The organism is Caulobacter sp. 05L422, from assembly GCF_056397765.1.
The window spans coordinates 54,869-164,096 of the sequence record NZ_JBFTOB010000007.1; the positions used below are offsets into that span (position 1 = coordinate 54,869).

The window sequence follows — 109,228 nt, forward strand, 5'->3', positions numbered from 1 at the left end:
GGCGGCCATCGCCGTGGTGCGCGAGCGCGGCGCCCTGGCCTGGCACGTCCACAACGCCTTCTCGCTGGACCTGGAGCCGGCCGTCGTCGAGGCGCTGGAGCGGCGCTGCGCCACGGCGGTGATCGCCGGCGCGGACCTGATCGCCATCGGGGTCATGCGCCACGTCCGCGCCATGGGCCTGTCGATCCCCGACGACGTGTCGGTGGTCGGCTTCGACGACATCCCCTGGGCCCAGCTGCATACGCCGGCCCTGACCACCATCGACATGCCGGTCGAGGACATGGCCGCCGCGGCAGTCGAGACCCTGGTGCGCCGCATGGCCCACCGGGGCGAACCGCGCCGCCGGGTGGTGTTCAACGTCGAGCTGGTGGCGCGGGAGTCGGTGAAGGTGCTGGCGTCTTCTTGACTCCTCTCTCATGGAGAGAGGGGTCTACCCCACCATGTCCCACGCCAGCGGTTCGCCGCGCTTGAGCGCCCGCGCCGCCGGCTTGCCCAGCACGGCTTCGTAGTCGGCCGGCGGCAAACCGTTGCCCGGGCGGACCGAGCGGACATTGGCCTTGGTCAAGACCTCGCCGGCCGCGACGTCGGCGGTGACGTACAGCGAGCGCCGGAACTGGCGGTTGCCGCGTTCGCTGCCCAGCAGGTCGTAGTTCACCCCGCCCAGGGCCTTCCAGGCGTTCTTGGTGTCGTCGACCAGGGCGCGGAACTCGGCCGGCTCCAGGCTGAAGGCGGCGTCCGGGCCGCCGTCGCTGCGGGCCAGGGTGAAGTGCTTCTCGATCGCGCAGGCGCCCAGGGTGACCGCCGCCACAGAGGCCGCCGTGCCCGGCGTGTGATCCGAGAGACCGATCGGGCAGCCGAACCGCGCGGCCATGTCGCCGATGGTGCGAAGATTTGCATCTTCAAATTGGGCTGGATAGCTGGACACGCAGTGCAGCAGCAGCACGCCCGCCGCGCCCGCCTGCAGGGCGGTGTCGAGCGCGGTCTGCATCTCGGCCAGGTTGGCCATGCCGGTCGAGATGATCAGCGGCTTGCCCTGGCGGGCGGCGTAGCGGATCAGCGGCAGGTCGACGGCCTCGAACGAGGCGATCTTGTAGGCGGGGGCGTCCAGGCCGGCCAGCAGGTCGACGGCGGTCTCGTCGAACGGGCTGGAGAAGATCGTCACCCCGCGCTTGGCCGCCCGCTCGAAGATGGCGCCGTGCCATTCGTAGGGGGTCTGGGCCTCCTGGTAGAGCTCGTGCAGGCTGCGCCCGTCCCACAGGCCGCCGTGGATCTTGAACTCCGGCCGGTCGACGTCCAGCGTGATGGTGTCGGCGGTGTAGGTCTGCAGCTTGATGGCGTCGCAGCCGGTGTCGGCGGCCGCGTCGACCATCTCCAGCGCGCGGTCGAGGCTGCCGTTGTGGTTCCCGGACAGCTCGCAGATCACGTAGGGCGCGTGGTCGGCCCCGATCTTGCGGCCGGCGATCTCGATGAAGGGGGCGGTCATGGGCGGGGGCTCGTAGGGCTTTGGCCCATATTAACCCTGAAATCGTGGACGAGGCGTTGATCGCCTTTCTCGTGGCTCACGCCCTTGCCCCCTACGGGTCGCTTCGCGACCGTCTTCCCCCATAGGGGGAAGAGGAGCCGCGCCGCGGCGGGCGTCCTCCGCCCCCTATGGGGGCGGACAGGCGGCAAAGCCGCCAGGTGGGGGCAAGCAGGTGAGCCACCGACCCTCCAAATCCGTCCGCAAAACCGTCCAGGCGCCATCGCGCCGAACCGGAATCGGCCCTATATCTGCGCCTATGTCGACTCCCGAACCCCGCCACACCCGCTGCCTGATCATTGGATCGGGTCCCGCCGGTTACACCGCCGCCATCTACGCCGCCCGCGCGCTGCTGAAGCCCGTGCTGATCGCCGGCATCCAGCCGGGCGGCCAGCTGACCATCACGACCGACGTCGAGAACTATCCCGGCTTCGCCGACGTCATCCAGGGCCCCTGGCTGATGGACCAGATGAAGGCCCAGGCCGAGCACGTGGGCACCGAGTTCGTCGCCGACATCGTGCTGAGCGCCGACCTTTCGAAGCGCCCGTTCCACATCAAGACCGACAGCGGCCAGGAATGGTTCGCCGAGACCCTGATCATCGCCACCGGCGCCCAGGCCAAGTGGCTGGGCCTGGAGAGCGAGAGCAAGTACCAGGGCTTTGGCGTCAGCGCCTGCGCCACCTGCGACGGCTTCTTCTACCGCAACAAGGAAGTGGTCGTGGTCGGCGGCGGCAACACCGCCGTGGAAGAGGCCCTGTTCCTGACCAGCTTCGCCAGCAAGGTGACCCTGGTCCACCGCAAGGACGAGCTGCGGGCCGAGATGATCCTGCAGGAGCGCCTGTTCGCGCACCCGAAGATCGAGGTGATCTGGGACAGCGCCATCGATGAAGTCATCGGCGAGTCCAATCCGATGGGCGTCACCGGCGTGCGGCTGAAGAACGTCAAGACCGGCGAGACCACGAGCGTGGCCTGCGACGGCGTGTTCATCGCCATCGGCCACGCCCCGTCGTCGGAGCTGTTCAAGGACCAGCTGGAAACCCACGCCGGCGGCTATCTGTCGGTCAAGCCGGGCACGACGGCGACCGCCGTGGCCGGGGTCTACGCGGCCGGCGACGTCACCGACGACATCTACCGCCAGGCGGTGACCGCGGCCGGCATGGGCTGCATGGCCGCCCTGGAGGCCGTGCGCTTCCTGGCCGAGGAAGACCACAAGAAGGCCCACCACCCGATCACCCACCACGAGGCCGAGAAGATCGGGGTTTGGTAGTTTTGGCCCTTCTTCCCTTGCGGGAGAAGGTGTCGCGAAGCGACGGATGAGGGGTCGAAAGACCTGGCCGCCGTGATCAGCCGAAAGGCCGGTCGCGGCGGTTTTCGTTTGAGAGACCCCTCATCCGACCGCCTTCGGCCGCCACCTTCTCCCGCAAGGGGAGAAGGAGAGCTCTAGTTCAGCGGATTCAGCAAACTCGGCGGCCGGGGCTTCGGCGGCGGGGGCGGGGGCGCCGGGGGCGGGGCGGCTTCGACGGTCTTGACCGAGGTGTCGACCACCGGGGTTTCCAGCGCGCCCAGGGCCTTGTTGATCTTGTCGATCTCCTCCGGCGTCGGCAGGCGGCGGCCGCCGCGCATGGCGGCGGCGGGATCGCCGGTCATCGGCGGCAGGATCTCGACCACGCCTTCGGGGCTGACGATCTTGGCGGGCTCGCCGGTCGCGACGGGCAGGACCCCGCCCGTCTCGGCCATGGCGGCCATCGAGCCCGGCGGGGCGGCTTCCAGCGTGCGCGGATCCGCGCCCATCAGGATGTCGGCCGACAGGGCCTCGTTGCCCGAATAGCGCCCCCGGAACGCCGCCTGCGTGCCCGACGGACCGGTCCAGCGATAGAAGACGTGCACGCCCAGGGTCCGCAGCTTGACCAGGGTCGGCGCCCAGTACGGATAGACGTAGTTGGCGTGGTAGTGGGTGGCCGCGCCGACGTCCTTCATCACGAAGCCGGCCAGGGCCCGCTTGGCGACGATCTCGGCGTTGGTCCAGATCACCGGGTTGATCGCCCGCTCCAGAGAACCGTCGCAGGTGAAGCTGAACTGGCAGCCCGTGCTCCGGGCCGCGCCCTCGTAGATCACGCCGCAGACCGACTTGGGATAGCCCGGGTGGCGCACCCGGTTGATCACGGTCTGGGCCACGGCGCGCTGGCCTTCGATCGGCTCGTAGCCGGCCTCGAAATAGACCGCCTGGGTCATGCAGTGCAGGGCCTTGTCGCGTTCCGACTTGGGCCCCGTCAGCATGAACGGGCGGGAGGGCTCCAAGGCCAGCGGTGAGGCGGCCTTGAAGCCGTTGATCACCCGGGCTTCCTCGAAGTCCGGCTCGCGGTCGCCCAGGCGCGGGATCAGGTGCAGGTCCAGCTTCTCCCAGCCGGGCACGCGGCCCCAGTAGTCCTTGTGCGGCTTGGGATCGTGCCGGCGGGCCAGGGCCAGCATGGCCGGGTCCATGTCTGCGGTGTAGCGGGCCAGGCCCTTGTCGGACAGGCTGCCGGCGATGCGGGCCACGCCCGCCGCCCGTCCCGCGCCGGCCGGCATGTAGTAGGTGGCGCACGCGGAAAGGCCGCCGAGGGCGATCAACGCCCCGGCGGCCTTCACCAGTCTTTTCTGACCTAGATCGAGCACGCGTGCTCCCGAAAGATCACTTTCCGCCGAGCGTGGAGCGGATCATCCAGGCGTGTTTCTCGTGGGCCGCCAGGCGCTGGGTGTAGAGGTCGGCGGTGGCCTCGTCGCCGGCTTCGTCGGCCGCGCCGAACGCGTCGCGCAGGGTGGCGATCACGGTTTCGTTGTCGGTCAGCAGTTCCTTGAACATGCCTTCCCACTCCTTCTCGGCGTCGCCGTCCTTGATGCTGGAGAGGTTGCCGAACGCGCCGTAGCCCATCGGAGCCAGTTCGCCCAGCGCGCGAATCCGCTCGGCGATCGCGTCAAGCGCCGTCCACTCCTCGGTGTACTGGCCTTCCAGCAGCACGTGCAGCGCCTGGAAGTTCGGGCCGCGCACGTTCCAGTGATAGCCGTGGGTCTTCAGGTACAGGGCGTAGCTGTCGGCCAGAACCTTGTTCAGTCCCGCCACGATGTCGGTGCGTTGTTTCGCGGTGAAGCCGGTGTTCAGGTTCGCAGCCATCGTAATCTCCCGTGTTGCGTGTCCTAGGTAAGCGTGTCCATGCTCTTGGCAAGACGTATGTGCGCGTTGGAGCCCATGACGACAAAAGAACCACCCGCGATGGATCGTGGGCGTGCGTCGCCGGACGCGATTAGCGCGTGGCTCGTACCCAGGTTCCCGCCGCAGCCCTGGCGCGCGGCCCTGGTGACCGTGGCGGCGATCCTGGCGGCGATGGGGCTGAGGATCGCCCTGCTGGGCCTGTCCAGCGGCGTCGGCGCGACCCTGACCTTCTTCCCCGCCATCATCCTGGTCACCCTCTATGCCGGCTGGCGCTGGGGGCTGGTCCCGGTCGCGGCGGGCATGGGCTTCGCCCTGTGGCTGTGGGGCGGTCCGCGGGGCGGCGGGCTCGGCGAGGACGAGATCGCCACCCTGGTGCTGTTCGCGGTGTCCTCGCTGATCACCGCCGCCGTGGCCGCCGGCCTGCGCGTCAGCGTGGTCGGCCTGGCCGACGCCCGTCGCCTGCAGATCGAGGCCGAGGCCCGCCTCCAGATCACCCAGGACTCGGCCGGGGTCGGTCCCTGGGAGTGGGATCTCGAGAACGACGTCCTGAACCTGTCGCCCACCGCCCGCAAGAACCTCGGCATCGCCGTCGAGGGCCCGCTCGACATGAATGCGCTGACCGACGTGGTCCACCCCGACGACCGCCACATGATCCGGGCCAGGATCCGCGAGGCGGTGAAGAGCGGCCCGCGCTACGAGGTCGAATACCGCTTGGCCGACCATCCGGACGGCGAGCGGTGGATCCATGGCCAGGGCGAGGTGATCCGCGACGAGAACGGCCGCGCCCTGCGCATCCTGGGCGTCAACTACGAGGTCACCAAGCGCCGCCGCGCCGAGGAGAGCCTGCGCGAGAGCGAGGCCCGGTTCCGCGCCCTGGCCGACAGCGCCCCGGCCCTGATGTGGATCAGCGGCGAGGACGGCGTGCGGATTTTCGTCAACGCCGCCTATGTCGGCTTCGCGGGCGTGACCTATGACGAGGCCCTGGTGCTGGACTGGCGTTCGCGCCTGCACGCCGACGACCTGAACAAGATCCTCAAGGCCCAGATCGGCGGCGAGGCGTCGCGCAAGGCCTTCAGCCTGGAGGGCCGCTATCGCCGGGCGGACGGCGAGATGCGCTGGCTGAAATCGTTCTCGCAGCCGCGCCTGGGGCCCGGCGGCGAGTTCATCGGCTTCATCGGCATCGCCTTCGACGTCACCGACGCCAAGGAGGCCGAGGTCAAGCTGACCGGCCTGAACGAACTGCTGGCCGACCGGGTGCAGGAGGCGCTGTCGGAGCGCGACGCCGCCCAGGCCGCCCTGACCCAGTCGCAGAAGCTGGAGGCCATCGGCCAGCTGACCGGCGGGGTCGCCCACGACTTCAACAACCTGCTGACCGTGATCATCGGCGCGCTGGACGTGCTGGAGCGCAATCCCGACGACGACGCGCGCCGCGGCCGCATGCTGAGCGCGGCCCAGTCGGCGGCCCGGCGCGGCGAGAAGCTGACCCAGCACCTGCTGGCCTTCGCCCGCCGCCAGCCGCTGAACCCGGAGATCTGCCGGATCGACGCGATGATCGCCGAGAGCGAGAGCCTGCTGCGCCGCGCGGTCGGCGAAGGCGTCGACCTGACCCTGGACCTCAAGGCCGGGGGCCGCACCACCCTGACCGACTCCGGCCAGTTCGAGGCCGCCCTGCTGAACCTGGTCGTCAACGCCCGCGACGCCACCCCGGCCGGCGGCGAGATCACCGTCGCCTCGCAGGGCGTCGACCTGGCCGAGCCCCAGGGCGAACTGCCGGCCGGCCGCTATCTGCGCGTGGCCGTGGTCGACACCGGTGAGGGCATGGACGCCGAGACCCTGCAGCGGGCCTTCGAGCCCTTCTACACCACCAAGCCGATCGGCAAGGGCACGGGCCTGGGCCTGAGCCAGGTCTACGGCTTCGTGCGCCAGAGCGGCGGCGAGGTGACCATCACCTCCGAGCCGGGCCAGGGCACGACCGTGGCCATGCTGCTGCCGGTGCGCGAGGCCTTCTCGCCGGTCGAGGTGCTGGCGGTCCGGCCGCCGGCCACCCGCGCCAGCTCGCACGTGCTGCTGGTCGAGGACGACGCCGACGTGGGCGAGCTGATCGCGGCGATGATCGACGAGCTGGGCCACATGGTCAGCCGCGCGTCCAACGCCGACGAGGCCCTGGCCATCGCCCGCGCCGATCCGACCCTGGGCCTGGTGATCACCGACGTGATCATGCCGGGCGGCAAGAGCGGGGTCGACCTGGCCATCGTCCTGGCCAGCGAGCGGCCGGAACTGCCGATCCTGCTCAGCTCCGGCTATACCGGCCAGGAACTGGTCCGCGCCCACGAGACCCCCTGGCCGCTGCTGCGCAAGCCCTACGCCCTGGACGCCCTGGCCCAGGCCATGGCGGACGCCTGGGACCGCCACGCGCCGGCCAAGACCGCCCTGGCCGAGGCGAAGAAGGGCGGCAAGGCGAAGGTCTAGGCCCGGCCCCGCAGGGCGCGGAGCAGGTTGTCGCGCAGCTTGACCATCAATCTCTGCACGACCGGGAAGTCGTCGCCCAGGCCGCTGTCGACCCGCAAGCTGGCCTGCGGCGCGCGGGCCGCCTCCCGCACGCGCCGGCCTTCCGGCGTGAGGCTGACGATGACCTGGCGCTCGTCGGCCGGATCGCGACGACGGCTGACATAGCCGAGGACCTCGAGCTTCTTGAGGATCGGCGTCAGCGTGTTGGACTCCAGGAACAGCTTTTCACCCAGCGCGCCGACGCTTTGGTTGTCCTCCTCGGACAGCGCCACGATGGCGATGAACTGGGTGTAGGACGTCAGTCCCAGCGACTCGATCAGCGGCTTGTAGGCGCGGCCGAAGGCCAGGTTGGCCGAATAGACGGCGAAGCACAGGAAGTCGTCGAGGCCGGGCGTCTTGGCGGCCGGGGGCGTAGCGGTCTGGGCGGAAGCGGTCATGGGCGTCGTCTCTCGGCTTCGTGATCGTTCGCCACCTATATAAATCGATACCGATTAAATCGAAAGAGATTGACACGTCGATTGCATGGGCGCATTTGCATCGGTACCGAATGAATCGATACCGAATTAAAAACACGAACCAAAGGAAACACCCCGATGACCATCGCCCAGATCCTCGACCGCCCCGAAGCCGACGCTCCGGTCCAGGCCGCTTTCGACACCAAGCTCGAAGTCCTGCTGCTGCCCGTTTCCGACGTTCATCGCGCCGCCGACTTCTACCAAAAGCTGGGCTGGCGCCTGGACGTCGACCACCGCGAAGGCGACGCCCGCATCGTCCACTTCACGCCCCCGGGCTCGGCCGCCTCGGTCATGTTCGGCACGGGCGTCTCGCCCTCGGCGCCGGGTTCGGCTCAACTGACCTTCCTGGCGGTCTCCGACATCGTCGCGGCCCGCGCCGGCCTGGCCGCCAAGGGCGTCGAGGTCAGCGCGGTCTTCCACGACCGCAACGGCGGCTATCGCTTCGACCCGGACGCCCGCCAGGACGGCCCCGACCCCGACCGCCGCAGCTACGCCTCGTTCGCCACCTTCAGCGACCCGGACGGCAACAGCTGGCTCCTGCAGGAAGTGACCACGCGGTTCCCGGGCCGCATCGACTCCGGCGTGACCAGCTTCGGCTCCATTGAGGACCTGGTCGACGCCCTGCGCCGCGCCGCCAAGGCCCACGGCGAGCATGAGGCCCGCACCGGCGGCGCCTACGACATCAACTGGCCCGACTGGTACGCCGCCTACATCGCCGCCGAGCAATCGGGCGCGCCCCTGCCCCTCTAGGCCCTCACGGCGCGCGCCGCGCCCGGCGCGCTCCCCCTCGCCCACCGCCCCACACAAGAGAGATCCCCATGACCCTGCTCGCCAAGACCCTGGCCGCGACCCTCGTCGGCGCCGCCCTCCTCGCCTCCGCCACGGTCCAGACCGCGTCGGCCCAGCCCGCGGCCTCGGTGTTCCTGCCGATCGCCAACGAGCCCCCGCCCAAGCTGATCGTCGAGCCGCCGATCCCGGCGCGCCTGGCGGCCGGCTCCGTGCTGATCCCGTACCGCACCGAGAACTTCCGCATCCTGCCGATCTTCGGCGCGGGCGCCCTGGACGTCTCGCCGCGCGCCGGCCACCTGCACGTCACCGTCGACGACCTGCCCTGGCACTGGGCCGACGCCAGCGACGACCAGACGGTCGTGGTCGTCGGCCTGCCCCCCGGCCCGCACAAGATCCTGCTCGAACTGGCGCTGCCCGACCACCGGGTCCTGAGCGGCCAGACCGTGTCGTTCGTCGTCCCGGGGACCCCGGGCACGCCCGGCGGCCACAACCACTAGTCCCGGCACACAGAGGAGACGTGTCATGACCACCGCAATGAAGGCGATGGGGTTCGCGGCCGCGCTCATGCTCGGCTCGGCGGCGACGCCGGCCCACGCCGAGCCCCCGCGCCCGCGAGCCGAGATCGGCAACCTCCCGCTCGACGCCGACCTGACGCTGCGGCGGATGGTGGTCCGCAATCCGGACGCCAGGCGGACCGTCCTGCTGCTGCACGGGTTTCCCGAAACCCTCCACGCCTGGGACGAGGTTTCTCTGGCCCTCGGCGACGACTTCGAGGTCCACGCCTTCGACTGGCCGGGCTTCGGGCTGTCGTCGCGGCCGGCCGTCGACCGCTTCGCCTACACGCCCAGGGACTATGCCCGCGTCCTGAAGGCCTACATCGACAAGGCCGGCATCGATTGCTCCAAGCTGGTCATCTACGCCACCGACATCGGCGCCCTTCCGGCCCTGCTGGCGGCGCTGGACGAGCCGGACATCGCCCGGACGATCATCGTGGGCGACTTCGCGCCCTTCGACCGCCCCGCCTACATGTATCCGAGCCTGCAGGCCCTGAAGTCCCCGCCGTCGGCCGAACCCACCCGGGTCCAGCTGAACCTCAATCGCGACGAGATCCTGGAGAACGCGTTCCGGCGCGGCTTGCCCAAGGCGGTCCAGTTCGAGGCGTCCGCGGCGTTCAAGGCGGACATGGCCCGCGGCTGGAGCCATGGCGGCATGACCTCGGCCGACGCCTTCGCCCACTACTATGCCGGCTTCACGCGGGATCAGACCTACTTCGAAGCCAACCTGGCCAAGCTGAGGACGCCGATGAAGGTCGTCTGGGGCGCCGAAGACTTCTACATCAGCAAGGCGATGGGCGCGGAGTTCGCCGACAAGGCCCGCGCCGAGCTCACGGTGCTGCCGGGCGTCGGCCACTATCCGCATCTCCAGGTCCCGCAACGGACCGTCGCGGAAATCCGCGCGGCGGCGCGATGAAGGGACGCTGCGAGGGGACGGGGGTGGCCTGGACGCGCCTGAAGGGCTAACACCCTGGAATGGCACGCAAGCAAGCCCCTGAACTTGAGATCGAGGTCGGCGGAGAGCCGTATGTCTGGCGGATTCATCGCCAGCCCGGCTGGTCCAGCGACGCCCCGGTGCTGCAGGGCATGGCGATCGCCGTGCGGCACGTCGAAGGGCAACGCGAAGCGGTGGTGGAGTTCCCGCCGGGCCCCCATCCCCGGTACGGCGCGCCGCAACTGAAGGCCACGCAGGTCGATCCGAAACTCGTGGCGAACGCCATCGCATCGGCCATCGCGGCGGGCTGGGACCCGCTGTCCCGAGGCAAGACGGTGGCCATCGTCGTGGACGCCGCCGGCGGCTGACCCGTCGGAGGCGGCGGGCACGGCCGCAGCCGCCAACCGCGTCCGACCGCGCCGAACACGGAATTTCATGCTCACGCTTTGCAATCGGCTTCGGAAGGTCTATATGTCTTTCATCCCTTTTGCTCAATTTCAGCATAAGGGGCGACGTCGGAGCGGGACTTAACGATTTATCCTCCGTTTCCGGCGTTTTTTGAGGCCCTTGAAATGCTCAGTTTGAGCATAAGTGAGGTTCACATGGCTGACGGTTTCGCGCCCCCCCTCCCGAAAGGTTTGGCCTTTACGCCCGACGTCGAAGCGGCGACCGCCGGCATGTGGGACAAGGTCAAGCACCACGTGACTCCGCTGGAATGGCAGCTGCACGCGCCGCTGATCGCCGAGATCAATCGGCTGAAGCGCGAGAAGAACGCCGTCATCCTGGCCCACAACTACATGACGCCCGAGATCTTCCACGGCGTGGGCGACTTCGTCGGCGACAGCCTGGCCCTGGCCCGCGAGGCGGCCAAGTGCGACGCGGCCGTGATCGTCCAGGCCGGCGTGCACTTCATGGCCGAGACCAGCAAGGTGCTGGCCCCCGAGAAGCGCGTGCTGATCCCCGACCTGCGGGCCGGCTGCAGCCTGGCCTCCTCGATCACCGGCGCCGACGTGCGGCTGATCAAGCAGCGCCACCCGGGCATCCCGGTCGTCACCTACGTCAACACCACCGCCGACGTGAAGGCCGAGACCGACATCTGCTGCACCAGCGCCAACGCCGTGCAGGTGGTGGAATGGGCCGCGCGCGAGTGGGGCGTCGACAAGGTGATCCTGATCCCCGACGAGTTCCTGGCCCGCAACGTGGCGCGCCAGACCAGCGTCAAGATCATCGCCTGGGCCGGCCGCTGCGAGGTGCACGAGCGCTTCACCGCCCAGGACATCGCCGACATGCGCGCCGCCTATCCCGGCGCCGACATCCTGGCCCACCCCGAGTGCCCGACCGAGATCCTGGAAGCGGCCGACTTCGCCGGCTCCACGGCGGCGATGAACGACTACGTGGCGCTGAGGAAGCCCAAGCAGGTGGTGCTGATCACCGAGTGCTCGATGGCCTCCAACGTCCAGGCGGAGTCGCCCGGCACCCAGTTCATCGGCCCCTGCAACATGTGCCCGCACATGAAGCGGATCAGCCTGCGGAACATCCACGACGCCCTGCTGTACGACCAGTACGAGGTGACGGTCGATCCCAGCGTCCAGATCCGCGCCAAACTGGCCGTGCAACGGATGATCGACCTGCCGCCGCCGCTGGTTCCGGCCCGCTACGACCTGGTCAAAGCCCAGCACCACGTGGACGTGGAGCTGATCTGACCATGGCGAAGATGAGCGTCATCCAGGCCGACATCACGACCCTGGACGTCGACGCCATCGTCAACGCCGCCAATTCCAGCCTGCTGGGCGGCGGCGGCGTTGACGGCGCCATCCATCGCAAGGCCGGTCCCGAGCTGGCCATTGCGGGTCGCATGCTGGGCGGCTGCAAGACCGGCGACGCCAAGCTGACGGAAGGCTTCCGCCTGCCGGCCCGCTGGGTGATCCACACCGTGGGTCCGGTCTGGAACGGCGGCGACAACGGCGAGCCGGAGTTGCTGGCCAGCTGCTATCGCCGGTCGCTGGAGATCGCGGCCAACAAGGATTTCGAGACCATCGCCTTTCCGGCCATCTCGACCGGGATCTACCGTTTCCCCGCCGACCGGGCGGCCCAGATCGCCGTGACCACCGTCGCGGCCTTCCAAGGCCCCAAGCCGGCCCAAGTGATCTTCTGTTGCTTTGACGAAGCGTCGGCCGAGCGTCACCGCGCGGCCCTGGAGCAAGTCCATGCTTGATCGCATCACCTTCGACGGCCCCGTGATCCTCGGGGCGGGCCTGGCGGGCCTCACGGCCGCCCTCGCTTGCGCGCCGCGCAAGGCGCTGGTGCTGTCGCCCACGCCGCTGGCGACCGGCTGCTCCAGCGCCTGGGCCCAGGGCGGCATGGCCGCGGCCCTGTCGGACGAGGACGCCCCGGCCCTGCACGCCGCCGACACCATCGCCGCCGGCGCCGGCCTGTGCGATCCGGCGGCGGTCGCGCTGCTGACCACCGAGGGCCCCGCCGCCGTGCGCACCCTGGCGGCCCTGGGCGCGCCCTTCGACCGCCAGGCCCCCGTTGACGGAAAGGAGGGCGGGTTCGTGCTGAGCCTCGAGGCCGCCCACGCCAAGGCCCGGGTCGCCCGGGTCGGCGGCGACGGCGCGGGGGCGGCGATCATGGCCGCCGTCATCGCCGCCGTCCGCGCCGCCCCGACCGTCGAGATCCGCGAGAACGCCCGCGCCCGGCGGCTGCTCCAGGACGACACCGGCCGCGTCGTCGGGCTGATCGCCGAGATCGACGGCGTCCTGGTCGAGATCATCGCCCCCGCCGTGATCCTGGCGACCGGCGGGGTCGGCGGCCTCTACGCCGTCACCACCACGCCCGCCCAGGTGCGCGGCGAGGGCCTGGGCCTGGCCGCCCTGGCCGGGGCCGAGATCGCCGATCCCGAGTTCGTGCAGTTCCACCCCACGGCCATCGACATCGGCCGCGACCCCGCCCCCCTGGCCACCGAGGCGCTGCGCGGCGAGGGCGCGATCCTGCGGGACAAGACCGGCCGGGCCTTCATGGCCGACTACCATCCGGCCCGCGAGCTGGCCCCGCGCGACGTGGTGGCCCGCGCCATCCACGCCGAGCGCGCGGCCGGTCGCGGCGCGTTCCTGGACGCCACGACGGCGGTGGGCGCCCACTTCCCGCACGAATTCCCGGCCGTGTTCGCCGCCTGCATGAGCGCCGGCGTCGATCCCCGCGTCCAGCCGATCCCGGTGACTCCGGCCGTGCACTACCACATGGGCGGCGTGGCCACGGACCTGGACGGCCGCACCAGCCTCCCGGGCCTGCTGGCCGCCGGCGAATGCGCCAGCACCGGCGTGCACGGCGCCAACCGCCTGGCCTCCAACAGCCTGCTGGAAGCCGCCGTGTTCGGGGCCCGCGCCGGCAGGGCGGCTAGGAGCCTCACGCTTGGCGGCGAGCCGCTGACGGCCGATCCCGCGCCCGACCTGCCCGACAGCGCGCTGCAGCTCCTGCGCCAGGCGATGAGCCGCGACGCCGGAGTGATCCGCGACGCCGACGGCCTCTCCCGCTTGATCGCGGTGCTCGACGCCCTGGAGACCGCCCATGGCGCGGCGCCCACCCTGGTCGCCGCCCAGCTGATCGCCCGCGCCGCCCTGGTCCGCCAGGAAAGCCGAGGCGGCCATTTCCGCGCCGACTTCCCCGCCACGGCCGCGGCCGAGCGGACCTTCGTCACCCTGCAAGACCAGGAAGCGGGCCGCGCGGTCCGTTACGCCGCCGAATGACCATCACCCCCCTCGACGACCTCCTGGTCCGCCCGATCATCGAGATGGCCCTGGCCGAGGATCTCGGCCGGGCCGGCGACATCACCGCCCAGGCCTGCATCGACGCCGACGCCCGGCTGTCGGTGGTCTGGGCCGCACGGCAGGACGGCCGGATCGCGGGCCTGTCCTGCGCCCGCCTGGCCCTGGCCGCCCTCGATCCGACGGCCGGCTTCCAGGTCGTCACCCCCGACGGCGCCGACGCCACGGCCGGGGCGATCCTGGCCCGCGCGGAAGGCAACGCCCGCGCCGTGCTGGCCGCCGAGCGCACAGGCCTGAACCTGCTGGGCAAGCTGTCGGGCATCGCCACCCTGACCCGGGCCTATGTCCGCCTGGTCGAGGGCACCAAGGCCACGATCGTCGACACCCGCAAGACCACCCCGGGCCTGCGGGCCCTGGAGAAGTACGCCGTGCGCTGCGGCGGCGGGATCAACCACCGCTTCGGCCTGGATGACGCCATCCTGATCAAGGACAACCACGTCGCCGCCTGCGGCGGGGTCGGCGAGGCCGTCCGCCGGGCCCGCGCCTTCGCCGGCCACCTGGTCAAGGTCGAGGTCGAGGTCGACGGGCTGGACCAGCTGGAAGACGCGCTGAAGCACGGCCCCGACGTCGTCATGCTCGACAATTTCAGCCTCGACGACCTGAAGACCGCCGTGGCCCTGGCCAAGGGCCGCGCGGTGCTGGAGGCCTCGGGCGGCGTCAACCTGACCACCGTGCGGGCCATCGCCGAGACCGGGGTCGACGTGATCAGCGTCGGCGCCCTGACCCACTCGGCCCTGGTCATGGACATCGGCCTGGACGCCGCCTGACGCCCCCTTGGCGCGACACCCCAGGCGCGAGCCGAGTTGCCGGGTCGCCCGAACGTCGCTAGACGCGAAGCGGGGCTTTGGGGGCGATCCGGGTCGCCCGAACGTCGCTAGACGCGAAGCGGGGCTTTGGGGGCGATCATGGCCAAGACGAAGAAGACGTATGTCGCGCGCGACCCGCGCGCGCTGGGCCAGACGGTCGTGCTGTGGCTGTACATCCGCCTGGCCTCGACGGCGCTCAACATGGTCGCCAACGTCATCCAGCTTCACGGCCTGTCGCGCGTTCCGCCCGACGCGCCGGTCTCGATGTCGGAAACCCTGCCCGGCCTGGAGACGGCGGACCTGATCAGCGGCCTGTCCGGCCTCGTCCTGCTGGCGACCATGCTGGTCAGCGGCTTCCTGACGCTGAAGTGGATCTATCGCGTCACCATGAACAGCCACACCCTGGCCAGCGGCCTGCGCGTGTCGCCGCCCGGGTCGATCGGCTGGTACTTCGTGCCCTTCGCCAACCTCTACAAGCCGTTCCAGGCAATGAACGACGCCTGGTGCGTCAGCCTTTCGCCCCAGTCCTGGCGCAGCCAGGACACCCCGTCGGTGCTGCGCTGGTGGTGGGGCCTGTGGATCGCCACCTCGATGCTCGACAACACCAGCTTCCGCCTGCAGATGCGCGCCCACGACGCCGCCGCCTCGATGTTCGTGGCGGGCCTGGACCTGGTCAGCGATCTGCTGTGGGTCGTGCTCTGCCTGGTGCTGATCCAGATCGTCCGCCGCCTCAGCGCCCAGCAGTCCAACGCCCTGAACACGACGGCCTTCGACTGACCTGACCGGGCGGGGCCGGGCGGCGCGACAATCCGCCCCATCCCTTCCGAAACAGCGGTTTCTTAACCGTCTTCCGCCATACGGTGTCGGTCCCTGCGCATCGCCGGGCGGCCGGAGCACGTCGGGGTCTTGCAGCCAAGTCAGTACATCAATCTCGACAAGGCCAAGGCGTTGATCGTCGACGACAATCCGCAGTCGCTCGACATCCTGGTCGGGGTGCTGACCAGCTTCGGCCTGCGCAACATCGTGCGCAAGGCCGACGGCAGGGAAGCCCAGGAAGAGCTGAAGTACCACGCCTTCGACCTGATCCTGACCAACGGCAACCTGCCCGAGCTGGACGGCTACGACCTGACCCGCTGGCTGCGCCGCGAGGCCGACGAGGCCAACCGCATGACGCCGGTGATCATCGTCACCTCCCACACCCGTCGCAGCCAGGTCGAGAAGGCCCGGGACTGCGGCGCCAATTTCATCGTCACCAAGCCGATCTCGCCGACCATCATGCTCGAGCGCATTCTGTGGGTCGCCAAGGGCGATCGGATGTTCATCGAGTGCGAGACCTACGTCGGGCCCGACCGTCGCTGGCGCAACCAAGGCCCGCCCGTGGAGTTCCCGGACGGTCGGCGCCGCGACGATCAGTCCATTGAACTGGGCGAGTCCGGAGGCCACAACATGTCCCAGGACGAGCTGGACGCTTTGATCAAACCTATGAAGTCGATCGCATGATTGAGGTCAAGAAGAGCCGCATGAAACCCCGCCTGGGTCAGTTGATGACCCAGAAAGGCGGCATGTACGTGGCCGAGGCCCTCAAGCGCGCCGACGTCACGATGGAGATCCTGCGCGAGCCTTCGCTGACCGGGATCGACGACTACATCACCGCGCTCGACACGCTGCTGGCCTCCGGCCTCGACGAGGCGGCCCTGATCGAGGGCCTGTACGCCCGGGCCGGCGACATCGTCAGCCTCAGCGGCGCCGAGCGTAACGAGGCCGTCCAGATCGCCGCCCGCTCGCTGTGCGACCTGCTGGACGAGGCCCACAGCCTGACGCCCTCGGTGCTGGCCGGGATCAAGGTCTACATCGCCTCGATTAAGCTGCTGCACCGCGCGCCGGACAATCCCACGCTGCAGGAGCCCATCCTGCAGGGCCTGGCCAGCGTGCTGGAGAAGCACCGCAACGAGGTCCGGGCGCAGAACGCCGCCGCCCAGGAAGACTGATCCCTCCGATCGTCTGACGACCAAGGCGCGCCGGACGCCCTTCGCCGCATGCCGTCCGCGTTTCGCAGACGGACGGTCGCGGGCCGGACCAACCCGTGCGACGCCTCCTCCGACGCGGAGGGACCCAGGCATGAAGGCGGCCGCCCTGATCATCGCGCTGGCGGCGTTCGGCCTGGCCGGCGCTGACACGGCCGCGCCCAGCCCCGACTTCCCCGACGGCTATCGCGCCTGGCGCCACGTCTCGACCGGCCTGATCGGCCCCCACGCCCCGGCCTATGCGGTCAACGGCGGCTTCCATCACATCTACGCCAATCCAATGGCCTTGCAGGGCTACAAGGATGGGCGCTTTCCCGACGGCGCGGTGTTGGTCTACGACCTGATCGAGGCGGTCGACCGGGGCGGCGGCGTCACCGGCCAGGGGGCGCGGCGGCATGTCGACGTGATGGTCCGGGACAGCCGGCGGTTCGCCGCGACGGACGGCTGGGGCTATGCCGAGTTCGCCGCCGGCGAGCGCGCGCCCCGCCCCGGGATCGCCGCCAGCCAGGACACCGCCTGCCACGCCTGCCACCAGCGGGCGGCGGCGCGGGGGTTCGTGTTCAGCAGTTTGAGGGATTAGCTAGGATCCGGGACATGCGCTTGCGCGTGTCCCCAACGGCGGCAGTGCGAGATCTGGGGACACGCGCAAGCATGTCCCCGCCCCCTACCGCTTGCCCCGCAGCCACGGCGCCAGGCGGTCCTGCAGGGGCTGGTCGACATAGGTGTGGAACAGCCAGGCCGCGCCCATGGCGATCGGGAACGAGGCCAGCCACATCAGCCACTGCCAGCCGATGCCGATCGGCACGGTCTCGATCAGCTTGTGGACCGCGCTCCAATAGATCACCCCCACGAAGATGTGGGTGATGAACAGGGCGAACGACAGCTTGGCGCCCTCCTCGATCCAGGCCCTGGGACGGCGGACCGGCAGGCGGCCCGCGCCCAGCACGATGGCGGCGATGGCGGCGAGGCACGGGATGTCGAAGATCAGCTCGTCGGGCAGCGCGTAGCGGTCCAGCGGCTGCATGGCGACCAGCAGCACGAAGCCGCCGATCAGCAGCACCTTGGCCGCCCGCTCGGACGGCCAGTTCATCTCGACCGCCCGCGCCAGGCAGACGCCCAGGATGAACAGCGGCAGGGCCCGCACGACGCCGAACCGGAACTGCAGATCCGACAGGGCGTGGTCGAACACCAGCCGTGCCACCACCTCGCAGGCCGCGAAGGCCAGGGCCCCGGCCAGCGGCAGGATCCACGGCCAGCGCACCTTGTCGGCCGCCCGCCACAGCCAGGGGAATAGCGCGTAGCAGACCACCAGGGCCGACAGCGACCAGCTGGGCAGGTTCCAGCCGTCGCTGTTGAAGCCCCAGGCGTGGACCAGCAGGGCCTGGACCGGCAGCTGGTCCCAGGCGAAGCGCGAAGGCTTGTGGGCGTCGGTGCCCGCCGCGTTCAGCACCAGCACCAGGGCGGCCATCATGGCCAGCACGATCAGGTGGCCCGGCCAGACCCGTCCGACCCGGCGCACCCAGAAGCGGCCGTGGCTGATCCGCCCCGTCAGGGTCGAGGCCCCGTAGGCCCGGCCCAGCACGTAGCCCGACAGCATCAGGAAGAAGTCTGTGGCCAGGAAACCGCGCGAGAACACCTGGCCGAAACGCTCGATGCGCATCGGGCCCTCGGCCCCGAAATGGTAGATGACGATCAACAGCGAGGCGAGCAGCCGCAGCAGGTCCAGCGCGCCGCCGCGCGTGGCGATCCGGGCCGGGCGCTCTGCCACGGCCACGGCGGCGGGCGCGGGCGTCGCCTCGTCAGGCGTCATGGGGGGAAGGACGGGTACGTTCACAACGCTCTCGCCTTAACAAAGCCGGACGCCCCGGGAAAGCACGTGTGACTCCGGAGCGCGCGTCACGGCGACACAGCCTGAGACTGTGGCCGAAGGGGCGCGGTTTCGCGCGACTTCCCCTCTCCCCTTGCGGGAGAGGGTGGCCCGGCGGAGCCGGGTCGGGTGAGGGGTCGCACAGGCTTGGCGGACAGGGCTTTCAACCCCTCATCCGACCGCCTTCGGCGGCCACCTTCTCCCGCAGGGGGAGAAGGACTCGACATTGAAGTCCGCAATCGACGCCTTATCTGTAACTCATACAGTATCTAATTGGACCACCGCTCATGACCGCCCGCCAACCCGTCCTGTTCCTCGGCCACGGCTCGCCGATGAACGCCATCGAGGACAACGCCTGGAGCCGCGCCTGGGCGGACCTGGGCCGGGACCTGCCGCGCCCCAAGGCGGTGCTGATGATCAGCGCCCACTGGGAGACGCGCGGGGCCAGCGCGGTCAGCGCGGCCGAGCGTCCCGAGACCATCCACGACTTCGGCGGCTTTCCCCAGGCGCTGTTCGACGTGCGCTACGACGCGCCGGGCGATCCGGCCCTGGCCGAGCGGGTGGCGGAAATCCTGTCGCCCGATCCGGTCGTCCAGCACCCGACCCGGGGCCTGGACCACGGGGCCTGGGGCGTGCTGCGGCCGATGTATCCGGACGCCGACGTGCCGGTGGTGCAGCTCTCGCTGGACCGCGGCCGCCCCGACCGCTGGCACTACGAGGCCGGCAAGCGCCTGGCCGCCTTGCGCGACGAGGGCGTGCTGATCGTCGGCAGTGGCGACATCGTCCACAACCTGCGCGCCGTGAACTTCCGCACCGGCGAGGTCCCCGACTGGGCCCCGCGCTTCAACGAGACGGCCAAGGCCCTGATCGCCGCCGGCGACCACGACCCGCTGATCGACTGGCGCGCCCTGGGCCCCGACGCCGACGCCTCGATCAACAGCGCCGAGCACTACCTGCCCCTGCTCTACGTGCTGGGCGCGCAGGCGGCTGGCGAGCCGGTGTCGTTCTTCACGGACGACGTGTTCGCGGCGATCTCGATGACGAGCGTGCGGGTGGGGTAGCGATCCTCTTTCACCATCACTCAGATCTCGCCGTCATTCCGGGCCTTGTGCCCGGAACCCCTCTGTCCGCTGCAGGTGCGGATGAGTGGCGCGCCGGCGCGCCAAGGCGCTGCACCGTCGGCTGAACCAGGGGTCCCGGGCACAAGGCCCGGGATGACGGTTGAAAGGGAGTGGCGGGTGATCGCGCGCCGCTCGCATCCTTTCCCCCGCTCGTCCATTTCCCCCGCATGACCTACCAACTGCATTACTGGCCCACGATCCAGGGACGCGGCGAGTTCGTGCGCCTGGCGCTGGAGGAGGCCGGGGCGGCTTATGTCGACGTGGCGCGCGGCGATCCGGACGATGGCGGCGGCGAGGAGGCGCTGATGGCCGACCTCGCGGAGGGCGACCATCCGCCCTTCGCCCCGCCCTATCTGGTCGACGGCGACCTGGTGATCGGCCAGACGGCCAACATCCTGCTGCACCTGGGCCTGCGCCACGGCCTGGCGCCGCGCGCCGAGGGCGGGCGGCTGTGGGTCAACCAGCTGCAGATGACCATCGCCGACCTGGTCGCCGAAGCCCACGACGTCCACCACCCGGTGGGCATGGGCCTCTATTACGAGGACCAGAAGGAAGAGGCCGCCCGGCGGGCCAAGGAGTTCCGCACCCAGCGGATCAAGAAGTACCTCGGCTGGTTCGAGACGGTGCTGGAGCGGGCGCCGAAGGGCGCCAAGGGGAAGCAGTGGCTGACGGGCGAGGACCTGACCTATGCCGACCTGTCGCTGTTCCAGGCCGTCGAGGGCCTGCGCTACGCCTTCCCCCACGCGATGAAGCGGCTGGAGCCGAAGCTGGGGCGGGTGATCGCCGTGCGCGACGCGGTGGCGGAACGGCCGAACACGGCGGCCTATCTGAAGTCGGAACGCCGGATCCCGTTCAGCACCGAGGGGATCTTCCGGCACTATCCGGAGCTGGATCCGGGTCAATAGATCCGCTCTTCCCGGCGAATGCCGGGACCCAGATCCTAAATCTGAGTGGCTGATTGGAAGGGCTCGACGCTCTTGGCGTCAGCCACACCGCCATTCCATCTGGGTCCCAGCATTCGCCGGGATGAGCGGAATTGAGAGATATCAGCTCGACGGCGTGCTCGCCGCCACCACGTCCACGCGGCGCCAGGTCTGCGACTTGCAGAACAGCAGCAGGCAGCCCTTGGCCTTCATGGTGCTGGCGTCGGGGAAATCGGCGGTGCCGCTGAGGGTCATGTTCAGGTCGGGCACGAAGACCTTGCCCTTCCAGCTGCCGTTCTTCTGCAGCTGGAAATCGCGCAGCAGCTGCAGGCCGATCAGGTTGGGCGTGCCGCCCTTCTTGGCGTCGGCCTTGGCGTCTTCGTTGGCCCAGATCACGTTGCCGCAGGCGCGGCCGCCGCCGCAGGGCTTGATCTCGACATGGACGGTGTTCTTGGGATTGCGCCAGACGCCGTAGGTGAACGCGTCCTCCGCCGACGCCGGTGAAACGGCGGCCAGACCGGCCGCCAGGCCAGCGGCCGCGGTCAGCACGACGAGAAACGACTTCATCCGACGCATGCGTGATGTCTCCGACACACAAGCGTTTTGAGGCAGGTTCGTGTTCGGATCAAGTCTGGGCGGTTTTCGCATCCCCGGCCGTCGCCCCGGGCCTCGCGCCCGAAACCCGCTGCCCAGCTTGACCTCGAGATATGGACGGTTCGCCGGCGAGCCGCTCCCGCCAGGCCTGCGGCCCAGGGGCGGATCCCGGACGCGAGGTCCGGGAGGGCGGCGCCCAGAACGGCGATCGCAGCAGCCTCATGCGTCGACCCTCAACGCCTCCGCCGCCGTCCGGGCCGCGGCCCAGCGCTCGTCCATGCCGCGGCCGTAGACCGCCGTGATCCGCTCCAGCACGGCGGGCGGGGCGGTCTCGGGGCGGCCGGAGTCGAACGGCGGGTGCGGCGCGTATTCCACCGCCAGCTGGATGGCCTGGGCGGTCTCCTCGCCGGCGATCTCGGCCACCACGGTCAGGGCGAAGTCGATGCCGGCTGTCACGCCGCCGCCGGTGAACACGTCGCCGTCGCGCACCACCCGGGCCGGGTCGGGCGTCGCGCCGAACAGGGCCAGTTGGTCGCGCCAGGCCCAGTGGCAGGCCGCCCGCTTGCCGACCAGCAACCCGGCCGCGCCCAGCAGCAGCGAGCCGGTGCAGACCGAGGTCACGTAACGCGCGCCCGCCGCCAGCCGGCGGACCTGGGCCAGGAAGGCCTCGTCCGCCATCGCCTGGGTCGTGCCGAAACCGCCGGGCACGCACAGCAGATCGCAATGCTCGACGTCGGCCAGCCGCGGCAGGTGGGCGAAGACCAGACCGTCGGCCTCGATCTCGCCGCCCGCCTCGCTGGCGACCACCACCTGGGCGCCGGGCAGGCGGCAGAGGATCTGATGGGGGCCGGTGAAGTCCAGGTGGGTGACACCGGGGAACAACGCGAACACGATGTGGAACGGCGCGGGTTTCGGCATGGGCAGGCCCTCCTGTTGACGCCGCAGCATCGCCCGCCTAGCGTCTGACAGAAATGACATAGTTCCCTCGATATCAGCCAAGACCGGCCTGAGAGACGCGCCATGACCCGCGACATCGGCTTCCTGATCTTCCCCCAGTTCCAGCTGCTGGACGCGGCGGGCCCGATCTCGGCGTTCGAGATCGCCGGGCGGTTCGTGCCGGGCGCCTATCGCCTGCACCTGCTGGCCCGCCAGCCGGGGGCCGTGCCCAGCTCCTCGGGCGTGGCGATGATCGCGAGCGCCTTCGAAGACGCCCCGTCGCTGGACACCCTGATCGTCTCGGGCGGCGAGGGCACGCGGTCTCCCGCGATCTGCGAGCAGACCCTGGCCTTCGCGCGATCGACCTTCCGCACCGCGCGGCGCACGGCCAGCGTCTGTTCGGGGACCTACATCCTGGCCGCCGCCGGCCTGCTGGACGGCCGCCGGGCGACCACGCACTGGGGGCGTTCGCAGGACTTCCAGCGCCGCTATCCGGCCGTGCGGCTGGAGCCCGACCGGATCTTCGTCCAGGACGGATCGCTGTGGAGCTCGGCCGGCATCACGGCCGGCATCGACATGGCCCTGGCGATGATCGGCGCGGACCTGGGCGAGGACGTCGCCCGCCGCACCGCCCAGCAGCTGGTGGTCTATCACCGCCGCCCCGGCGGCCAGTCGCAATTCTCAGCCCTGCTGGAGATGAAGGGCGGACGCTTCGACGGCCTGCTGGCCTGGGCCCGCGAGAACCTGGCCCTGCCCCTGACCGTCGAGCAGCTGGCGCAACAGGCGGCGATGAGCCCGCGCAACTTCGCCCGGCTGTTCGCGGCCGAGACCGGCGCCACCCCGGCCAAGGCGGTCGAGCGCCTGCGGGTGGAGGCGGCGCGCGCCTTGCTCGACAGCCAGCCCCTGCAGGTCGAGGACGTGGCTCTGGAGACCGGCTTCGGCGACCAGGAGCGCATGCGCCGGGCTTTTGTCCGCGCCTTCGGCCAGCCGCCGCAAGCCCTGAGACGCGCCGCGCGCGCCTCGCAACCGCCCTCGCAACCAATTGTTGCATCGGCGCCATAGCCCGTAACAAACGGTCTAGCTTGAACAACCTCTGATTTACGACACCGGTGAACCCCTCTACCGGAACGAAGTCCGATTCACGGACCAGTACCTATTTCGGGGGAAATACCTATGCGTCTGTTCATCACCACCGCCGTGGCCGCCCTGGCCATGGCCGGCGCCGCCGTCGCGCAAACCGCCGGCCCGGCGCCCGCTCCGGCCGCCGCCGCCGCGCCCGCCGCCAGCCAGTACATCTCGGTCTCGGGCGGCTTCATCGGCAAGACCGACTACGACTACAGCTTCGCCGGCGGCTACAAGGCCGACAGCGACGTCGACGCCGGCGCTCAAGGCGCGATCGCCTGGGGTTCGACGGTCGGCGGCAATTGGCGCGCCGAGATCGCCCTGGGCTATCGCAGCCAGAACAGCGACACCGTCGTCACCCTGAACGGCGCGAAGATCGGCGTCACCGACGGCAAGGTCGAGACCCTCAGCGTCGACATCAACGGCTATTACGACTTCCCGGTCGCCGGTCCGGTGAAGCCCTATCTGGGCGCCGGCATCGGCGTGGCCCAGGTGAAGTTCAGCGACGACCTGATCGACGACAAGGGCGACGCCCTGACCCTGCAAGGCATCGCCGGCGCCAGCTTCGCCGTCGCGCCGCGCATCTCGCTGTTCGTCGAGGGCCGCTACCAGTACACCGGCTCGATCAAGATCAAGACCACCAGCCCGTCGGGCGAGCGGGAAGAGAAGCTCAGCATGACCGGCCCCGGCGCCCTGGTCGGCGCGCGCTTCGCGTTCTAAGGCTTCGACAAGACGAGGGGCGCGCCGGTCAGCCGGCGCGCCCTTTTTCGTTACGCGCCGCGCTCTTCCGCCATCCGCGCCACCTGGGCCTTCAGGATCTCTAACGCCTCGGTGTTGCAGCGCAGGATCTCGACCACCTCCTGCTCGCGCAGGGCGTCCAGCTTGTCGTGCAGCCGCATGATCTCCAGCTCGGCGCGCAGGTTGACGACATAGTCGTGCTCGGCGTTCAGCCGGTCCTTCGTGGCCTGGCGGTTCTGGCTCATCATGATCACCGGCGCCTGGATCGCGGCCACGGTCGACAGGATCAGGTTGAGGAAGATGAACGGATAGGGGTCGAACGACAGGTGCAGGGGCTTCAGCCCCACGTTCAGCCCGATCCACAGCGCCAGGCACAGCGAAAAGCCGCCGATGAACGCCCACGAGCCGCCGACCGCCGCCACCTTGTCGGCCAGCCGGTCCCAGTAGGTGCGGTCGTCGGCCAGCAGCGCCTTGTTCAGGCCCGTGGGGGCCTCGGCGGCGATCAGGTCGATGACGCTCTTCTGCACCTCCGTCAGCCCGCCATAGGGCGTGGCCAGCAGGTCGCGCGACAACTGGTCGAGGCGTTGGTCCGGGGTCATGGGCGGCTCCGAAAGAAGGAATTGTAAAAGATGCGCCCGCGGGGCCGGAAGCAAGCGGCGCGCGATTGACGCCCGTCCCGCCCGGGTCGACGGTGCCCGCGTCGGCTTGACGACACAGTAAGAGCACAAGGAGCGATCCCCATGGCCCACAAGTTTCTGATCAAGAAGAACAAGGGCGGCGAGTTCGTCGCCTACTTCACCTACAACGGCGAGACCATCTTCTGGACCGAGGGCTACGCGTCGAAATCGGCGGCCAAGAACGCCATCGAGTCGATCAAGAAGAACGGTCCCGACGCCGAGACCGACGACCAGACGGACTAGGGCCGCTCATGGGGACACGCGGCAAGCGCATGTCCCCTTCCGCGCCCGGGGACATGCGCTCGCCGCGTGTCCCCACCGCGCCCACACCCTTGACCGCCCCGCCCTCCCAGGCGTCTGATCAGCGATAACAAATAAAACGGGAGGGACGCCAATGAGCGCAGCAAAGGGCCGCAAGGCCGTCTTCATCACCGGGGCCGCCAGCGGCATCGGCCTGGCCAGCGCCAAACGCTTCGCCGCCGAGGGCTGGTTCGTGGGCCTGTCCGACATCGACACGACGGGCCTGAAGGCCGCCCTCCTGGCCGTCGGCCCGGAGAACGGCGCGACCTTCCGGCTGGACGTCCGTGACCGCTCGGCCTGGACCGCCGTCCTGGCCGACTTCGCCACGCTGACCGAGGGCCGCCTGGACGTGCTGCTCAACAACGCCGGCGTCGCCAAGTTCGGCCCGTTCGACAGCCACGAGGACGCCGACGTCGACCTGCAGCTGGACATCAACATCAAGGGGGTGATCAGCGGGGCCCGCGCCGCCCTGCCCTGGCTGAAGGCCACGCCGGGCTCGCGGCTGATCAACATCTCGTCCTGCGCGGGCCTGTACGGCTCGCCCAGCCTGGCGGTCTATTCGGCCACCAAGTTCGCGGTGCGGGGCCTGTCCGAGGCGCTGGACGTCGAGTGGAAGGCGTACGGCGTCAGCGTCGCCTGCGTGATGCCGTGGTTCGTCGAGACGCCGATCCTCAACGCCGGGGCGCCGGGCAGCAACCAGAGCATGGCCGACACCCTGCGGGGCGGCGGCCTGCCGGTCTATCCCGTGGAGGACGCCGCCGAGGTGATCTGGCGCGCCGTCCACGGCAAGGAGCTGCATTATTTCGTCGGCAAGCGGGCCAAGCAGATGCGCTTCGCCAGCAACCACATGCCCGGAGCGCTTAGGAAGCAGCTCCGGTCACGGCCGCTCCTGACGCAGACTTGACCGCATCACCCGACGACGGGGACGAGGTCTTGGTCGGGTGCATGGCCGGGGCCGAGGCGGGCTCGGACGTCGGACCCAGCGGACCGCCCATGCCGCCCGGAACCGTGGCCGGCTTGTCGGGCGAGGAGATCACCACGGCGCTGGCCAGCTGGATCGGAGCGGACTTGCCGTCGGCTGTGGTCGTGGCCGGCAGGCTGGCCAGGGTGACGATCGGCAGCTCGTCGGCCGTCGACGGACGCGGCGTGCGGCTGAAGCTGTCCGGCGCGCCCGAGCGACCGCCGAAGCGGTAGAACACGTGCATGCCCACCTGGGCGACGCGCAGCAGGCGCGGGCCCCAGCCCGGCGCGACGCCGGTGGTGTGGAAGTGGGTGGCGGCGCCGACCTCGGTCATCACCGCGCCCGACAGGGCGCGCGAGGCGACCTTCTGGGCCCGGTTCCAGGCGCCCGGCTCGCGGCGGGCGCGCATCGAGCCGTCGCAGGCGAAGCTGAACTGGCAACCGACCCGCTTGTAGGCGCCTTGGAACACCACGCCGCAGATCGATTTCGGGAACGAAGGGTGGCGTACGCGGTTTAGTACGACTTGAGCCACGGCCGCCTGGCCGCTCGGGGTCTCGCCGCGGGCCTCGTAATAGACCGCCTCGGAAAGGCACTCGAGTTCACGCGAGCTTTCCAGGGCGTTGGTTAGACGGAACGGCGCGACGGCGGGATTGAATGGACCGCCGAAGCTGGTGCGAAGCATCAGGGGCTGGCGGTCGCCGTTGGTCTGCTGGCGCTGTTCGAGACGCTCGACCAGGAGGGCCGACTGCCGGTCGCGCTGGGCGCCGCCGGAGATGGTGTAGGGATCGTGGCGGCGGGCGATGGCCAGCGCGCCGGCGTCCATGCGAGACGCGGCCTGATACAGCGCCGCGTCGGAGAAGTTCCCCTCGGCGCCGTCGGCCAGGCGAGATACGCGAGCGTGCTGACTAGCGGCCTGGGCCATGCCCCCCGCAAGGTAAACGCCGCCGAGGGCCAGACCCGTGGCCGACCCAACCAATACGGCGCCGATCAGCGCGCGCGCGTCTGCGCACGTCTGCGACTTGATATACAAAACTCGTGTCCTGCGCGGCGAGGGCGGACCGCCCCCCGACAAAAACGCCCTCAGAAAACCCGGAAAAACACTATCGGGCCGCTCTGAAAGCGGAGGCTCGGCCGGTTCACGATAGTGGCCGAAGTCCTGCTTATGACCGCCTTATGACGCATCAGCCCACGAGTCGCAAGCGCATGCGGCGCCACAGCCTGAATTTTGGTCGCCCGCGCGACAGATCGAATGGTTAATTCTTTGATTCTAACGAAAAAACGCGACAGTCCCGTTTTTCCCTTTCGGAGCGAATATTCACCTCTTGGGATAGAGTTCCGTCGGGTCGCTCTCAACGGAACCCCACGGGCGTGATGCCGTTACTCTAGCGGGATCGTGTAATTGTCTCGGAGGACATATGTCTGCTCTACGCTGGGTCCCGCTATGGGTTGCGACGGCGTTAACGGTGACGGCCTGCGGACACAACATGGAGCAGCGCGCGGCCACCGGCGCGATCGCCGGAGCGGTGGTCGCCGGCCCCGTCGGCGCGGTCGTGGGGGCCGGCGCCGGGGCCGTGGTCGACAAGGTCTCGAAATAGGGATTTTCCCTAGACTGCCGCTCTAGACAGGGGCCGCGACCGAGGGTCTGGCGCCCCGAAACAGGCGCCAGAGATCGATCGCGATCTTAACCACGAACACGACGATCATCACGACCGTGGTCAGGTGGAAGCTGAGGTCCAGGGCCTGCTGCAGGCCGGCGATCGCTTCTGCGTCGGCGCCCCTGGCCCCTTCGGACGCGACCACGATCAGCCGCCCGGCCTGCAGCAGGACCGTGGCCAGCGCCAGGCCCGCCACGCTGCCGGCCACCTCCAGCGCCGCCCGCGCCCGCACCCAGGCCGGACGCAGCAGACCGACCAGGCTCGACACCAGCTGCAGGCCCGCCATGGCCAGGATCGGCCAGTACAGCGTCGCCCAGACCGGACCCGGCCGCAGGGCCATGTCGCTGCCCGTGATGTGATTGGACCAGGGCGCCTGGACCAGGCCCGTCCACCACAGGATGAACAGCGCCGTCAGGATCGCCTCCAGCAGGGCCTCGAACCGTCGCTCCAGCGGCCCCTTCGTGGGGAACAGGCCCTTCTTGCCCAGACCCTGCTTGCCCAGGCCCAGACCCAGGTCATCCAGGATCGGCAGGTCGGCGACCTTCCAGTCCGTGAAGCCGGTGCGCGGGATCCAGCCGCGCTCGAACGCCACCCCCAGCACCGTGGCGACGCCGATCATCGTCAAGCCGCTGTTGATGAAGCTGGACAGGAAGCGCGCCGGATCGGCGGCGGAGCCGGGGTCGGTGATCGTCGAGATGACGAGCGGGATCAGCGAGACCACGGCCGCCACCACCAGCAGCACCTTCACCCCGAAGATGTAGAACGGATAGATCTCGGGTCCGATCAGCGATCGGGTGGTCCCGAAACGGCCCGCCACGGCGATCGGATGGCCGAACGCCTTGAGCACGGCCTCGCGCTCCTTGGCGTTCAGCGGGCGGCCCAGTTCGGCTTCCTTCTCCTCCATCTGGTTGAGCAGGGTGTCGCGCAGCTCGGCGACGATGTCTTCACGCTGGGACTTGGGCAGCAGGGCCGCGACGGCGGCCAGGTAGCGATCGAGCAGGTCCATCAGACTGGCTCCCTCTTCAGATCAGGTTTTGCAGGGTGTCGTTCATCGCCCGCCACTCGGCGGACAGGCGGGCCAGCACGGCCTCGCCCTCGGACGACAGGCGATAAAAACGCTTCTTACGCTTGTCTTCCTCGCGCCATTCGCTGGTCAGCAGACCCTGGCTCTCCAGGCGCCGCAGCATCGGGTAGAGGGCGCCTTCGTCGATCTCCAGGCCCACCTCGGCCAGGGCCTGGCGCAGGCTGTAGCCGTAGCGCTCGACCTTCAGCTGGGCCAGGACGGCCAGGATCAGGGTCCCGCGCCGAAGCTCCTGGCGCAGGGTTTCGAAAATGTCGGCGTCTTGCGGCATGGTGTACGTCACATGGTGTGCGCCACTTGGTGTGTGGCATACACTGTGTGACACACAGTCAATGGACGAGTCAAGCCGGCGGAACGGTGTTCGACTCGCCTGGAAGCCGCCCTCAGCCGTGCCGCCAGCCGAAGAAGTCGCCGACGCCGGTGAGCAGGAACTGCATGCCGATGCAGATCAGCAGGAAGCCGAAGATGCGGGTCATGGCGTCCATGCCGCCCTTGCCCAGGAAGCGGACCATCATCTCGGCGGCCCGCAGGATCACGAAGGCAATGACCAGGGTCACCGCCATGCCCAGGATCACGCCGACATAGATGATCTCCCAATTGTGCGGGTAGTTACTGCGGATCTGGGCCGCGGCGCTGAGCACCACCGAGATCGACCCCGGCCCGGCCAGGCTGGGCATGGCCAGCGGGGTGAAGGCGACGTCCAGCTCCTGCCGCTGGCTCTGGTCGGCGACGCTTTCCGGCGTCGGCGGGGCCGGACGCGGGAACAGCATGCCGAACCCGACGCTGAGGATGATCAGCCCGCCGGCCGCTCGAATCCCCGGGATCGAGATGCCGAAGAACTCGACGATCGCCGAGCCCAGAACCAGGAAGGTGGCCAGGATGGCGAAGGCGTAGATGCAGGCGCGCACCGCCTGCTGCTTGCGCTTCTTCGCGTCAAAGCCCGCCGTCAGCGACACGTACAGCGGCGCGGTGCTGAACGGGTTCATGATCGGGAACAGCGCGCCGATCGTCAGGACCAGGGCTTCCAGGAAGATCGAGATGGGCGCGCTCCACGGGTCGTGGCGCGCGACCAAGCTCGCGCGCCCGCCCTGAGTCTGACCGTCGGCGGATCGCCGAAGCCATCCAGCGCAGACCTGACTAACGGCGCCGGAACACCTTATCCGCGCGCCGCGCGCCGCAGGAGCTTGCCGGCCAGCCAGCGCCGCGCGGGCTCGTCATAGAGCTTCAGGCAGGCATAGGCGATCGTGACGGCGGCCACGAACACCACGGCGCCGACCAGCGCGCCCTGGGCCGGCGGGACCTTCTTGTCCACGACCCAGCCGGTGTAGATGTAGATCAGCGGATAGTGGGTGATGTAGAGCGGATACGACAGGTCGCCGAAGAACCGGGCGATCCGCACCGACGCGCCGTCCGCGTTCTTCTCGCCGGCGCCGATGGCCACGATCAGCGGGAACAGCAGGATCACGCAGGCGGCTTCGTAGAGGCCGTTGATCCACAGCGCCTTGCCGCCGAACCGAGGCAACGCCAAGGCCGCGATCAGCAGCAAGCTGCAGACGGCGAAGGCGTTCTTGACCTTGATCCGCTTGCCCAGCCGCATCAGCAGCACGCCCGCGAAGAACGGGAACATCACCCGCGTCAGGCCGATGCGGACGCCGTTGGCGTCCAGCGCCCAGCCGCCGATCAGGTCGCCGCGCGCGCCGAACACCAGCAGATGGACCATGGCCAGGCCCGCCAGCGCCACCAGCACGCCCAGCGCGCGGTTCGACAGCTTCCGCAGGCCCACGGCGTAGAGGATGTTGGCGATGTACTCGTAGAACAGCGACCATTGCGGCCCGTTCAGCGGATAGATCTCGCCCCAGCCGCGGATCTCGGCCGACGGCCGCAGCGGGATCATCACGAAGCCCAGCAGCAGCACGCCGATGACCTGCCAGGCCGCGACCGTCTGCAGCTTGGGGAACAGCGAATAGTGCTGGAAGCCCAGCAGCGCCGCGCCGATCAGGCCGCCCACGATGATCATCGGCTGCAGCCGCACCAGCCGGCGCTTGTAGAATTCCCACCGGCCCATGCCCGCCCAGCGGTCGTCATAGGCGTAGGCGATCACGAAGCCCGACAGCAGGAAGAAGAAATCCACCGCCATGTAGCCGTGGTTGATGATCTGCTTGTGGGGACTGCCGCCGGAATAGGCCTCGAACAGGTGGAAGACCACCACCATCAGCGCGGCGACGCCGCGCAGGCCGTCCAGGATGACGTAGTGGTTCTTTGACGGGGCAGTCGCGTCGGTCGAGGTCGCTGCGGCGGACGAGGTCATGCGCGGTCTTGGTCCGTTTCATGGACGCGACCGAAGGGGAGTCGCGCTGAAGCGTTGCTTGGTTTATCGTTAAACCTCAAGTCTGTTTCAGAGCCTGTTTCCAGGACCGTTTCAGGCGCCGTTCGAGCGGGAAAGGCCACGACGATCCAGCGCCCCGGACGGTCCCGCGACGGCGGCAAGGTCACGATCAAGGCGGTGGCCGCCCGGGCCGGCGTCTCGGCCATGACCGTGTCGAACGTCTTCAACAACACCGGCAAGTTCAGCCGCGACACCCGCGAGCGCGTGCTCGCCGCCATCGAGGCGCTGGGCTACGTGCCCAACTCGGCCGCGCGACGGCTGGTCGGCGCCACGCCCGCCCGGATCGGCCTGCTGTACGCCGGCGTCGACAGCATGTTCATCGACGCCGTCCTGGCCGCCGCCGCCGTGGCCAGCGCCGAGCGGGGCCTGCAGCTGATCGCCCGCAAGGCCGCCTCGCCCGAGGATGCGTTGGACGTCGCCCGCGCGCTGCAGGCCTCCGGCGCGGACGCCCTGCTGCTGCTGCCGCCGTTCGACCTGGCGCTCAGCGGCTCGCCCGCCTTCCAGGCCCTGGGCCTGGCCACCGCCGCGATCGCCACGGCCGCGCCCCTGCCCGACATGTTCACCGTCCGCATCGACAACCGCGCCGCTTCCCGGGCCGTCACCGAGCTGCTGATCGCCAGGGGCCGGCGGCGCATCGCGGTCATCGCCGGTCCCCAGGATCATTCCGACGGCGTCGAGCGCCTGGAGGGCTGCCGCGAGGCGCTGGCGGCGCACGGCCTGCCCCTGGCCGACGACCACGTCATCGAGGGCCGCTTCACCTTCGAGTCGGGACTGGAGGCCACCGAACGGCTGCTGGACCTGGCCGAGCCGCCGGACGCCATCGTGGCGGCCAATGACGACATGGCCGCCGCCGCCCTGTGGACCGCGCACCGGCGCGGCCTGGCCCTGCCCCGCGACCTGGCCGTGACCGGCTTCGACGACACCCTGCTGGCCACTCGCGTCTGGCCGCCCCTGACCACGGTGCGCCAGCCGATCGACCGGATGACCGCCCGGGCCCTCGACCTCCTGCTCGACGCCCTGCGGCGAGGTCCCGAACCGGTCGCGCCCGTCGACGTCTTGGAGACCTATCATCTGGTCGAACGCGCTTCGGCCTAGACGAATGGGGGCCTAGACGAACGGGGGCCTGGACGAACGGGGGCCTGGACAACCGGACGAACGTCTGGCGCCCTGCCCGCATGACCGAGCTCTTCCGGCTTTCCGGCGCGACGCGGAAAGACCCCGGCGTCGACGCCTGGTTCGCGGCGCCCGAGCACGACCTGCGGCGGCTGGCCCAGCCGTGGTTCGAGGCCCTGCGCGCCAGCGGGCCGGACGTCGAAGTGCTGCTGCACGACGGCCGTCCCACCGCCTGCGTCGGCGGCGCGGCGTTCGCCTATGTCGACGCGTTCAGCGCCCACGTGAACATCGGCTTCTTCCACGGCGCGGCGATGGACGACCCGGCCGGCCTGCTGGAGGGCGCGGGCAAGCGCATGCGGCACGTCAAGGTCCGCTGGGGCCGGCCTGTCGACGCCGAGGCGCTGAACGCCCTGATCGCCGCGGCCTATCGGGACATCCGCGCGCGCCTGGAGGCGGAGTAGGCCCCCTTAGCCCGGCATGGCGTCGAACTGCGGCAGGTCCAGCGGCTTGACCCAGTGCAGCCGGCGCATGTCGAACATCTCCAGCATCGGCGCGATCAGGTCCGGCCGATCCAGGCTGCCCAGCTGGACGAAGACCGTTCCCGGAAACGTCTCCAGATTGTCGGTGAAAACCCGCGAGCCGCACTCCGGGCAGAACTTCCGGTCCAGCCCCTTGCCGGAATTGGCGACGTAGTGGAACGCCTTGGGCTGGCCGCTGAGCAGTTCGAAGTCGTCGGCCGGCACGCCGAAGAAGGTCGCCATCTCGCCGCCCGAAGCCCGCTTGCAGTCGTTGCAATGGCAGTTGGCGATGAAGGACGGGTCGGTGTCGAACTGGAACTTCACGGCGCCGCAGGCGCACTGGGCCGTATACTTCTTGGGCATGGCTTCTCCTTTTGATCTGGCGGGACGTCACGCAAAAGGGAACTGGGCACGCCGGCGATCTTCCATCGCCGCCGGGCCCGCGCGCAAGCCGGAGTCAGCGGTCGAACTTGGTCGACAGGATGATTGACGACGTCGTGCGCTCCACGCCCGCCACGTGGCCGATCCTGTCCAGCACCTCGTCCATCTCGGCGACGGTGGCCGTGGCGGCGAAGGCGATCATGTCGTAGTCGCCGCTGACCGAGTGCAGCAGCCGCACCTGGGGGATGGCGCGCAGGGCGGCCTCGACGGCGCGGGCCTCCTTGGGGCCGATCTTGATCATCACGTGCACCCGCACCGCCCCGTGCTCGAGGTCCGGCGCCAGGCGCGCGCCGTAGCCCAGGATCACCCCGTCGCGCTCCAGCCGCTCGATCCGGCTCTGCACCGTGGTGCGCGAGCGGCCCACCCGCCGGGCCAGGTCGGCGGTCGAGGCCCGGCCGTTGTCCTTCAGCGCGGCGATCAGCTTTTGATCGATGGGGTCGATAGGCATTTCGTCGACGCATCCCTACATTTCGCCGAAACTTAGACGGCGAACCGACGATACCGCCACTAGGATTCGACGAAACGGCGGGGATGATGTCCGCCCCTGGAGTTTTCACCGCTCGTGCTGGACAACGCCCACCAAGAGGCCCTCGCCGCGATCGTCGGTCCCAATGGCCTGATCGTCGAAGCGGCCGACCGCGCCGCCTACGAGACCCCGGCCCGCTACGCCGGCGGCGTGGCGGCGGCGGTGGTGCGCCCGGCCACGACGGCCCAGGTCTCGGCCGTGGTCGGCTACTGCGTGCGCAACGGCCTGAAGTTCACGCCCCAGGGCGCCAACACCGGCCTGGCCGAGGGCTCGACCCCGGACGCGAGCGGAACCCACCTCGTGTTGTCGCTGGACCGCTTGACCGCGCCGCTGGAGATCGACGCCGAGGACCGCACGGCCGCGGTCGGCGCCGGCGTGCGGCTGTCGGCCCTGAACGCGGCGCTGGAGCCGCACGGCCTGTTCCTGCCCATCGACCTGGGCGCCGATCCCACCCTGGGCGGCATGGCGGCCACCAACACCGGCGGGGCGCGGTTCCTGCGCTATGGCGACATGCGCCGGCACGTTCTGGGCCTGGAAGTGGTGCTGGCCGACGCGGCGGGCACTCAGCTGACGCTGTCGCACGGCCTGCGCAAGGACAACGCCGCCGTCGCCCTGCGCCAGCTGTTCGTCGGCGGCTGCGGGGCGTTCGGGGTCATCACGGGGGTGACCGTCGAGGTCCACCACCGCCCGCGCCAGACCGCCGCCGCCCTGCTGATCCCGCGCGACATCGACGCCGTCTTGCCGTTGCTGCAGGCGTTCGAGATCGGGGCCGGCTCGACCCTGACCGCCTTCGAGGGCATGTCGCGGGCCGCCATGACCCGGGCCATCGACCACGTGCCGTCGCTGGCCAATCCGTTCGCCGGCGGCGTTCCCGACTACGCCGTGCTGGTCGAGCTGACCCGCGCCTGGGCGCCGCGCGAGGGCGAGGCCAGCCTGGACGAGGTGCTGCAGCAGATCGCCGGCGACCTGCTGGAACGGGGCGACAGCCCGCTGGTCGACGCCCTGTTCGGGCCGGTCGAGAAGATGTGGGCCCTGCGCCATTCGCTGTCGGAAGGCCTGCGGGCCAGCGGGCCGGTGGTCGGCTTCGACCTGTCGTTCCGCCGCCGCGACCTTGCCCGCTTCCGCCGCGAGGCCGTGCTGATGCTGGAGGCCGACTTCCCCGACTTCGCCCTGTGCGACTTCGGCCACGTGGCCGACGGCGGGGTGCACTTCAACCTGGTCGGGCCGGCTGACGCGGAGCGCAAGGCGGCCCTGCGCGACGCGGTGCTGAGCCTGGCGGTCGATGGCTTCGACGCCAGCTTCAGCGGCGAGCACGGCCTGGGCCGGGCGTTCCAGGACGCCTACGACCGCTTCACGCCTCGGCTGGTCCAGGACTACAGCGCGGCGGTGGCGGCGGTGTTCGGGACGGGCTCGGTGGCGGTTCGGCTGGGACCGCCGAGGGCCAATTGAGCTATGAGCCCTGCCAGATCGAAATTCCAAGTTTCCAGGACTGCCCCATGACCACCCTGCCCTCCGCCGTCGCCGAAGCCCGCGCCATCCTCGAACGCCTGGGCGTCGCCACCGCCCTCGACGGCGGGGCCCTGGCCGCGCGCTCGCCGGTCACCGGCGAGGTCCTGGCCAGCCTGGCCGAGCACAGCCCCGCCCAGGCCAAGGCCGCCATCGACGCCGCCCACGACGCCTACCTGGCCTGGCGCAAGGTCCCCGCCCCGCGTCGCGGCGAGCTGGTCCGGCTGCTCGGCGAGGAGCTGCGCGCGGCCAAGACGGACCTCGCCGCCCTGGTCACCCTGGAGGCCGGCAAGGTGGTCTCCGAGGGCCTGGGCGAGGTGCAGGAGATGATCGACATCTGCGACTATGCCGTGGGCCTGTCGCGCCAGCTGTTCGGCCTGACGATCGCCACCGAGCGCCCGGCCCATCGCATGATGGAGACCTGGCATCCGCTGGGCGTGGTCGGGGTGATCAGCGCCTTCAACTTCCCCGTCGCCGTCTGGTCGTGGAACGCGGCCCTGGCCTTCGTCTGCGGCGACAGCGTCGTGTGGAAGCCGTCGGAGAAGACCCCGCTGGTGGCTCTGGCCACCCAGGCCCTGTTCGAGCGCGCCGCCGCCCGGTTCGGTCCGGACGCGCCCGCCAACCTGTCCGTGCTTCTGATCGGCGGCCGCGAGGTGGGCGAGGCCCTGGTCGACCATCCGAAGGTCCCGCTGGTCTCGGCCACCGGCTCGACGGCCATGGGCCGGACGGTGGCCCCGAAGCTGGCCGCCCGCTTCGCCCGCGCCCTGCTGGAGCTGGGCGGCAACAACGCCGCCATCGTCGCCCCCTCGGCCGACCTGGACCTGACCCTGCGCGGCGTGGCCTTCGCGGCCATGGGCACGGCGGGCCAACGCTGCACCACGCTTCGCCGGCTGTTCGTGCACGACAGCGTCTATGACGCCTTCGTCGGCCGGCTGAAGAGCGCCTATCCCAGCGTGCCCGTCGGCGACCCGCGCGCGGCCGGGGTGCTGGTCGGCCCGCTGATCGACAAGGCCGCGTTCGACGCCATGCAGTCGGCCCTGGCGGCGGCCCGTGCGGCCGGCGGCCGGGTGCTCGGCGGCGACCGCGTCGAGGTCGCCGGACCCGACGCCTATTATGTCGCCCCCGCCCTGGTCGAGATGGACGCCCAGGCCGACATCGTGAAGTCCGAGACCTTCGCCCCCATCTTGTATGTGATGCGCTACAGCGAGCTGGCCGACGCCATCGCCGCCCAGAACGACGTGGCCCAGGGCCTGTCGTCATCGATCTTCACGCTCAACGTCCGCGAGGCCGAGCTGTTCGTGTCGGGCGAGGGCAGCGACTGCGGCATCGCCAACGTCAATATCGGCCCCTCGGGCGCCGAGATCGGCGGGGCGTTCGGCGGCGAGAAGGAAACCGGCGGCGGCCGCGAGGCGGGCTCCGACAGCTGGAAGACCTATATGCGCCGCGCCACCAACACCGTGAACTACGGGACCACCCTGCCTTTGGCGCAGGGGGTCACGTTCGACGTCTGATCCCTATTCAAACCGCTCATCCCGGCGAATGCCGGGACCCAGATGGAATGGCTTTGAGGCGGGTTCCTCGAACTCTGAGCCAATCCAACCCGACACACCGCTTCAGGATCTGGGTCCCGGCATTCGCCGGGATGAGCGGATCAAGAATTGATTTCAAGGTTCCAGGACTGCCCATGAGCCACCTTTCCACCCTCGTCGCCTCGGCCGTCGGCCAGAAGGCCGCCGCCACGATCCTCGACGTGCTGGACCTCGATCCCGCCCTGACGGGCGAGGCCGAAGGCCCCGTCTCGCGCGCCGTGTTCGCCATGGCCCTGAACGCGGTGCTGTTCCACGACATCATGGGCCGGGTGCCGTTGGGTGCGGCCTACGTCTCCGAGCGCCGCGCGGCCGGCCACAAGGTGCTGTTCGACCACGGCGCCCTGCGCACGATCGACTTCGGCGAAGGCCCGACCGGGGCCCTGCCCGCCGGACACCTGGCCTTCGCGCGGATCCTGGAGCCCCTGGGCTATGACGTCGCCGACCTCTATCCGCTGGACCGCCTGAAGATGACCGGCCGGGCCTATGCCCACCTCGACCTGCCCGAGGCCATCCCACAGTTCTTCGTCAGCGAGCTGCATGTGACGCGCTTCTCGCCCGCCTTCCAGGTGATCGCCCACGCGGTGTTCGACAGCACGGCCGACGCGCTGGGCATCGAGGCCCAGCGGGCCCTGGCCGCCTTCACCGCCGAGGGGGCGTGCGACCTGGACGCCGCCCGCGCCGCCCTGCCCCAGGTCGTTTCCGCCTTCGAGCGCACCCACGGCGCCCCGCGGCTGGAGCACTACAAGGCGCTGCTCGCCGAGTCGGCCGAGGCCGCCTGGATCGCCACCGAGGGCCAGGCCTTCAACCACGCCACCGACCGGGTGCCCGACGTCGAGGCTGTGGCCGACGCCCAGAAGGCCCTGGGCCGTCCGGTGAAGGACAAGGTCGAGGTCTCCGGCTCGGGCCGCGTGCGCCAGACGGCGTTCAAGGCCCAGCCGGTCGAGCGCGTGTTCGTCACCGACGCCAAAGACGGTGGGGGCGAGGTCACCCTGACCGTGCCGGGCTCGTTCCACGAGTTCATCTCGCGCGACCGCTTCGTCGACGAAACGGGCGTCGAAAAGTTGGACCTGCGCTTCGACAGCGGCAACGCCCAGGGCATCTTCAAGATGACCGGGACGGGGTGAGGTCCTGATCCCTCTCCCCTTGCGGGAGAGGGTGGCCCTGCGGAGCAGGGTCGGGTGAGGGGTCGATGGCGCGTTCAACCGCGCACGGCGGACAGGTCTGAGAGACCCCTCATCCGTCGGCTTCGCCGACACCTTCTCCCGCAAGGGGAGAAGGATTTTCTACCCCGCCAACGCCCGCCCGATGGCGCCTCGCAGCTGCCGGTCCGACACCGGCTTGAACAGCACGTCGGTCGGGTGGTCCTCGTAGATCCGGTCGATCGTGGTGGGTTCGCGCGAGCCGGTGATGAAGATCACCTTGGAGCCGACCGTGGCGTGGATGGCCAGGGCGGCGTCGACGCCGTCCTTCTCGCCGCGCAGCCGCACGTCCATCAGCACCACCTCGGGCTTGTGCATCATGGCCAGGGCCAGGGCCTCGTCGGCGGTGGTGGCCGTGCCGCACACCTCCATCTCCATGTCCTCGACCTGCATGCACAGGCCCTGGGCGATCAGGAACTCGTCGTCGACGACCAGCACCACGCGGTTGAGAGCGGCGGCGCTCATGCGGCCACCGGTTCGGCGACGCGGATTTCGCTGCGCGTCTCGCCCCGTCGACTTTGAACCATGATCGTACCCTCCAACTGAGCAACCAATCCCTCGATGATGGTGGAGCCCAGGGCCATCTTGACCCCTGGCTCGCCCCCAAAACCTTCGCCCGCGTCGCCGCGGCTGTAGCCCTGGCCGTTGTCGGCGACGACCAGCAGCAGGCCGCCGCTCTCCGCCCGGCTCAGGCTGACGTCGATCTCGCCCCGGCCGTCCGGGAAGGCGTGCTTGAGCGAGTTGGTCACCAGCTCGTTGACCAGCAGGCCCAGCGGAATGGCGAAATCCAGGCCCACGTCCAGCGGGATGGCCTGGACCGACAGGTCGATGTCGCTGACGCCGCCGCCGTGCACGATGTTGCTCGACAGCTCGCTCAGGAACGGCGCGATGTCGAAGGTCTTCAGGTCGTCCGAGCCCATCAACTGCTGGTGCACCAGGCCCAGGGCGTAGATCCGGTCGCGCAGGCCGCGCAGGGCCTTCTTGGCCTCGGGGTCGGGCATCTGGCGCGTCTGCATCACCAGCAGGCTGTCGACCATCTGCAGGTTGTTCTTCACGCGGTGATAGACCTCGCGCAGCAGCAGGTCGCGCTGCTCCAGGGCGGCGGTCAGCTCGGCCGTGCGCGCCTCGACCCGGCGCTCCAGCTCGGCGGCGGACGGCAGGGCGGCCAGCTTGGGCAGCAGGGGCCACAGGATGGCCGCCGTGGCGATCGACAGGATGGCCGTGACCAGCTTGATCAGCCCCTCGACCCCATAGGCGGGCACCCACAGCGTGAGGATGGCCATCAGGTGGGTGGTGCCGCAGGCCAGGATGAAGGCCACGAACAGATAGGCCACCCAGCTGTACTGGATATCGGGACGGCGCTTGATGAAGGCGGCGATGGCCAGGGGGATGGAGAGGTAGGCCAGGCCGATGACCACGTCGGATCCGGCGTGCAGCGCCACCAGGCCGGGGGCCCAACTGAGACAGAAGCCGTGGGGCGTCAGCCCCGAAGGATTGAGCAGCCAGTCGAGCAGCGACATATCCCACGCCTCCTGGCCAGCGCGCCGTTTCCACGGCGCGGCGATCAAAAAGCCCCCCGGCTCATGAAGGCAGAAAACAACCGTCGCCGGTAGTGTTTTCGCGCCGCCTTGGTTAGCGCCGCGCCGGGCGCCGCTTTGCGGGCAAACGAAGGCCGGCTGGCTCCGGGGGAGAGCCAGCCGGCCTTCGGCGGTCGGTTCCCGCGGGGGAGGATGAACCGGCCGCGGGGCCTTCCAGGGCGTCTACAGACGGGGGGCGACGCGATGGAAGGCCGGGGAAAACCAGCTCCCGGACGGACCGCCCGTCTTGGACGATCCGACCCTGGCCTGGCTTAGCCGAACAGCTTGGCCGCGGTCTTGGCGACCAACTCGCCCTGGTGGCGGGCGCCGTCCAGTTCCAGCTGGCTGGGCTGACGCGAACCGTCGGCGCCGGCGATCGTGGTGGCGCCGTAGGGCGCGCCGCCGACGATTTCCTCCAGGGTCATCTGGCCCTGGTGGCTGTAGGGCAGGCCGACGATGGTCATGCCGAAGTGCAGCAGGTTGGTGATGATCGAGAACAGGGTGGTCTCGTTGCCGCCGTGCTGGGTGGCCGACGAGGTGAAGGCGCCGCCCACCTTGCCGTTCAGCGCGCCGCGGGCCCACAGGCCGCCGGCCTGGTCGAGGAAGTTGGCCATCTGCGAGCTCATGCGGCCAAAGCGGGTGCCCGTGCCGACGATGATGGCGTCGTAGTTTTCCAGTTCGGCGATCGTGGCGACCGGCGCGGCCTGGTCCAGCTTGAAGTGCGACTTCACCGCGACCTCTTGCGGCACCAGCTCGGGCACGCGCTTGACGTCGACCGTGGCGCCGGCGGCGCGGGCGCCCTCGGCGACGGCGTTGGCCATCGTCTCGATGTGGCCGTAGGCGGAGTAGTAGAGAACGAGAACCTTGGCCATGACGGCCTCCTGATGAGTGGGGGGGGGGGGTGAAGTCGGGATGGGCTGGGGACAGGCGCATGCGCCTGTCCCCTTCGGGTGTGGTGACTAGGCGGCGTCGACGAGCACCAGCTCGGCGTCTTCCAACGCTTTCACGCGGATGACGGCCTCGTCTTGGATGGCCGCGCCGTCGCGGGTGTTCAGGGTCACGCCGTTGACCTCGACCTTGCCGGTCGACGGCACCAGGTAGCCCTTGCGGTCGGCGCCGATCGCGTACTCGGTCGTTTCACCCGCCTTCAGCGTGGCGCCCAGGACGCGGGCGTCGGTGCGGATCGGCAGGGCGTCGGTGTCGCCCTCGAAGCCGCTGGCCAGGGCCACGAACTTGCCGCTGCGGTCGCCCTTGGGGAACGGCTTGGCGCCCCAGGCCGGACCCTCGCCGCGCTTGTTCGGGATGATCCAGATCTGGAAGATCTTGGTCGCGGTGCTTTCCAGATTGTACTCCGAGTGGCGGATGCCGGTGCCGGCGCTCATCACCTGGACGTCGCCCGCCTCGGTGCGGCCCTTGTTGCCCAGGTTGTCCTGGTGGGTGATCGCGCCTTCGCGGACATAGGTGATGATCTCCATGTCGGCGTGCGGGTGGGGCGGAAAGCCCGTGCCGGCCTCGATGGTGTCGTCGTTCCACACCCGCAGGGCGCCGTGATGGACGCGGCGCGGGTCGTGGTAGTCGGCGAACGAGAAGTGATGCTTGGCGTCCAGCCAACCGTGGTTGGCGCCGCCCAGGCTGTCGAAGGTCCGAACATCGATCATGGTCTTGTCTCCGGGAGACGCGCCCCCGAGAAATAAGGGGTGGGGCCGTCTCTGTTGGAGGGAAGATGGGCTCTTGCGTCGCAGTCTGAAATGGAAATGATCGAAACTCATCGTTTCGGAATGTGACCTAATGAAACTCCCCGACTTCGAGGCCTGGGCGGTGTTCGCCAAGGTGGCCGAGACCGGCTCGTTCGTCGGGGCGGCCCAGCAGCTGAACCTGTCGAAGGCCACGGTCTCCAAGGCCGTCACCCGGCTGGAGACGCGGCTGGGGGCGACGCTCTTTCACCGGACCTCCAGGCGGCTGTCGCTGACCGAGGCGGGCCGGGCCTCGCTGCACCGGGCCAGCCACATCCTGCAGGAGGGCGAGGCGCTGGAGGCCGAGGCCTCGGCCCAGTCGGCCACGCCGCGCGGCCTGGTGCGGGTGGCCGCCCCGATGTCGTTCGGCATCGCCCATCTGGGCCCGGCCCTGCCGGAGTTCTTCGCGCTGTATCCCGAGGTGTCGGTCGAACTGTCGCTGTCGGACCAGCTGGTCGACATCGTCGAGGACGGCTTCGATCTGGCCCTGCGGATCTCGGCCCTGGAGGACTCCAGCCTGCTGGCCCGGCGACTGTGCCCGGTGCGGGTGATGCTGGTCGGCTCGCCGGCCTATTTCGACAGGCACGGCCGGCCCAGCCACCCCAAGGACCTGACCGCCCATCGCGGCCTGTTCTACACGGGCAGCCGGTCCAAGGACGTCTGGCGGTTCCAGCATGCCGACCACGGACAATACGCCGTCAGCGTGCCCTCGCCCCTGCGGGTCAACAACGCCGACATCCTGCGGCCGTCGCTGCTGGCGGGCCTGGGCCTGGCCATGCAGCCTGACTTCCTGGCCAGGGGCGACGTCAAGGCGGGCCTGCTGGAGGAGGTCCTGGCCGACTGGGCTCCGCCGCCCATCGCCCTGCACCTGGTCACTCCGCCCAGCACCATCCGCCCGGCCCGGGTGGAGGTGCTGATCGCGTTCCTGGCCAAGCGACTGGGAAGCGCGCCGTGGTTGGGGTGAGGCAAACCCCAAGATCCGATCATCCCGACGAATGCCGGGACCCAGATCCTATGGCTGGGAGGCTGATTGGAAACACGCGACGCTCATGGCGTCAGCTTCCGCGCCATTCCATCTGGGTCCCGGCATTCGCCGGGATGAGCGGATACAAAATGGCCCCTAAGCCATCTCGTGCTTGTCGCTGAGGCATTCGCTGATGGCGCGGGCGCAGCCCGGCAAGCCCAGGGCGCCGATGAAAGACATGGCGACCGCACAGACCAGCATCACGGGTTGGAAGAAACGCATGCGAAATTCTCCACAGGCCACTTCGTTCGTAGGGCGAGCTTCAACCCAGATAAGGCTGAAGCTTGACGTTTGTTCCTGCCGACCATGGGCCTAAGTCGGAAAAGCTCAGCGTGCGGCAGATATGTCTCACCCGTATGTCAGTCTCCCAACGCATAGGCGACACGAGCGGCTTCAATTCGCCGCAGTTTTGCCTGCAGCGGCGACCAGTCGTCCGCCTCCGCGATCGGCGCCCACAGGGCTTCGACCTCGTCGATCAGCATCTCTTCGGGCTCGGATTGGGCGAAAACCGGGCTTTCCAGCCGTTCGGGGCGGTCGGTCTCGAACCCGGCCAGCTTGCGACGGAAGTCCAGGAACGCCTCTTGTCCGTACAAGTCGCCGCGCGGACCGGCCAGGGCGCGGGCCTGCGATGCCTCGCCGCCGAACCAGTCGAAGAAGAACGGCTCCCAGCGCAGTGATTCGCCGCCGCTGGCCCCGCCCGCCGCCAAAGCCACGAACGCGGCCTGGACCAGGGCGACATCGTCCTCGGCCGAGCGGCTCTTCAGCCCCAGGCGGTCCAGCATCGCCGCGCGCAGGGCGTCGCGATAGAGGTCGGAGAAGGTGTTGAGGGCGGCGATCAGCCCGGCGTCGTCGGTCACCTGGGCCAGGCAGCCGGCCAGTTGCTGCAGGTTCCAGAACACCGTCTCGGGCTGGCGGCCGAAGCTGTAGAGCCCCGAATGGTCGAAATAGGCGGCCGTGAAGTTCGGATCATTCCGGGGCAGGAACCGCCAGGGGCCGTAGTCGAAGCTTTCGCCGGTGACCACCATGTTGTCGGTGTTGAGCACCCCGTGCACGAAGCCGGCCGCCATCCAGCGGGCCAGCAGTCGGGCGCTGGCGGCGACCACCCGCTCCATCAGCGCCCTGGGCCGGTCGGACTCGTCGGCCGCATCGGGGAAGTAGGTCTCGACCGCGTGGTCGACCAGCTTGGCGAGGTTGTCGGGCCGCTCCAGGAAGGCCTGGCGCTGGAAGGTGCCGAACCGGATGTGGCTGTGCGACAGCCGGGTCAGCACGGCCGAGCGCGTGGGGCTGGGCTCGTCGCCGCGCACCAGGTCCTCGCCGGTCTCGACCAGGGAGAAGGCCCGCGAGGTGGGAACGCCCAGGGCCTCCAGCATCGACGCGGCCAGGATCTCGCGCACCCCGCCCTTCAGGGTCAGCCGTCCGTCGCCGGCCCGCGACCACGGCGTCTGGCCCGAGCCCTTGGTGGCCAGATCCAGCAGCCGTCCGCTGGGAGTTTCCCTAAGTTGGGCGAACAGGAAGCCCCGCCCGTCGCCCAGGTCGGGGTTGTAGCTGCGGAACTGATGGCCGTGATAGCGCATGGCCAGCGGGCCGGGCTGATTGTCCGGCAACGGCGCGAAACGCGCGAAATGCGCCAGCCATTCGGCGTCGGTCAGCCCTTCCAGCCCCACGCTCGCCGCCGCGCGGTCGTTGCGGAACCGCAGGATCGTCTGGGGGAAGTCGGCGGGCGCGACCGGATCGGCGAACTCCGGGCCAAGGCGCATGAAGACCGGATCGGGGCGGTAGGTAGCGGATATCGGCATCTCCCCGACATGAGCCGCCGGGCGCCCCGGCGCAAGCACGCCGATCGTGTTTCGAACCAACGGAACAATGGGGATGGTCGGCGAACGCTGTCGCATCCGCGCAACAGACGTTCTCGAACCGTTAAACCATAAGGTTTTTCCTTGCCGAGTACGCAGCGGGACCGTAACCCTTGCGTGTCAATTCGAACAAACGTTCGGGTTAAGACCAAATCAAAAGGCGGGGGCGATGCAAGCGCTCACGTCATAAAACGAACCGAGGTAGGAAATGCGCTTTACTCAGGTGCTTTGCGGCACGGCGTCCGCCGTCGTGCTCGCCGGTCTGACCCCGCTGGCGGCTCAGGCCCAGGATACCGAAACCCAAACCGTCGACAGCATCGTCGTCACCGCCCAGAAGCGCGAGCAGAACCTGCAGGACGTGCCGGTGGTGGTCACCGCGGTCGGCGCCAAGCTGCTGCGCGACACGGGCGTCAAGGACATCAAGGATCTGACGATCCTGACCCCCGGCCTGACCGTGACCTCGACCACGTCGGAAGCCTCGACCACCGCCCGCATCCGCGGCGTCGGCACGGTCGGCGACAACCCCGGCCTGGAAAGCTCGGTCGGCATCGTGATCGACGGCGTCTATCGCCCCCGCAACGGCGTCGGCTTCGGCGACCTGGGTGAAATGGAGCGCATCGAGGTCCTGAAGGGTCCGCAAGGCACCCTGTTCGGCAAGAGCACCTCGGCCGGCGTCATCAACATCGTCACCAAGGAACCGGAATTCGGCTTCGGCGCCGAGGCCGAGGCGACGATCGGCAACTTCAACGCCCACGGCCTGGCCGCCTCGGTGACCGGTCCGCTGTTCGGCACCGAAACCCTGGCCGCCCGCCTGTACGTCGCCGCCCGCGAGCGCGACGGTTACAACGACGTGGTCACCGGCAAGGGTCCCAGCGACCGCGACGAAGACGCCGACCAGGGCTTCTACACCGTCCGCGGCCAGCTGCTGTTCGTTCCGGACGACAAGTCGACCTTCAAGCTGATCGCCGACTACAGCAAGCGCGACGAAAACTGCTGCGGCGCCGTGCAGATCCGCACCGGCCCGACCGCCGCCGTGCTGGGCCTGCTGAACGGCGGCGCGGCCCTGGCCAGCCCCGCCGATCCCTTCAACCGCGTCGCCTATTCGAACCGCGGCGCGCCGTCGTCGGTCGAGGACAAGGGCGTGTCGCTGCAAGGCGTGATCGACACCCCCGTCGGCGAGCTCACCTCGATCTCGGCGATCCGCAACTGGCGCACCGACAACGGCCAGGACTCGGACTTCACCACCGCCGACATCGCCTATCGCGTGAAGGACGGCACCAACTACGCCGAGTTCACCACCTTCAGCCAGGAAATCCGCCTGGCCGGTCAGACCGAGAAGTTCGACTGGCTGGTCGGCGCGTTCCTGGCCGACGAGCGGCTCGATAACAAGGCCAACTTCCTCTACGGCAACAACTACGAGCAGTATCTGGGCCGCCTGCTGTCGGCCGGCGTCGCCCCGGGCGGCGTCGCCAACTTCGTGGCCCTGCTGCTGAACCGCGCGCCGGGCACCAGCTATGTCGGCGGCCAAGGCCTGCACGACACCTACAAGCAGCGCGCCACCACCGTCGCCGGCTTCACCAACAACACCTGGCACGTGACCGACGCCTTCGACATCACCGCCGGCCTGCGCTACTCGATCGACGACAAGACGCTGGACACCTATCAGACCACCAGCGACGGCGGCGTGGCCTGCGCCACCGCCCTGTCGCCGGCCGGCCAGGCCCGCATCGCCGGCATCGTCGGCGCGGCCAACGCCTCGACCGTGATCGGCAACCTCTGCCTGCCCTGGGCCAACCCGCTGTTCAACGGCCGCGGCACCAAGCAGAACCGCAAGGACAAGGAATGGAGCGGCACCCTCAAGGCGTCGTACCGCTTCTCGCCCGAGGTGTTCACCTACGGCTCGTACGCCCGCGGCTACAAGGGCGGCGGCTTCAACCTGGACCGCACCCAGTCGTCCAACGGCCTGCCCACCGGCGGCCTGGGCGTCGTGCCGATCACCGACACCTCGTTCCCCGCTGAGTTCGTCGACAGCTACGAACTGGGCATGAAGAACACCCTGTTCAATCGCTCGGTGCTGTTCAACATCACGGGCTTCTATCAGGAGTTCAGCGACTTCCAGCTGAACACCTTCCTGGGCACCTCGTTCGCGGTGCGCTCGATCCCGGAAGTGACCTCCAAGGGCGTCGACGTCGACTTCCTGTGGTTCACCCCGGTTCGCGGCCTGTCGATCCAGAGCGGCCTGAGCTACGCCAAGACGCGCTACGGCGACCAGGCGATCCCGAACGATCCGACCAACGCCCTGGCCCTGCTCCCGGGCAGCCAGATGTCGCTGGCTCCGGAATGGTCGGGCTCGGCCTCGATCACCTACGAGCGTCCGGTGGGCGACAACATGAAGGCCCGCTTCAACGTCGGCGCCAAGTACTCGTCCGACTACAACACCGGTTCGGACCTGTTCCCGCCGAAGGTCCAGGAGGACTACACCGTGGTCAACGGCCGCATCGCCCTGAGCTCTCAGGACGACAAGTGGACCGTGGAGCTGTGGGGTCAGAACCTGTTCGACGAAGAGTACAAGCAAGTGGCCTTCAACGGCTTCCTGCAAGGCTCGTCGGGCCTGTCGGCCACCAACAAGGTCTACAATCCGGCCGCCGACACCATCACCTACGACGCCTTCCTGGGTGCGCCGCGCACCTACGGCCTGACCCTGCGGGCCAAGTACTAGGCGACAACGAGACCGGCGGCGGCCTCACGGCCGTCGCCGCCAGACCTGAAGGGCGATCCGGGCGACCGGGTCGCCCTTTTCGTTTGGGTTCAAATCGTTTTCGGCCAAGCTTTCAACGAATCCCGAACCGCCCCACCCTGCCGCGGGGGATTCGCTGCGGAGGCGCATCATGAAGACCGTCCGGCTGCTCGGCGTCTGGGTCTGTCTGTTGCTGGGCCTGGCGATCGCCAACCTGGCCTTGCGAACGCCCCCGCCCCTGCCGGCCAACGCCCCCGCCGACCAGTTCTCGGCCACGCGCGCCATGGCCGACGTCCGGGCCATTGGCCGCAAGCCCCACCCGATCGGCTCGGGCGAGATCGTCCGGGTCCGCGACCATCTGCTGTCCCGCGTCAACGACCTGGGGCTGGAGGTGCTGGTGCGGCCCGGCGAGGGCGTGCGCGACGCGGCCAAGTGGTCGCCGCGCTCGATGGCCGTCGGCGCGGTGCAGAACATCGTCGCCACCCTGCCCGGGACCGACCGCCAGGCGCCGGCCGTGCTGGTGATGAGCCACTACGACACCGTCCACAACTCGCCCGGCGCGGCCGACGACTCGGCCGGCGTCGCCGCCGCCCTGGAGATCGCCCGCGCCCTGCAGGCCGGCCCGCGACCGGCTCGCGACGTGATCTTCCTGTTCACCGACGGCGAGGAGCCGGGCCTGCTGGGCGCCGAGGCGTTCTTCGGCCGCGATCCCTTGCGCGAGCACGTCGGCGTGGTGGTCAACATGGAGGCCCGGGGCGACGCCGGCCGCGCGGCCATGTTCCAGACCGGATCAGACAGCGGCGACCTGATCCGCCTCTATGCCGGCGCGGCACACCAGCCGACCGCCAACTCGCTGGCCGCCGCCATCTACAAGCGGATGCCCAACGACACCGACTTCACCCACGCCCTGCGCAAGGGCCTGCCGGGGCTGAACTTCGCCTTCATCGACGACCAGCTGGCCTATCACACGCCCCTGGCCACGCCCGAGCACCTGAACCAGGGCAGCCTGCAGAACCTGGGCGACCAGGCCCTGCCCACCGTCCGGGCCCTAGCCATGGGCGGCGCCCTGCCGGCCAGGTCGCCGGACCTGATCTATTCCGACGTCCTGGCCCTGGGCCTGGTGGCCTATCCGGTAAACGTGGGCTGGGCGATCCTGGCGGTGGCGGGGCTGCTGATCCTCTTCACCGGCTATCGCGCCCTGCGCGGCAAGGCCGTGACCTTTGTCGAGATCCTGCGCGGGATCGCCGGCTTCCTGCTGCTGGCCGCCGCGGCGATCCTGGCCCTGCACCTGGCCGGCCGGCTGATCGGGATCAGCGACCAGCAGCGCTATTACGCGATCCTGGGCCAGTTCAACGTGCTGCTGCCCGGCGCCGGCGTCCTCCTGATCGGGGTGTGCCTGTTCGTCCTGACCCTGCAGGCGCGCGGCGTGGGCGGGATCTGGGGCCGGGTCTGGATCAGCGTGGCGGGCCTGGCGGTCGGTGGAGCGTGCAGCCTGGTCGGCGGTTTCGATCCCGTGGGCCTGGGCCTGGGCGCCGCCATCGTCGTCCTGGCCTGGCTGAGCCTGGGCAAGGGCGTGGGCGTGTTCGGCGCCTGGCTGGGCGCGCTGCTGGTGGTGCTGGGCCTGGCGATCACGGTCCAGGCGCTGCTGCCCGGCGGCTCGGTGATGCTGGCCTGGCCGCTGCTGGCCGCCAGCCTGGTGGCCGCCCTGGTCATGGCCGTGGGCGGAACCCGCGACCGCCGGGTGGCCTGGGCCCTGACCCTGGTCGTTTGCATCGTGGCCGTCGCGGTCGTCGCCCAGCTGGGCGCCTGGGGGGCCTGGACCTTCGCGGGCGTGGGCTTGACCGAGCCGGCGGTGCTGGCGGTGTTCGCCGTCCTGGCCGCCCCGGCTCTTCTGCCACTGGCCTTCGACTTCGCCGCCTATCGCTGGGCCCCGGTGTTCGCCGGCGTGGCGGTGGCGGCCGGGGTCGGCCTGCTGGCCTATGCGGGCCTGGGCGACGGCGGGCCGGACCGGCCGCGCGTGGCCGAGGCCAGCCACCTGGCCGACCTGTCGACCGGCACGGCCTGGCGGGTCTCGCCGCAGCCGCGCCTGGACCCCTGGTCGACCGTGGTGCTGTCGGACAACGACGCCAAGCCGGTGCGCCAGGCCTATCCGCCCCTGTTCCGCGAGCCGGTGTGGATGGCCCCGACCGCCGTGCTGCCGGTCGAACGGCCGGTGCTGGTGATCGACCGGGCCGGCGACCGCCTGCTGGTCCGCGCCGTGCCGACGGCGGGCGCCGAGGTCCTGACCCTACGGCTGCGGCCCAGCGTCGACCTCAACGAACCGCGCCTGAACGGCCGTCCGATCGCCCTGCCGACCAAGGCTGGCCAGTGGACCAGCCTCAGCTACCACGCCCCCGACCCCAACGGCGTCACCCTCAGCTTCACCGCCCGGCCGGCCGGCAAGGTCGAGGTGGCGGTGATCGAGATCCGCGACGGCTGGCCGCGCGGGGTGTCGGCCATCCCCGCCAAGCCGGCGGGACTGATGGGCATGGGCTATTCGGACAAGACGATCGTGCTGGATCGCGGGGCGCTGAGCTGGCCGGCGTTCGTGGAGGGGGCGGAGGAGTAGGCGGGGACATGCACTTGTGCGTGTCCCCAAACCTTGGCGCGGCGCTTGCTGATGGGGACACGCACAAGTGCGTGTCCCCGTCCTCAGATCACGATCACGCCTTCCCCCGGCTCCTTGGCATAAAGCCCCGCCACCACCGCCGCCCGCCGGTCCAGCGTCGCGCGCTGGTTCACATAGCCCTTGTCGGTGATCTCGCCGGCGTCGATGGACGGCGGTTCGGTCAGGATGGCCACACGGGCGATGCGGCGCGAGCTGCCGCCGGCCGCGGCGTTGAACGCTCCGATCCGCTCGCGCAGGATCGCCGTCAGCTTGTCCAGCGGCGTGCCCGGTCCCTGATCGGCGACCAGCGCCGTCAGGCCGGCCGGCGAAGGCCAGACCATGGCGGCGGCGAACGGCTTGTCCTGGCCGGCGATCACGGCGTCGTGGATGTAGGGGCTGCAGGCGGCCACCAGGTCGGGGCGCAGCACGCCGACGCTGACCCAGGTGCCGCTGTCCAGCTTGAAGTCCTCGGTCACCCGGCCGTCGAACACCAGGCCCTTGGACGGGTCCTCGGGATCCACGAACCGCGCCGCGTCGCCCAGCTTGTAGAAGCCCTCCTCGTCGAAGGCCGCCGCGGTCTTTTCAGGGTCGCGGTGGTAGCCGCCGGCCACCGTGGGCCCCTTGACCCGCACCTCGTATTTGCCGCCGCCCGCCGGGGCCAGCTTCAGGGCGATGCCGGGCAGAGGCAGGCCGACCAGCCCGACCCGCTCGGTCAGCCAGTGGACCACGGTGACGCCCTGGGTCTCGGTCGCGCCGTACATGGTGGTCAGCGGCACGCGGCAGCCGGTCTCGGCCACGGCCACGGCCTGCATGCGGGTATAGACGTCGTCCGACAGGGTGGCGCCGCCATAGCCCATATATTTCAGGTTCTTGAAGAACGCCTTGCGCAGGACCGGGTCGCTCTCCATCGCCCCGGCCAGCATCGAGAAGGCGATCGGCGCCGAGCCGAACACCACGGGCGAGACCTCGTAGAGGTTCTTGATCGTGGTCTCGAACATGCCCGGCAGCGGCTTGCCCTCGTCGATCCACAGCGTGCCGCCGGCCCACATCACGTTGTTGAAGCCGATGTTGCCGGCCGAGATGTGGCTCCAGGGCATCCATTCCAGGCTGTTGGGGACCTCGTCGGAAGGCTCCTCGTCGCGCAGGCCTTCCTGGCCGGCGATCACGCCGGCCATCATGGCGTGGGTCTGGGGCACGCCCTTGGGCATGCCGGTCGAGCCGGAGGTGAACAGGTACTTGGCGACGGTGGCCGGCGTCAGGGTCTCGCGCTTGGCGGCGACGTCCCTCGGTTCGGTGGCGGCGACCGTGTCGAAGGCGATCGCGCCTTCGCCCGCGCCGTCGGCGGTGACCAGCAGCAGGTCGGGCTTGATCGCCCGCAGCGTGGCGATGGCCTTGTCGAACATCACGCCGGACTGGGCGAACACCACCTTGGGCGCGACCTTGTCGAAGCAGTGCTTGAGCTTGCCGTGGTCGGTCGACATCAGGCTGTAGGCCGGGCTGACCGGGGCGGCGGGCGCGCCGGCGCCGTAGGCGCCCAGGGTCATGAGCGCGTGCTCGATGGAGTTGCCCGACAGGATCATCACGCTGTCGTCGGCGCCCACGCCCTGGTCCAGCAGCCACTGGCTGATCCCCTCGACCGCCCGCTGGGCCTGGCCGTAGGTGACGCCGCGCCAGGGGCCGTGGCCGGGTTCGCGCTGCTTCAGATACGGCCGGTCGGGATGCTCTGCGGCCTTTTGGGCCAGCAGGTGGCTGATGGTGCGCGGTCCGTCGCCGGGCGCGTGGTTGGAGGTGATGACGATGCTGCCGTCGGGCCGCCGATCGACGCTGATGTCGGCGCCCTTCATCGGCAGGGGCTTGAAAGGCGCGGTGCTCGGATCCCGCGCGGCCGTCAGGGCTTCGGCGCCGTCCATATCGCTCTCTCCCGGTCGGTTATCGTTGTTTACCGGGAGGGTACGCCGCCTGACGTGGGCGTAAAGGCTGACGGTGCGTAAGGCGGAGACGGTCCGCCAAATTGCCATTCCCCTTCAGCCGTCATTCCCGCCCTTGTGGCGGGAACCCTGGTTCATCTGACAGTGGGGCGCCATCGATTGTCGGTGGTGAAGGTAAAGCGGCCAAGCAGCGCGAGCAATTCTTCGGGAGACAGATCGAGATACTCAGCGGAGATGATCGCCTTACGGCTCGTATCGGGAGTGTCTTGGACCAGGCTTAAATGGATGTATTCGCTTGAGCCGTATTGGCGGACCGAGCGCTCAAGGCGAGCTGCGCGGATTACAGACCAAGGCTCCAAACGATACCCGCTAGAATACCAGCGCCGCCACCTCACACCAGAACCATCGATGATGATGAGAGCGCGGTCGTCTATCCAAGCGGCGAGCGCCCTGCATCCGAGCGCCAACGGAAAAAGCGCGGCAAGCCCGAACGGCAGCCACCAAATCCACTGCCGCGACAGCGCGCCGACAGCGATCAGGCCCGCCGGCATGATCGACATTAACAGGCTCTCATTCAACAAACCCAGCAAGGAGGGCCTGACACTGTGCACTGCCCCGTCCAAATCCCGGCCACAATGCGCATTTTGGTTCAACATTCGCGCAGCTTAAGCTGACCCAAGCAGGATGGCGACAGGCGCGAGCGCCTGTCGCCAAAAAGCGCCTACTCCGCCGCCACCTTCGCCCCGTAGCCCAGCACGGCCTTGGTCTCGAGGAACTCCCCAAAAGCGTGGTCGCCCCATTCGCGGCCGTTGCCGCTCATCTTGTAGCCGCCGAACGGGGCCATCAGGTCGGGGCCGGCGCCGTTGAGGATCACCTGGCCGGCGCGCAGCTTGGAGGCCACCGCGCGGACTTCGGACGGATCGTTGCCCGAGACATAGGCGGCCAGGCCGTACTCGGTGTTGTTGCCGATCTCGACCGCCTGGTCGACGCCGTCATAGCCGAGGATGGCCAGCACCGGGCCGAAGATCTCTTCCTTGGCGATGGTCATGTCCGACGTGACATTGGCGAAGACGGTGGGCTTCACATAGTAGCCGGTCTCCAGGCCTTCCGGCTTGCCGGGACCGCCCGAGACCAGGGTCGCGCCCTCGTCGACGCCCTTCTGGATCAGGCCCTGGATCTTGTTCCACTGCACCTCGGAGACCACCGGGCCCAGCTTGGAGTTGCCGTTCGGGTCGCCCACGGTGTGGGCCTCGGCCGCGGCCCGGGCGATGGCGATCACTTCGTCCATGCGCTTCTGGGGCACGAGCATCCGGGTCGGGGCGTTGCACGACTGGCCCGAGTTCATCATCACCGAGGCCACGCCCCCGCCGACCGCCTTCTGGTAGTCGGCGTCGTCGAGGATGATGTTGGGGCTCTTGCCGCCCAGTTCCTGGTGCACGCGCTTGACGGTCGGGGCGGCGTTCTTGGCCACCTCGATGCCGGCCCGGGTCGAGCCGGTGAACGACACCATGTCGACTTCCGGGTGCGAGCTCAGCGCCGCGCCGACCACCGGGCCGTCGCCGTTGACCAGGTTGTAGACGCCGGCCGGCACGCCGGCGGCCGCCAGGATCTCGGTCCAGATCCAGGCCGAGAACGGGGCCACTTCCGAGGGCTTGAGCACCATGGTGCAGCCGGTGGCCAGGGCGGGCGCCACCTTGCAGGCGATCTGGTTGATCGGCCAGTTCCACGGGGTGATGAAGGCGCAGACGCCGATCGGCTCCTTCACAAGGCGCGTCGTGCCCCGGTCTTCCTCGAACTTGTAGTCCTTCAGCACCTGCAGCGCGGTCTGGACGTGGGCGATGCCCATGGCCGCCTGGGCGCGCTGGGCCAGCCACGACGGGGCGCCCATCTCCTCGGTGATGGCCTTGGCCATGTCCTCGAAGCGCTTCTGGTACTCGGCGATGATCCGCTCGAGCAGGTCGATCCGCTCCTCGCGGCTGGTCTGGGAGAAGCTGGGGAAGGCCTTGCGGGCGGCGCGGACGGCGGCGTCGACATCCTCGGCCGTGCCCAGGGTCACCCGGCCGGCGACGGCCTCGGTGGCCGGATTGATCACGTCCACGGTCTTGGAGCCCTTCGGCTCGACCCACTGCCCGTCGATATAGAACTTCAGGTAGTCGCGCATGCCGTGCTCCTCCGGTTTGGGGCCGCTCTCATCTGGGCAGACGGCGGGCCTCTTTCAAACATCCATTTTAATGATCGTTGATCACTGGGGAAGGGCCGATCGCAATTCCGATGATCTCCCTCACCACATCGGGTCGCATTCGTCGCCGTTCAACGCCTCGGCGATGCGTCGGCGGGTGCTGGGCGTCACGCCCTCGGGCAGGGCGTCGGGGGCGAACCAGCCGATCTCGTGGATCTCGCCCTCGGCGCTGGACGCGCAGGGCTCCCAGGCGTGGACGCGATAGACGAGCACGTGATCGCCGGGGTGGCGCGGCTCGTTGCTGTGCACCGAGACCAGGGTCGGGCGGCCCAGCACCCGCACGCCGGCCTCCTCCTGCATCTCGTGCGCCAGGGCCTGCTCGGCCGTCTCGCGCCGCTCGACCCCGCCGCCGGGCAGGTACCAGCCGTGGACATAGGTGTGCTGCACCAGCAGCACCCGCCCCTCGGCGTCGGTGATCACCCCGCGCACCCCCAGGGTCAGGCCCCGCCTGAAGCGGAACCACGCATAGACGAAGGGACGGGTGAAGGGTTCGACACGACGACGCCAGAGCATGGGGCGGAGCTTAGGGCCTGCTCCCCCCGCCCGTCATCCTCGGACTTGTTCCGAGGATCCCTGCTTCAATCGCGAAGAAGGTCGATCCGTGAAGCCGCGAGGTCGCGACCCCAACGGCCAGGCGAAAGCGCGGCGGACCTGGGGGTCCTCGGAGCAAGTCCGAGGATGACGGATGTTGGGGGGTCTTCAACCTTGCGGTCAGCCTCGCGCACCGCTAAAGCCCGCATCACCTTTCAGTCTTCACACGGACCCGCGCCCATGATCGCGATCGGCATCATCGCCATTTTCCTGGTGGTCATCCTCGGCCTCAACAAGTTCGAGTTCGGCCGTTTCGACTAAGACGGACATGACGCCGCGCGGCGCGGCCCTGGTCACCGGCGCCGGCCGCCGGATCGGTCGCGCCCTGGCCCTGGAGGCCGCGCGGGCCGGGTTCGACGTCGCCGTCCACTACCGCACGGCTAGCGATGAGGCCCAGGCCGTCGCCGACGAGATCGCGGCCCTGGGCCGCCGGGCCGTCATCCTCGACGCCGAACTGACGGACGAGGACCAGACCGCCGCTCTGCTTCCCCGCGCCGCCCGGGCCCTCGGCCCCGTCACCCTGCTGATCAACAGCGCCTCGACCTTCGAGGACGACCGCCTGGTCACCGCCACCCGCGACAGCTGGGACGCCCATCTGGACGCCAACCTGCGGGCCCCGGTCGTGCTGGCCCAGGCCTTCGCCGCCGCCCTGCCGGCCGGCGCGCAAGGCCAGATCGTCAACATCGTCGACCAGCGCGTGCTGCGGCCCAATCCCCAGTTCTTCAGCTACAGCCTGTCCAAGGCCGGCCTGTGGTGGGCGACCCAGACCCTGGCCCAGGACCTGGCGCCGCGCATCCGGGTCAACGCCATCGGCCCCGGCCCGACCCTGGCCTCGGTGCACCAGGCGCCCGGCGAGTTCGAGCGCGAGGCCGCCGGAACCCCGCTGGAACGGGCGGTTTCGCCGGACGACATCGCCGCGGCCCTGCGCTACCTCATTGACGCAGCGTCGGTCACGGGCCAGATGATCGCGGTCGACGCGGGTCAGCATCTGGGCTGGCGCACGCCGGACATCATCGGTTCCTGAGAGTCTCGCCTTGGCCGCCCAACCCCTGACCAACGCCCCGAACGAAGCGGTCCAGCCGTCGCCGGCCCGCATCATCGTCACCAAGGTGTTCGTGCGCGGCCTGAAGGTCGAGGCGGGCATCGGCGTCTATGACGAGGAGCACGGCCGGCTGCAGGCCCTGATCGCCGATGTCGAGCTCGACGTCGCCGTCAGCCACTGCGAGAAGCTGAGCGACACCGTCAATTACGAGACCATCGCCCAGGCCGCCCGGCGGATCGCCGCGGAGGGCCACATCGGCCTGGTCGAGACCTTCGCCGAACGCCTGGCGGAGGCCTGTTTCGAGGATCCCCGCGTGACCCGCGCCCGCGTGCGGGTCGAAAAGCCCTCGGCCCTGGCCCCCCACGCCGCCGCGGCCGGGGTGGAAATCACCGCCGTCCGGGGGTGAGCGAGCTTAGACACAGCGCCCGCCTTTCCCCGTTCCAGCCCGAGACGGTCTGGACGCTGGAGGGCGCGGAACTGGTCGAGCGTCGCGGTCCGCGCGAGCAGCGCTTCCCGCTTTCGACCCTGACTTCATTCCGCCTGGCCAAGCCCCGCGAGGGCGGGCGTCGCCGGGTGCTGACGCTCGGCTTCGGCCGCCGCAAGACGATCCTGACCGCCCAGAGCTATCTCGGCCCCGGCCGGTTCGACGACCGGCTGGCGAGCTTCTCGCTGTTCGCCCGCGCGGTGGCGGCGGTGGCGGCCGACCTGGCGCCGAAAGCCCGTTTCGAGATCGCCGGCGTCATGGCCCCGCGCGAAGCCCTGACCTGGGTGATGAGCTTCCTGGCGTTCGGCACGGTGGTGATGCTGCTGTTCGCCTTCAGCCCCGGCATGCTGGCGATCTCCATTGAGATCGCCGCGCGCATGGCCTTCCTGCTGATCCTGCTGGCGGCGGCGCTGCCGTGGCTGGGCCGTGGGCAAGGTCTGGACCCGCACGCGCTGCCCGAGGATCTGCTGCCGGGCGGATAGGAGCACCATGAAGAACCCCTTCGCGAAGCTCTTTGGAGCCCGCGGTCGCCAGGAGTCGTCGGACGCGCCAAGCCCGGAGCCCCTGGTGATCACCCCGATGCCGCCCCTCGTGGTCCTGCTGGTGCATCTGGAAAAGGAGAAGGGCGCGCCGCTGACCGAAGCCGAGGTGATCGAGGCTCGCGACAAGGCCGTCTGCGTCGCGCTGCCCGCCGCTCGGGCCGACGCCATCGCGCAGGCGCGGGGATATCGGGACCTGAACCTCGAGAACGTCTGGGCGGACTGGTTGGACTTCAAGAGCCAGGTCGACTGAACCGCCTTACACGACCTTCATTTGCGTTGCGGGCCGGAATTGACGACCATCGTTCCATGAGCACGACCGACCCCGCCCCCAATCCAACCGACGATCCCGCCGTCCCGCCCTCGCTGCAGGACGACAAGACCATGCCGCTGGTGGTCTACGCCCTCTATCTGGCCGGGCTGCTCTCGGCCGGCATGACCGGTTTCGTCGGCGTGATCCTGGCCTATGTCAGCAAGGGCGCCGCGCCCGAATGGCTGCAGAGCCACTACGTCTTCCAGATCCGCACCTTCTGGCTGTCGCTGCTGTTCGGCCTGGTCGGCCTGGTGCTGACCCCGGTGGGCGTCGGCTTCGTGATCCTGCCCGCCGTCTGGGTGTGGGTCGCGGTGCGATGCATCCTCGGCCTGTCCTGGCTGTTGAAGGTCCAGCCCTATCCCACGCCCCGCAACTGGATGATCTGATGAGCGACGCCGCCCAAACGACCGCTGACCGCGCCGACGAGGACAAGATCCTGCCGATCGTGGTCTACGCCCTGTACCTGCTGGGCTTCACCAACGGCCTGACCTTCCTGGTCGGGCTGATCGTCGCCTACGTCAATCGCGAGACGGCCGGGCCGATCAACGCCAGCCACTACACCTTCGCCATCCGCACCTTCTGGCTGTCGATCTGGTGGTTCCTGATCGGCCTGGCGCTGTTCCTGGTGGGCCTGGCCCTGGCGGTGCTGCTGATCGGCATCCCGATGCTGATCGCCGGCGGCGTGATCATGGGCGCGATCGGCGTGTTCTTCGCGGTCCGCTGCATCATGGGCCCGGTCTATCTGCTGCAGGGCCAGGCCTATCCCCGGCCGATGAGCTGGTTGATCTGACACGGACTTCCGTTAGGGCATGGGCGTTTCCAAGGCGCCCATGCCATGCGGCGCCCTTTATGGCGTCGCTTCGGTCCGGGCCTTCCCCTGGCGGTTGAGACGTCTCGACGCGAGAGCGGCGCTGCGCTGACCTCTCGCTCCTTACGAACGCGGTCATGGAGGGGTGACATGATGGCTCGACTCGTGGGGATCGTCCTGGGGACGATCCTGGCGACATCGGGGTACGTCATCGCGGGTTTGGGCGTCCTGGGGGACTGGGCGCAGAACCTCGATCTCGGACCTTTCGAGCCACACCGCCCGTTCGTGGGTTGGGCGGCGGCGATCACGGGGGCTGTGTTGCTCGTCGCCGCCCTGACCCCGCGCTTCAAGCGCAAGACCAGGCGCAGGGCCGGGCCCGCCGTCCTGGGGCCGGTCGACCTGGATCCGCCGCCGGTCGCCTTGCCGGCCATGGCCGTCGAGGTCGCGCCGGAGCCCGCGCCGCCGATCGCCACGCCCGTCGCCGAAGCGCCGATCGTCGCGCCGATCCTTCCGACGCCCGTCGTCGCCGCTGAAACCTTCGAGGAGCTCCGCGCCCGCCTGGTGACGCTGAGCCGCCAGGAGGCCTGGTCCCAGGCCGCCCAGACCCTGAACCGCCTGCTGCGCATGGCCGGCGACGATCGCGAGAAGGCGATCTCGCGCCGCGACCTGGGCGACTTCGCGCGCGGCCAGGGCCGGCTGGACGAGGCCGCCGAGGCCTATGAGGAAGCCGTCAGCTACGCCCGCGCCGTCCGCGCCGGCAAACCAGGCGACTTCGCCAGCGACGAGCTGCTGGCCAGCGCCCTGTCGGGCGTGGGCGACGTGGCCGAGATGGAAGGCCGCCTGAACGACGCCCTGTCGGCCTTCGAGGAGGCCCTGGCCCTGCGCCGTTCGCAAGGCGGCCGCGAAGCCGCCGACCCCAGCGCCCGCAGAGCCTTGTCGGTGTCGCTGGAACGCCTGGCCGACCTGCGCGAGGACCGCGGCCACCGGATGCGGGCGCTGGACCTGTACCGCGAGAGCTACGACGTCGCCGCCCGCCTGGCGGCCGCCGATCCGGCGCGGTTCGGCGCGGACCTGGCCTCGACCCGGGCGCGACTGGCTGAGCTTGAAGCGAAGGTGGCGGGCTAGCCCCTACCGCTTGATGCTCAGCAGTTCCTCCAGCATCTGGTCCGCCGTCGTGATGATCTTCGAGCAGGCAGAATAGGCCCGCTGGGTGGTGATCAGGCCGGTGAACTCGGTCGACAGGTCCACCGTCGACGCCTCCAGCGTCGAGGGCGCGATCGAGCCCGCCCCGCCGTCGCCCGGCGCCTTGAGGCTGAAGCCGCCGCTTTGGTTGGTCACCCGATAGGCGTTGCCGTTCACAGCCTTCAGCCCGTCCGGATTGGCGAACGTTGCGATCGCTAGCTGGGCGATGCGGCGGGTCACGCCGTTGTCGAAGATCGCCGAGACATAGCCCTGCTCGTCGACCTCGATATTGGTCAGGTTGCCGAACGCCGTGCCGTTGGTGTTGACCGATTGGACCACCGACTGGCTGTTGAACTGGGTCAGGCCGCCGGCCGCGTTGGCCAGGTCGATCTGGATGTTCTGGCTGTCGATGCCCAGGCCGTCGGCCCAGCGCGGGCCGGTTCCCGTGGCGGCCGGATCGGACGCCCCGATGCTGATCGAGGTCGGGTTCGTGCTCCCGAACAGGCCGCCCGTGCTGGCCAGCTTGCCGTCGTTGGTGAAGGTTATCTTGCCCGAGCTGATCAGGCCGTTGGCGGCGTTGTCCAGGTCGCCGGGCTTGGCGCGCAGCTCGGCGTACCATTCGTTGGGGCCCGGCCCCTTGATCAGCGACAGGGTGATGGTCCGCTGGCCGCCCTTGGAGTCCGAGACCGGCAGCTGGATCTCGAAGTCGGGTTTCACGCCCTTGGTCGGATCCTTGGCGTAGTCCGACATCGAATTGGTCGCCGGATCGTAGGCCCCGGCCGTGACGGCGTCGGCCTTGGTGGTCATGCCCAGGTCGGTCAGGGCCACGGTCTGGCCGCCCGAGGTGAGGGTGGTGACCGGAACGGTCGCGCCGGTGGGGATGTAGCCGGTCAGGGCGCCCGTCGTGGGGTCGTAGGTGGCCGTGCCCGTGGACACCAAGGTTCCGGCCCGGCTGACCGACACCGAATACTGGTTGCCCACGCCGGTCGGGCTGTAGGTGACGGCGTAGTCCACCGCCGGAGTCGCGGCGGGGGTTTCCGGCACGGCGGTCTTGGTGACCTTGGCGCTGGCGGCCGCCGACACCGTCTGTTCGGAGCGCAGGTTGGCGTTGATGCCCGCCCGGGTGGTCTTCTCGGCCGCGCCGCCCACCGTGGCGACATTGATCGACGACAGCCGCGACAGGTCGGACGGGTCGGTGGTGATCATGCCGGTCACCGGATCGGCCAGCCAGCCTTGCAGGTAGAGGCCGGCGTCGTTCTGCAGATAGCCCAGGTTGTCGAGTTGGAACGACCCGGCGCGGGTGAACGAGCGGGTGTCGGTGGGGCTCAGGCCCTCCGGCTTCTCGGTGGTGACGAAGAAGCCCGAGCCGGAGATCGACAGGTCCAGGTTCGAGGTCGTGGCCTGGCTCAGGCCCTGCTGGCCGACGAACTGGTGGGTCTTGGCCGAGACGCCGCCGGCGCTGTAGCTGCCGCCCCGCCCCTGCGACGTGACCATCGACGAGAAGTTGGCCGAGCTGCGCTTGTAGCCGACCGTGTTGACGTTGGCGATGTTGTCGGAGATCGCCGCCAGCGACGAGGAATTGGCGAGCAGGCCGGAAACCCCGGCCAACATGGCGCTGTTGATGCTCATGACGTGAAAACCTCATCCGACGATCGATGCCGGATGCGGTGCAAATCCTGGGCGAAGCGCGGCGCTTCCAGGTAATCAATAGTATAGATGGTTAATATAACCGCCGTTTACTATGTTTCGAGATCTTTTGCCGAGCAGGTTTTGCCAGGGGGTTTCTTAGGCGCCTACCCAAACCCTCTCCCGGAGGGGAGAGGGAGGGACCCACCCTCTCCCTCTGGGAAGAGGGGATCTTGGACACAAAAAATCCCGGAGAGCCCAAGCTCTCCGGGATCCTTCAATTCAACGAAGCGGAAGCCCTACGCCGGCACCAGCTCCCGGCGCACCAGGCGCGCATATTCGTCCATCAGCGACAGCGACAGCGCGCCCGGGGTGAACCGGAACTCGCCGATCTCGGACACCGGGGTGACCTCGGCGGCGGTGCCGACGATGAAGCACTCGGTGAAGCCAGCCAGCTCGGACTTCTCGATGTGGCGCTCGACCACCTGGACGCCGCGTTCCTTGGCGATCTGGATCACCGTCTGGCGGGTGATGCCGTTCAGGATGCAGTCCGGGGTCGGGGTGTGCAGCACGCCGTCCTTGACGAAGAACACGTTGGCCCCGGTCGCCTCGGCGATATAGCCGCGATAGTCGACCATCATCGCGTCGGCGAAGCCGTCCTTCTCGGCGGCGTGCTTGGAGATGGTGCAGATCATGTAGAGCCCGGCGGCCTTGGCGGCGGTCGGGATCGTGTTCGGCGCGGGACGGTCGTACTTGGCCCAGGTCAGGCGGATGCCCTTGGCCTTGGTCGCCGGGTCGAAGTAGCTGGGCCATTCCCACACGGCGATGGCCACGTGGATCTTGGTCTGCTGCGCCGAAACGCCGATCATTTCGCTGCCGCGCCAGGCGATGGGCCGCACATAGCAGTCGGTCAGGCCGTTCTTGGCGGCGGTTTGCTTGCACGCCTCATCGATCTCGGCCACCGTGTAGGGGATCTTGAAATCGAGGATTTCGGCCGATTTGAACAGGCGCTCGGTATGCTCGGTCAGCTTGAAGATCTCGCCGCCATACATCCGCTCGCCCTCGAACACCGACGAGGCGTAGTGAAGGCCATGGGTCAATACGTGCACCTTCGCGTCCCGCCAGGCAACGAACTGGCCGTCCAGCCAGATCCAACCATCGCGATCGTCGAAGGGAACGAGAGACATCGGTCAAAGACCTCCTTATTTGGAACCCGGTTCTTAGACGCCCCGAGCCGGCGAAGGTCAAATAAAATGGACGCAAGCTGATGGCCGGACCGCTCTCATCGGGACCGCCCGGGAGCCCGATGGGGGGGATTTCGGGTGGTTCGACCGACCCGCGCCTGATCCTGGGCGAGGAGCAGCTGGACGGTGGTCTGGAGCTGCTGCTGCTGGCCGAGGCGGGCCTGTGGGCGGCGGTCGACGCGGCGCTGGAGGGCGAGGGTCCGGGCCTGGGCCGCTCGCACTGGCGCGCCGCCTTCCTGCTGCGCCGCCGCCCCGGCATCGGCGTGCAGGACCTTTCCAGGCTGACCAGCCTGTCCAAGCAGGCGGCCTCCAAGACCCTGTCGGACCTGCAGCGCCTTGGCCTGGCCCAGAAGGCGGCCGGCGACCTGGACGCCCGCCGGCGGCCGGCCGAGCTGACCCCCGAGGGCATCGCCTTCGAGTACCGGGTGGCCGAGCGGCTGCGCACCCTGCTGGGTCGCGCCTATCGCACCGGCGGCCTCGACGGCGTGGCCGGCGCGCGGCGAATCCTGGCGGCCCTGGCCGGACCGCGCCAAGGTGTCGGCCTCAACCGTCGGGACGGGCTATGACCCCAGAAGAACGCGCGGAACGTCACCTGCTGGTCGTCGACGACGACGACCGCATCCGCACCCTGCTGAAGGAATTCCTGACCCGCGCCGGCTTCCGGGTCAGCGCCGCGGCCGACGCCGCCCACGCCGATCGGCTGACCGGAGCGATGGACTTCGACCTGCTGGTGCTGGACGTGATGATGCCCGGCGAGGACGGCTTCTCGTTCACCAGGCGGGTGCGGGCCCGGGGCGGCGAGGCCGGCAAGACGCCGATCCTGATGCTGACCGCCCGCGACCAGACCAACGACCGGATCGAGGGCCTGACCCACGGCGCCGACGACTACCTGGCCAAGCCGTTCGAGCCGCGCGAACTGCTGCTGCGCATCGAGTCGATCCTGCGCCGCGCCGCGCCCAAGCCTTCCGGCCCGCGCGCCCTCAGCCTGGGCAACTGCGCCTTCGAGCCCGAGCGCGGCGAGCTGACCCGCGACGGCGAGCCGATCCGCCTGACCGAGGCCGAGGTGGCCCTGCTGCGCCGCCTGGCCAAGGCCGCCCACGCCCCGGTCGACCGCCTGGAGCTGGCCCGCGACACCGTCGACGTCACCGGCCGCGCCGTCGACGTCCAGGTCACCCGCCTGCGCCGCAAGATCGAACCCGATCCGAAGAACCCGAGATATCTGCAGACGGTGCGCGGGATCGGGTACCGATTGGCGCCGGACTGATGTTCCACCTGCGCACCCGCCTCTACATCCCCCGCCAGATCAAGCGGTGGCTGCCGACCTCGCTGTTCGGCCGCTCGCTGCTGATCATCGTCCTGCCGGTGGCGGTGATGCAGATCGCCGTGACCTGGGCGTTCTTCGACGCCCACTGGGAGACCGTCACCAGCCGCCTGTCCGAGGGCCTGGCCGGCGACGTGGCCTGGGCGGTCGAGACCTACAAGGACGATCCCTCGCCCAAGGCGCTGGACCAGATGGCCGAGCGGGCCGAGGAGTCGATGTCGCTGTCGATCGCCCTGCAGAAGGGCCGCAAGCTGCCGACCGGCCAGCGGCCGTCGCTGTTCGCCTCGCTGGACCGCTCGCTGCGCACGGCCCTGGACGACCGGCTGGACGACCCGTTCTGGTTCGACACCACCCGCTATCCCGGCCACGTCGACATCCGCGTGCAGGTCAAGGAAGGCGTGCTGCGGATCATCGCCCCGCGCGACCGGGCCTTCGCCACCCAGGGCCACATCTTCATCCTGTGGATGGTGGTGGCGACCCTGCTGCTGACGGCAGTGGCCATCCTGTTCATCCGCAACCAGGTGCGGGCCATCGAACGGCTGGCCGACGCCGCCGACGCCTTCGGGCGCGGCATCGACCAGGCCGCCTTCAAGCCGCACGGCGCGCGCGAGGTGCGCCAGGCGGCCCAGGCCTTCCTGGCCATGAAGGCCCGCATCCAGCGCCATATCGAACAGCGCACGGCCCTGCTGGCCAGCGTCAGCCACGACCTGCGCACGCCGCTGACCCGGCTGAAGCTGGAGATCGCCCTGGCCGAGCCCAGCCCGCAGTTGGAGGCCATGGCCCGCGACCTCTCCGAAATGGAGCACATGATCGACGAGTACCTGGCCTTCGCCCGCGGCGAGGGCGGGGAAGAGGCGCGCCAGGTCATGCTGCGGCCGCTGATCGAAGGCGTCTGCGAGGGCGCTCAGCGGGCCGGCGCCAAGGTCGAGGTGTCGATCGGCGACGACCTGTCGGCCATCCTGCGGCCCCAGGCCTTCAAGCGGGCCCTGGCCAACCTGATCGACAACGCCGCCGCCCACGGCGACACGGTGCGGGTCTCGTCCACCGCCGCCCCGACCGGCGGCGTCTGGATCTTCGTCGACGACGACGGCCCCGGCATCCCCGACGACCGCCACGAAGAGGCCTTCCGCCCGTTCAATCGCCTGGACGAGTCGCGGAACCAGAACGAGAAGGGCGTCGGCCTGGGCCTGGCCATCGCCCGCGACATGGCCCGGGGGCTGGGCGGGGAGCTGACGCTGCAGCGCTCGCCGATGGGGGGATTGCGGGCGGTGTTGAGGTTGCCGGGGTAGGCCGACTGAACCTAGTCCGTCCCCCTGTGGGGGAGGCGGCCGAAGGCCGGTGGGGGGAGTATCCGGCTCGTTCGATCCGGGTGGTGGCGGCCTGCCGATCACTCCCCCCACCGTCGGCTTCGCCGACACCTCCCCCACAGGGGGAGGGCCTTCTCGCGCTACCGCATCGCCGCTTCAATAAAGCGCGGCCCCGGCTCCTTCATCGCCCGCGCCATCGCCTCGTCGAACGCTTCCGCCGTCTCGACCCGCTCGGCCGGCACGCCCAGCCCTCCGGCCACCGCCACCCAGTCGATCCTCGGATCGCCCAGGTCCAGCAGCCGCGACGCCGCCGGACCGGGCTCGCCGCCGCCTGTGCGGCCCATCTCGATGCCGAGGATGCGGTAGGCGTGGTTGGCGAACACCACCACCGTCACGTCAAGCTTCTCGCGGGCGATCGTCCAGAGGCCCTGCACCGTGTACATCCCCGCCCCGTCGCCGGTCAGGGCCAGCACCTTGCGGTCGGGACAGGCCACGGCCGCGCCGATGGCCAGCGGGATGCCCTGGCCGATGGCCCCGCCGGTCAGGGACAGCCAATCGTGTGCCCGGGCGTTGCGGGTCTGAGTGAAGATCGGCAGGCCGGCGGTCACAGCGTCGTCGGAGATGATCCCGCCGGCCGGCATGTGGCGGGCGATCGCCGCGCCCATGGCCCAGGCGTCCAGCTTTCCCGCCGGCGCGGCGGCCGGCGCATAGGGCTCGACGGCCCCGGTCGCCGGCGCGCCCAGCGCCTCGGCCAACGCTTCGAGCGCGGCGGCCGCGTCCGTTCCCCGGTCGCCGAGCTGAAGGGTCGCGCAAGCGTCGGGGACCAGCACGCTGGGCCGGTCGGGATAGGCGAAGAAGGCCACGGGCTCGGTGGTCGCGACCAGCACCATCAGGTCGACGCCCTCGAGGTCCTTCAGGGCCTGTTCGCCGAAATAGGGCAGCTTGTCCGGGCGGAAGCGGCCTTCGCCCCGCGCCTGGCGAGCGGTGAAGGTGTCGGTCAGCACCCGCGCGCCGGTCGCCGCGATCCGCCCGGCGGCGGTGATCGCCGTCTCGCCGCATGCGCCCGAGCCCAGCAGCAGCACGGGCTTGGCGGCGGCCTTCAGCGCCTTGGCCACGGCGGCGACGGCGACCGGGTCGGGCGCTCGGGGCCTGGGCCGCTCGATCACCGGCCCGGCGGTGTTGGTCTCGTTCCAGGCGCTGTCGGCGGGCAGGATCAGGCAGGCGTTCCCGCCCGGCGCGCCGAAGCTGGCGGCCACGGCCTCGGCGGCCAGAGGACCCACCACGTCGGCGCTGTCGGCCGATTTGACCCAGATCGAATTGGGCGCGGCCAGGGCGGCGATGTCGGAGTTCAGCGGCGCGTCGTACTGGCGGTGATCGGTGGCGTGGTCGCCGATGACATTCACGATTGGGGTGTACGCTCTCCGGGCGTTGTGCAGGTTGGCCGCGCCGTTGGCGTAGCCGGGGCCCAGGTGCAACAGGGTGCAGGCCGGGGTCCCGGTCATCCGCCCGTAGCCGTCGGCCGCCCCGGTCGCCACGCCCTCGAACAGGCACAGCACGCTGCGCATGCGCGGCTCGCGATCCAGGGCCGCGACGAACTGCATCTCGCTGGTGCCGGGATTGGCGAAGCAGGCGGTGACGCCGTTGTCGGCCAGGGTGGTGATCAGGGCGTCGGCGCCGTTCATGGTCTTCTCCGTACCGTTCGGACCAGCTTCCGACATTTCGCGGGATGCGCCAACGCTGGTTGCGGGTTCGGGGTGAGAGGATCCGCCACCCCAAACCCCCGTCATCCTCGGAACAAGTCCGAGGATGACGGTTGAGGGGAGGTTGCGCTGACAGCGTCACCCGTCGCAGTCTGGCCCACCGAAACGCCGCCGGAGAGCGGGCTCGGCCAGGGGGAAACCGGATGTCTCACTCAAATCGCCTGGCCAAGGCCGTGCTGATCGCCTCGATCATCGCCGGGATCAGCTATGTGGCGACCTGGGACCGGGGCCTGCCGCAAGTCGCCGACCTGGCCTGGAAGGGCCTGGGCGTCGGGCTGCTGACGGTCTACGCGGCGCTGAACGCCCGGAGCCTGGACGGCTGGCTGCTGGTCGCCGTGATGGCGTTCGGCGCCTTGGGCGACGTGCTGCTGGGGGCGGCCGGACTGACGGTCGGGGCGCTGGCCTTCCTGGCCGGACACCTCGTGGCCATCGGCCTCTACCTGTGTAACCGGCGTCCGAACCCAACCCGCAGTCAGGTCGCCCTGGCCGTCGTGCTGGTCCCGGCGGTCGTGATCGTCGCCTTCCTGCTGCCCGCCGACCGGGCCGGGGCGCCGGGCGTGGCGCTCTACAGCCTGGGCCTGGCCCTGATGGCGGCCACCGCCTGGCTCAGCCGGTTCCCGCGTTACCGCGTCGGGGTCGGAGCGATGATGTTCGTGGTCTCCGACCTGCTGATCTTCGGCCGGGGCGGATCCTGGCCGGACAGCTTCGCCGTCGGTCTGGCGGTGTGGGGGCTGTATTACTTCGGGCAGCTGCTGATCTGCGTGGGGGTGGTGCGGGCGCTCATGAAAGATCCTCCCCCCGTGGGGGAGGTGTCGGCGTAGCCGACGGAGGGGGGAGTGATCGGATGGCGGTCCAGCTCCGATCTTCGACCCTAAAACTCCCCCCACCGGCCTTCGGCCGCCTCCCCCACAGGGGGAGGGTCTAGCTTTGCCGGCGTTCAGCCGAACACCATCACCCCGTCGTCCGGCTCCTCGGCGAACAGCCTCGCCAGCTCCGCCGGCCGGCGCTCCCGCGCCAGGGCCTGGTTGATGTAGCCCTTGTCGGTCAGCTCTCCCGACGCCGCGTCCGGCGAACCGTCCAGCACCAGCGCCCGGGTCACCTTGCCGCCGCCCTTGGCCAAGCCGTTCAGCCGTTCCAGCCCGGCGCGGATCGCCGCCTTGACCGCGTCGGGCTCGCCGATCCTCAGACAGGCCTTGGGGTCGAGGAACAGCATCAGCCCCACGCCGCCCTGCCCTTCGCCGCAGACCACCGCGTCCGACACCGCCCCGGCGATCGCCGAGACCGCCGCGACGCGCAGCGCCCCGGCCACCACGAACGTGCCGTTGGCCAGCTTGAAGTTCTCGACCAGCCGCCCGTCGAACACCAGGCCCGCCGAGGGATTGAGCCGGTCGGCCAGCTTGGCCGCGTCGCCCAGCCGGTAGAAGCCGTCCTCGTCGAACGCCGCCGCCGAGGCTTCCGGCATGTCGAGGTAGCCGGGCGAGACCTGCGGGCCCTTCACCCGGATCTCGAACTTGTCGGGCGGGCCGTCGGCGACCGGCACCAGCTTGACCGCCGTGCCGGGCGTGGGCAGGCCCACCATCCCCGAGCGGGCGTTGAGCCAGTGGATGTTGCAGGCGGTCGGGCCGGTCTCGGTGGCGCCGTAGCCGGCCGCGAAGGTCACCCTGGCGCCGATCGTGCGCAGGGCCACGGCCTGGACCCGGTCAAGGATCGACTGGGCCATGGAGGCCCCGCCGTATTGCAGCACCCGCACCTTCTCGAAGAACCTGGCCGCCAGGGCATGGTCGCGCTCCAGCTCGCCGACCAGCAGGCCCCAGCCGGCCGGGACCATGTTGTGATAGGTCGTGGCCACCTCACGTAGGTTGCGGACCGTCTCGTCGAAACGGCCGCCAGCCAGCGGCTGGCCGCCATCAATGTACAATGTCCCGCCCCGGTGCAGCACCATGTGCAGGATGGCGTTGGCGCCCAGGCTGTGGCTCCAGGGCGCGGAATTGACCAGCACCGGCGGGTCCGGGTCCTCGTAGCAGGCGGCGATCTGGGCGGCGTTCAGCGCGACATTGGCGTGGGAGCAGACCACCGCCTTGGGCAGGCCGGTCGAACCCGAGGTCAGCAGCAGCTTGGCGGTGTCGTCGGGCCGGCAGACGGGCGGCTGAGGTTCCGACTCCAGGAGGGTCTCGAACGTCACGTCGCCCTCACGGGCGTTGCGGCCGGCCACCACCGGCAAGCCTTCGAGAAAGGGCGCGGCCAGGGCGTCGGCGAAGGCCTCGGCGTCATCGACATAGACCGCCGCCGGCTTCAGCCGTTCCACCGCGAAGGCCAGGCGGGAGAGGTCCGCGCCCTTCAGGCCGTACTGCGGCGAGACCGGGGCGATCGGCGCGCCCAGGCTCATGGCGGCGTAGCCGATCAGGGCGTGGTCGATCCCGTTGCGGGCCAGGATCAGCAGGGGCTTGCCGCGCGACTTTCCCCCATTTCCCAGGCCCAGGCTCGCCAGACCGCCGGCCAGGCGGGCCGCCTGATCGGCGGCCTCGGCGTAGGTGACGGTCCGCCAGCCCTCGGCGCCCTCGCTGGGCCGCTCGGCCAGCCAGACGCGATGCGGGGTCTGCGAGGCCCAGCGGACCAACGGCGCGGTCACGGTCTGGACGGTCTTGGAATAGGGGGTGGGATTGCGCAGGATCAGGATGTCGCCGCGTCGTTCGACATCCAGCGCCCGGGGCGCGTAGCGGGCGTCGCGGAACGGCGCGTGGGTCTCTTGCGTCCCATCCATGAGTCGAAGTGTTAACCACGGCGGGGCGAGTGGCAATCCACGCTTTCGTCCGCTCATCCCGGCGAGCGCCGGCGCCTTAGGTTCCCTCTCTCATAGAGAGAGGGAGGGGCCCGCCGCCGCAGGCGGTGGGAGGGTGAGAGGTTTCACCGCTAGCCGGATAATCCAGGAGCGTTGAGCGCTCTTAGAAGAGGGGTTCAGATCTTCACCATCGATGCGGCGCCGATGCACGCTGTCTTCTTTGGAGCCTGTCCTGAGAGATTGTAACCTCTCACCCTCCCACCGCTTCGCGGCGGGCCCCTCCCTCTCTCTAAGAGAGAGGGAAATCCAAGGTCCCAGCCGCCTGCCCCCGTCGCCGTTCCAGCCACAACCGCTCGGCCGGGGCCGGGTCCAGGGCCAGGGCGTGGTCGTAGGCCGCCAATGCCTCGCCGCTTCGCCCCAGCCGGGCCAGCAGGTCGGCGCGCACCGCGTGGAACGGAGCGAAGTCGCGGAAGGCGGTGGAGTCCAGCCAGTCGACCTCGGCCAGGGCCAGGGCCGGGCCCGAGACCTCGGCCACCGCCACGGCCCGGTTCAGCCGCACCACCGCGTCGTCGCGCCACTTGAGCAGGGCGTCGTAGAGGGCCAGCACGGTCGGCCAGGGCGCGGGCTCGTCCAGGCCCCCGCGCGAGCACCAAGCCGCGTGGATGGCCGCCTGCAGCTGCCTCGGCCCCGGCTGTCGCCGACGGGCGGCGGCGCGCAGCAGGGCTTCGGCCTGGACGATCAGCGGACGCCGCCACAGGGCCGGATCCTGCTCGGACAGCGGCGTCATCGCCCCGCTGTCGTCCATCCGCGCGGGGCGCCGGGCCTCGGCGTAGCGGACCAGGGCGGCGAAGGCCAGGCACTCGGGCTCGTCGGGCAGCAGGTCGGCCAGGACGGCGGTCAGGTCCAGCATCTCCTGGGCGTAGCCGGCGTGCTGGCCCGCGCCGGCCGCGTCCTCGTGGGCCTTGGCGTAGGCGATCTCGAGGGTCGACAAAACCGCTCCGACCCGCTCGGGCCAGGCCTCGGGACCAGGCACCTCGAACGGGATGCCGGCCTGGGCGATCTTGCGCTTGGCCCGCACCAGCCGCTGGGCCAGCGTCGGCTCGGGGACCAGGAAGGCCCGGGCGATCTCCTGGGTGGACAGGCCGCAGACCAGGCGCAGGGTCAGGGCCGCGCGGGCGTCGGGGGCCACGGCCGGGTGGCAGCAGACGAAGATCAGCCGCAGCCGCTCGTCCGGGATCAGGCGCGCATCGTCGACCATCACGTCCTCCGCGCTGGGGGGCGGCGTCGGCGGATCGGGAACCAGCCGGGTCCGCACGCCGCGCCGCCGCAGCATGTCCAGCGCCCGCCGCTGGGCGACGCTGTAGAGCCAGGCGGCCGGGTCGCGGGGCTCCCCGTCTTTCGGCCAGGCCTGGGCCGCGTTCAGGCAGGCCTCGGCGAAGGCCTCCTCGGCCAGGTCCAGGTCGCGGTATTTGGCGGCCAGGGCGGCGATCACCCGCCCGCCGTGGGTCCGCGCCGCCTGGTCGAGGAGGCTCCTCGCCATCGTGGTTACGTCGTGCCCTCGATGATCGGCCGCACCTCGACCGAGCCGTCGCCCGACAGCGGCAGCTTGCGCGCCCAGGCCAAGGCTTCGTCGAGATCGGGGACCTCGATCAGGTAGAAGCCGCCCAGCTGTTCCTTGCTCTCGGCGTACGGCCCGTCGTGCAGCGAACACTGGCCGGCGGCTCGGCGCACGGTGGTGGCGGTGTTGGTGGTCTTCAGACCCGCCCCGCCGCGCAGCAGGCCCTTCTCGACCAGCTCGCCGGCGAAGGCCGTGTGCTTGGCCAGGATATCCTGCCAGACCGGGCTGTTCTCTTCGCCGTAGACGGCCTCGTCCTCGTAGATCACCAAGGCGTATTGCATGGATCAGTCCTCCTCGACGACCGAGCCGGCGGGTGCGCCGCCCGGTCTCGGATCAGAGACGCGGCAACCTGACGGGACTCGACATTCGCCCGCAAGTTTTTCGCACGGCTTTTTTGGGGGCGCCCAAATCTCGGCTAGGCCGGGTCGTTGGGGCTATGGACGATCGCCCGGACCTCGACCTTGGCTCCGGCCATCAGCGGGATCTTCTGCGCCCAGGCCTCGGCGGCCGCCATGTCGGGCGCCTCGACCAGATAGAGGCCGGCCAGCTGTTCCTTGGTCTCGGCGAACGGCCCGTCGTGCACCACCCGCCCCTCGGCGCCCTGGACGATGGTGCGGGCGGTCGGCGTATCGGCCAGCCGCGCGCCCAGCCAGTCCATGCCGCTGGCCCGCAGCTCGCCCTGCAGCGTCTCGTGCGCCGCGATGATGTCCGGCAGGGCCGTCTGGCCCTCCGACGAGGCCCAGTCGGCCTCGTTGGAATAGATCATCAGCAGGTACTTCATCGAACCCTCCGTCGGCGCACGGCTCGCGCCCTCGCTGGAAGACGCGCGAGGCGGGGGGAATTCGACAGGGTCCTGGAAGAAAGTCAGGCGGCTAGCACTTGCCCCCTACGGATCGCTTCGCGATCGTCTTCCCCCAGAGGGGGAAGAGGACGCCGCGGCGCAGGCGCAAACCTCCGCCCCCTATGGGGGCGGACAGGCGGCGAAGCCGCCAGGTGGGGGCAAGTCCGTGAGCCTACCCCGCCAAGGTCTCCAGGAACCGCACCGGCGCCCCGGTCCCCTCCGCCACGATCTCGTCGTCCCGCATCACCACCGTGCCCCGCACGATGGTCGCCACCGGCCAAGCCTTGGCTTCGAAGCCGTCGAACGGGGTCCAGCCCGAGCGGGTGGCCATCCAGTCGTGGGTGATGGTGCGCTTGGCCTTCATGTCGACGATGGTGAAGTCGGCGTCGAAGCCCTCGGCGATGCGGCCCTTGTCGGCCAGGCCGAACACACGGTTGACGCCATGGCTGGTCAGGTCGACGAAGCGCTCCAGCGACAGCCGACCGTTCACGACATGCGTCAGCATGATGGGGACAAGCGTCTGCACGCCCGGCATGCCCGACGGCGAAGCCGGATAGGGTCGGGCCTTTTCCTCGCGGGTGTGGGGCGCGTGGTCGCTGCCCAGCACGTCGGCGATGCCGGTCTCGATGCCGCGCCAGACGCCGGCCACGTGCTCGGCCGAACGTATCGGCGGGTTCATCTGGGCGAAGCCCTTCAGCCGCTCATAGGCCTCGGGCGCCACCAGGGTCAGGTGCTGGGGCGTGACCTCGACGCTGGCGACGTCCTTGTGCTTGGAGAGGAACTCGATCTCTTGGTGCGTGGTCACGTGCAGCACGTGGATGCGCTTGCCCAGGCTCTTGGCGATGCGCACTAGGCGCTCGGTCGACTGCATGGCGGCCTGGGCGTCGCGGACCTCCGGGTGGCTGGTCCAGTCGCCGGGACGGGCCAGCGAGCGGCGCTCGGCCAGGCGGTATTCGTCCTCGGAGTGGAAGGCCGCGCGGCGGTTGACGTGCCGCAGCACGTTCTCGACGCCCTCGTCGTCCTGGACCAGCAGGGTGCCGGTCGAGGCGCCCATGAACACCTTGATGCCGCAGCAGCCGGGCAGGCGCTCCAGCTCGCCCAGGAACGTCGCGTTCTCGTGGGTGCCGCCGACATAGAAGGCGTGGTCGGTGTGCATGCGGCCCTTGGCGCGAGCCAGCTTGTCGGCCAGGGCGTCGGGGTCGGTGGTGGTCGGCTCGGTGTTGGGCATCTCGAACACGGCGACCACGCCGCCCAGGGCCGCGCCGCGCGAGCCGCTTTCCAGGTCTTCCTTCCACTCCAGCCCCGGCTCGCGGAAATGGACCTGGCTGTCGATGACGCCGGGCAGCACGGTCAGGCCCGAGGCGTCGAAGATCTCGCCGGCCGAAGCCTGGCCGAGGTCGCCAATGGCGACGATCTTGCCATTGCGCACGCCGATGTCGGCGAAGCCGCGCCCCGCATGATTGACCACCTCGCCGCCGCGCACGATCAGGTCGAAGGTCTGGGTCATGGGAGCGGCTCCTGATGAGTTTGAGGCGGTCTAGGCGCCCACCCTAGCCGCCGCAAGACCAAATATCGCCCGCTTCCGACATTGACCGCCGCGCGCGACGGGCGCACGTCCGCATCATTCCCTTAGCGCGACGAGGCTCCCATGGACTTTTCCCGACTCCAGACCACCAGCAAGGTCACGGGCGAGTGGAAGTATCCGCAAGGCGCGCCCAACCGGACGGGGCTGCTGCAGGTCGACCAGGCGCCCGACCACAAGCTCTACTGGGAAGAATACGGCAATCCCGACGGCGAGCCGGTGATGTTCCTGCACGGCGGGCCGGGCGGGGCCTGCGCGCCGGTGATGTCGCGGTTCTTCGATCCCAAGCGCTACCGCGTGATCCTGTTCGACCAGCGCGGCTGCGGGAAAAGCACGCCGACCGTGGCCTCGCACGGCCCGGCGATCGCCCTGGTCCGCAACGACACCGACCACCTTGTGGCCGACATCAACCGCCTGCGCGACGCGCTCGCCATCACCGGCAAGATGCACGTGTTCGGCGGCAGTTGGGGCAGCACCCTGGCCCTGGTCTACGCCATCCGCCACCCCGAGCACGTGGCCTCGCTGATCCTGCGCGGCATCTTCCTGGGGACCCGCGAGGACCTGCTCTACATGTACCAGGGCAATGCGGCGGTGTTCGCCCAGACGCCTTACGCCCTCAGCGAGCCTGGGACCTATGTGAGCTATCCCGACGAGTGGAAGGCTTTCGTCGAGGTCATCCCGGCCGGGCAGCGCGGCGACATGATGGGCGCCTACAAGGCGATCTTCGACGGAACGCCCGGCGACGACGCCGGCCGCCAGGCCCAGCTGCGGGCGGCCGTGGCCTGGTCGGTCTGGGAGGGCGCGATCTCGAACATGATCCCCGAGGCGGACGACCCGGGCAAGTTCGGCGAAGCCGACTTCGCCCTGTGCTTCGCCCAGATCGAGGCCCACTTCTTCGCCAACGACCTGTTCCTGGAGCCGGACTACATCACCGCCAATGCGGACAAGATCGCGGGGCTGCCGATCCACGTGGTGCACGGCCGCTTCGACCAGGTCTGCCCCCTGACCCAGGCCTCGCGGCTGGTCGCGGCCCTGGCGGCGGTGGGCGCGACGCCGGCGACCTATGTGCGGACCAACGCCGGCCACAGCGCGATGGAGGCCGAGACGGTGCTGGCGCTGACGGCGATCATGGACGGGTTGGCGGGGATCTAGGGCAGCGATCACCACCCACGCTCGTCATCCTCGGACTTGTTCCGAGGACCCCTGCTTCAACCGCGAAGGCGGTGGGGTGGCGCGCAAGCGCGCCAAGGCAAGGTCAGCTCGGCGGACCGAGGGGGCCTCGGAACAAGTCCGAGGATGACGGACGTTGGGGGTGCGGGTCGGAACCTAGGTGCGGTCCGCTTCGATCGCGTCTTCTGAAGCGGGGGTCTCGGCCGGTTCATGACCGGCGTCCGGCTCCGCCGCGTCCTCCACCACCGCCTGGAGCTCCGGCGTCACAGCGGCGTCCTCGACGGTCGCTTCCGGCGCATCCTCCTCGACCACCGTCTCCGGCGCGGCCTCGGCCGCGGCCTTCGCCTCGGCCAGCAGCGCCTTGGCCGCCTTGACCACCGTGGTCACCGGCAGGTCGCTCATGTGGCGGATGGCTTGCGACAGGTCCGGGTCGACCGCCAGGAACTGCTCGAACGTGCGCGGGCCGCGCACGGCCTTGGTCAGCGGACCCCACGGGCCGTAGCGGCGCTCGTCCGACGGGCCGAACAGGCCCAGGGTCGGGACTCCGGCGGCGGCGGCGATGTGCATCAGGCCGCTGTCGTTGCCGATGAAAAGGTCCGCGCGCTTCAGCACCGCATAGGCGGTCAGCAGGTCGACCTTGCCGGTCAGGTCGACATAGCGCCCCCGCGCCGAGGCCATGCGCAGTTCCTCGACCATCCGCTGATCACCAGGACCGCCCAGGATCAGAAGGCGTCCGCCGGCCAGCGCGCCACCGGGACCCAGCAGCTGCTGAGCGGTTTGGGCGAAACGCTCGATTGGCCAGATCTTGCCCACCCAGTTCGAGGCCGGGCCGACGGCCAGGATCGGACCGGCCGGCTCGCCGAGACGCGGGACCAGCAGTTGATCGGCCAGGGCCTGGACCTCGGGGGTGATGTAGAGGTGCGGAGCCGGCGGATCGCCTTCCAGCTTCAGCACGCGGGCGGCGTCGATCACCTTGTGGATCGGCTCGCCCACGTGCTTCTTCCAGATCGCCCGCTTCTCGCGGCGCAGGAAGAGGGCCGTGCCCGAGCCGCGCAGGTCGACGACCAGGCCCCACTTCCTGTGGCGCACCTGGTTCCACAGCTTGAACCAGTGGCCCTTGCCCTTGCCCTTCTCCATGACGATCACCCGATCCAGGCCCGGCACGTGGGCGAAGAGGGGCGCGGCCAAGGGTCCGGAGACGATGGTGAAGCGGGCGTTGGGGATCTGGTCGGCGAGGAACTTGATCAGGCCGGACGAGAGCACGGCGTCGCCGATCCGCGTGGCGGTGATGAAGAGAATCGGGAAGGCCCGCTGTGTCATCCGTCCTTGTATAAGGCGGGTCGCGAGTCGGCGCATCCCTCGATAACGGCTCAGCTTTCCGTTCTTTGACCTTGCATCGGAGAGACGCCAGATCGTCACGAAACGGCGCCAGGATGCCTGTCAAAGACCTCCGGAGCGCACTTCGATGAGCATCTCTCCGTATCGCGTTATCTTCCTGTCGCGGCGCGACACCGCCCGCAGCATCATCGCCGAGGCGATCATGAACCAGAAGGGCGCCGGCCGGTTCACGGCGTTCAGCGCCGGCGTCGCGCCCGGCGACAAGGCCGACCCCGTGGCCCTGCGCGCCCTGGCCCGGGCCGGCTACGACCCGTCGGACCTGAAGCCCCAGTCGTACACGGTGTTCGCCGGGGACGAGCCGATGGATTTCGTCTTCACCCTCAGCGACACGGCGCGCGGCGAGCCCATGCCCGAATGGCCCGGCCAGCCGGTCACCGCCCACTGGGCCTGCGAGGACCCGCTGCTGGTCGAGGAGGACCCGGTCGAGATCGCCCTGGTCTACGCCCGCATGCTGGGCGGGCTGGAACGGCGCATCGAGACCTTCATGCAGCTGCCCTTCCAGTCGCTGGACCGCATCAGCCTGACCAGCCACGTCGACGCCATCGGCAAGACCTGAGTCCTGACTTGGCGGGAAGCTGATCCGCTGGCGGGTTGGACCCTGGCGGCCTATATCCGCCGGGTGAACCAGATCGCCGCCTTGCCCTCGCGGGCCGTCATCGCCGTCTCGGGCCCCGACGCCCGAAGCTTCCTCAACGGCCTGCTGAGCCAGGAGGTCGAGACGCTGGCCCAGGGCGAACTGCGCTTCGCCGGCCTGCTGACCCCGCAGGGCCGGCTGCTGTACGACCTGTTCGTGGCGGGCGTGGAGGACGGCCTGCTGCTGGACGTCGCCGCCGAGCACCGCGACGCCATCCTGATGCGCCTGACCATGTACAAGCTGCGGGCCAAGGTGGAGCTGGCGGCGAGCGCGCTTTGCGTGTTCGCGGCCTGGCCGACCGCCGGCCAGGGCCTCGCCGATCCGCGCCTTCCCGCCCTCGGTTCACGCCTCTATGCGAGCGAGCAGGCCGCCACCGCCAGGGAAGACGACTACGACGCCCACCGCCTGGCCCTGGGCGTGCCCGGCCCCGCCGACTGGGGAACCGACAAGACCTATCCGATCGAGGCGAACTTCGACCTGCTGAACGGCATCGACTTCAAGAAGGGCTGCTTCGTCGGCCAGGAGACCACCAGCCGCATGAAGCGGCGGGGCGTGATCAAGAACCGCATGCTGCCGATCGCCTTCGACGGCCCGCCGCCGGCCTTCGGGACCGAGGTTCTGGCCGGGACCTTGCGGGCCGGCGAGGTGCTGTCGGGCCGCGACGGCCGGGCCATGGCCCTGCTGCGCCTGGACCGCATCGAGGGCGCCGACCTGACGGCGGACGGCCGGGCGGCCGCGGTCGAGCGGCCCGCCTGGGTCCCGCCGACCGTTCCCGCCGACTAGAAGACGGGAACATCGTCAGACGGCGGAACGTTGGACAGGCCTGCTTTCAAGGAGTCCTGCCCATGAAACGTCTTCTGATCGGTCTCTCGCTCGCCGCCATCGCCGGCGCGGCCACCGCCCAGACCATCGCCCGCGACGAAAGCCAGCCCACCCAGCACAAGGCGACCGTCGGCCAGATCGAGGACGCTGACGTGATGGATTCGACCGGCCGCCGGGCCGGCGAGGTCGAGCACGTGCTGCTGGACCCGGCCGGCAAGCCCACCGCCGTGGTCATCGAGATCGACCGCCCGGGCCCGGACAAGAAGGTGGTCGTCGCCCTGGCCGACGTCACCGTGACGCCGGAGCCGAAGGACGATGACATGATCGTCCACACCAAGCTGACCAAGGCTCAGCTGACCGCCCTGCCGGACTGGAAAAGCTGACCTGTTCAGCCGTCCGCCCGGCCTGCGCTGGGCGGACGGCGCCAGTTCATGGACTATCTTTAAGAATTATCCGCATTGAGCGAACGCTGTCGCCCGACCACTCTCCCCGCCACTCGAGGTTGGGAGAGGGCTAATGAGGCGACTGGCGAGCGTGATCCTGAGCGGCTGCGTCCTCCTCCTGGCCGCCGGCGCGCAAGCCAGGCCAACGGCGCAGCCCGCACCGCTGGCGCCCCTCGACCACGGCCTGCGCCCCAATGTGCTGGCGGGCGTTCAAGCGCCGCCGGGCTGGTCGCTGGCCGAGCGCATGGCCCATCACAACGTGCCCGGCGTGGCCGTGGCGGTGCTGCGGGGCGGCGAGGTGGTCGCCGCCGCCGGCTATGGCCTGCGCGAGGCCGGGACCGACGACAGGGTCGACGCCGACACCCTGTTCTCGGTCGGCTCGATCAGCAAGGTGGCCACTGCGACGACCACCCTGCGGCTGGTGGCGGCGGGCCGGCTCGACCTGGACCGCGATGTCGACGGCTACCTCAAGCGCTGGAAGCTGCCGGTCTCCGACACAGCCCCGCGTCCGGAGGTCAGCCTGCGCATGCTGATGTCCCACACCTCGGGCCTGGGCGTGCATGGCTTCGCCGACTACCAGCCGGCCGAGCCGCTGCCGACCCTGGTCCAGGTGCTGGACGGCCAGAAGCCGGCCAAGAACGAGGCCGTGCGGTTCAAGACCACGCCCGGACGGGTGAACGACTATTCGGGCGGCGGGGTGAGCGTGGAGCAGGCCACGATCGAGGACGCCACGGGCCAGCCTCTCCAGGCCCTGGCGCGGACGGAGGTGTTCGCGCCGCTCGGCATGGGACGAAGCACGTTCGAGAGCCCGCTGTCGGCCGCCCACGGCAATATCGCCAAGGCGCACGGCGACGACGGCGCGCCCCGGGCCGTGCCGCGCGGTTGGGAAGCCTTCGCCGAGGCCGGCGCTTCGGGCCTGTGGACCAGCGCCAACGACCTGGGCCGGCTGGTCGGCGGCCTGATCAGGAGCTACCAGGGCCGCTCGGATTTCCTGCCCCAGCCCCTGGCGACGGCGATGCTGACCGAGGTCTCGCCGGGTCCGTTCGGCCTGGGTCCGCGCCTCGGCGGAATGGGACCGGGCCGCTACTTCTTCCACCTGGGCGCCAACGAGAGCTATCTGGCGTTCATGGAGGGCTATCCCGAGACCGGCGACGGCTTCGTGATCCTGACCAACGGCGCCAACGGCGGGGCGCTGATCGCCGAAGTGCGCAACGCCCTGGCCGACGCCATCGGCCAAGGCGCCCACCCCGCGCTGCGGACGGTCGTGCCGCGCGTTCCGCCCGCCCCGGACCTCGCCGGGGACTACCGCCTGGACTCGGCCGTGCCGATGGACGTTCGCCGCGCCCTGGCCGACAACTTCGAATACGACGCCCTGCGGTTCGCGGTCGCCGGCGACACGGTGCACATGACGCCGGCCGGCGAGGACAAGCCCTCTCCCCTGCTGACCATGGGCCCGGGCCAGTTCGCCCAGTCGGGCCTCTATGCCTTCACCTTCGAGTTCCGCCGCGACGCCTGGGGCAAGGTGCGCGGCGTGACGGTGGCCATGCCGGAGACTGGATCGACCGCCTACTACGTCCGCCAGTGAGCACACCGAAAGGCGGCCGATGGGATTTGTTCTTGAAAAGTTCCAACTGATCGGGCCAAGCTCCGCCCATGACCGAGATCCAACGCTGCACCTGGCGCGGCATGAACGGCGACCCGTTCTACGAGGCCTATCACGACACCGAATGGGGCGTGCCGGAGTACGACTCCCGCGCCCTGTGGGAGAAGCTGGTGCTGGACGGGTTCCAGGCCGGGCTGTCGTGGATCACCATCCTGCGCAAGCGCGAGGCCTTCCGCGCCGCCTTCGCCAATTTCGACCCGGACAAGGTGGCCCGGTTCGGCGACGCCGATCGCGCCCGGCTGATGGCCGACGCCGGCATCATCCGCTCGAACGGCAAGATCGACGCGGCGATCTCGGGCGCCCGGATCTATTGCGACATGCGCGACCGGGGAGAGGACCTGGGCGATCTGCTGTGGGGCATGGTCGGCGGCAAGCCGATCCAGAACCGCTGGACCGGCGGCGACGTCCCGGCCCAGACGCCCCTGGCCGCCGACATGGCCAAGATGCTCAAGGCCAAGGGCTACAAGTACTGCGGCCCGGTGATCGTCTACGCCTTCATGCAGGCCACCGGCCTGGTCAACGACCACCTGACGACCTGCTTCCGACATGAGGAATGCCGGAAGATGGCGCGGTAGGCGGCGGCTCTAGCTTTCCGCCTCCAACCCTTCGAGCACCTGGGCGAAGGTGGCCTCGCAGACGAACCCCAGCCGCGCCGCCGCCCGGGACGGGTCGTAGACGCGATCGATGCTGTCGAACATCGTCCAGCCGCGCTGTGCGTAAAGCTCGGGGTAGCGCGGGAAATAGCGGGCCACGACGCGCGGCGCGTCGGCGATCAGCGCCTCGGCGTCGGACCGCGAGAACGGCGGCGGGGCCGAGACGATGAACAGGTCGAAGCCCAGCCCGAGCGCGCGATCCAGGGCCATCAGGTGGGCGCGCGCGGCGTCCTCCACGGTCAGGCGGCGGAACAGCAACTCGTTGGCCTTGGTGTTGGCGTCGGACTGGGCGATGGCGTGGGCCATGTCGTCGGCCTCGGGGAAGAAGCGGCTGGTGCGCAGCACCACCACCGGCAGGCCGTGCTCGCGGTGGACCAGCCGGCACAGCTGCTCGGCCGCCAGCTTGGTGATCCCGTAGACGTTGCGCGGCTGGACCGGGCTGTCCTCGGTCAGCCACTCGGCCCGCCGGGCCCCGCCCGCCGCCCCGGCCCTGATCGCTTCGGAGATCATCAGCGAGGTGGTCGAGGTGAAGACGAACCGCCCCACGCCCTGGGCGACGGACTCTTCCAGCAGGTTCAGCGTGCCGGTGACGTTGACGTCCACGAAAGCCTGGCGGTCGAAGCGCTCGATGTCCGGCTTGTGCAGGGCCCCGCCGTGGATCACCGCCTCGATCGCGTGGTCGCCGATCACCTGGCGCACCAGGGCGCGATCGGCGACCGAGCCGAGCACCGACGTTTCGGCCGAAGCGACGATGTGCAGCCCGGTCACCCCATGGCCGGCGGCGCGCAGGGCCGGCGCCAGGGTCCGTCCCAACCATCCCGACGATCCGGTCAACAACACACGCATGGTCTTCCTCCGATCAGAGGCGGCCTGATCGCATCGACGGTTGGCGCGGCGAACGCATAAGTTATTCTGCGTCCATGCCCCGCTCTCCCTTGGACGTCTCGCCGACACCGCCGCATGCCTTGGGCCGCTCACTGCGCGCCTGGCGCGCGGCGCGGCGGGTCAAACAGGCGCACGCGGCCGAGATCCTGGGCGTCTCCCAGGCCACCATCTCGCGCTGGGAGAGCGGCGCCCTGCCCCCCTCGCCCCGCGAAGCGGCGCGGCTGGCCGACCTCCTGGCCGCCCGCCCCGACTCCGACGCCGACCGCGCCCTGCTCGAACTGGTCGAAAGCTCGACCGATCCGACCCACATGGTCTGCGACCTCTCGCACCGCTTGATGGCCGCTTCTCCCGCGCGCAGCCGTGAATGGGGGCTTCCCAAGGAAGACCTGATGGGCACCTCGCTGTGGCGCTACGCCAGCCCGGCCATCGTCGCGGCCGAGGCGGGACTCGGCAAGGCCGGCTGGTACGAGCCCCTGCCGCCCAGCCTGACGATCGAGACCGGCGCCAACGACTCCAACGAAGTGCCCATCCGACCCGGCCGGATGAACTGGACGCGCCTGCGACTGTCGGACGGCCGTTTCGCGCGGCTGGTGCGGACGCAGGACCTTCCCCCGCCCGCCCGAAACGGATTATGAGCGGGGTCGTGACCAAGTCCCCCGCCATCGCCCCCAAGGGCCCCGACATGATGCTGGAAGCCGCCTGCGGACCGGGTCTGGTCTGCGGGGTGGACGAGGCCGGACGCGGACCCTGGGCCGGTCCGGTCAGCGCCGCGGCGGTGATCCTGGACCCCGCCCGCGTCCCCAAGGGCCTCAACGACTCCAAGAAGCTGACCGCCAAGGCGCGCGCCGCGCTGGAGATCGAGATCAAGTCGGTCGCGGTCGCCTGGTGCGTGGGCCTGGCCAGCGTCGAGGAGATCGAGGAGCTCAACATCCTGCACGCCGCCGGCCTGGCCATGTGCCGGGCCATCGAGGGGCTAGGGGTGAAGCCCGACATGGCCCTGGTCGACGGCAACTACCGTTTCAAGCTGCCCTGCCCGATCAAGACGGTGATCAAGGGCGACAGCCTGTCGTGCTCGATCGCCGCCGCCTCGATCCTGGCCAAGGAGGCCCGCGACAAGATCATGATCGAGATGGACGGCGTCCATCCCGGCTACGGGTTCGCCAGCCACAAGGGCTATCACGCCGCGATCCACGTCGAGGGCCTGCGCCGCCTGGGCCCCTCGCCGATCCACCGGATGAGCTGGGCGCCGGTCAAGCTGGCGCTGTCGGGCGAACTGCCCCTGGGCGACCTTGGCGACGCGGCGTTCGACGACGAGCTTGGCGCCTAGTCGCCCGCGGCTCCGAAAAGACTTCAGCCAAGCCTCGATGCGCTATGTCGGCTAGACGAGCGTTTCGGCTATGGTTCCGTGCCTAAATCCACAACGTGACGTGAAGCCAGCGTCGAGGCGTGAACGCCCTTCCCGTCGGAGACCTCATTTGCTCGATCAGCCGGCCGACAAGACCCGTCACGAAGGGCCGACCTTCCTGAGCGGCGGTGGCGAAATGGGCCGCCTGATCCGCGCCCACGACTGGTCCGCCTCGCCCTTGGGGCTGCCGGACGGCTGGCCCCAGAGCCTGAAGACCGTTGTCCGCCTGATGCTGACCTCCAGCCACCCGATGTTCATCTGGTGGGGGCCGGACCTGATCCAGTTCTACAACGACGCCTATCGCGCCACGATGGGCCCGGAACGCCATCCGTCGGCCTTGGGCGATCGCGGCGAGGCCTGCTGGGCGGAAATCTGGGACATCATCGGCCCTCAGATCGCCCTTGTGATGCGCGGCGAAGGCTCGACCTGGCACGAGGACGCCCTCGTCCCCGTCACCCGCAACGGCCGGCGCGAGGACGTCTGGTGGACCTACGGCTATAGCCCGATCGACCACGACGACGGCGTCGGCGGCGTGCTGGTGGTCTGCAAGGACGTGACCGCCGAGCACCTCGTGCGCGAGGAATTGGCGCGGGCCAATCTCGAACTGAACAGCGAAGCCGAACACCTGCGCGCCCTGTTCGAGCAGGCGCCCAGCTTCATGGCCGTGCTGCGCGGTCCCGACCACCGGTTCGAGTTGGCCAATCCGGGCTATATGCGCCTCGTCGGCGAACGCCCCGTGGTGGGTCTGACCGTGGCCCAGGCCCTGCCGGAAGCCATCGAGCAGGGCTATGTGACGCTGCTCGACCAGGTCTACCGGTCGGGCGAGGCGTTCACGGCCACGGGGTCGAAATTCACCGCGACGGGCGGACCAGGCGAACCGGCGACCGATCGCTATCTCGATTTCGTCTATCAGCCGACCCTGGACGCCCAGGGCGCGGTGAACGGCGTCTTCGTCGAAGGTCACGACGTGACCGAGCGGATCGTCGGCGAACGCCGCCAGAAACTGCTGCTCGACGAGCTGAACCATCGCGTGAAGAACACCCTGGCCACGGTGATGTCCCTGGCCATGCTCAGCGGCAAGTCGGCGCAATCGGTGCCGGAGTTCGTCGCCGTCTTCACCGATCGCGTCCACGCCATGGCCAAGACCCACGACCTGCTGATCCAGAACGCGTCCGGCGCCATCACGGTCCAGGACGTGCTGCGCGCCGAGCTGGCCCCCTATGCGGAGCCCCACGGCCAGCTGGAGCTGGTCTGCGAGGCGATGGAGCTGACGTCCGATGCGCCTGTCAGCCTGGGCCTGATCGTCCATGAACTGCTGACCAACGCCGCGAAGTACGGAGCCCTGTCCACACCGGACGGCAGGCTGAAGGTCCATTGCGGGCGCGACTCGGACGGCGGCTTCCTGGCCTGGCGGGAGACGGTCAGCCACCCCCTGACCGGCGCGACGCGCAAGGGCTTCGGCACGCGATTGATCGACCGGCTGGCCCGCGAACTGGGCGGCGCGGCCAGGCTGGACCTGAAGCCGACGGGCCTCGAGGCGCGGATAACGTTCAGCCTGGCGCGCCCGCCGGAACAGGATTTCTGAGTCTAATCAGACTCATCCACCGTTTCGGGCGGGGTTAACAGGCCGCTAACCATGCCCGTTCACTCCGGCGTAACCATCAAGACTCATGATTCCGCTCAGTGTTTTTGACGGGAAGCGGACATGTCCTTCGGGCCTGAAACCATCATCCAGGGCGACTGCATCGAGGCGATGAACGCCCTGCCCGAGAAGTCCGTGGACCTGATCTTCGCCGATCCGCCCTACAATCTGCAGCTGGGCGGCGACCTGCTGCGTCCCGACAATTCCAAGGTCGACGCGGTCGACGACCACTGGGACCAGTTCGAGAGCTTCGCCGCCTACGACAAGTTCACCCGCGAATGGCTGAAGGCCGCCCGCCGGGTGCTGAAGGACGACGGCGCGATCTGGGTGATCGGCAGCTATCACAACATCTTCCGCGTCGGCGTGGCCGTGCAGGACCTGGGCTTCTGGATCCTCAACGACGTGATCTGGCGGAAATCCAACCCGATGCCCAACTTCAAGGGCACCCGCTTCGCCAACGCCCACGAGACCCTGATCTGGGCCTCCAAGAGCCAGGGCGCCAAGCGCTACACCTTCAACTACGACGCCCTGAAGATGGCCAATGACGAGGTGCAGATGCGCTCGGACTGGACCATCCCGCTGTGCACCGGCGAGGAGCGCATCAAGGGCGCGGACGGCAACAAGGCCCATCCGACCCAGAAGCCCGAAGCCCTGCTCTACCGGGTGATCCTGTCGACGACCAAGCCGGGCGACGTGATCCTGGATCCGTTCTTCGGCGTGGGCACCACCGGCGCGGCCGCCAAGCGCCTAGGCCGCAGGTTCGTCGGCATCGAGCGCGAGGCCGAGTACATCGCCCACGCCAAGGAACGCATCGCCAAGGTCGTGCCGATCGCGCCGGAAGACCTGGACGTCATGGGCTCCAAGCGTTCGGAGCCGCGTGTGCCGTTCGGCAACATCGTCGAGGCCGGCCTGCTCAATCCGGGCGACACCCTGTACTGCGCCAAGGGCTCGCACGCCGCCAAGGTCCGGGCCGACGGCTCGATCACGGTGGGCGATCTGTCGGGCTCGATCCACAAGGTCGGCGCCCTGGTGCAGTCGGCCCCGGCCTGCAACGGCTGGACCTACTGGCACTTCAAGACCGACAAGGGCCTGGCCCCGATCGACGTCCTGCGCAGCCAGGTGCGGGCGGGAATGAACTGAGGCCTAGGGCGGCCTCGCCGCCTGGGATTCCCGTTCGAGCATGACGAACCAGACCTCTCCCGACGAGGCCGTGGCGGCCCTGCCGCTGCTGCCGCGTCACTTCCAGCGCAGCGGATTCATCGTCGGCGCCGTCTACATGCTGCTGATGTTCGGCGCTTCGGAGTTCCTCGGAAGCGAGCTGCCGCTGCGCCTGTGGTGGTGGACGGCGCTCCCCTTCTGCTGGCTCGGCGCGATCGCGGTTCATTGGCGGCATTGGCGCGCCATGCCGTCGCCGCGTGAGCGCGTGATCGAATACGTCAAGCAGCATCCAGGCCGCGCGGTCTTCTGGGGCGGCATGGCGGTGGTGGTCGAGGCGTTCCTGATCGGCTCACCGCCCTTCGGCGGAAATGATCCCTCGACCGGCATGCCAGGCTACTACGTGGCCACCGGCGTCGTCATCGTCGCCGCCCTTGTGGCCAGCTTCATCGTTCGCCGAAACCGGAAGGTCTGAGCCGAGAGCGTTCACGAGGACGCGGCTAGACCAGCCGATCCCGCCCCGCCTTCGCCGCCTTCAGGAACACGCTCGGCAGCGCCGCCAGCCCTTCGGGGTCGGTCCACACGAACTCCCCCTCGCCGTTGCTCTCGGCGCGCAGCACCCGCAGCGTCAGGGCGAAGTGGGTGAAGACGTGCTCCACGGTCCCGAAATCACGCCAGACTCCGGCGGCCGGCGCGGCCTCGGCGGCTTCCGAATCCGTCCACGGACGATCTCGCCAGTCGCTGGTCGGCAGGCCCAGCATGCCGCCCAGCAGGCCCTTGGGCGGACGGCGGACCAGGGCCGTGGCGTCGCCTCGGGTCAGGACGTAGGCCACACCGAACCGGCGGGGCCGATCGGCCTTCTTGGTCTTGCGCGGATAGGTCTCCGGCGCGCCGGTCTTGAGGCCTTCGCACCAGGTCGAGATCGGACAGCGGTCGCACAGCGGGCCCTTGGGCCGGCAGACCGTGGCCCCGAGATCCATCAGCGCCTGGGCCCAGTCGCCGGGGCGCTCGGGGGTGACCAGATCGCCGGCCAGGCGCTTCAGCTCCGGCTTGGCGTCAGGCACGGGCTCTTCTACCGCGAACAGCCGCGCCATCACCCGCTCGACATTGCCGTCGACGACATTGGCCTCGCGGTCGAAGGCGATGGCCGCCACGGCGGCGGCGGTGTAGGCGCCCACGCCCGGCAAGGCGCGCAAGGACTCCTCGGTGTCGGGGAACACCCCGCCATGCTCGGCCGCCACGGCCCGGGCGCAGGCCAGCAGGTTGCGGGCCCGGGCGTAGTAGCCGAGCCCCGCCCAGGCGGCCATCAGGTCGCCGTCCTCCACCGCCGCCAAGTCGGACACCGTCGGCCAGCGCTGGGTGAAACCCAGGAAATAGGGCGTGGCGTGCGGCACGGTGGTCTGCTGCAGCATCACCTCAGACAGCCAGACCCGGTACGGATCGGACCGCATCCCTGCCTTCCCAGCGGCCGGCCCGGTGCGCCAGGGCAGGTCCCGCGCCTGGGCGTCGTACCAGGCCAGCAGGGCGGCGCGGAGGGCGGGGATGTCGAGCATGCCCGTCCTATGACAGAGCCTCCCCGAACTTGTCATCCCGGACGAGCGCGCAGCGCGAAGATCCGGGACCGACGCGTGAACTACACCCGGGATGACAGCCGTTGTTGATCGCTCCCGTCAGCGACTTCCGTCTGCTACCCTCCCCCCATGCGTCGCCCCCTGCCCACAACGGAAGAAGCTCTCGAGATCCTCAAGCGCCGCCGCACGCGTCCGCAGTTCCGCGCGCCCCCGCCGGCCGGCAAGTCTCTGGCCCCGCTGATCAAGAAGCTGGACGAGAAATTCGGCCAGGGCCCCGCCGTGCTGAAGGCCCGCTGGCGCGAGATCGTCGGCGACACCCTGGCCCGCCGCACCGAGCCCGTCCGCGTCATCAAGAGCCGCACCGGCGAGGGCGGCACCCTGGAGCTGCGGGTCGACGGGCCGGTGGCCTCGCTGATCCAGCACCAGGCGCCGCAGATCACCCAGCGCCTGGACCTGCTGCTGGGCAAGGGCGTCGTGACCAAACTGCGCATCGTCCAGGGCCCGGTGAAGGCCCCGGCCGCGCCCGCCGTCGCCAAGCCCCGCCGCAAGCCGCCGCTGGACGCCGCCCAGGAACGCGACCTGGCCGACAGCCTGGCCGACCAGCCGGAGGGCGGCCTGAAGGAGGCCCTGCTGAAGCTGGGCCGCGGCGTCCTGCGCGATCCGCGCTAGGTCGGCGTCAAAGCCTCGGCTGGATTGACAACCGGACGTTCGATAGGCTGATGCGACGCCTTATCCGCGCCCTTTTCACGCGACTAAAGAATCGCGCTTAACTTCACTGTTCACGACTATCCCAGGGAAGATCTCATGCGTCCGTTGACCCGCCGGCTTTTGACCGCCGTCGCCCTCACCGCCTCTCTGGGCGTCGCGCTCGCCGGCTGCGGCGACAAGAAGGAGTCGGTGTCCGCCGACGACATGTCGCTGGGCAACCCCAAGGCCAAGGTCACGGTCGTCGAGTACGCCTCGGCCTCGTGCATCCACTGCGGCCGCTGGAACAACGAGGTCTTCCCGGCCTTCAAGGCCAAGTACATCGACACCGGCCGCGTGAACTACGTCTACCGCGAGTTCCTGACCGAGCCCGTGCAGGTGGCCTCGGCCTCGTTCCTGATGGCCCGCTGCGCCGGCAAGGACAAATATTTCTCGGTGCTGGACTCGGTCTATCGCTCGCAGGAAGAGATGTTCACGACCGGCGACTATCGCGGCGTGCTGCTGCGCGTGGCCCAGTCGGCCGGCATGAGCGAAGCCCAGTTCACCAGCTGCGTCACCGACGAGAAGGCCCTCAAGGCCCTCAACGACCGGGTCGAGAAGTACCAGGCCGACGCCAAGATCACCGGCACCCCGACCTTCATCATCAACGGCAAGAAGGCCGGCGGCGAAGACGGCGGCGAGCAGTCGATGGCCGAGCTGGACGCCGCCATCGCGGCGGCCGAGGCGGCCGCGAAATGATCCTCGACCGGCGCGCCCTGATCGGAACGGGCTTGGCTGCCTCGAGCGCGGCGTTGATCGCCGCGCCGACGGTCGCGCGCGCCGCGCCGCTGCCGGCGGCCGAGGGCGACATGGCCCTGGGTTCGCCGAAGGCCAAGGTGCAGGTGGTGGAGTACGCCTCGCTGTCCTGCACCCACTGCGCCCACTGGAACAACGAGGTCTTCCCGGCCTTCAAGAAGCAGTTCATCGACACCGGCAAGGTCCGGTACGTGTTCCGCGAGTTCCTGACCCCGCCCGCCCAGTTCGCCGCCGCCGGCTACATGCTGGCCCGGCGCGTGGGCCCGGCCCGCTATTTCGAGGTGCTGGACACGATCTTCAAGCAGCAGGACGCCATCTTCCAGAGCGAAGACCTGTGGGGCGGACTGCTGAAGATCGGCAAGGGCTTTGGCCTGACCGAGGCCCAGTTCACCACCGCCCTGCAGGACAAGGCCGCCCTGGCCGCGATCAACGCCCGGGTCGAGAAGGCCACAGTCCGCGACAAGATCGAGGTGACCCCCACCTTCTTCATCAACGGCGAACGCCTCGAGGGCGGCCAGCCGATCGAGACCTTCGCCGCCGCGATCGCCAAAGCGGCCAAGGGCTAGGGAGCGGGCGCACGTGCAGTTCCAGCGCCTGCGCCTTCAGGGATTCAAATCCTTCGTCGAGCCGACCGAGTTTCGGATCGAACCCGGCCTGACGGGCATCGTCGGGCCCAACGGCTGCGGCAAGTCCAACCTGTTGGAAGCCCTGCGCTGGGTGATGGGCGCCAACTCGGCCAAGGCCATGCGGGCCGGCGGCATGGACGACGTGATCTTCGCGGGCAGCGGCAACCGCCCGCCCCGCAACCACGCCGACGTCACCCTGACCATCGACAACGCCGACCGCACCGCACCGGCCCAGTTCAATGACGACCCGGTGCTGGAGGTCGTTCGCCGCATCGACCGGGGCGAGGGCTCGACCTACCGCATCAACGGCCGCGAGGTCCGGGCCCGCGACGTCCAGCTGCTGTTCGCCGACGCCTCGACCGGGGCCAACTCGCCGGCCCTGGTCCGCCAGGGCCAGATCAGCGAGCTGATCGGCGCCAAGCCGCAGAACCGCCGCCGCATCCTGGAAGAGGCGGCCGGCGTCTCGGGCCTGCACACCCGCCGCCACGAGGCCGAGCTGCGGCTGCGGGCGGCCGAGGCCAATCTCTCGCGCCTGGAGGACGTGGCCCGCGAGCTGGAAACCGCCCTGGGCCGGCTTCGTCGTGAAGCGAGGCAGGCCGAGAAGTACAAGCGCCTGTCGGCCGAGATCCGCGCCGTGCAGGGGGCGGTGCTCTACGCCCGCTGGACCGAGGCGCGCGACACCCTCAACCGCACGCAAAGCGACGCGACTGAAGCGGCGCGAAGCGTAGAAGACACCGCCCGCGCCGCCGCCACGGCCCAGACCGCGATCCTGGCGGCCGAGACCGCCATGCCGCCGCTGCGCGAGGAGGCCTCGATCGCCCAGGCCATCCTGGGCCAGCTGGCCATCCAGAAGGACCGGGCCGAGCGCGAGTCCGAGGCCGCCCAGGCCGAGTTCGAGCGGCTGTCGGGCGACCTGACCCGCATCGACGACGACCGGGCCCGCGAGGCCCAAGGGTTGCAGGACGCCGTCCAGGCCCTGGCCCGCGCCGACGCCGAGCTGAGCGAGTTGCGCGCCCAGATCGCCGCCGCGCCCGCCCGGGGTCCCGAACTRGCCGCCGCCGCCAAGGCCGCCGAGGACGCGCGCGCCAAGGCCGACGCCGAGGTCGAGCAGCTGGCCGCCCGCGCCGCCGCCGAGGACGCCCGGGCCCGCGCCGCCGCCCAGCGCCTGGCCGAGGCCGAGAGCCGCCTGGCCCGCACCGTCCGCGCCCTGGACCAGGCCAAGGCCGAACGCGCCGCCGTCGGTCCCGTGGTCGACCCGGCCGCCGCCGAGGCCCGCCAGCGCTTCGCCAACGCCGAGGCCGGCCTGGCCGCCGCCCGCGCCGCGCTCGAAGAGGCCGAGGCCGTCCGTGTGAAGGCCGCCGCCGCCGAGGCCCAGTCGCGCGACCTCGCCCGCAAGGTCGAGGACCAGTTGGGCCGCCTGCGCACCGAGGCCCGAGGCCTGGCCCAACTGACCGCCCCGCGCGCCAAGAGCGGCTTCTCGCCGGCCCTGGACGCGGTGACGCCCGAGAAGGGCTACGGCGCGGCCCTGGCCGCCGCGTTGGGCGATGACCTGGAAGCCGCCCTCGATTCCCGCGCGCCTTCGTTCTGGGCGGGCGGCGAGGCTTCGGCGGTGAAGTGGCCTGACGGCGCGACGCCATTGGCCCCGCTGATCAAGGCTCCGCCGGAACTGGCGGCCCGCCTCTCGCATGTGGCCGTGATCGAGCGGGCCGACGGCGACCGCCTGGCCAAGGGCCTGCCGGTCGGCGCGCGCCTGGTCTCCAAGGAAGGCGACCTGTGGCGCTGGGACGGCTTCGTGGCCCGGGCCGACGCGCCCAAGCCCGCCGCCGTCCGCCTGGAGCAACGCACCCGACTGGCCGAGGTCGAGACCGAGATCGACCAGGTCACGCCGCGCGCCGAGGCCGCGACCGCCGCCCTGAAGACCGCCGCCGACGCGTTGCGGGTCGCGGAGGAGACGCTTCGAGATAAACGCCGGGGGCCGCCCGAGGCCGAACGCCTGCTGACCGGCGCGCGCGAGGCCGTGACCCGCTACGAGCGCGAGGCCGCCCAGCGCGAGGCCCGCGCCCAGTCGCTGGACGACACCATCGCCCGCTTCGAGGCCGAACGGGTCGAGGCCGACACGGCCTTGGCCGCCGTCCGCGCCGAGAGCGCCGGGACCGAGAGCGCCGCCGACCTCGCGCCGCAGCTGGCCGCCGCCCGCCAAGCCGCGACCGCCGCCCGCGAAGCCGCCGCCGGCGCCCGGTCTGCCCTGGAGCAGGAGACCCGCGAGACCGCCGGCCGCGCCCGCCGCCTGGAGACGCTGGAACGCGACCACGCCGACTGGGCCAAGCGCCGCGAGGCCTCGGCCAGGCGCGAGACCAGCCTGGACGCCGACCGGGTCAAGGCCGCCGCCGCCCTGGAGGCCGCCCGCGAGGCCCCGACCGTACTGGCCGAGAAGCTGGTGGTGATCGTCGAGCAGTTCGCCGCCGCCGAGGATCGCCGCGCCAAGGCCTCGGACGCCCTGGAGGCCGCCGAGACCGCCCGCCTGAACGCCGACCGCGCCGCCCGCGCCGCCGAGCAGGCCGCCTCGGAGGCCCGCGAGAAGCGCGCCGCCCTGGTCGCCACCCTGGACGCCGTCCGCGACCGCTTCGCCGAGGTGGCCGGCGCCATCCGCGAACAGGCCCGCATGGAGCCGGAAGAGCTGGGCCGCCATGTGGCCGGCGAGGCCGTGGCCGTGCCCAAGGACGCCGCGGGTGTGGAAGCTCACCTCTTTGCGCTTGAGCGCGAGCGCGACGCMATCGGCCCGGTGAACCTGCGCGCCGAGGAAGAAGCCAACGAATACGCCGCCCGCCTGGAGACCATGCGCACCGAGCGGGCCGACCTGTCGGGCGCCGTGGGCAAGCTGCGGGCCGGCATCGAGGAGCTGAACGCCGAGGGCCGCGAGCGCCTGCTGGCGGCGTTCGAGGTGATCAACGCCCACTTCCAGACCCTCTTCCAGGCCCTGTTCGGCGGCGGCCAGGCCGAGCTGCGTCTGGTCGAGAACGACGATCCGTTGGAGGCGGGCCTCGAGATCTTCGCCTGCCCGCCCGGCAAGCGCATGGCCTCGATGAGCCTGATGAGCGGCGGCGAGCAGGCCCTGACCGCCAGCGCCCTGATCTTCGGCGTCTTCCTGGCCAACCCCGCGCCGATCTGCGTGCTCGACGAAGTCGACGCGCCGCTCGATGACGCCAATGTCGACCGCTACTGCAACATGCTGGACGAGATGCGCCGGCGGACGAAGACGCGGTTCATCGCCATCACGCACAATCCGGTGACGATGAGCCGGATGGATCGGCTGTTCGGGGTGACGATGGCCGAGCGGGGGGTGAGCCAGCTGGTGAGCGTGGATCTCAGCACGGCCGAGCAGTTGGTGGCGGCGCAGTAATCCCTCCCCCTATGGGGGAGGTGTCGCCCGCAGGGCGACGGAGGGGGGAGTGATCGGCAGGCGACCATAACCCGTATCGACGAACCTAAGACTCCCCCCACCGATCGCTTCGCGATCGCCTCCCCCACGGGGGGAGGGCCTTAGTGAGTGAAAAGCCCGACAACCGCGTGCCTCAACGGGTTCGCCGGATCGCTCAACAGCTTCACCGCCATCGCGCACGACATCACCACCAGCAGCGGCCGGATCAGCCGGCCCCCGAACCGCATCGCCAGCCGCGACCCCACCTGCGCGCCCAGGAACGCCCCCGCGGCCATGGCCAGCCCCACGGGCCAGACGACCGCGCCCTTCAGGATGAACAGCGACAGGCTCCCCAGGTTCGACGCCGCATTGGCCAGCTTGGTATGGGCGGTGGCCTTCAGCGCGCCGTAGCCCAGCAGGGTGACGATGGCGACCATGTAGAAGGCCCCCGCCCCGGGTCCGAAGATCCCGTCGTAGAAACCGATCAGCGGGGCCGCGGTGAAGGCGAAGACCGGCAGGGTCAGGCGCGGATGGACGTCCTCGCCCTTCAGCCCCTTCGACAAGCCGAAATAGAGGGCGATGACGATCAGCAGGAGCGGCACCAGGGCCGCCAGCACGCGCGGCGACAGCAGGCTGGCGCAGAGCGCGCCGCAGAGACCCGCGACGGCGGCCGCGCCGGCGACCGGCAAGGCGGTCTTCCAGTCGATCAGCCCGCGCCGGGCGAAGGCGCTGGTGGACGAGAGGGCGCCGAACGCGCCCTGCAGCTTGTTGGTGCCGAGGGCCGCGACGGGGTTCATGCCGGTCAGCAGCAGGGCCGGGACGGTCAGCAGTCCGCCGCCGCCGGCGATGGCGTCGAACGCCCCGGCGACCGCCGCCACGGCGAACATCGTGGCCAGCAGGGCGAAATCGACGTGCATCCGTTCAAGCCCTCGCGCGGTCCGCCCTCAAGACGGGCCGGGACCACGCGATAGAGCGAGTAGTCGGTGATTACTTCTGGCGCGCCTTGCGGGCGGCGTACTTGGCGTCGCGAGCGGCCTTCTGCTCGGCTTGCGTCAGAGCCTTGCGCTCCTTGCGGTCAGCGCGCTTCTCGGCGAGGGCGGCCTCTTCGCGCGCCAGGATCTCCAGGCGGGCGGCTTCCTTGATCGCGGCGCGTTCGGCGCGGACCCGTTCCAGCTCGGCTTCGCGCTCGGCGTGGCGCTGCTCGAAGTTGGGGTCCTGGACGGCGGGCTTCGCCTTCATCTTGGCCAGCATGGCCTTCTTGGCTTCGGCGGCGGCGGAGATGCGATCGGCGAAGCCGGTGTTCTTCAGATGCGACATGAATCTTCTGGTTGGTGGAAAGTGCGCTCCTAAGACCCCAAAACGCCGGGAAAAGCAATTGACCTTCCCCGGCGCTAATGGACACAGGCCCGTCGCGCCGGGGTTTCGAGGCCTTTATTTCTCGATCCGATAAACGGTGTAGCTGTGCGGCGCGACCGCCGCGGCGAACTCGGTGCGGGCCGGCACGCCCTGGCGTCGCCACGCGTCGGCCTTGCCGTCGGCCGGCCTGGCCTGGACCAGCTTGCCGCTCGACAGGTCGCGCAGCTTCACCCCGGCGCCCAGCAGCGACAGGTTCACGTCCGTGTCGTCGTCGCGGAACGACTGCACCACGAAGGTCCCGTTGTCACAGGCGAACAGCTGACCCCGGCAGGGGCTGTGATTTGGCGGCCGGAGCGGCCTGGGCGCCGGACGACAGGGCGGCGGGCGTGAAGACGGCGCACAGCGCCGCGGCGCCGATCAGACTGCGGGGGACGCGGATCATGGCTTGGTTCTTCCCTCAATGAGCCCGCCGGCGCATCGAGGCGGCCGATCTTGGTTGCGGTACCATATGGTTGGTACGACAAATGACGCGAGGGAAATCTGTGGCCCGCGCCAAAACGGGAGGGCGTCGCGCCCCGGTTCCGCGACGGAACCGCGCGCTTCGAAACCGCCCGCGATCACGTAAGGGCGCGCCGATTCCGGCACGCGGTTCTAAAATCTCCAAAAACTGTTATAAAACCGCCACTTGAGACGATACCACCCAACCTTGACGCACCGCAGCGCGCCCTATAGGTTCCGCCGCGATCAAGCCGGCCGGAAAACCGCCTCTATTGGGGCGGCCGCGGGCGTTTTCGGACCTGACCGCTCCCATGCCCAAGGCCGACGAACCGAACGACCAGGCTCCGCAAAGCCTCGACGCTCGGATCGCCGCTTTCGAGGCGCGAAAGGCGGCGGAAAGCCCGATGCGCGCCGAGCACGAGAAATCGTCCCAGGACGGCTATCGTCTTCTGGCGGATCTGATCGGGGGCGTTCTGGTGGGGCTCGGTTTCGGCTGGCTGCTCGACCGTTACGCCGGCACGGGGCCCTGGGGCATGGTCGGCGGTCTGCTGATCGGCATGGGGTCTTCGATCTACATCGTCGTCCGCAAGGCGACAAAATTGAGCGCGCAGGCGTCGGTCCAAAAGACCGACGGAGACACGGGAGGCGGGTCTACCGCCCCCAAGCAGAAGAGAGACTAGGGCCTTGGCCACGCCGATCGACCCGATGCACCAGTTCATGATCCAGAAGATCGTGGCGCTGCCTTCCGTTACCGTGCCGGGTCTGGGCGCGATCGACCTGTCGATCACCAACTCGATCGCCGCCATGCTGCTGGCCGCGACCCTGATCATCGTGTTCTACGCCTTCGCGGGTCGCGGCGCCGTCATCCCCGGCCGCCTGCAGACCACCGGCGAGCTGCTGTATGGACTGGTCGACGGCCTGACCAGCTCGATCATCGGCCACGACGGCAAGAAGTACCTGCCGTTCGTCTTCACCCTTTTCGCCTTCGTGCTGTTCATGAACCTGCAGGGCATGCTGTTCGGCTGGACCGGCAACTTCCTGGGCTTCACCGCCACCTCGCAGCTGGCCGTGACCTTGACCCTGGGCATGCTGGTGATCCTGACCGTGATCGGCGTCGGCTTCGCCAAGAACGGCATCAAGTTCTTCAAGCTGTTCGCCCCGTCGGGCGTGCCGTGGCCCCTGTATTTCCTGCTGGTCCCGATCGAGATCATCTCGTTCCTGATCCGCCCGATCACCCTGGCCCTTCGTCTGTTCGGCAACATGCTGGGCGGCCACGTGGTGCTGAAGATCTTCGCGACCTTCGTGGCCATCCTGCTGGCCATGGCCCCGGCCTACTGGCTGGTGGGCCTGCTGTCGCTGACCTCCGTCGTCGCTCTGACGGCCCTAGAGTTCATGGTGGCCTTCCTTCAGGCCTTCGTGTTCGCGGTGCTCACCTGCGTCTATCTGAACGACGTCGTGCACCTCGACAGCCACTGATCAACCTTTAGTCTTTCAACCAACACACCGTTTCCAAGGAGTCTCAATCATGGACGCTTCCGCCGCTAAGTTCATCGGCGCCGGTCTGGCTATGCTCGGCATGGTCGGCGCGGGCATCGGCCTCGGCATCATGTTCGGCAACTACTTCCAGGGCGCCCTGCGCAACCCGACGGCCGCCGCTCAAGAGCGTCCGATGCTGTTCCTGGGCATGGCTCTGACCGAAGCCCTGGGCATCTTCGCCCTGGTCATCGCCTTCCTGATCCTGTTCTCCTAAAAATCCCTAGCTGAGAGGCGCCTTCGCCCATGGCGACGGAACATCACGGCACGGTCGAGTCGACTGAAGCTCCCAAGCACGAAAGCAGCGGCCTTCCGCAGCTGCAGTTCGAGCATTGGGGCGGTCAGATCGTTTGGCTGCTGCTCATCTTCGCCGTCCTCTTCGCGGTGCTGTCCAAGGTGCTTCTGCCCCGGGTCAGCGGCGCGATCGAGACGCGCGGGGCCAAGATCGCCGGCGACATCGCCGACGCCCGTCGTCTGAAGGACGAAGCCGAGGTCCAGGCCCGCGCGGCCGCGGCCGAGGTGGCCGAGGCTCGCGCCAAGGCCCAGAAGACCGCGGCGGACGCCAAGGCCAAGGCTTCGGCCGAAGCCGCCGAGCGTCAGGCGAAGGAAGAGGCCGTGCTGGCTGAAAAGCTGGCGGCCGCCGAAGCCCGCATCCAGGCCGCCCGCGACGAGGCCATGGGCCACGTCCGCGCGGTGGCCTCGGAAACGGCCGGCGCCATCGTCGAAAAGCTGACGGGCAAGGCGGCTTCGGCCGCCGAGCTCAAGGCCTCGCTGGCTTAGGGAGAGACGACGATGGAACATCACTCGCTCTTCGACCTGGCCAACCCCGAACTGTGGGTGCTGGTCGCCCTGGCCCTGTTCATCGGCCTGCTGGTCGTGCTCAAGGTCCTGCCGGGCGCGCTGTTCGCGGGGCTCGACGCCCACGCGGCCAAGATCAAGGCCGAACTCGACGAGGCTCACCAGCTGCGGGAAGAGGCTCAGGCCCTGCTCGCCGAGGTGAAGGCTCAGCGGGACGAAGCCGAGCGTCAGGCCGCCGGCATGCTCGAAGCCGCCAAGGCCGACGCCGCGCTGATCGCGTCGGAAGCCAAGGCCCGGCTGGAAGAGCAGATCACGCGCCGCGCCGAAATGGCCGAGCGCAAGATCGCCCAGGCAGAGGCCCAGGCCGCCGCCGACGTCAAGTCGGCCGCTGTCGACCTCGCCGCCCAGGCCGCCGAGCAGATCCTGGTCGCCCGTCTCGCCTCGGGCGGTTCGGACGGCCTCGTCGACACGGCGATCGGCCAGATCGGTTCGAAGCTGCAATAGCGGCTTCGGGTACAATCACGACATCAAGGGCGCGCTCCTCGCGGGGCGCGCCCTTTTTGCATTCCGCCCCCTATGGGGGCGGACAGGCGGCGCAGCCGCCAGGTGGGGGCAAGTGAGGGACGGCAAGAAGACAAACGGCTAGCGTCATGCGGCTAACACTTGCCCCCTACGGACCGCTTCGCGGTCGTCTTCCCCCAGAGGGGGAAGAGGGCGTCGCCTAAACCGGCTGCTTCTTCAACCACCGCCGCCGCAGATACTTCCGCCCGCGCTTGAGCACCCGCCAGGACGCCCGGCGCAGGAACAGCTTCTCGGACCGCAGCAGCTGCTGCCAGGCCACCAGCATGATTTCCGGCTCGCGGCGCATCAGGCGGCGGATCGGGAAGATCAGCTTGGGGTGCCGCCGCTGCCAGCGCAGGAAGCGGCGCTTGGCCTGGAACGAGTTGCGCAGCACGATCATCAGCCCGATGACCAGCAGCGGCAGGCCCACGTGCCCCGGCAGCGGCGTCAGGACGACCCCGGCCAGCAGCACCAGCACGCCGAAGGCCAGCGCCGCCCAGCGGGCGACGCGACCCGCGGTTTCGCGCAGGACCAGGGCTAGACGGCGACGGCGGCGATAGAGCCTCGAAGGCAGTCTGGCGAGCGTATCGGCCGCCGAACTCACGGCCGCTGCTTGGCCGACTGACGCGCGGTCTGGCGCGCGGAGGCCTGGCGCCGAAGGGACTTGCGCCAGCGTTTGGCCACGCGCCAGCGGCGCGGCATGACCAGGCGCTCCATGCGCAGGACCTGCTGCCAGGCGACCGGAAACACTTCCGGCTCGCGGCGCAGCAGGCGGCGCAGCGGGAACAGCAGCTTGGGGTGGGCGTGCTGGAAGCGGACGAACTGCTTGCGGGCCCGGAACGAGTTGCGCAGCACCAGCATCAGGCCGACCACCGTCAGCGGCACGCCCAGCGGGCCCGGCAGCGGCGCGATCAGGAAGCCCGCCACGATCAGGATCAGGCCCAGCGTCACCAGAACGACGCGCGCAATCCGCCCGAGAAGCTCGCGGGCGAGTTCATCGGCGGCGGAGAAGCGCACGGGCGGCATGGCGAGGGCAAGGTTCATGGGCAGGAAGAAACGGGTTCCGTGGTCCGTTCGATCCCGGCGACGACCGGCCTCCTCGGCTCACTGACCCCGATATGAGAACGGGGCGCCCTTCCGTAAAGGCGCCCCGTTCCGATTCGTCAGACTGTGGCGCCTATTCCGCCGCCAGTGGCGCGGCGGCCACAGGTTTCCACCTCAGACGTGGCTTACGCGCCGCCTGGGTCTCGTCCAGGCGCTTGAGCGGCGCATGGTAAGGGGCGCCCTTGAAGCGGTCGACGTCGCCCCCCTTCGCCGCGCCGGCCAGGGCCCGAAGCGCGACGATGAAGCGGTCCAGCTCCTGCTTGGATTCCGTCTCGGTCGGCTCGATCAGCATCGCGCCGTGGACGACCAGCGGGAAGTACATGGTCATCGGGTGGAAGCCCTCGTCGATCATCGCCTTGGCGAAGTCGAGCGTGGTCACCCCGGTGCCTTCCAGCCAGGCGTCGTCGAACAGGGCCTCGTGCATGCACGGGCCGTTCGGGAAGGCCGGGCTCATCAGGTCCGACAGGCGGGCCTTGATGTAGTTGGCGTTGAGGACGGCGTCCTCGGCCACCTGGCGCAGGCCGTCGGCCCCGTGGCTGAGCATGTAGGCGTAGGCGCGCACGAACATGCCCATCTGGCCGTGGAAGGCGCTCATCCGGCCGAAGGCCTGGGCGGCGGGGCCCTTGGCCTCCTCGACCAGCTGGAAGCCGTGCTCGCCGCTGACCACCCACGGGGTGGGGGCGAACGGAGCCAGGGCCGCCGACAGCACCACCGGACCCGCGCCCGGACCGCCGCCGCCGTGCGGGGTGGAGAAGGTCTTGTGCAGGTTGATGTGCATGGCGTCGACGCCCAGGTCGCCCGGGCGGACCCGGCCGACGATGGCGTTGAAGTTGGCGCCGTCGCAGTAGAAGTACGCGCCCGCCGCGTGGGTCAGGCGGGCGATCTCGACGACGTCGCGCTCGAACAGGCCGCAGGTGTTGGGGTTGGTGACCATGATGGCGGCCACGTGGTCGCCCAGCTTGGCCTCCAGGTCGGCCAGGTCGACCCGGCCGTCGTCGGTCTGGGCGATCTCCACGACCGTGTAGCCGCAGAAGGCCGCCGTGGCCGGGTTGGTGCCGTGGGCGCTGGTCGGGGCCAGGACCGTCTTGCGGTGGCCCTGTCCGTTAGCTTCGTGGGCTGCACGGATGGCCAGCAGGCCGCACAGCTCGCCGTGGGCGCCGGCCTTGGGCGACAGGGCGACGGCGGGCATGCCGGTCAGGGTCTTCAGCCAGTGGGCCAGGCGGTCCATCAGCTCGATCGCGCCCTGCACCGTCGACTGCGGCTGCAGCGGGTGGATGTCGGAGAAGCCCGGCAGGCGCGCCATCTTCTCGTTCAGGCGCGGGTTGTGCTTCATCGTGCACGAGCCCAGCGGATACAGCGCCAGGTCGATGGCGTGGTTCTTCTGGCTGAGACGCACGTAGTGGCGGACCGCCTCGGGCTCGGACAGGCCCGGCAGGCCGATGGGCTCGGCGCGGACCAGGTCGCCCAGATCATCGGCGGCCGGAGCGTCCGGCAGGTCGACGCCGGTCTTGTCCCAGGCGTTCAGTTCGAAGATCAGCGCCTCGTCCTGCAGCAGGCCGCGGGCCCCGGTCAGGGTGGGGTGAACGTAGTCGTTGGCGTCGCCAGCGGTTTCAGGACGGGTCGGGCGTCCGACGGAATTCATGCTCATTGTGCCAGCACCTTGGTCAGGGCCTTGGAGAAGAAGGTGATGTCGCTGTCGGGCGTGGTCTCGGTGACGGCGACCAGCAGGACGTCGTCCAGGCCGGCGGTCGGGTCGAGGCGCGAATAGGGGACGCCGGCGATGATGCCGTTGGCGGCCAGGGTCTCGACCAGCTCGGCCGCGTTGCCCGGCACCTTGATCGCGAACTCGTTGAAGAAGCGCGGGGTCAGCACCTGCACGCCCGGCACGGCCGCCAGGGCGTCGCGCAGGGCCACGGCCTTCTGGTGGTTGACCAGGGCCAACCGGCGCAGGCCCTTCTCGCCCAGCAGGCTCATGTGGATGCTGAAGGCCAGGGCGCACAGGCCGCTGTTGGTGCAGATGTTCGACGTGGCCTTGTCGCGGCGGATGTGCTGCTCGCGGGTCGACAGGGTCAGGACGAAGCCGCGACGGCCTTCGGCGTCGACGGTCTCGCCGCAGAGCCGGCCCGGAGCCTGGCGAACGTATTTTTCCTTGCAGGCGAACAGGCCGACATAGGGGCCGCCGAAGTTCAGGCCGTTGCCGATCGACTGGCCCTCGGCCACGACGATGTCGGCGCCCATCTCGCCGGGCGACTTCAGCAGGCCGAACGAGACGGCCTCGGTGGCGACCACGATCAGCAGGGCGCCGGCGGCCTGGGCGGCGGCGGCGATCTTGCTGACGTCGGTGGCCGTGCCGAACACGTTGGGGGTCTGAACCACGACGCAGGCGGTGTCGGCGTCGATGGCGGCGATCACCGCGTCCTCGGCGTCGACGGCGGGGGCAAGGCGATCGGTGGCGACGCCGGCCGCGTGGGCCAGGGTCTCGACCGTGCCGACATATTGCGGGTGCACGCCGCCCGACAGGACGGCCTTGTTCCGGCGGGTGATCCGGGCGGCCATCATCACCGCCTCGGCGGCGGCGGTGGAGCCGTCATAGAGCGAGGCGTTGGCCACTTCCATGCCGGTCAGGGCCGCGACCTGGGTCTGGAACTCGAACAGCACCTGCAGCGTGCCCTGGGCGATCTCGGGCTGGTAGGGCGTGTAGCTGGTCAGGAATTCCGACCGCTGGATGATGTGGTCCACCGTGGCCGGCACGTGGTGGCGATAGGCCCCCGCCCCGACGAAGAACGGGCCTTCTGAGGCCGAGCGGTTGCGGCGCGACAGGGCCAGCATCTCGCGCTCGACTTCCAGCTCGCCGGCGTGGAACGGCAGGTCCACCGGATCCTTGCGGCGGGCGACGGCCGGAACGTCGACGAACAGATCGTCGATCGACTCCGCGCCGATGACGCCGAGCATGTCGGCGCGATCTTCGGGGGTAAGGGGGAGGTATCGCATCTAGATCGACTTTCCGAAAAGGGCGTCCGTCAGGCGTTTGAAGATGGGTTGGGCGGGCTTGGCGTCACGGGCGGCGCGGGCCTTGGCGAGGGCTTCGGCGACGGCGGCCTCGTAGGCTTCCGTCTCCTGTTGGGTCTCGATGTCGCCGGCCAGCCAGTCGCGGAAGTCGGCGCGCTCGGCGGTTCCGTGGGCCTGAAGCCTCATCGACCAGGCCGGCGGCGGCTGACCGGTCGCTGGCGTCCCGCAGACCGCGCCGTTGCTCATGACCACGAACGAGGCGGTGGCTTCCGCCAGATCGAAGACCAGGTCCAGGACCGCGTCGTCGAACCGCTCCAGGTCGATCACGGCGATGTCGTCGTCCGGATCGACATTGACGATCATGACCGTCTCGCCGGCGAGGCCGACCTCGCCGTCCGCGCCGAACGTCGCGCCGGCCGCGGCCAGGGCCTTCTCCACCGCCGCCCCATAGGCCGCCGGAGCGGGCGTCAGGGTCGAGTTGTGGAGAAGGACCTGGACCATGGCTTACAGCGTGCCGAGGAACGCTTCGTAGGCCGCGCGGTCCATCAGGGCGTCGAGCTCGCCGGGATTGCTGAGCTTGATCTTGGCGAACCAGCCGCCGGCTTCCGGCACGGCGTTGACGGTCTCGGGAGCGTCCGACAGCTGGCCGTTGGCCTCGACCACTTCGCCCGACACCGGGGCGTAGACGTCGGAGGCGGCCTTGACGCTCTCGACCACCGCCAGGGCTTCGCCCTGTTTCACGGTCTTGCCGACTTCCGGGACTTCGACGAACACGACATCGCCCAGCTGCTCGGCGGCGTAGCCGGTGATGCCGACGGTCGCGACGTCGCCGGCGACTTCGACCCACTCGTGGTCCTTGGTGAACTTCATGGTCTGGGCCCTCTTTGTCTGGATCTAGATCTTGCGCACGTAGCGGGTCGGAACGAACGGCGAGGTCACGACCTCGGCCGCCTGCGGCTTGCCGCGAACGATGACTTTCAGCTTCGAACCGACCACCGCCAGGGCGGGGGGGACGAAGCCGATGGCGATGGCGCCGCCGAAGCTGGGGCCGAAGCCGCCGCTGGTGACCACGCCGACCACGGCGCCGGTCTCGTCGGCGATCTCCGCGCCTTCACGAGCGGGCGCGCCTTCCAGCACCTTCAGATTGACGCGGACGCGCTTGAGATCGCCGGCCAGTTCCTTGGCGATGCGATCGGCGCCCAGATAGTCGCCGGCCTCGCGGCGGCTCTTGCCGACGGCGAACGGCATGCCGGCCTCGATCGGCGAGACGGTCTCGTCCATGTCGTGGCCGTAGAGCGGCAGGCCGGCCTCCAGGCGCAGGCTGTCGCGGGCGCCCAGGCCGATGGCCTTCACGCGCTCGTCTTCCAGCAGGGTGTTCCAGATGCGCTCGGCCTCGGCGGCCGGCACCGAGATCTCGTAGCCGTCCTCGCCGGTGTAGCCCGAGCGCGAGATGATGGCGTCGGTCCCGAAGGCGGTCAGGGCCTTGGTGTCCATGAACACCATGCCGGCGGCTTCCGGCACGTGGGCGGCCAGGACGGCGGCGGCCTCGGGGCCCTGCAGGGCCAGCAGGGCGCGGTCTTCCAGGCGCTGGACGGTCGCCTCGCCCTTCAGGGCTTCGGCGATGATCTTGTAGTCGTTGTCCTTGCAGGCGCCGTTGACGACGATGAACAGGCCGTCGTCGTCCGGACGCGCGGTCATCAGGTCGTCGATCACGCCGCCCTCGGCGTTCAGCAGCACCGCGTAGCGCTGCTTGCCGGGCTTGAGGCCCTGGTAGTCGGCCGAGACCAGCTTCTCGAAGCTCTTGGCGGGATTGTCGCCGCGCAGCCGCGCCTGGCCCATGTGCGAGACGTCGAACAGGCCCGCGTGCTCGCGGGTCCACAGGTGCTCCTTCAGCACCCCGTCCTTGTACTGCACCGGCATGTGATAGCCGGCGAACGGCACCATGCGAGCGCCGGCCGCGACGTGCGCGTCGTACAGCGGGGTCTTCTTGAGATCTTCAGTGGACACGCTTTGCTCGGACACGGGGGGGCTCCAATCGGGGTCGGCGACGCCGCCCGGCTTTCGCCAGGTGGTCTCGCCCCCGCTGTCCCTTTGACCTGAGAGATTTCGGCCAAGCTAGCTTGGCCTTGCTCCTTCGGCGGGCAGCGCTTTCACACTGCCTCTTTCCAGCGTTCCTAAACCCGCGCGGTCCTTTTGCCTGAGCGTTTCCGGGGCGGTTGCGCCTTCGGCCTCGGGACCAGAATCCCGATGTCTCCCGCGAGGGTAGAGGCGTGTTTGGGCGAGGGGGCGGGCGGAGTCAACGGGGAAGGCGATGGCCCGAGAGCGTTTAGGCCGTCAGCAGCCGGGGCAGCTTGAACGTCACGGTCTCGCGCGCCTCGATCAGCTCCTCGACGGTCACGTCGTAGCGGGCGGCCATGGCGTCGATCACGCCCTGGACCAGGTCCTCCGGGGCCGAGGCGCCGGCGGTGACGCCGACGCGCGACACGCCCTCGAACCACGACCAGTCGATGCCGCGCGCGTCGTCGATCAGCCGGGCGTCCCGGGCGCCGGCCCGCTTGCCGACCTCCATCAGCCGCACCGAGTTGGACGAATTCTTCGAGCCGACCACCAGGATCAGTTCCGACGCGCCGGCCAGCAGCTTCACCGCCTCCTGGCGGTTGGTGGTGGCGTAGCAGATGTCTTCCTTGTGCGGGGCGGCGATGCCCGGGAAGCGCGCTTTCAGCAGGTCGACCATCTCGGCGGTGTCGTCGACCGACAGGGTGGTCTGGGTGAGGAAGGCGACGTTGGCCGGGTTCTGGGGGACCCAGGCGCGAGCGTCGTCGATGTCCTCGATCAGGGTGACCGTGCCCTCGGGCAACTGGCCCATGGTGCCGACGACCTCGGGGTGGCCGGCGTGGCCGATCAGCACGATCTCGCGGCCGGCGTCGAAATGCTTCTGGGCCTCGACGTGGACCTTGGAGACCAGCGGGCAGGTGGCGTCCAGATAGACCATCTCGCGGGCCTTGGCGGCGGCGGGCACCGTCTTGGGCACGCCATGGGCCGAGAACACCACGGGACGATCGTCCGGCGCCTCGTCCAGTTCCTCGATGAACACCGCGCCCAGGGCCTTCAAGCGGTCGACCACGTGGCGGTTGTGGACGATCTCGTGGCGCACATAGACCGGCGCGCCGAACTTCTCGATCGTCCGTTCGACGATCTGGATCGCCCGATCGACGCCGGCGCAGAAGCCGCGCGGACTGGCCAGGACCACGCGGAGTTCGCGGCGGCCGGGGCTGGGAATGGGCGAATGGGCGTTCATGGTCCCGAACCTAAGGGTTCCGGGCGGCCCGCGCCAGCGGGCCAATCGAGTCTGGTCTAAAAGTCCGCCGCATCCTGTTGAAACCTGCTGTACATTGCGACGTCACGCATATGCCTTTATCAGGCTCCATGACGCTGGCGGGGAATCCCGCTCAAGCTTTCCAATCTCGAACCGGACGTTTCATGCGCCGCAATCTTTCTGTCGCCCTCAGCGCCCTGATGGCCCTCTCGATCGCCGCCACGGCGACGACCGTCCACGCCCAGCAGGGCGGGCGTCCCGGCGGCCAAGGCCAGGACGACGGCGACCAGGCCGCCAAGAAGAAGAAGCGCGACGACGAGTGGAACCAGCCCAAGGCTCCCCTGGCTCAACTGCGCAACGCCGGCCCGTGCCCCTATGTGAAGGTGCTGTACGACGCCAGCCGCTATGTCGAGTTCAAGGACGGCAAGGAGGCCGCCGCCCAGACCGCCTACACCGGCGAGATCCAGGGCCTGACCTCGGGCTGCGCCTACAAGAGCAACGACCCGATCAGGATGCAGGTCCAGTTGCTGTTCGCGCTGGGCCGCGGCCCGCAGGCGACCGGCGCCCAGAAGACCTATCGCTATTGGGTCGCGGTCACCGAGCGCAACAAGGACGTCCTGGCCAAGGAATATTTCGACCTGCCGGTGACCTTCCCGCAGGGCCAGGATCGCGTCTATGCGAACCAGACGCTGCAGACCATCACCATCCCGCGCGCCGACGAAAAGGTCAGCGGCGGCAATTTCGAGGTCCTGATCGGCTTCGACGTGACCCCGGAAATGGCCGCCTTCAATCGTGACGGCAAGCGCTTCCGCGTCAACGCCGGCCAGACCCAGCAGGCCCAGACGGCCCAACCCGGAAACACGCCCAAGCCATGAGTGATTTGAAGCGGTCCCTGAGCGAGGCGGCCGCGGCCGCCTTCCAGGCCGCCGGACTGTCCCCCGACTTCGGTCGCGTCACCGCGTCCGACCGGCCCGACCTGGCCGACTTCCAATGCAACGGGGCCTTGGCGGCCGCCAAGAGCGCCAAGCGCAATCCGCGCGAGATCGCCGTGCAGGTCGTCGACATCCTGAAGACCGACCCGCGCCTGGCCTCCGTCGAGATCGCCGGCGTCGGCTTCATCAACATGCGCGTCAGCAGCGACGCCCTGTCGACCCGCGCCAACGAGATCGCCGCCGATCCGCGCGCCGGGGCCGAGCCCCTGGCCGCCCCGCGCCGCGTGCTGGTCGACTACGCCGGCCCCAACGTCGCCAAGCCGATGCACGTGGGCCACCTGCGCGCCTCGATCATCGGCGAGTCGGTCAAGCGCCTGTACCGCTTCCGCGGCGACGACGTGGTGGGCGACGCCCACTTCGGCGACTGGGGCTTCCAGATGGGGCTGCTGATCAGCGCCATCATGGAGGAGGACGCCTTCATCCGCGCCCTGCTCGAGCGCCTGGTCGAGGCCCCTCGCGGCTTCTCCGCCGCCGACGAGGCCAAGGTCATGGCCGAGTTCGCCCAGCGCGTGACGCTGGAAGACCTGGACCGCCTCTACCCGGCCGCCTCGCAGCGCCAGAAGGACGATCCGGAGTTCAAGGAAAAGGCCCGCAAGGCCACCGCCGAACTGCAGAACGGCCGCTTCGGCTACCGCCTGCTGTGGCGTCACTTCGTCAACATCAGCCGCGTGGCCCTGGAGCGCGAGTTCCATGCCCTGGGCGTCGACTTCGACCTCTGGAAGGGCGAGAGCGACGTGCAGGACCTGATCGCCCCGATGGTCCGCCAGCTGGAGGTCAAGGGCCTGCTGGTCGACGACCAGGGCGCCCGGATCGTCCGCGTCGCCCGTCCCGGCGAGACCAAGAAGAAGAAGCTGCCCGACGGTTCGGTGGTCGAGGTCGAGAGCCCCGACCCGCTGCTGGTCGTGTCGTCGGAAGGCTCGGCCATGTATGGCACGACCGACCTGGCCACGATCCTGGACCGCCGCAAGACGTTCGACCCGCACCTGATCCTCTATTGCGTGGACCAGCGCCAGGCCGACCACTTCGAGCAGGTGTTCCGCGCCTCGTACCTGGCCGGCTACGCCGAGCCGGGCGGGCTGGAGCACATCGGCTTCGGCACCATGAACGGCAGCGACGGCAAGCCGTTCAAGACCCGCGCCGGCGGGGTGCTCAAGCTGCACGACCTGATCGAGATGGCCCGCGAGAAGGCCCGCGAGCGCCTGCGCGAAGCCGGCCTGGGCGCGGAACTCTCGGAAGAGGCTTTCGAGGACACCGCCCACAAGGTGGGGATCGCCGCCCTGAAGTTCGCCGACCTGCAGAACTTCCGCGGCACCTCCTACGTCTTCGACCTCGACCGCTTCACCAGCTTCGAGGGCAAGACCGGGCCGTACCTGCTGTACCAGTCGGTGCGCATCAAGAGCATCCTGCGCAAGGCCGCCGAGCAGAAGGTCGTCTCGGGCCCGATCGTCGTCGGCGAGCCGGCCGAGCGCGACCTGACCCTGCTGCTGGACGCGTTCGAAGGCGCCCTGTCGGAGGCCTACGACAAGAAGGCCCCCAACTTCATCGCCGAGCACGCCTACAAGCTGGCCCAGACCTTCTCGAAGTTCTACGCCGCCTGCCCGATCCTCGGCGCCGACGAACCGGCGATCCGGGCCTCGCGCCTGGCCCTGGCCGAGACGACGCTGCGGCAGCTGGAGCTGGCCCTGAACCTGCTGGGCATCGAAGCGCCGGAACGCATGTAGGACGCGTCGGCGGCGCTCAATGATCTCGAGCGTCGCCGATCGTTCCAGCTTTTCTCGGGCCTGGCCGACGAAAAGCACGATCGCTCGCACTTGACCGCCAGCGCCCGCTCCCGCATCCCCGCGCCATGGCCGTCTACACCGACATCACCGACGACGAACTCTCAGCCTTCCTGGGCGACTACGACCTGGGACAGGCCGTGGCGTTCAAGGGCATCGCCGAGGGGGTGGAGAACTCCAACTTCCTGCTGGAGACCACCACCGGCCGCTTCATCCTCACTGTCTACGAGCGGCGCGCCAAGCCCGAGGACCTGCCCTATTTCCTCGACCTGCTGACCTGGCTGGCCGATCGCGGCTATCCCAGCGCCAAGCCGATCGCCGACCGTTCGGGCGCGACGCTGAAGACCATCCGCGGCAAGCCGGCCGCCCTGGTCGAGTTCCTGCCCGGCCTGTCGGCCCGCCGCCCCACCGTCGCCCACTGCCGCGAGGCCGGCGAGGGCCTGGCCTGGCTGCACCTGGCCGGCGAAGGCTATCCGGCCCGCCGCGCCAACGACCTGGGCCAGCCGCACTGGGCCCCGCTGTTCGCCAAGCACCGCAAGGACGCCGACGGCCTGAAGCCGGGTCTCGCCGCCACCATCGACAAGGACCTGGCCGAGCTGGCCCTGGCCTGGCCGCGCGGCCTGCCGGCGGGCGTGATCCACGCCGACTACTTCCCCGACAACGTGTTCTTCAAGCCGGACGGCAAGTTCGCGGCGGCCATCGACTTCTACTTCGCCTGCGACGACGCCTACGCCTACGACATCGCCGTGACCCTGAACGCCTGGTGCTTCGAGGCCGACGGCAGCTTCAACATAACCTCGGCCAGGGCCCTGATCGCCGGCTACGAGCGTCGCCGGCCGCTGAGTCCGGCCGAGCGCGACGCCATTCCGATCCTGGCCCGCGGCGCGGCGATGCGCTTCTTCCTGACCCGCCTGGCCGACTGGGGCGCGACCCCGGCCGGGGCGCTGGTCAAGCCGAAGGACCCGCTGGAATACGAGCGCAAGCTGGCCGTGCACCGCGAAGGCCTCAGCCTGTTCGGAGCCGGCGCGTGACCCCCAAGCTGATCATCTACACCGACGGCGCCTGCCGCGGGAATCCCGGCCCGGGCGGCTGGGGCGCCCTGCTGATGTACGGCGACAAGAAGAAGGAGCTGTGCGGCGGCGACCTGGCGACCACCAACAACCGCATGGAGCTGATGGGCGCCATCCAGGCCCTGGAAGCGCTGAACAAGCCGACCAAGGCCGAGCTGCACACCGACAGCCAGTACGTGATGAAGGGCGTCACCCAGTGGATCCACGGCTGGAAGGCCAAGGGCTGGAAGACCGCCGACAAGAGCCCGGTCAAGAACGTCGACCTGTGGCAGCGCCTGGACGCCGCCCGGGCCCGTCACGAGGTCGACTGGCGCTGGGTCAAGGGCCACGCTGGCCACGTCCACAACGAGCGCGCCGACGAGCTGGCACGGCTGGGCATGCTGAAGGCGCTGGGCGAGAAGGCCTAGTCGCCCTCGACGGCCAGCCGCAGCTCCCGAAAGGCCGCCACCAGGGCGTCCAGGCTGAAGCTCAGATTGCGGCCGCTGGGATTGGGCAGCACCCACGCGACGGCGCCGCCGAACGGCTCGGCCTGCCGGCCCCACGCCACGGTCCGGCGACCCAGCATCGCGCCATAGGCCGCCTTGCCCAGGAAGGCCACATGGCGCGGCGCGTACCGGCGCACCCAAAGCTCGAACCCGGCGGCGGCGTCGACGAATTCCGACCGCGCCAGGTCATCGACACCGGCGGCCGGCCGCTCGACCACGCTGGTGACGCCCAGGCCGTAGTCCAGCAGGCTGGCGTCCCGCTCCGGCGCGATCTGGATCGGGGTGAACCCGGCCGAGTGCAATACGCGCCAGAACCGGTTGCTCCGACCGACGAAGTGATGCCCCGCCGCCGCGGCGGAAAGGCCGGGGTTCAAGCCGCAGAACACCACGTCCAGGCCCGGCTTGACGATGTCGGGAAGCGGCTTGTCCATGGGCGTCCCCGCTAGAGGTTGAGCGACTTGGGGCCGCTGACGAACGGACTGCTCCGAACATGGAAGCGCAAGACGCGGTCCGTCTCCTTGGAAAGGCCGATCCTGACGCCCTCCCCGATTTCACCCGGCTCCTGGCCGCCTCGCTCGACACGTTCAGCATCCAGGAGACGCCACAGGCCAGATAGATGTAGGCGTGGCCGGGCTCGAGAAACAGCGAGCGCGTGCGGGGCGTCATGCCCCGGTAGGCGTGCCCCGCCGCGTCGCCGACGACATAGGCTTCGGTCTCGACGATCAAGCCGCTGGCGACGCCCTCCGGCGTCTCGCGCACGACCACCTTGCCGATCAGGAACCGTGCGAGGGCGGCCGTATCGATCGGCAGTTCGGACCGCGCGAGGCGTCGATAGGTCATGCCAGTCCCGCCCCCCAATCGTCATCCCCGCGTGGTGCAGGGATGACGAATGTGGGTACGCCGCCCTAGGCCGCCAAGCTTCCCGGCTCGGCGCCCGTGGCGAACGGCAGGCCTTCGTCCTCCCAGCCGGTGACGCCGCCGATCATCAGCTTCACGGGGCGGCCCAGCAGCGCCAGCTTCAGCGCCGCGCGGTCGGCGCCGTTGCAGTGCGG

General features: G+C 69.7%; 115 protein-coding genes, 1 pseudogene and 1 riboswitch (2 of these 117 cut by a window edge). Of the genes and pseudogenes, 65 read left to right on the forward strand and 51 right to left on the reverse strand.

Annotation, left to right across the window (positions count from 1 at the left end; translation table 11 throughout):
- Window positions 1-406: the end of a LacI family DNA-binding transcriptional regulator gene (locus tag AC1DMQ_RS08580; RefSeq protein ID WP_477033133.1), read on the forward strand. It extends 611 nt beyond the left edge of the window; the window shows 406 of its 1,017 coding nt (coding positions 612-1,017); its start codon lies off the left edge, out of view; it ends in the stop codon at window positions 404-406.
- A gap of 24 nt (window positions 407-430) precedes the next feature.
- Here the strand turns inward: AC1DMQ_RS08580 and pseI are convergent, their stop codons facing one another.
- Window positions 431-1,483 (reverse strand): pseudaminic acid synthase, encoded by a 1,053-nt coding sequence (gene pseI, locus AC1DMQ_RS08585; RefSeq protein ID WP_477033134.1) that lies wholly within the window; start codon window positions 1,481-1,483, stop codon window positions 431-433.
- Between the two features lie 295 nt (window positions 1,484-1,778).
- On the opposite strand from pseI, the gene trxB reads away from it, so the two are divergent.
- A complete protein-coding gene (gene trxB, locus AC1DMQ_RS08590; RefSeq protein WP_477033135.1) occupies window positions 1,779-2,786 on the forward strand; it encodes a thioredoxin-disulfide reductase in 1,008 nt (335 codons plus the stop codon).
- Window positions 2,787-2,959: 173 nt separating this feature from the next.
- Here the strand turns inward: trxB and AC1DMQ_RS08595 are convergent, their stop codons facing one another.
- Both AC1DMQ_RS08595 and AC1DMQ_RS08600 read right to left on the reverse strand, forming a co-directional pair.
- Window positions 2,960-4,174: a cell wall hydrolase gene (locus tag AC1DMQ_RS08595; RefSeq protein ID WP_477033136.1), complete on the reverse strand. Its 1,215-nt coding sequence runs from the start codon at window positions 4,172-4,174 to the stop codon at window positions 2,960-2,962.
- Window positions 4,175-4,190: 16 nt separating this feature from the next.
- Window positions 4,191-4,670 carry a Dps family protein gene (locus tag AC1DMQ_RS08600; RefSeq protein WP_477033137.1) on the reverse strand — a complete coding sequence of 160 codons (480 nt, stop codon included), beginning with the start codon at window positions 4,668-4,670 and terminating at the stop codon, window positions 4,191-4,193.
- A 183-nt stretch (window positions 4,671-4,853) separates the two neighbouring features.
- On the opposite strand from AC1DMQ_RS08600, the gene AC1DMQ_RS08605 reads away from it, so the two are divergent.
- Window positions 4,854-7,178 carry a hybrid sensor histidine kinase/response regulator gene (locus AC1DMQ_RS08605; protein WP_477033138.1) on the forward strand — a complete coding sequence of 775 codons (2,325 nt, stop codon included), beginning with the start codon at window positions 4,854-4,856 and terminating at the stop codon, window positions 7,176-7,178.
- Here the strand turns inward: AC1DMQ_RS08605 and AC1DMQ_RS08610 are convergent.
- Complete coding sequence (locus AC1DMQ_RS08610; RefSeq protein WP_477033139.1) at window positions 7,175-7,654, reverse strand: MarR family winged helix-turn-helix transcriptional regulator; 480 nt, start codon at window positions 7,652-7,654, stop codon at window positions 7,175-7,177. The two genes, AC1DMQ_RS08605 and AC1DMQ_RS08610, sit on opposite strands and share 4 nt — an antisense overlap.
- Before the next feature lie 156 nt (window positions 7,655-7,810).
- On the opposite strand from AC1DMQ_RS08610, the gene AC1DMQ_RS08615 reads away from it, so the two are divergent.
- From AC1DMQ_RS08615 to AC1DMQ_RS08670, 12 genes are all read left to right on the forward strand, one after another.
- Window positions 7,811-8,482: a VOC family protein gene (locus AC1DMQ_RS08615; RefSeq protein WP_477033140.1), complete on the forward strand. Its 672-nt coding sequence runs from the start codon at window positions 7,811-7,813 to the stop codon at window positions 8,480-8,482.
- A gap of 68 nt (window positions 8,483-8,550) precedes the next feature.
- Window positions 8,551-9,018 carry a DUF6130 family protein gene (locus AC1DMQ_RS08620; RefSeq protein WP_477033141.1) on the forward strand — a complete coding sequence of 156 codons (468 nt, stop codon included), beginning with the start codon at window positions 8,551-8,553 and terminating at the stop codon, window positions 9,016-9,018.
- A 25-nt stretch (window positions 9,019-9,043) separates the two neighbouring features.
- Window positions 9,044-9,991, forward strand: a complete 948-nt coding sequence (locus AC1DMQ_RS08625) for an alpha/beta fold hydrolase (RefSeq protein ID WP_477033142.1) — start codon at window positions 9,044-9,046, stop codon at window positions 9,989-9,991.
- 59 nt (window positions 9,992-10,050) lie between these two features.
- Window positions 10,051-10,377 (forward strand): hypothetical protein, encoded by a 327-nt coding sequence (locus AC1DMQ_RS08630; protein ID WP_477033143.1) that lies wholly within the window; start codon window positions 10,051-10,053, stop codon window positions 10,375-10,377.
- A 234-nt stretch (window positions 10,378-10,611) separates the two neighbouring features.
- Window positions 10,612-11,712, forward strand: a complete 1,101-nt coding sequence (gene nadA / locus AC1DMQ_RS08635) for a quinolinate synthase NadA (RefSeq protein ID WP_477033144.1) — start codon at window positions 10,612-10,614, stop codon at window positions 11,710-11,712.
- A gap of 2 nt (window positions 11,713-11,714) precedes the next feature.
- Window positions 11,715-12,224, forward strand: a complete 510-nt coding sequence (locus AC1DMQ_RS08640; RefSeq protein WP_477033145.1) for an O-acetyl-ADP-ribose deacetylase — start codon at window positions 11,715-11,717, stop codon at window positions 12,222-12,224.
- Complete coding sequence (locus tag AC1DMQ_RS08645) at window positions 12,217-13,755, forward strand: L-aspartate oxidase (protein WP_477033146.1); 1,539 nt, start codon at window positions 12,217-12,219, stop codon at window positions 13,753-13,755. The genes AC1DMQ_RS08640 and AC1DMQ_RS08645 overlap by 8 nt, the downstream gene beginning before the upstream one ends.
- On the forward strand, window positions 13,752-14,600 hold the full coding sequence (gene nadC, locus AC1DMQ_RS08650; RefSeq protein WP_477033147.1) for a carboxylating nicotinate-nucleotide diphosphorylase: 849 nt from the start codon (window positions 13,752-13,754) through the stop codon (window positions 14,598-14,600). Before AC1DMQ_RS08645 ends, nadC begins: the two co-directional genes overlap by 4 nt.
- A 138-nt stretch (window positions 14,601-14,738) precedes the next feature.
- Window positions 14,739-15,416 (forward strand): DUF4328 domain-containing protein, encoded by a 678-nt coding sequence (locus tag AC1DMQ_RS08655; protein ID WP_477033148.1) that lies wholly within the window; start codon window positions 14,739-14,741, stop codon window positions 15,414-15,416.
- 129 nt (window positions 15,417-15,545) lie between these two features.
- Window positions 15,546-16,139, forward strand: a complete 594-nt coding sequence (locus tag AC1DMQ_RS08660; protein WP_477033149.1) for a response regulator — start codon at window positions 15,546-15,548, stop codon at window positions 16,137-16,139.
- A gap of 20 nt (window positions 16,140-16,159) precedes the next feature.
- Window positions 16,160-16,627, forward strand: a complete 468-nt coding sequence (locus tag AC1DMQ_RS08665) for a hypothetical protein (RefSeq protein ID WP_477033150.1) — start codon at window positions 16,160-16,162, stop codon at window positions 16,625-16,627.
- A 130-nt stretch (window positions 16,628-16,757) separates the two neighbouring features.
- Window positions 16,758-17,243: a cytochrome P460 family protein gene (locus AC1DMQ_RS08670; protein ID WP_477033151.1), complete on the forward strand. Its 486-nt coding sequence runs from the start codon at window positions 16,758-16,760 to the stop codon at window positions 17,241-17,243.
- Between the two features lie 84 nt (window positions 17,244-17,327).
- Here AC1DMQ_RS08670 and AC1DMQ_RS08675 read toward each other — a convergent pair whose 3' ends face one another.
- The gene (locus tag AC1DMQ_RS08675) at window positions 17,328-18,497 is read right to left on the reverse strand and encodes an acyltransferase family protein (protein ID WP_477033152.1); all 1,170 of its coding nucleotides are present in this window, start codon (window positions 18,495-18,497) and stop codon (window positions 17,328-17,330) included.
- Window positions 18,498-18,817: 320 nt separating this feature from the next.
- Here AC1DMQ_RS08675 and ygiD point away from each other — a divergent pair, with 320 nt between their 5' ends.
- Window positions 18,818-19,591: a 4,5-DOPA-extradiol-dioxygenase gene (gene ygiD / locus AC1DMQ_RS08680; protein ID WP_477033153.1), complete on the forward strand. Its 774-nt coding sequence runs from the start codon at window positions 18,818-18,820 to the stop codon at window positions 19,589-19,591.
- 227 nt (window positions 19,592-19,818) lie between these two features.
- A complete protein-coding gene (locus AC1DMQ_RS08685; protein ID WP_477033154.1) occupies window positions 19,819-20,556 on the forward strand; it encodes a glutathione S-transferase in 738 nt (245 codons plus the stop codon).
- A 141-nt stretch (window positions 20,557-20,697) separates the two neighbouring features.
- On the opposite strand, the gene AC1DMQ_RS08690 is transcribed toward AC1DMQ_RS08685, so the two are convergent.
- Together AC1DMQ_RS08690 and AC1DMQ_RS08695 are read right to left on the reverse strand one after the other, a co-directional pair.
- The gene (locus AC1DMQ_RS08690) at window positions 20,698-21,150 is read right to left on the reverse strand and encodes a DUF2147 domain-containing protein (RefSeq protein WP_477033155.1); all 453 of its coding nucleotides are present in this window, start codon (window positions 21,148-21,150) and stop codon (window positions 20,698-20,700) included.
- A 237-nt stretch (window positions 21,151-21,387) separates the two neighbouring features.
- Window positions 21,388-22,086 (reverse strand): DJ-1/PfpI family protein, encoded by a 699-nt coding sequence (locus AC1DMQ_RS08695; protein ID WP_477033156.1) that lies wholly within the window; start codon window positions 22,084-22,086, stop codon window positions 21,388-21,390.
- A gap of 102 nt (window positions 22,087-22,188) precedes the next feature.
- Here AC1DMQ_RS08695 and AC1DMQ_RS08700 point away from each other — a divergent pair, with 102 nt between their 5' ends.
- The gene (locus tag AC1DMQ_RS08700) at window positions 22,189-23,166 is read left to right on the forward strand and encodes a GlxA family transcriptional regulator (protein ID WP_477033157.1); all 978 of its coding nucleotides are present in this window, start codon (window positions 22,189-22,191) and stop codon (window positions 23,164-23,166) included.
- 111 nt (window positions 23,167-23,277) lie between these two features.
- A complete protein-coding gene (locus AC1DMQ_RS08705) occupies window positions 23,278-23,946 on the forward strand; it encodes an outer membrane protein (RefSeq protein ID WP_477033158.1) in 669 nt (222 codons plus the stop codon).
- A gap of 50 nt (window positions 23,947-23,996) precedes the next feature.
- Here AC1DMQ_RS08705 and AC1DMQ_RS08710 read toward each other — a convergent pair whose 3' ends face one another.
- Window positions 23,997-24,563: a DUF1003 domain-containing protein gene (locus AC1DMQ_RS08710; protein WP_477033159.1), complete on the reverse strand. Its 567-nt coding sequence runs from the start codon at window positions 24,561-24,563 to the stop codon at window positions 23,997-23,999.
- A gap of 141 nt (window positions 24,564-24,704) precedes the next feature.
- On the opposite strand from AC1DMQ_RS08710, the gene AC1DMQ_RS08715 reads away from it, so the two are divergent.
- Together AC1DMQ_RS08715 and AC1DMQ_RS08720 are read left to right on the forward strand one after the other, a co-directional pair.
- Window positions 24,705-24,884: a YegP family protein gene (locus AC1DMQ_RS08715; protein WP_477033160.1), complete on the forward strand. Its 180-nt coding sequence runs from the start codon at window positions 24,705-24,707 to the stop codon at window positions 24,882-24,884.
- A gap of 151 nt (window positions 24,885-25,035) precedes the next feature.
- A complete protein-coding gene (locus AC1DMQ_RS08720) occupies window positions 25,036-25,845 on the forward strand; it encodes an SDR family oxidoreductase (protein WP_477033161.1) in 810 nt (269 codons plus the stop codon).
- On the opposite strand, the gene AC1DMQ_RS08725 is transcribed toward AC1DMQ_RS08720, so the two are convergent.
- The 5 genes from AC1DMQ_RS08725 to AC1DMQ_RS08745 form a co-directional block, all read right to left on the reverse strand.
- Window positions 25,802-26,932 (reverse strand): cell wall hydrolase, encoded by a 1,131-nt coding sequence (locus AC1DMQ_RS08725; protein ID WP_477033162.1) that lies wholly within the window; start codon window positions 26,930-26,932, stop codon window positions 25,802-25,804. The two genes, AC1DMQ_RS08720 and AC1DMQ_RS08725, sit on opposite strands and share 44 nt — an antisense overlap.
- 587 nt (window positions 26,933-27,519) lie before the next feature.
- Window positions 27,520-28,563: an HAAS signaling domain-containing protein gene (locus AC1DMQ_RS08730; protein WP_477033163.1), complete on the reverse strand. Its 1,044-nt coding sequence runs from the start codon at window positions 28,561-28,563 to the stop codon at window positions 27,520-27,522.
- A 16-nt stretch (window positions 28,564-28,579) separates the two neighbouring features.
- Entirely contained in the window at window positions 28,580-28,909 is a 330-nt protein-coding gene (locus AC1DMQ_RS08735; protein ID WP_029908469.1) for a PadR family transcriptional regulator, read from the reverse strand.
- Window positions 28,910-29,021: 112 nt separating this feature from the next.
- Entirely contained in the window at window positions 29,022-29,711 is a 690-nt protein-coding gene (locus tag AC1DMQ_RS08740; protein WP_477033164.1) for a MarC family NAAT transporter, read from the reverse strand.
- An 83-nt stretch (window positions 29,712-29,794) separates the two neighbouring features.
- On the reverse strand, window positions 29,795-30,946 hold the full coding sequence (locus AC1DMQ_RS08745; protein ID WP_477033165.1) for an acyltransferase family protein: 1,152 nt from the start codon (window positions 30,944-30,946) through the stop codon (window positions 29,795-29,797).
- Between the two features lie 195 nt (window positions 30,947-31,141).
- Here AC1DMQ_RS08745 and AC1DMQ_RS08750 point away from each other — a divergent pair, with 195 nt between their 5' ends.
- Window positions 31,142-32,119 (forward strand): LacI family DNA-binding transcriptional regulator, encoded by a 978-nt coding sequence (locus tag AC1DMQ_RS08750; RefSeq protein ID WP_477033166.1) that lies wholly within the window; start codon window positions 31,142-31,144, stop codon window positions 32,117-32,119.
- Window positions 32,120-32,199: 80 nt separating this feature from the next.
- On the forward strand, window positions 32,200-32,598 hold the full coding sequence (locus tag AC1DMQ_RS08755; protein WP_477033167.1) for a DUF1801 domain-containing protein: 399 nt from the start codon (window positions 32,200-32,202) through the stop codon (window positions 32,596-32,598).
- 6 nt (window positions 32,599-32,604) lie between these two features.
- Here AC1DMQ_RS08755 and AC1DMQ_RS08760 read toward each other — a convergent pair whose 3' ends face one another.
- Together AC1DMQ_RS08760 and AC1DMQ_RS08765 are read right to left on the reverse strand one after the other, a co-directional pair.
- Window positions 32,605-33,018: a GFA family protein gene (locus tag AC1DMQ_RS08760; RefSeq protein ID WP_477033168.1), complete on the reverse strand. Its 414-nt coding sequence runs from the start codon at window positions 33,016-33,018 to the stop codon at window positions 32,605-32,607.
- Window positions 33,019-33,112: 94 nt separating this feature from the next.
- Window positions 33,113-33,544, reverse strand: coding sequence for an Lrp/AsnC family transcriptional regulator (locus AC1DMQ_RS08765; protein ID WP_477033169.1), 432 nt, complete (start codon window positions 33,542-33,544; stop codon window positions 33,113-33,115).
- 114 nt (window positions 33,545-33,658) lie between these two features.
- On the opposite strand from AC1DMQ_RS08765, the gene AC1DMQ_RS08770 reads away from it, so the two are divergent.
- The 3 genes from AC1DMQ_RS08770 to AC1DMQ_RS08780 all read left to right on the forward strand — a co-directional run bounded on the left by AC1DMQ_RS08770 (window position 33,659) and on the right by AC1DMQ_RS08780 (window position 37,841).
- The gene (locus AC1DMQ_RS08770) at window positions 33,659-35,071 is read left to right on the forward strand and encodes an FAD-binding oxidoreductase (RefSeq protein ID WP_477033170.1); all 1,413 of its coding nucleotides are present in this window, start codon (window positions 33,659-33,661) and stop codon (window positions 35,069-35,071) included.
- Window positions 35,072-35,118: 47 nt separating this feature from the next.
- A complete protein-coding gene (amaB, locus tag AC1DMQ_RS08775) occupies window positions 35,119-36,639 on the forward strand; it encodes an L-piperidine-6-carboxylate dehydrogenase (RefSeq protein WP_477033171.1) in 1,521 nt (506 codons plus the stop codon).
- A 173-nt stretch (window positions 36,640-36,812) separates the two neighbouring features.
- Window positions 36,813-37,841, forward strand: a complete 1,029-nt coding sequence (locus tag AC1DMQ_RS08780) for a 2-oxoadipate dioxygenase/decarboxylase family protein (RefSeq protein ID WP_477033172.1) — start codon at window positions 36,813-36,815, stop codon at window positions 37,839-37,841.
- Window positions 37,842-38,000: 159 nt separating this feature from the next.
- Here the strand turns inward: AC1DMQ_RS08780 and AC1DMQ_RS08785 are convergent, their stop codons facing one another.
- From AC1DMQ_RS08785 to AC1DMQ_RS08800, 4 genes are all read right to left on the reverse strand, one after another.
- Complete coding sequence (locus AC1DMQ_RS08785) at window positions 38,001-38,381, reverse strand: response regulator (protein WP_477033173.1); 381 nt, start codon at window positions 38,379-38,381, stop codon at window positions 38,001-38,003.
- Window positions 38,378-39,436 (reverse strand): sensor histidine kinase, encoded by a 1,059-nt coding sequence (locus AC1DMQ_RS08790; protein WP_477033174.1) that lies wholly within the window; start codon window positions 39,434-39,436, stop codon window positions 38,378-38,380. The genes AC1DMQ_RS08785 and AC1DMQ_RS08790 overlap by 4 nt, the downstream gene beginning before the upstream one ends.
- A 329-nt stretch (window positions 39,437-39,765) precedes the next feature.
- A complete protein-coding gene (gene wrbA, locus AC1DMQ_RS08795; protein WP_477033175.1) occupies window positions 39,766-40,365 on the reverse strand; it encodes an NAD(P)H:quinone oxidoreductase in 600 nt (199 codons plus the stop codon).
- Window positions 40,366-40,452: 87 nt separating this feature from the next.
- Window positions 40,453-41,151 (reverse strand): pirin family protein, encoded by a 699-nt coding sequence (locus tag AC1DMQ_RS08800; RefSeq protein ID WP_477033176.1) that lies wholly within the window; start codon window positions 41,149-41,151, stop codon window positions 40,453-40,455.
- A gap of 130 nt (window positions 41,152-41,281) precedes the next feature.
- On the opposite strand from AC1DMQ_RS08800, the gene AC1DMQ_RS08805 reads away from it, so the two are divergent.
- On the forward strand, window positions 41,282-42,190 hold the full coding sequence (locus AC1DMQ_RS08805) for a LysR family transcriptional regulator (protein ID WP_477033177.1): 909 nt from the start codon (window positions 41,282-41,284) through the stop codon (window positions 42,188-42,190).
- A 156-nt stretch (window positions 42,191-42,346) separates the two neighbouring features.
- On the opposite strand, the gene AC1DMQ_RS08810 is transcribed toward AC1DMQ_RS08805, so the two are convergent.
- Both AC1DMQ_RS08810 and AC1DMQ_RS08815 read right to left on the reverse strand, forming a co-directional pair.
- Entirely contained in the window at window positions 42,347-42,472 is a 126-nt protein-coding gene (locus tag AC1DMQ_RS08810; protein WP_477033178.1) for a hypothetical protein, read from the reverse strand.
- 137 nt (window positions 42,473-42,609) lie between these two features.
- Entirely contained in the window at window positions 42,610-44,046 is a 1,437-nt protein-coding gene (locus AC1DMQ_RS08815; RefSeq protein WP_477033179.1) for a protein adenylyltransferase SelO, read from the reverse strand.
- A gap of 265 nt (window positions 44,047-44,311) precedes the next feature.
- Between AC1DMQ_RS08815 and AC1DMQ_RS08820 the strand changes: the two genes are divergently transcribed.
- Both AC1DMQ_RS08820 and AC1DMQ_RS08825 read left to right on the forward strand, forming a co-directional pair.
- Complete coding sequence (locus tag AC1DMQ_RS08820) at window positions 44,312-46,822, forward strand: TonB-dependent receptor (RefSeq protein WP_477033180.1); 2,511 nt, start codon at window positions 44,312-44,314, stop codon at window positions 46,820-46,822.
- A 169-nt stretch (window positions 46,823-46,991) separates the two neighbouring features.
- Window positions 46,992-49,448, forward strand: coding sequence for a M20/M25/M40 family metallo-hydrolase (locus tag AC1DMQ_RS08825; protein ID WP_477033181.1), 2,457 nt, complete (start codon window positions 46,992-46,994; stop codon window positions 49,446-49,448).
- A gap of 83 nt (window positions 49,449-49,531) precedes the next feature.
- Here the strand turns inward: AC1DMQ_RS08825 and AC1DMQ_RS08830 are convergent, their stop codons facing one another.
- From AC1DMQ_RS08830 to AC1DMQ_RS08845, 4 genes are all read right to left on the reverse strand, one after another.
- A complete protein-coding gene (locus AC1DMQ_RS08830) occupies window positions 49,532-51,397 on the reverse strand; it encodes an AMP-binding protein (RefSeq protein WP_477033182.1) in 1,866 nt (621 codons plus the stop codon).
- Window positions 51,398-51,549: 152 nt separating this feature from the next.
- A complete protein-coding gene (locus AC1DMQ_RS08835) occupies window positions 51,550-51,975 on the reverse strand; it encodes a hypothetical protein (protein ID WP_477033183.1) in 426 nt (141 codons plus the stop codon).
- Window positions 51,976-52,136: 161 nt separating this feature from the next.
- Window positions 52,137-53,576, reverse strand: a complete 1,440-nt coding sequence (locus AC1DMQ_RS08840; RefSeq protein WP_477033184.1) for an aldehyde dehydrogenase family protein — start codon at window positions 53,574-53,576, stop codon at window positions 52,137-52,139.
- Window positions 53,577-53,696: 120 nt separating this feature from the next.
- Window positions 53,697-54,167: an NUDIX domain-containing protein gene (locus AC1DMQ_RS08845; protein WP_477033185.1), complete on the reverse strand. Its 471-nt coding sequence runs from the start codon at window positions 54,165-54,167 to the stop codon at window positions 53,697-53,699.
- 192 nt (window positions 54,168-54,359) lie between these two features.
- On the opposite strand from AC1DMQ_RS08845, the gene AC1DMQ_RS08850 reads away from it, so the two are divergent.
- The 8 genes from AC1DMQ_RS08850 to AC1DMQ_RS08885 all read left to right on the forward strand — a co-directional run bounded on the left by AC1DMQ_RS08850 (window position 54,360) and on the right by AC1DMQ_RS08885 (window position 58,556).
- Window positions 54,360-54,506 (forward strand): hypothetical protein, encoded by a 147-nt coding sequence (locus AC1DMQ_RS08850; RefSeq protein WP_477033186.1) that lies wholly within the window; start codon window positions 54,360-54,362, stop codon window positions 54,504-54,506.
- Window positions 54,507-54,513: 7 nt separating this feature from the next.
- Window positions 54,514-55,269, forward strand: coding sequence for an SDR family oxidoreductase (locus AC1DMQ_RS08855; RefSeq protein WP_477033187.1), 756 nt, complete (start codon window positions 54,514-54,516; stop codon window positions 55,267-55,269).
- A 10-nt stretch (window positions 55,270-55,279) separates the two neighbouring features.
- Complete coding sequence (gene folB / locus AC1DMQ_RS08860; RefSeq protein ID WP_477033188.1) at window positions 55,280-55,693, forward strand: dihydroneopterin aldolase; 414 nt, start codon at window positions 55,280-55,282, stop codon at window positions 55,691-55,693.
- Window positions 55,690-56,253, forward strand: a complete 564-nt coding sequence (locus AC1DMQ_RS08865; protein WP_477033189.1) for a hypothetical protein — start codon at window positions 55,690-55,692, stop codon at window positions 56,251-56,253. The genes folB and AC1DMQ_RS08865 overlap by 4 nt, the downstream gene beginning before the upstream one ends.
- Before the next feature lie 85 nt (window positions 56,254-56,338).
- A complete protein-coding gene (locus AC1DMQ_RS08870; protein ID WP_477033190.1) occupies window positions 56,339-56,563 on the forward strand; it encodes a hypothetical protein in 225 nt (74 codons plus the stop codon).
- Between the two features lie 56 nt (window positions 56,564-56,619).
- The gene (locus AC1DMQ_RS08875; RefSeq protein ID WP_477033191.1) at window positions 56,620-57,009 is read left to right on the forward strand and encodes a DUF4870 family protein; all 390 of its coding nucleotides are present in this window, start codon (window positions 56,620-56,622) and stop codon (window positions 57,007-57,009) included.
- Window positions 57,009-57,413, forward strand: coding sequence for a DUF4870 family protein (locus tag AC1DMQ_RS08880; protein ID WP_477033192.1), 405 nt, complete (start codon window positions 57,009-57,011; stop codon window positions 57,411-57,413). Before AC1DMQ_RS08875 ends, AC1DMQ_RS08880 begins: the two co-directional genes overlap by 1 nt.
- 168 nt (window positions 57,414-57,581) lie before the next feature.
- A complete protein-coding gene (locus AC1DMQ_RS08885) occupies window positions 57,582-58,556 on the forward strand; it encodes a tetratricopeptide repeat protein (protein WP_477033193.1) in 975 nt (324 codons plus the stop codon).
- A gap of 3 nt (window positions 58,557-58,559) precedes the next feature.
- On the opposite strand, the gene flgE is transcribed toward AC1DMQ_RS08885, so the two are convergent.
- Both flgE and AC1DMQ_RS08895 read right to left on the reverse strand, forming a co-directional pair.
- Window positions 58,560-60,242, reverse strand: a complete 1,683-nt coding sequence (gene flgE, locus AC1DMQ_RS08890; RefSeq protein WP_477033194.1) for a flagellar hook protein FlgE — start codon at window positions 60,240-60,242, stop codon at window positions 58,560-58,562.
- A 296-nt stretch (window positions 60,243-60,538) separates the two neighbouring features.
- A complete protein-coding gene (locus AC1DMQ_RS08895) occupies window positions 60,539-61,426 on the reverse strand; it encodes a branched-chain amino acid aminotransferase (protein ID WP_477033195.1) in 888 nt (295 codons plus the stop codon).
- A 119-nt stretch (window positions 61,427-61,545) separates the two neighbouring features.
- Between AC1DMQ_RS08895 and AC1DMQ_RS08900 the strand changes: the two genes are divergently transcribed.
- Genes AC1DMQ_RS08900 through AC1DMQ_RS08910 form a run of 3 tightly spaced genes read left to right on the forward strand, consistent with a single transcriptional unit; the run spans window position 61,546 to window position 64,093 of the window.
- Window positions 61,546-62,049: a MarR family winged helix-turn-helix transcriptional regulator gene (locus AC1DMQ_RS08900; RefSeq protein ID WP_477033196.1), complete on the forward strand. Its 504-nt coding sequence runs from the start codon at window positions 61,546-61,548 to the stop codon at window positions 62,047-62,049.
- Complete coding sequence (locus AC1DMQ_RS08905) at window positions 62,046-62,747, forward strand: response regulator (RefSeq protein WP_477033197.1); 702 nt, start codon at window positions 62,046-62,048, stop codon at window positions 62,745-62,747. The genes AC1DMQ_RS08900 and AC1DMQ_RS08905 overlap by 4 nt, the downstream gene beginning before the upstream one ends.
- The gene (locus AC1DMQ_RS08910) at window positions 62,747-64,093 is read left to right on the forward strand and encodes an ATP-binding protein (RefSeq protein WP_477033198.1); all 1,347 of its coding nucleotides are present in this window, start codon (window positions 62,747-62,749) and stop codon (window positions 64,091-64,093) included. Before AC1DMQ_RS08905 ends, AC1DMQ_RS08910 begins: the two co-directional genes overlap by 1 nt.
- A gap of 158 nt (window positions 64,094-64,251) precedes the next feature.
- On the opposite strand, the gene AC1DMQ_RS08915 is transcribed toward AC1DMQ_RS08910, so the two are convergent.
- Window positions 64,252-65,793 (reverse strand): acetolactate synthase large subunit, encoded by a 1,542-nt coding sequence (locus AC1DMQ_RS08915; RefSeq protein WP_477033199.1) that lies wholly within the window; start codon window positions 65,791-65,793, stop codon window positions 64,252-64,254.
- Window positions 65,794-66,014: 221 nt separating this feature from the next.
- On the opposite strand from AC1DMQ_RS08915, the gene AC1DMQ_RS08920 reads away from it, so the two are divergent.
- Complete coding sequence (locus tag AC1DMQ_RS08920) at window positions 66,015-66,692, forward strand: lysoplasmalogenase (RefSeq protein ID WP_477033200.1); 678 nt, start codon at window positions 66,015-66,017, stop codon at window positions 66,690-66,692.
- 116 nt (window positions 66,693-66,808) lie between these two features.
- On the opposite strand, the gene AC1DMQ_RS08925 is transcribed toward AC1DMQ_RS08920, so the two are convergent.
- The 5 genes from AC1DMQ_RS08925 to AC1DMQ_RS08945 form a co-directional block, all read right to left on the reverse strand.
- Window positions 66,809-68,632: a feruloyl-CoA synthase gene (locus AC1DMQ_RS08925; protein ID WP_477033201.1), complete on the reverse strand. Its 1,824-nt coding sequence runs from the start codon at window positions 68,630-68,632 to the stop codon at window positions 66,809-66,811.
- A gap of 307 nt (window positions 68,633-68,939) precedes the next feature.
- Window positions 68,940-70,190 (reverse strand): RNA polymerase sigma factor, encoded by a 1,251-nt coding sequence (locus AC1DMQ_RS08930; protein WP_477033202.1) that lies wholly within the window; start codon window positions 70,188-70,190, stop codon window positions 68,940-68,942.
- 5 nt (window positions 70,191-70,195) lie between these two features.
- A complete protein-coding gene (locus AC1DMQ_RS08935; RefSeq protein ID WP_477033203.1) occupies window positions 70,196-70,549 on the reverse strand; it encodes a YciI family protein in 354 nt (117 codons plus the stop codon).
- 134 nt (window positions 70,550-70,683) lie between these two features.
- Window positions 70,684-71,049 carry a YciI family protein gene (locus tag AC1DMQ_RS08940; protein ID WP_477033204.1) on the reverse strand — a complete coding sequence of 122 codons (366 nt, stop codon included), beginning with the start codon at window positions 71,047-71,049 and terminating at the stop codon, window positions 70,684-70,686.
- A 232-nt stretch (window positions 71,050-71,281) separates the two neighbouring features.
- Entirely contained in the window at window positions 71,282-72,616 is a 1,335-nt protein-coding gene (locus AC1DMQ_RS08945) for a dihydroorotase (protein WP_477033205.1), read from the reverse strand.
- 141 nt (window positions 72,617-72,757) lie between these two features.
- Between AC1DMQ_RS08945 and pip the strand changes: the two genes are divergently transcribed.
- Entirely contained in the window at window positions 72,758-73,843 is a 1,086-nt protein-coding gene (gene pip, locus AC1DMQ_RS08950; protein ID WP_477033206.1) for a prolyl aminopeptidase, read from the forward strand.
- 174 nt (window positions 73,844-74,017) lie between these two features.
- Here the strand turns inward: pip and AC1DMQ_RS08955 are convergent, their stop codons facing one another.
- Entirely contained in the window at window positions 74,018-75,181 is a 1,164-nt protein-coding gene (locus AC1DMQ_RS08955; protein ID WP_477033207.1) for a glycosyltransferase family 9 protein, read from the reverse strand.
- A gap of 145 nt (window positions 75,182-75,326) precedes the next feature.
- On the opposite strand from AC1DMQ_RS08955, the gene AC1DMQ_RS08960 reads away from it, so the two are divergent.
- The 5 genes from AC1DMQ_RS08960 (at window position 75,327) to AC1DMQ_RS08980 (ending at window position 79,396) form a co-directional block, all read left to right on the forward strand.
- A complete protein-coding gene (locus AC1DMQ_RS08960) occupies window positions 75,327-75,815 on the forward strand; it encodes an arsenate reductase/protein-tyrosine-phosphatase family protein (protein WP_477033208.1) in 489 nt (162 codons plus the stop codon).
- A 63-nt stretch (window positions 75,816-75,878) separates the two neighbouring features.
- Window positions 75,879-76,676: a CAF17-like 4Fe-4S cluster assembly/insertion protein YgfZ gene (ygfZ, locus tag AC1DMQ_RS08965; RefSeq protein WP_477033209.1), complete on the forward strand. Its 798-nt coding sequence runs from the start codon at window positions 75,879-75,881 to the stop codon at window positions 76,674-76,676.
- Window positions 76,677-76,738: 62 nt separating this feature from the next.
- Complete coding sequence (locus AC1DMQ_RS08970) at window positions 76,739-77,098, forward strand: PRC-barrel domain-containing protein (RefSeq protein ID WP_477033210.1); 360 nt, start codon at window positions 76,739-76,741, stop codon at window positions 77,096-77,098.
- Window positions 77,099-77,231: 133 nt separating this feature from the next.
- The gene (locus tag AC1DMQ_RS08975; protein WP_477033211.1) at window positions 77,232-78,743 is read left to right on the forward strand and encodes a serine hydrolase domain-containing protein; all 1,512 of its coding nucleotides are present in this window, start codon (window positions 77,232-77,234) and stop codon (window positions 78,741-78,743) included.
- Window positions 78,744-78,811: 68 nt separating this feature from the next.
- Complete coding sequence (locus tag AC1DMQ_RS08980) at window positions 78,812-79,396, forward strand: DNA-3-methyladenine glycosylase I (protein ID WP_477033212.1); 585 nt, start codon at window positions 78,812-78,814, stop codon at window positions 79,394-79,396.
- Between the two features lie 9 nt (window positions 79,397-79,405).
- On the opposite strand, the gene AC1DMQ_RS08985 is transcribed toward AC1DMQ_RS08980, so the two are convergent.
- A complete protein-coding gene (locus tag AC1DMQ_RS08985; RefSeq protein ID WP_477033213.1) occupies window positions 79,406-80,320 on the reverse strand; it encodes an NAD-dependent epimerase/dehydratase family protein in 915 nt (304 codons plus the stop codon).
- 74 nt (window positions 80,321-80,394) lie between these two features.
- On the opposite strand from AC1DMQ_RS08985, the gene AC1DMQ_RS08990 reads away from it, so the two are divergent.
- The 5 genes from AC1DMQ_RS08990 to AC1DMQ_RS09010 all read left to right on the forward strand — a co-directional run bounded on the left by AC1DMQ_RS08990 (window position 80,395) and on the right by AC1DMQ_RS09010 (window position 85,036).
- The gene (locus tag AC1DMQ_RS08990) at window positions 80,395-80,994 is read left to right on the forward strand and encodes a helix-turn-helix domain-containing protein (protein ID WP_477033214.1); all 600 of its coding nucleotides are present in this window, start codon (window positions 80,395-80,397) and stop codon (window positions 80,992-80,994) included.
- A 47-nt stretch (window positions 80,995-81,041) separates the two neighbouring features.
- Window positions 81,042-81,686 carry a ribonuclease HII gene (locus AC1DMQ_RS08995; protein ID WP_477033267.1) on the forward strand — a complete coding sequence of 215 codons (645 nt, stop codon included), beginning with the start codon at window positions 81,042-81,044 and terminating at the stop codon, window positions 81,684-81,686.
- 148 nt (window positions 81,687-81,834) lie between these two features.
- Window positions 81,835-83,349, forward strand: coding sequence for a sensor histidine kinase (locus tag AC1DMQ_RS09000; RefSeq protein WP_477033215.1), 1,515 nt, complete (start codon window positions 81,835-81,837; stop codon window positions 83,347-83,349).
- Window positions 83,350-83,469: 120 nt separating this feature from the next.
- Window positions 83,470-84,546, forward strand: a complete 1,077-nt coding sequence (locus AC1DMQ_RS09005; protein ID WP_477033216.1) for a DNA methyltransferase — start codon at window positions 83,470-83,472, stop codon at window positions 84,544-84,546.
- Window positions 84,547-84,586: 40 nt separating this feature from the next.
- The gene (locus AC1DMQ_RS09010) at window positions 84,587-85,036 is read left to right on the forward strand and encodes a hypothetical protein (RefSeq protein WP_477033217.1); all 450 of its coding nucleotides are present in this window, start codon (window positions 84,587-84,589) and stop codon (window positions 85,034-85,036) included.
- A gap of 25 nt (window positions 85,037-85,061) precedes the next feature.
- Here AC1DMQ_RS09010 and mutY read toward each other — a convergent pair whose 3' ends face one another.
- A complete protein-coding gene (gene mutY / locus AC1DMQ_RS09015; RefSeq protein ID WP_477033218.1) occupies window positions 85,062-86,114 on the reverse strand; it encodes an A/G-specific adenine glycosylase in 1,053 nt (350 codons plus the stop codon).
- 147 nt (window positions 86,115-86,261) lie between these two features.
- Between mutY and AC1DMQ_RS09020 the strand changes: the two genes are divergently transcribed.
- From AC1DMQ_RS09020 to smc, 4 genes are all read left to right on the forward strand, one after another.
- Window positions 86,262-86,801 (forward strand): DUF721 domain-containing protein, encoded by a 540-nt coding sequence (locus tag AC1DMQ_RS09020; protein WP_477033219.1) that lies wholly within the window; start codon window positions 86,262-86,264, stop codon window positions 86,799-86,801.
- 135 nt (window positions 86,802-86,936) lie between these two features.
- Window positions 86,937-87,575, forward strand: coding sequence for a thioredoxin domain-containing protein (locus AC1DMQ_RS09025; RefSeq protein ID WP_477033220.1), 639 nt, complete (start codon window positions 86,937-86,939; stop codon window positions 87,573-87,575).
- Window positions 87,572-88,198, forward strand: coding sequence for a DsbA family protein (locus AC1DMQ_RS09030; protein ID WP_477033221.1), 627 nt, complete (start codon window positions 87,572-87,574; stop codon window positions 88,196-88,198). The genes AC1DMQ_RS09025 and AC1DMQ_RS09030 overlap by 4 nt, the downstream gene beginning before the upstream one ends.
- Before the next feature lie 13 nt (window positions 88,199-88,211).
- A complete protein-coding gene (smc, locus tag AC1DMQ_RS09035) occupies window positions 88,212-91,658 on the forward strand; it encodes a chromosome segregation protein SMC (protein WP_477033222.1) in 3,447 nt (1,148 codons plus the stop codon).
- Between the two features lie 140 nt (window positions 91,659-91,798).
- Here the strand turns inward: smc and AC1DMQ_RS09040 are convergent, their stop codons facing one another.
- The 4 genes from AC1DMQ_RS09040 to AC1DMQ_RS09055 all read right to left on the reverse strand — a co-directional run bounded on the left by AC1DMQ_RS09040 (window position 91,799) and on the right by AC1DMQ_RS09055 (window position 93,474).
- Window positions 91,799-92,593, reverse strand: a complete 795-nt coding sequence (locus AC1DMQ_RS09040) for a TSUP family transporter (protein ID WP_477033223.1) — start codon at window positions 92,591-92,593, stop codon at window positions 91,799-91,801.
- 70 nt (window positions 92,594-92,663) lie between these two features.
- Window positions 92,664-92,993: a DUF6481 family protein gene (locus AC1DMQ_RS09045; RefSeq protein WP_477033224.1), complete on the reverse strand. Its 330-nt coding sequence runs from the start codon at window positions 92,991-92,993 to the stop codon at window positions 92,664-92,666.
- Between the two features lie 114 nt (window positions 92,994-93,107).
- Window positions 93,108-93,323, reverse strand: coding sequence for a hypothetical protein (locus AC1DMQ_RS09050; protein WP_477033225.1), 216 nt, complete (start codon window positions 93,321-93,323; stop codon window positions 93,108-93,110).
- A gap of 13 nt (window positions 93,324-93,336) precedes the next feature.
- Window positions 93,337-93,474: a hypothetical protein gene (locus tag AC1DMQ_RS09055; protein WP_477033226.1), complete on the reverse strand. Its 138-nt coding sequence runs from the start codon at window positions 93,472-93,474 to the stop codon at window positions 93,337-93,339.
- A gap of 367 nt (window positions 93,475-93,841) precedes the next feature.
- Here AC1DMQ_RS09055 and AC1DMQ_RS09060 point away from each other — a divergent pair, with 367 nt between their 5' ends.
- From AC1DMQ_RS09060 to AC1DMQ_RS09080, 5 genes are read left to right on the forward strand one after another with little or no spacing between them, the layout of a single operon-like run.
- The gene (locus AC1DMQ_RS09060; RefSeq protein ID WP_477033227.1) at window positions 93,842-94,210 is read left to right on the forward strand and encodes an AtpZ/AtpI family protein; all 369 of its coding nucleotides are present in this window, start codon (window positions 93,842-93,844) and stop codon (window positions 94,208-94,210) included.
- Between the two features lie 25 nt (window positions 94,211-94,235).
- Complete coding sequence (locus tag AC1DMQ_RS09065; protein WP_477033268.1) at window positions 94,236-95,006, forward strand: F0F1 ATP synthase subunit A; 771 nt, start codon at window positions 94,236-94,238, stop codon at window positions 95,004-95,006.
- Between the two features lie 49 nt (window positions 95,007-95,055).
- Window positions 95,056-95,280: a F0F1 ATP synthase subunit C gene (locus tag AC1DMQ_RS09070; protein ID WP_477033228.1), complete on the forward strand. Its 225-nt coding sequence runs from the start codon at window positions 95,056-95,058 to the stop codon at window positions 95,278-95,280.
- 29 nt (window positions 95,281-95,309) lie between these two features.
- Complete coding sequence (locus AC1DMQ_RS09075) at window positions 95,310-95,843, forward strand: F0F1 ATP synthase subunit B family protein (RefSeq protein WP_477033229.1); 534 nt, start codon at window positions 95,310-95,312, stop codon at window positions 95,841-95,843.
- Window positions 95,844-95,855: 12 nt separating this feature from the next.
- Complete coding sequence (locus AC1DMQ_RS09080) at window positions 95,856-96,365, forward strand: F0F1 ATP synthase subunit B (RefSeq protein ID WP_477033230.1); 510 nt, start codon at window positions 95,856-95,858, stop codon at window positions 96,363-96,365.
- 217 nt (window positions 96,366-96,582) lie between these two features.
- Here AC1DMQ_RS09080 and AC1DMQ_RS09085 read toward each other — a convergent pair whose 3' ends face one another.
- The 8 genes from AC1DMQ_RS09085 to ispH all read right to left on the reverse strand — a co-directional run bounded on the left by AC1DMQ_RS09085 (window position 96,583) and on the right by ispH (window position 103,833).
- Window positions 96,583-97,026 carry a hypothetical protein gene (locus AC1DMQ_RS09085; protein WP_477033231.1) on the reverse strand — a complete coding sequence of 148 codons (444 nt, stop codon included), beginning with the start codon at window positions 97,024-97,026 and terminating at the stop codon, window positions 96,583-96,585.
- Window positions 97,023-97,466: a hypothetical protein gene (locus AC1DMQ_RS09090; protein ID WP_477033232.1), complete on the reverse strand. Its 444-nt coding sequence runs from the start codon at window positions 97,464-97,466 to the stop codon at window positions 97,023-97,025. The genes AC1DMQ_RS09085 and AC1DMQ_RS09090 overlap by 4 nt, the downstream gene beginning before the upstream one ends.
- Window positions 97,467-97,599: 133 nt before the next feature.
- On the reverse strand, window positions 97,600-99,174 hold the full coding sequence (gene gcvPB, locus AC1DMQ_RS09095) for an aminomethyl-transferring glycine dehydrogenase subunit GcvPB (protein WP_477033233.1): 1,575 nt from the start codon (window positions 99,172-99,174) through the stop codon (window positions 97,600-97,602).
- Window positions 99,171-100,517, reverse strand: a complete 1,347-nt coding sequence (gcvPA, locus tag AC1DMQ_RS09100) for an aminomethyl-transferring glycine dehydrogenase subunit GcvPA (RefSeq protein ID WP_477033234.1) — start codon at window positions 100,515-100,517, stop codon at window positions 99,171-99,173. The genes gcvPB and gcvPA overlap by 4 nt, the downstream gene beginning before the upstream one ends.
- Entirely contained in the window at window positions 100,518-101,036 is a 519-nt protein-coding gene (locus AC1DMQ_RS09105) for a hypothetical protein (protein WP_477033235.1), read from the reverse strand.
- A 3-nt stretch (window positions 101,037-101,039) separates the two neighbouring features.
- Window positions 101,040-101,405: a glycine cleavage system protein GcvH gene (gcvH, locus tag AC1DMQ_RS09110; RefSeq protein WP_477033236.1), complete on the reverse strand. Its 366-nt coding sequence runs from the start codon at window positions 101,403-101,405 to the stop codon at window positions 101,040-101,042.
- 24 nt (window positions 101,406-101,429) lie between these two features.
- A complete protein-coding gene (gene gcvT, locus AC1DMQ_RS09115) occupies window positions 101,430-102,557 on the reverse strand; it encodes a glycine cleavage system aminomethyltransferase GcvT (RefSeq protein WP_477033237.1) in 1,128 nt (375 codons plus the stop codon).
- Between the two features lie 153 nt (window positions 102,558-102,710).
- Window positions 102,711-102,802, reverse strand: a riboswitch (glycine riboswitch).
- A gap of 59 nt (window positions 102,803-102,861) precedes the next feature.
- Window positions 102,862-103,833, reverse strand: coding sequence for a 4-hydroxy-3-methylbut-2-enyl diphosphate reductase (ispH, locus tag AC1DMQ_RS09120; RefSeq protein WP_477033238.1), 972 nt, complete (start codon window positions 103,831-103,833; stop codon window positions 102,862-102,864).
- 182 nt (window positions 103,834-104,015) lie between these two features.
- Here ispH and AC1DMQ_RS09125 point away from each other — a divergent pair, with 182 nt between their 5' ends.
- From AC1DMQ_RS09125 to rnhA, 4 genes are all read left to right on the forward strand, one after another.
- Window positions 104,016-104,726, forward strand: a complete 711-nt coding sequence (locus AC1DMQ_RS09125; RefSeq protein ID WP_477033239.1) for a Tat pathway signal sequence domain protein — start codon at window positions 104,016-104,018, stop codon at window positions 104,724-104,726.
- Entirely contained in the window at window positions 104,723-106,564 is a 1,842-nt protein-coding gene (locus AC1DMQ_RS09130) for an arginine--tRNA ligase (RefSeq protein ID WP_477033240.1), read from the forward strand. The genes AC1DMQ_RS09125 and AC1DMQ_RS09130 overlap by 4 nt, the downstream gene beginning before the upstream one ends.
- Window positions 106,565-106,689: 125 nt before the next feature.
- Window positions 106,690-107,652, forward strand: a complete 963-nt coding sequence (gene thrB, locus AC1DMQ_RS09135) for a homoserine kinase (protein WP_477033241.1) — start codon at window positions 106,690-106,692, stop codon at window positions 107,650-107,652.
- Window positions 107,649-108,098 carry a ribonuclease HI gene (gene rnhA / locus AC1DMQ_RS09140; RefSeq protein ID WP_165190629.1) on the forward strand — a complete coding sequence of 150 codons (450 nt, stop codon included), beginning with the start codon at window positions 107,649-107,651 and terminating at the stop codon, window positions 108,096-108,098. Before thrB ends, rnhA begins: the two co-directional genes overlap by 4 nt.
- On the opposite strand, the gene mug is transcribed toward rnhA, so the two are convergent.
- The 3 genes and pseudogenes from mug to AC1DMQ_RS09155 form a co-directional block, all read right to left on the reverse strand.
- Window positions 108,095-108,607 carry a G/U mismatch-specific DNA glycosylase gene (mug, locus tag AC1DMQ_RS09145; protein WP_477033242.1) on the reverse strand — a complete coding sequence of 171 codons (513 nt, stop codon included), beginning with the start codon at window positions 108,605-108,607 and terminating at the stop codon, window positions 108,095-108,097. The two genes, rnhA and mug, sit on opposite strands and share 4 nt — an antisense overlap.
- Before the next feature lie 193 nt (window positions 108,608-108,800).
- Window positions 108,801-109,016: pseudogene (locus AC1DMQ_RS09150) on the reverse strand (DNA-3-methyladenine glycosylase); the annotation flags it as partial.
- Window positions 109,017-109,081: 65 nt separating this feature from the next.
- Window positions 109,082-109,228, reverse strand: partial view of a rhodanese-like domain-containing protein gene (locus AC1DMQ_RS09155; RefSeq protein ID WP_477033243.1) — the final stretch only. Its footprint extends 273 nt past the window's final position; the window shows 147 of its 420 coding nt (coding positions 274-420); its start codon lies off the right edge, out of view; the stop codon is at window positions 109,082-109,084.

Coding starts and splice junctions, on each gene's coding strand:
- nadC (WP_477033147.1), top strand. CDS start 13,752: ATGACCATCACCCCCCTCGACGACCTCCTGGTCCGCCCGATCATCGAG.
- AC1DMQ_RS09020 (WP_477033219.1), top strand. CDS start 86,262: ATGCGTCGCCCCCTGCCCACAACGGAAGAAGCTCTCGAGATCCTCAAG.
- wrbA (WP_477033175.1), bottom strand. CDS start 40,365: ATGGCCAAGGTTCTCGTTCTCTACTACTCCGCCTACGGCCACATCGAG.
- AC1DMQ_RS08815 (WP_477033179.1), bottom strand. CDS start 44,046: ATGCCGATATCCGCTACCTACCGCCCCGATCCGGTCTTCATGCGCCTT.
- flgE (WP_477033194.1), bottom strand. CDS start 60,242: ATGAGCATCAACAGCGCCATGTTGGCCGGGGTTTCCGGCCTGCTCGCC.
- AC1DMQ_RS08895 (WP_477033195.1), bottom strand. CDS start 61,426: ATGTCTCTCGTTCCCTTCGACGATCGCGATGGTTGGATCTGGCTGGAC.
- AC1DMQ_RS08940 (WP_477033204.1), bottom strand. CDS start 71,049: ATGAAGTACCTGCTGATGATCTATTCCAACGAGGCCGACTGGGCCTCG.
- AC1DMQ_RS08995 (WP_477033267.1), top strand. CDS start 81,042: ATGATGCTGGAAGCCGCCTGCGGACCGGGTCTGGTCTGCGGGGTGGAC.
- AC1DMQ_RS08735 (WP_029908469.1), bottom strand. CDS start 28,909: ATGCCGCAAGACGCCGACATTTTCGAAACCCTGCGCCAGGAGCTTCGG.
- ispH (WP_477033238.1), bottom strand. CDS start 103,833: ATGAACGCCCATTCGCCCATTCCCAGCCCCGGCCGCCGCGAACTCCGC.
- thrB (WP_477033241.1), top strand. CDS start 106,690: ATGGCCGTCTACACCGACATCACCGACGACGAACTCTCAGCCTTCCTG.
- AC1DMQ_RS08970 (WP_477033210.1), top strand. CDS start 76,739: ATGAAACGTCTTCTGATCGGTCTCTCGCTCGCCGCCATCGCCGGCGCG.
- AC1DMQ_RS08800 (WP_477033176.1), bottom strand. CDS start 41,151: ATGATCGATGTTCGGACCTTCGACAGCCTGGGCGGCGCCAACCACGGT.
- AC1DMQ_RS08655 (WP_477033148.1), top strand. CDS start 14,739: ATGGCCAAGACGAAGAAGACGTATGTCGCGCGCGACCCGCGCGCGCTG.
- AC1DMQ_RS08885 (WP_477033193.1), top strand. CDS start 57,582: ATGATGGCTCGACTCGTGGGGATCGTCCTGGGGACGATCCTGGCGACA.
- AC1DMQ_RS08600 (WP_477033137.1), bottom strand. CDS start 4,670: ATGGCTGCGAACCTGAACACCGGCTTCACCGCGAAACAACGCACCGAC.
- AC1DMQ_RS08625 (WP_477033142.1), top strand. CDS start 9,044: ATGACCACCGCAATGAAGGCGATGGGGTTCGCGGCCGCGCTCATGCTC.
- AC1DMQ_RS08760 (WP_477033168.1), bottom strand. CDS start 33,018: ATGCCCAAGAAGTATACGGCCCAGTGCGCCTGCGGCGCCGTGAAGTTC.
- AC1DMQ_RS08920 (WP_477033200.1), top strand. CDS start 66,015: ATGTCTCACTCAAATCGCCTGGCCAAGGCCGTGCTGATCGCCTCGATC.
- AC1DMQ_RS08840 (WP_477033184.1), bottom strand. CDS start 53,576: ATGCGCGACTACCTGAAGTTCTATATCGACGGGCAGTGGGTCGAGCCG.
- gcvPB (WP_477033233.1), bottom strand. CDS start 99,174: ATGAGCATGAATTCCGTCGGACGCCCGACCCGTCCTGAAACCGCTGGC.
- pseI (WP_477033134.1), bottom strand. CDS start 1,483: ATGACCGCCCCCTTCATCGAGATCGCCGGCCGCAAGATCGGGGCCGAC.
- AC1DMQ_RS09065 (WP_477033268.1), top strand. CDS start 94,236: ATGCACCAGTTCATGATCCAGAAGATCGTGGCGCTGCCTTCCGTTACC.
- AC1DMQ_RS08810 (WP_477033178.1), bottom strand. CDS start 42,472: ATGCGTTTCTTCCAACCCGTGATGCTGGTCTGTGCGGTCGCCATGTCT.
- AC1DMQ_RS08640 (WP_477033145.1), top strand. CDS start 11,715: ATGGCGAAGATGAGCGTCATCCAGGCCGACATCACGACCCTGGACGTC.
- nadA (WP_477033144.1), top strand. CDS start 10,612: ATGGCTGACGGTTTCGCGCCCCCCCTCCCGAAAGGTTTGGCCTTTACG.
- AC1DMQ_RS08700 (WP_477033157.1), top strand. CDS start 22,189: ATGACCCGCGACATCGGCTTCCTGATCTTCCCCCAGTTCCAGCTGCTG.
- AC1DMQ_RS08925 (WP_477033201.1), bottom strand. CDS start 68,632: ATGGATGGGACGCAAGAGACCCACGCGCCGTTCCGCGACGCCCGCTAC.
- AC1DMQ_RS08900 (WP_477033196.1), top strand. CDS start 61,546: ATGGGGGGGATTTCGGGTGGTTCGACCGACCCGCGCCTGATCCTGGGC.
- AC1DMQ_RS08910 (WP_477033198.1), top strand. CDS start 62,747: ATGTTCCACCTGCGCACCCGCCTCTACATCCCCCGCCAGATCAAGCGG.
- AC1DMQ_RS08690 (WP_477033155.1), bottom strand. CDS start 21,150: ATGCGTCGGATGAAGTCGTTTCTCGTCGTGCTGACCGCGGCCGCTGGC.
- AC1DMQ_RS08715 (WP_477033160.1), top strand. CDS start 24,705: ATGGCCCACAAGTTTCTGATCAAGAAGAACAAGGGCGGCGAGTTCGTC.
- AC1DMQ_RS08955 (WP_477033207.1), bottom strand. CDS start 75,181: ATGACACAGCGGGCCTTCCCGATTCTCTTCATCACCGCCACGCGGATC.
- AC1DMQ_RS08915 (WP_477033199.1), bottom strand. CDS start 65,793: ATGAACGGCGCCGACGCCCTGATCACCACCCTGGCCGACAACGGCGTC.
- AC1DMQ_RS09055 (WP_477033226.1), bottom strand. CDS start 93,474: ATGATCCGCGTCCCCCGCAGTCTGATCGGCGCCGCGGCGCTGTGCGCC.
- AC1DMQ_RS08790 (WP_477033174.1), bottom strand. CDS start 39,436: ATGTCGCTGCTCGACTGGCTGCTCAATCCTTCGGGGCTGACGCCCCAC.
- AC1DMQ_RS08880 (WP_477033192.1), top strand. CDS start 57,009: ATGAGCGACGCCGCCCAAACGACCGCTGACCGCGCCGACGAGGACAAG.
- AC1DMQ_RS08685 (WP_477033154.1), top strand. CDS start 19,819: ATGACCTACCAACTGCATTACTGGCCCACGATCCAGGGACGCGGCGAG.
- AC1DMQ_RS09040 (WP_477033223.1), bottom strand. CDS start 92,593: ATGCACGTCGATTTCGCCCTGCTGGCCACGATGTTCGCCGTGGCGGCG.
- AC1DMQ_RS08695 (WP_477033156.1), bottom strand. CDS start 22,086: ATGCCGAAACCCGCGCCGTTCCACATCGTGTTCGCGTTGTTCCCCGGT.
- ygiD (WP_477033153.1), top strand. CDS start 18,818: ATGACCGCCCGCCAACCCGTCCTGTTCCTCGGCCACGGCTCGCCGATG.
- AC1DMQ_RS09045 (WP_477033224.1), bottom strand. CDS start 92,993: ATGTCGCATCTGAAGAACACCGGCTTCGCCGATCGCATCTCCGCCGCC.
- AC1DMQ_RS09130 (WP_477033240.1), top strand. CDS start 104,723: ATGAGTGATTTGAAGCGGTCCCTGAGCGAGGCGGCCGCGGCCGCCTTC.
- AC1DMQ_RS09105 (WP_477033235.1), bottom strand. CDS start 101,036: ATGGTCCAGGTCCTTCTCCACAACTCGACCCTGACGCCCGCTCCGGCG.
- AC1DMQ_RS08630 (WP_477033143.1), top strand. CDS start 10,051: ATGGCACGCAAGCAAGCCCCTGAACTTGAGATCGAGGTCGGCGGAGAG.
- AC1DMQ_RS08945 (WP_477033205.1), bottom strand. CDS start 72,616: ATGACCCAGACCTTCGACCTGATCGTGCGCGGCGGCGAGGTGGTCAAT.
- AC1DMQ_RS08960 (WP_477033208.1), top strand. CDS start 75,327: ATGAGCATCTCTCCGTATCGCGTTATCTTCCTGTCGCGGCGCGACACC.
- trxB (WP_477033135.1), top strand. CDS start 1,779: ATGTCGACTCCCGAACCCCGCCACACCCGCTGCCTGATCATTGGATCG.
- AC1DMQ_RS08930 (WP_477033202.1), bottom strand. CDS start 70,190: ATGGCGAGGAGCCTCCTCGACCAGGCGGCGCGGACCCACGGCGGGCGG.
- mutY (WP_477033218.1), bottom strand. CDS start 86,114: ATGCTCGACATCCCCGCCCTCCGCGCCGCCCTGCTGGCCTGGTACGAC.
- AC1DMQ_RS08855 (WP_477033187.1), top strand. CDS start 54,514: ATGACGCCGCGCGGCGCGGCCCTGGTCACCGGCGCCGGCCGCCGGATC.
- gcvPA (WP_477033234.1), bottom strand. CDS start 100,517: ATGCGATACCTCCCCCTTACCCCCGAAGATCGCGCCGACATGCTCGGC.
- AC1DMQ_RS08975 (WP_477033211.1), top strand. CDS start 77,232: ATGAGGCGACTGGCGAGCGTGATCCTGAGCGGCTGCGTCCTCCTCCTG.
- AC1DMQ_RS08645 (WP_477033146.1), top strand. CDS start 12,217: ATGCTTGATCGCATCACCTTCGACGGCCCCGTGATCCTCGGGGCGGGC.
- AC1DMQ_RS08785 (WP_477033173.1), bottom strand. CDS start 38,381: ATGAGCGCCGCCGCTCTCAACCGCGTGGTGCTGGTCGTCGACGACGAG.
- AC1DMQ_RS08905 (WP_477033197.1), top strand. CDS start 62,046: ATGACCCCAGAAGAACGCGCGGAACGTCACCTGCTGGTCGTCGACGAC.
- AC1DMQ_RS08670 (WP_477033151.1), top strand. CDS start 16,758: ATGAAGGCGGCCGCCCTGATCATCGCGCTGGCGGCGTTCGGCCTGGCC.
- AC1DMQ_RS09070 (WP_477033228.1), top strand. CDS start 95,056: ATGGACGCTTCCGCCGCTAAGTTCATCGGCGCCGGTCTGGCTATGCTC.
- AC1DMQ_RS08990 (WP_477033214.1), top strand. CDS start 80,395: ATGCCCCGCTCTCCCTTGGACGTCTCGCCGACACCGCCGCATGCCTTG.
- AC1DMQ_RS08980 (WP_477033212.1), top strand. CDS start 78,812: ATGACCGAGATCCAACGCTGCACCTGGCGCGGCATGAACGGCGACCCG.
- AC1DMQ_RS09080 (WP_477033230.1), top strand. CDS start 95,856: ATGGAACATCACTCGCTCTTCGACCTGGCCAACCCCGAACTGTGGGTG.
- AC1DMQ_RS09060 (WP_477033227.1), top strand. CDS start 93,842: ATGCCCAAGGCCGACGAACCGAACGACCAGGCTCCGCAAAGCCTCGAC.
- AC1DMQ_RS08755 (WP_477033167.1), top strand. CDS start 32,200: ATGACCGAGCTCTTCCGGCTTTCCGGCGCGACGCGGAAAGACCCCGGC.
- AC1DMQ_RS09030 (WP_477033221.1), top strand. CDS start 87,572: ATGATCCTCGACCGGCGCGCCCTGATCGGAACGGGCTTGGCTGCCTCG.
- AC1DMQ_RS09005 (WP_477033216.1), top strand. CDS start 83,470: ATGTCCTTCGGGCCTGAAACCATCATCCAGGGCGACTGCATCGAGGCG.
- gcvH (WP_477033236.1), bottom strand. CDS start 101,405: ATGAAGTTCACCAAGGACCACGAGTGGGTCGAAGTCGCCGGCGACGTC.
- AC1DMQ_RS08665 (WP_477033150.1), top strand. CDS start 16,160: ATGAAACCCCGCCTGGGTCAGTTGATGACCCAGAAAGGCGGCATGTAC.
- mug (WP_477033242.1), bottom strand. CDS start 108,607: ATGGACAAGCCGCTTCCCGACATCGTCAAGCCGGGCCTGGACGTGGTG.
- AC1DMQ_RS08615 (WP_477033140.1), top strand. CDS start 7,811: ATGACCATCGCCCAGATCCTCGACCGCCCCGAAGCCGACGCTCCGGTC.
- AC1DMQ_RS08845 (WP_477033185.1), bottom strand. CDS start 54,167: ATGCTCTGGCGTCGTCGTGTCGAACCCTTCACCCGTCCCTTCGTCTAT.
- AC1DMQ_RS08875 (WP_477033191.1), top strand. CDS start 56,620: ATGAGCACGACCGACCCCGCCCCCAATCCAACCGACGATCCCGCCGTC.
- AC1DMQ_RS09125 (WP_477033239.1), top strand. CDS start 104,016: ATGCGCCGCAATCTTTCTGTCGCCCTCAGCGCCCTGATGGCCCTCTCG.
- AC1DMQ_RS08720 (WP_477033161.1), top strand. CDS start 25,036: ATGAGCGCAGCAAAGGGCCGCAAGGCCGTCTTCATCACCGGGGCCGCC.
- AC1DMQ_RS09025 (WP_477033220.1), top strand. CDS start 86,937: ATGCGTCCGTTGACCCGCCGGCTTTTGACCGCCGTCGCCCTCACCGCC.
- AC1DMQ_RS08985 (WP_477033213.1), bottom strand. CDS start 80,320: ATGCGTGTGTTGTTGACCGGATCGTCGGGATGGTTGGGACGGACCCTG.
- AC1DMQ_RS08610 (WP_477033139.1), bottom strand. CDS start 7,654: ATGACCGCTTCCGCCCAGACCGCTACGCCCCCGGCCGCCAAGACGCCC.
- AC1DMQ_RS09075 (WP_477033229.1), top strand. CDS start 95,310: ATGGCGACGGAACATCACGGCACGGTCGAGTCGACTGAAGCTCCCAAG.
- pip (WP_477033206.1), top strand. CDS start 72,758: ATGGACTTTTCCCGACTCCAGACCACCAGCAAGGTCACGGGCGAGTGG.
- AC1DMQ_RS08620 (WP_477033141.1), top strand. CDS start 8,551: ATGACCCTGCTCGCCAAGACCCTGGCCGCGACCCTCGTCGGCGCCGCC.
- AC1DMQ_RS08745 (WP_477033165.1), bottom strand. CDS start 30,946: ATGACCTCGTCCGCCGCAGCGACCTCGACCGACGCGACTGCCCCGTCA.
- AC1DMQ_RS08935 (WP_477033203.1), bottom strand. CDS start 70,549: ATGCAATACGCCTTGGTGATCTACGAGGACGAGGCCGTCTACGGCGAA.
- AC1DMQ_RS08765 (WP_477033169.1), bottom strand. CDS start 33,544: ATGCCTATCGACCCCATCGATCAAAAGCTGATCGCCGCGCTGAAGGAC.
- AC1DMQ_RS08835 (WP_477033183.1), bottom strand. CDS start 51,975: ATGTCGATCATGCCGGCGGGCCTGATCGCTGTCGGCGCGCTGTCGCGG.
- AC1DMQ_RS08805 (WP_477033177.1), top strand. CDS start 41,282: ATGAAACTCCCCGACTTCGAGGCCTGGGCGGTGTTCGCCAAGGTGGCC.
- AC1DMQ_RS08730 (WP_477033163.1), bottom strand. CDS start 28,563: ATGGACCTGCTCGATCGCTACCTGGCCGCCGTCGCGGCCCTGCTGCCC.
- AC1DMQ_RS08710 (WP_477033159.1), bottom strand. CDS start 24,563: ATGACCCCGGACCAACGCCTCGACCAGTTGTCGCGCGACCTGCTGGCC.
- AC1DMQ_RS08780 (WP_477033172.1), top strand. CDS start 36,813: ATGAGCCACCTTTCCACCCTCGTCGCCTCGGCCGTCGGCCAGAAGGCC.
- AC1DMQ_RS08820 (WP_477033180.1), top strand. CDS start 44,312: ATGCGCTTTACTCAGGTGCTTTGCGGCACGGCGTCCGCCGTCGTGCTC.
- AC1DMQ_RS08705 (WP_477033158.1), top strand. CDS start 23,278: ATGCGTCTGTTCATCACCACCGCCGTGGCCGCCCTGGCCATGGCCGGC.
- amaB (WP_477033171.1), top strand. CDS start 35,119: ATGACCACCCTGCCCTCCGCCGTCGCCGAAGCCCGCGCCATCCTCGAA.
- AC1DMQ_RS08830 (WP_477033182.1), bottom strand. CDS start 51,397: ATGGACGGCGCCGAAGCCCTGACGGCCGCGCGGGATCCGAGCACCGCG.
- AC1DMQ_RS09010 (WP_477033217.1), top strand. CDS start 84,587: ATGACGAACCAGACCTCTCCCGACGAGGCCGTGGCGGCCCTGCCGCTG.
- AC1DMQ_RS09090 (WP_477033232.1), bottom strand. CDS start 97,466: ATGAACCTTGCCCTCGCCATGCCGCCCGTGCGCTTCTCCGCCGCCGAT.
- AC1DMQ_RS08825 (WP_477033181.1), top strand. CDS start 46,992: ATGAAGACCGTCCGGCTGCTCGGCGTCTGGGTCTGTCTGTTGCTGGGC.